The organism is Paeniglutamicibacter psychrophenolicus (assembly GCF_017876575.1).
In the GTDB taxonomy this organism is placed as follows: Bacteria; Actinomycetota; Actinomycetes; order Actinomycetales; family Micrococcaceae; genus Paeniglutamicibacter; species Paeniglutamicibacter psychrophenolicus.
Map to the genome: position 1 here is coordinate 3,937,642 of NZ_JAGIOE010000001.1, position 115,343 is coordinate 4,052,984.

A 115,343-nucleotide genomic window follows, 5' to 3' on the forward strand; every position below is an offset into this window, starting at 1 on the left:
AGAAGGCCGCCAAGAAAGCGGCCGAACAACACACCGAACACTGACTCCAACAGCTCACCGAATCTGGCGGCCGCCCCATGGTTGGGGTGGCCGCCATTTGCTATCTCACGCAAGGCAGCGCATCCCGCTGCCAACGGTGCCACCGGTGATCGGTCAGTTTTCGTTGCCATGCTTGGTGCTGCGCCGCGTATCGCTGTGTCCATCGTCGCGGGTGAAAGTCGAGAGCGACCACGGATACCCATATTGGGAGCTGTCCATATACCATGCCCGTGACCCTTCAGCGAGCCACGGGCTTCCTTTGTCCTACGGGCTCAACGGGCTTGCGGTCCGCACTGCGGCGACGACGTCGAAGATTCCGCGAGCGGTCGCGGCCGCATCATCCCGATCCGAGAGCAATGACGTATGGGTGGCCCCTTCGATGACGCGGTGCAGGCTGTTGGTCGACAGCGAGGCCAAGGCCTCCTGTGAAGCGGTCCAGCCTGGTGCACTGCCTACACCTGCTGTCAGGACGACCATCGGCTTGTCGGCGAACTTCTCCAGTGCTGCTGCCTGTTGCGCCGAGGATCCCGCGTGGATGTACTCGTCTATCGTGCTCCGCATCTGGCCAGGTGTCGCTCCGTCGGACAGCCGGCCGAGGCCGAGTCGGGATGCGCCGGCCACCAGTGCAGAGAGACGGTTCAGCGTGTCCGCGGAACCGGCGCGGGTGGTCTGCGCCGAATCCGGTTCCGGTTCGGATGCCGGTGCGGTCGAGTCCACCAGCACCATTCCCGCCGTCTCTTGGGGGTAGCGGGCAGCGAAAGTGAGCGCGTAGAGGCCGCCGAACGAATGCCCGGCCAGCACGTACGGTCCCGGAACGTTCCCGCGCTGCAACAAGGTATGGAGGTCGGTCGCGACCTGCGCGCCATCCTGCGGGGTGGTCGCCGGATCGCTCCACCCCTTCCCGGCCCGGTCGTACACGCACACCCGGGTATCACTGGCAACCAGTGGTGTGATCAATGCGAGGTCCGATGACATGAGGCCGGCGCCCGGTTCGAGTACGACGGTTGGACTGCCTGAGCCGGTGCAGTTCAGGTAGAGGCGGTGTCCGCCGACGTCGACCAACTGCCCCTGGGTCGGAGAAGCCCCTGCATCCACCGCTTCGCGCACCGTCTCATAACCACTGCCCAGCGAGGCCAGCGCCAGCAGCGCGATCAGCGGGTAGAGCATCAAGCGCCCGATTCGGCTGCGAAGGCGCCGATTGGCCTGGATGATCATCCACACCGCGGATACCAGCATGACGGGTGGCCATATCCAGGCGAGCACTTCCCGCATCGGTGAGCCGACCGCCAGCAACAGGAAACCGCCCAGGCCCATGAACAGCGCCGGAAGCACGGCCCATTTCTGTGGCTGATCCGTGAACTTCACCGAAAGCACAGCCAACAGGCTCCAGCCAAGCGCAAGTCCCGTCAGGACGGCGCCGGTCATGCCGCTTTCGGTGGCCGGAATGAAGCCGGCGGTGGCCAGCAGGAGAGCGGCGAGGACCCCTGCAGCCAGGGAGCCGGCGATGATCCAACCGATGTGTCCCTTGCGCGAAGGAGCAGTGCCGGGAAGACGATCTTGGTCCTTGGGTTCGCCGCTCACCGGAGCGGCAGTCGGCTTGGGCTCGGCTCCATGTTGCGCGTGGGCCCGAACAGCGCTGCGCCGGCTGCTGCTCTCGCCGATGGTGTCCTGGGCCGTCAGGGGCGTGCGTGGTTTAGCCGGAGCGGAAGCCGTCTGCGGGGATGTGGCGGAAGGTCGAATGTTGTTCATGCTTCAAGTCTCCCCAGCCGGGGCAACTGGCGGGAGCGGTAAAAAAGACCGGTATGAAAAGGATTCTGCAGCCATGGATCCCGTTGGTCTCCTCGGGCGTACAGTGGCCATATGCACCGTGTCGTTGCACTGGCCCTGCCGGATGTCGTCGCCTTTGACCTGGCCATTCCGGCGCAGGTATTCGGCCACGAGGATGAGCGCCAGCTGTATTCGTTCACGGTTTGCGCCGCAGAACCCGGTTTGGTTCAAACCACCACAGGCTATGCCATCCACGCAGCGGGAGGGCTCGAAGCCCTTTTGTCGGCCGACACCATCGTTGTGCCCGGTTTCAGCCCGCTTGCCGACCCACCTCCCGAGGTCTCCAGGGCGCTTCGCGATGCTGCGGCGAATGGAGCCAGGTTGGTATCCGTCTGCACGGGGGCTTTCGCGCTGGCAGCCGCGGGGCTCCTGAATGGAAAGCGCGCCACAACGCATTGGAGAAACGCGGAACAGCTGCAAACCCTCCATCCGGAAGTCTCCGTCGACGCCGGTGTGCTGTACATCGACGAGGACGGTGTCAGCACCAGCGCCGGCGTCGCGGCCGGAATCGACCTGTGCCTGCACCTGGTCAGGTCAGACCACGGGACCGAGGCAGCAAACCGCATCGCCCGGCGGATGGTCGTCGCCCCACACCGCGAGGGCGGGCAGGCGCAGTTCATCGAACGCCCCGTCGCCCCGCCTTTGACCCATTTCGCCGAAACATGTGGCTGGGCCCTTCACCATCTGGCCGAGCCGCTGACCGTCGTCGATTTGGCTGCCCACGCTGGCTGGGGGCCAAGCAGCTTCGCACGAAAATTCCTGGCAGTGGCCGGAACGACTCCCCTGCGCTGGCTGACAAGCCAACGGATTACCGAGGCGTGCCGTCTGCTCGAAACAACCAACCTGACCGTGGAGGCAATTGCCGCCCGGACCGGCCTGGGAACGTCGGCCAACTTCCGGCTGCATTTCACTCGCGAATTCAACACCACGCCTTCCAGTTACCGCCGCCTATTCCAGGATCGGAAGCGGCCGGGGATGACCTCTCGATCATCGCCGGAAAGGGAAATCCTGGCGCAGCCTCGATGACCATCCGTGCCAAGGACACCGGGGCCGGCTCCCGTCCGACATGATGCGATTCTCAGCCCTGGGTGACCTCCAGTGAGAACTCGATGAATCCGGAATCCTCCACGGCAACGAAGCCCAGGTTCGGCGCTTCAACGCCGAATTCCGCCCAGGTCATGGGTATCTGGCCAACCAGTTTCGCAGCTCCATCGCTGAATGCACCCTGCACGTTGGCCTCGACGGACACGGTCTGGCCGTTGAGCGTCAAGTCGCCCGTGATGGGGATTGTCCGGGTCTCCCCCTCGAGCGTTGCGGACACGTCAACGGGCTCGGTCAGCGTGAATCTCGCCTCGGGGAATCGGGACGTATCGATCGCCGAGGTGCGGAAGTACTGATCGCGTCGGGCCGAGTCAGTGGTGATGGTTTCCACCTTCAGGACCAGATCCGCTGCCGTGAGCCGGTCATCCTCGACGGTCAATGAGCCGCTGACGTCTTCGGTGCGTCCCGTGACGGTCACGTCTGCACCGTTGAGCACCTCGTTGAGTCGGTATCCGGCGAAGGAACCGGAACCCACGGTCCAGGTCCCGTCGCGGTCAGCGGATGCGGGTGCCGCGCTTGCGTCCCCCGCACCACTCGACGCCGCGCTGCTTGGCATCCCCGACAAGGTCGGAGCATCCTCGGCCTGGGCGGAGACGTTGGCGGCGTAGATACGGCTGCCAATGAACACACCGGCGATGATCACCGCCACCGCTATGGCGATGACCCACACCAGTCGTTTCTTCCGGGGGTGCTTCTGGGGGCGGGCCGGCGCCGGCTGGTCGGTCATGGAAGCTCCTGATCGATCGCGCCGTCTTCCGGCGACGTTTTGGTTGATCCTTGAATTGTTTCATCACCGTGGGGGCCTCATGGCGAATACTGCGGTGAACCTGCGGAGTTCACCAAAGATGCACAGGCCACAAACAGGGAGGCTTTGAACCCGGAGGGCAATCGGTGGAAATCTCCGGAAGGTCCCGCATGGCCTATGATTCCGCTAGACAATATGTAAGTGAGGCCGAAACCTCCGCTTCAAGCTTTCGTGGTTTGCCATGCGTTCGGGTCTTGGCCTTGCAGCCAAACCGCTGTGGAATGGTAGTGCCACATTGAAGGTTGGAGGTCCCGGCTATGTCCGAGCGTACCTATATCGGGCTCGATGTCCATGCCCGCAGCATCGTGGGATGCGCCCTGAACATCGACACCGGCGAATTGACCCGTTCACGTTTCGAGGACGACCTGCTGGGCACCGCGGAATGGGTACGGGGATTCGGCCCCGGGGTCCGGGTCGTCTACGAGGCCGGTCCCACCGGCTTCGGGCTGGCCCGGCACTTCCGGGCTGCCGGCATCGACTGCGTGATCGCCGCACCCTCGAAACTGCTGCGGGCCCCCGGAGACAAAATCAAGACGGATCGGCGCGACGCCAAAATTTTGGCGACCATGCTGGCGCTGGGCGAGGTCACCGAGGTCACGATCCCGGACCCCGGGCAGGAGGCCCTGCGGGACCTCTCCCGCGCCCGGCATGTCGCCTCGGCCGACAATGCGCATGCCAAGCAGCGGGTCAATGCGATCCTGCTGCGCCACGGCATCCTCTTCCAAGGCGGCAAGTCCCGCTGGACCCGGGAACACCTGAGGTGGCTGCACCAGCAGCACTTCGAGGACCCGGCGCTCGAGTTCGCCTTCCAGGAATCCCTGGCGCAGGAGGAGTCCATGTCCGTGCGGCTGAAGCGGATCGACAAGGAGGTGGCCCGCGTCGCCGCGGACTGCCGCTACACCGAGATCATCAATGCCCTGGCGTGCCTGCGCGGCATCAGCACCGTGGGTGCCTTCGGGCTGGCCACCGAGATCGGGGACTGGACCCGCTTCAACGGGGCCACCATCGGCTCCTATCTGGGCCTGGTTCCCTCGGAGCATTCCTCGGGCGAGACCCGCACCCAGGGGCGCATCACCAAGGCCGGAAACGCCTACGCCCGCCTCCTGCTGATCGAGGCCGCAACCGTGCACAAGCGCCCGTACCGCAGGCCCGGGATCCTGGAGCTGCGCCAGCTCGAGCTGGTGTCCCCGGCCACCGCCGCCCGCGCCCGGCAGGGCAACCAACGGCTCCATGCCCGCGCCGCGGCCCTCGAGGAACGCCACAAGATGCCGGCGAAGGCCAGGACCGCCATCGCCCGCGAACTTGCCGGCTGGTGCTGGTCCCTGGCCGCACCCCTGCAGGAAGGCCGCCCCATGGCAGGACGGTGACCCCAAGACGTGCCCCGGCGCGCGCACCCGGACGAGGCAACATGCGGAGCCAACACGAGAACCGACTATGGGCAGGCCCCCAAGCCGACGCCCGATCCTAGACGACGTCACGCTCCACTCGAATTCCTTGTCATGCGGTACCCAACCCGCGTTTGTCAGTCTGACCATGCCGTCGACCATGACCTGCCGAACCGGGCCCGACGCCACCGCCGGGGCATGGGAAAGGCGGCTCCCGGAAGCCAATGTCCCGGGAGCCGCCCACCTCTGTCACTTGACAAACCTTCTTACATATCAGTCGGTCCACGAGAAGGCATAAAAATTCCCCGGCTCCGAACAACGGGAACCGGGGAATCTCACGCAAACCTAGCCTGCCAATTCTTCCAGGACCGCCATGGCCGCGTTGTGGCCACCGATGCCGCTGACCCCTCCCCCACGCCGGGCACCGGCACCGCACAGAAGAATGTTCGGATGCTTGGTCTCGACACCCCAACGCTCGGCAGCCGTGTCACGCCTGGCGTCGTCTTCGAGGAATGGCCATTGCAGGGAACCATGGAAGATGTTGCCGCCGGGCATGTTGAGGGCATGTTCCAGGTCCAGCGTGGTCTTCGCTTCAATGCAGGGCTTGCCGGTGGCATCGTTGAGAATCAGGTCCTCGATCGGCTCGGCCAACACCGAGTTCAGCGAGGCCAGCACGGCAGCTTGAAGTTGGCTGCGCATGTCATCGTTGTTTTCCTCCGTGAGCCATCGGTCCGGGGTCTGGAGTCCGAAGACCGTGAGTGTCTGTGCGCCTGCGTCGATGAGTTCGGAGGAGAGAATGCTTGGGTCCGTCAGCGAGTGGCAGTAGATCTCGCACGGCAGCGGGTTCGGAATGGACCCCTGGACAGCTTCCTTGAAGGCGTCCTCGAGGCGGTCGTATCCCTCATTGATGTGGAAGGTTCCCCCAAAGGCCGCAGCTGCCGAGACTGACTCGTCACGCAGCCTGGGCAACCGGCGCAGCAGCAGGTTGACCTTGATCTGGGCCCCTTCCGGCCGGGGAATCCCAGCCGAGTCCCTTTCCCCAAGCAGTCCCTGCAGCACCCAGGGGGCCACGTTGGCCAAGACCCGTCGGCCTCCGACGACTGTCTCGCTACCCTCACGGCGATAGCGGACCTCGCCGTCGGCAGCGATCGAGGTGACTTCGGCTCCAGTGACCAGCGTTGCGCCGGCTTCCCGGGCGGCCCGCTCAAGCTCCCGGGAAACCACCCCCATGCCGCCAATGGGCAGCTCCCAGTCGCCTGTCTCATTGCCGACGACGTGGTAGAGGAAGCACCTGTTCGCATCCAGGGACGGGTCGTTCAGCGAGGTAAAGGTTCCGATCAATGCGTCGGTTGCGACGATGCCGCGCGCCAGATCGTTTTCAAACCGCCGGTCGAGGGCCTGGCCAAGTGGTGTTTCGATGAGTTCATCCCATAGGGATTCGTCGCCAAGCAGCTCCCGGGCCTCGGTGCGGCTGGGCAGCGGCTCGCAAAAGGTCGGAAAGAGTGCGCGTGCCAGCCGCGAGGTGTCTTCATAGAGGCATTCCATGGCCTTGAAGTCGGCCTCGGCACCGATGCTTCCGAACGAAGCACGGCTTGCCTCGGAGTCCTCGCGGTCAATGAGCAAGCCCCGCGCGGGATTTTCCGGGACCGGCGTGTAGGAAGAATACCGGCGGCTGGCCAACTCGATTTCCAGGCCCAGCTCGGAAATGATTCGAGCGGGCATCAGGCTGACCAAATAGGAATAGCGCGAAAGGTGGGCGTCGATCCCTTCAAATGCTGCTGCCGAAACCGCGGCCCCACCCAGCTGCTCTTCGCGTTCAAGCAGGAGCACGCTCTTGCCGGCTCGAGCCAGATAGGCCGCCGCGGTCAGTCCGTTGTGGCCGCCACCGACAATGACCGCGTCGTATTCGTTCTTGTCCATTTCTCCGTTAACCTCTCGGTCGAACTATCGTCTTGAAGTGGAGCAGGCATTTCACGGGAGCGCCACCGCGACAGCGCCAAATACCCGGACCCCGGTCATCTGCCGGGTGAAGTCCAACGGCGTGGCTCCGGTGTTGGCCAGGAGAAACGCAGGGCGCCGCCATCAAGGCCGGCTTCCCGCGTGCAGTTACAACCGAGGATCCAACGGCTCGGACTCCAGGGCCAGGACCCCGAAGACCATCTGGTGGACCTTCCACAACGGGGAACCCGCAGACGTCAGCCGCAGGGCCTCGAGTCCCAGGATGTACTCGTGCAGGGCGCGGTTGCGTTTCTTGTCCGTGGCACGCTGGCGCAGGCGTTCGAGGTTGCCTTCCTCCAGGTAGTCGGGCCCATAGATCAACCGCAGGTATTCCCTGCCGCGCACCTTGATGCCCGGCTGCACCCAGCCGCGCTTCGCTTTGGTGAGGTTCTGCCACGGCTTGACCACCATGCCCTCGGACCCGGCAACGGTAAGGGACTCCCACCTTTTCACGGCGGCTTCCACGTCCGAGTCCTGCTCCAGGTCCACGCGCAGGTGCCGGGTGTTGGCGAACAGTTCGGGCCCGGCAGCGACGAGCCTGCCGCTGATCTCCAAATGCCACCCGTGGTCCCGGGTCTCAAAGCTTTGTCCCTCGGCGGCGAGGACCTGGAAGGCGGCGAAGCGCAAGTCGTCGGCCGATCCGACATACCGCCGGTACGATTCCCGGAACGCCTTGGCGTTGGACTGGCGGGTCCGGGTGCGCGAGAGCAATCCCTGGACGTCAATGCCACCTGTTGCCGCCCGTTCGAGCGCCGCCACGGAAGCATCCGTCGCGGCAATGGCCGAGGCAGCCACCGAGGCATAGGTGTCCTTGATCAAGGGCTCCGCTTTCAATGACCACGGCATCAATTCGCCGTCGAGCATCAACCACTCGCTGCCCAACTCGTCCCACAGCCCGGCGCGTTCGACGGCTTCGTGGGCCTGCTTCAGCACCAGGTGTTCCTGCTCGCTGTCCAGGAATTGCCGACCGGTGCGGGTGTGCAGCGCACCCAGCCAACCATCGGGTGCCTCGAAGCGACCGGGGTCGCGGGCCAGCAGCATGACCGCACGGGAACCCATGTGTTTCTCCTCGCACACCAGCTGCGTGACGCCCTGGCGCCGGAAGTACTCGAACGCCTCCTGCGGGTGTTCCAGGTAGCCGGGCTGCGCCGAGGATTCGGCCGGGGACATGGTTGGCGGCAGGTAGCGCAGCCACCGCGGGTCGATGGCGAACCGGCTCATCGTTTCCAGTGCGCCGGCGGCCTGGGCCTCGTTGATCTTCACGGTGCCCAGGCCCTCGGCCTTCAGGAACCGCACGCCGGAGACATCCTCCATGGACAGCACACCGGGCTCGCGTTCCGGGCCGCGCGGGGATTGAAGCGGCCGCCCAGGTTCGCAGTACTTCCTGAGTGCCTGCACCTGGATGACCTCGCGTTCGGGATGGCGCATGGCACTGAGCGCTCCCCCGAACACGCAACCGGTATCAAGGCAGGCGGTGTTGTTGATCCAGGCCACTTCGGTGACCGGCGTGTGCCCGTAGAGCACCGCCGCATCCCCGCGGTATTCGTTGGCCCACGGGTGGCGCACCGGCATGCCGTAATCGTCGAGCTCGCCGGTCACCTGCCCGTAGAGGGCAAAGGCCCGCACCCGTCCGGAGGCGCGGCCGTGGTAGTTCTCCAGCAGTCCGGCATGGGCGATCACCAGTTTGCCGTCGTCCAGGACCAGGTGGGAAACCAATGAGTCGCAGAAGTCCGCGACCCTGCGTGCAAAGCCTTCTTCCTGGGCGGCCAGCTGCTCCATGGTTGCATCCAGCCCACCGGTCAGGGAAACCTTGCGCCCGCGCAGTGCGCGCACCAACTTGTCCTCGTGGTTTCCGGGCACGGACAGTGCATGGCCGTTGCCGACCATCCCCATGGCCAGGCGCAGCACACCGGCCGAGTCGGGTCCGCGGTCGACCAGGTCGCCCACGAAGATGACCCGCCGTCCCTCGGGGTGTTCGGCATCCACGGCACGGCCCTGTTCGTCGCGCACCACCACGTAGCCCAGGGACCCGAGCAGCATCAACAATTCGTCGAGACAGCCATGGACATCGCCGATCACGTCGAACGGACCGTGCTGGTCGCGGAAATCGTTGAGCAGCTTGTGGCGGTGGATCACCGCTTGCTCGATCTCATCCTCCGTGGAAAGCACGTGCACCCGGGCAAAGCCCTCCTTGCGCATGGAGCGCAGGGACTTCTTCAGCGCCCGGTGCTGGCGGTCGATCACCGCCGGCGCAACCGCTCCCCCGCCGCGCACCGCGTTGCGTTCCAGGCAGAGATTGACCGGCAGGTCCAGGACGATGGCCGAAACCAGGCAGTCCTGCGCCCTGGCCACCTCCACCAACTTTTCCCGGGCCGACTGCTGGACATTCGTGGCATCCACGACCGTGAGCAAGCCGGCCTCAAGGCGCTTGCCGGCAACGAAGTTCAGCGCCTCGAAGGCCGCCGGGGTCACCGACTGGTCGCTCGGGTCGTTGCCGACAAGCCCGCGGAACATGTCGCTGGAGAGCACCTCGAACCCACCGAAGTGCTTTGCCGCGAAGCTCGACTTGCCCGACCCAGATACGCCGACCAGCAACACCAGGCCAACCTCGGGAATCCTTATTTCACTCATGCTGCCGCCTTTCGGAAGATCGCCATCTGGGTGGGAGCACCGGCGCCTTCCGATTCCTCGCCCACGGGACGGTATTCGACTTCGTAGCCATGTCGCTCCGCGACTGCTTCCGCCCACCGGGAAAACTGGGCACGTGTCCATTCGAAGCGGTGATCCTCATGCCGCATGGTGCCCGCGGCCAGCGATAGGTACAAGTGGTTGTACTCCGCGTTCGGGGTCGTCACGATCACGCTGCGCGGTGCAGCCGCGGCAAAGATCGAATCCTCCAAGGCCGAAAGGCGGCTTGGCTCGATGTGCTCGATGACCTCCATCAGCACCACCGCGTCGAAGCCGGCGATCCGTTCGTCGCGGTACACAGCGGAGCTGTGCAGCAAGGTGATCCGGTCCTTGTCCACATCGGCGAGCTCGTCCAGGTTCATGGTGCGGGCAGCTTGTTCCAGCGACCGGGCCGACACATCGGTGCCCAGGATCCTGGTGAAGAACCTGTCCTTTCGCATCCGGTGCAGCAAGGCACCGGACCCGGAACCCACGTCGACAACCTGGTGGGCACCGCAATCCTTGAGCGCAGCCATCACAGCCTCCGCGCGCAGCACACGCAAGGGCTGCGGCGGTGTGCCATCGCGGGGACCTTGCACAACGGCTTCCCCGCCGGACACGGGGGTTTCCCCGTCGATCCGGGCATCGGCCGCTGCAACCAGGTCCCTTTGGTGGGCGAGGTATCGGTGGGAGATCAGGGCACGCTCGGGGTGCTCGGGCAGCCAGCCCTCGCCCTGGCGCACCAGCTTCTCGGCTTCGTCGTCATTGACCCAATAGTGCTTGGAATCATCCAGCACCGGGAGCAGGACGTAGAGCTGTCGCAGGGCCAGATGCAGGGGCACCGTGCCGGTAAGCACCAGGTGGCTGTAGCGGGAGTCTTCCCACAAAGGGTAGGCCTCGTCCAGGGCTATGGGCCGCTGCTCGATTACCCAGCCCAGCGGGGCGAACAGCCGTTGGACCAGGTCGTGCCCGTCGCGGCCGCGGGTGGAGATCACCGGCACTTCGAGGCGCAGCGGCAACGGGGCGATGGCCAGTTCCGGATATGTCTCGCTGATGGGCAGCATGGCGCTGCGCAGCACCTTGCCCAGGGCCACGGCCAACAGGCTGGAGGCCGCGTACGGCCGGTCGTTGATGTAGTAGTCAAGGACCCCGTTGTCGCCGCGGAAGCGCTTGCTGCGGACCAAACCAATGGCGTCGACCTCCAGCAGCAGCGCCGCGGTGGTCCGCTGCGGTGAGTACTCCGGGTAGAACACGTGGGCATTGCCGACCGGCAGCTCAAAGGTCTGCAGGCGCCCGGGGTGCTTGCGCAGCAGGTGGGAGAGGGCCGTGGCATCGATTTGGGAGCCGGTCTCCGGCTCGAGAGTGATGGTGATCAGCAACGTCTCTCCTTCAAGTGCTCCTGGCAATCAAACGCTTACTAGGCCTTTTGAAGAACACTACGCTAGGGCTCACGTTGCGGCGTGCTCAGAAACAGAGTGCCGCCGCATTCGACGATGCATTACTTCACTCTTCTGGTTAGGCAGCGTTGAGCGGCTTCACGTCGTGTGTCTTGCCGTCGAGTTCCCGGGCGAGGTCGTAATTCGTCTGCATGGCAAGCCATCCCCGGGCAGTCCCAACTCCGGCCAATTCCAGCCGCACAGCCAAGTTCGGGCTGATGCCGGCTCGCCCGTTGACGACCCGGCTCAGAGTCACGCGCGAAACACCCAGCCTGAGCGCAGCCTCCACGACAGTGAGACCTAGCTCGGCGAGCACATCTTCACGAATGATGTCACCGGGGTGTGGAGGGGCCTTCATCATGGTGCAATTCCTTCAGTGGTAGTCCTGGTAGTCAACGAGTTCAACATCTTGCCCGATAAATCGAAACGTCTCGCGCCAGTTTCCGTTGACCCATATCGATGGGTACCCGGCAAGGTCACCCTTCAGTTCATGCGTGCGAAAGGCGGGGATGGCAAGGTCAGCCGGTCTTTGCGCAATGTCGAGCGCTCCCAAGATTCTGGTGAGCTTCGCGGCATGGGCTGGTTGAACGCCCCGCTTTGAATTCTCGCGATAGAGCGCTTCCAACCCCTTGTGCCGGAAACTGACGATCATCAACTTACTGTATCGCGTATCGTCTCACGATACAATGTTGGGTTGCGCGGATCCGAAGGAAGCTGCAGGGGTCATCGCCACAGACGTTTCAAGCAGAGGCGGGGGCTCCAAAGCGCACAAATGAACTGGTTCCCGAAAGTATGGATCTGAATTATTCAGTCCAACTTTCGGGGAGCAGTTCATATGCCGTCGAGGCGGTGGAACACGGCTGGTCCGGGAGCGTCCTGATAAACCGCGTCCAGCCGATGATTCCGTGGCCCCGAGTTGCCGCGCCGCCAGATGCTTCGCGACCATCGGCATAAGGGCATAAGGGCATAAAAATTCCCCGGCACCCTGTGAAGGGAACCGGGGAATCTCAATCAAACCTAGCGACGCAGGCCGAGGCGCTCGATCAGCGTACGGTAGCGCTCGATGTCGGTGCCCTTGAGGTACGCAAGCATGCGACGACGACGACCAACCAGGGCCATCAGGCCGCGGCGGGTGTGGTGGTCATGCTTGTGCATCTTCAGGTGCTCCGTCAGATCCAGGATGCGACGTGACATCACGGCAATCTGGACCTCCGGCGAACCGGTATCGCCTTCGCTGGTGGCGTAGGCCTTCATGATTTCCTGCTTGATAGCGGCGTCTAATGCCACAATAACTCCTAGAGTTGTACCGCGTTTCAAAAACACCGTCACCGGCAGGTGCACTCGCAACCGCGGACTGCAGCGGGCACCGCAGAAAAGTCTACCAAGAACTTGGCCCTTCGCGGCACGCCCCGAGACGCAACGCACATGCACCGCGGTCTACAGGTACCTGTTCACACCACGCAATTGCGTGCGCTGATACGGGCGTTTCCTGTCGACGTGCCTGGCTTCTCTGGCCATAGGACTCTTGGATGCCTAGGGTGAAGGCATGGAGGCAAGGCCAAGTGGTCCAGAAGCCGACGATCGGGCCGCATCCGAGCCCAAGAGTTGGAGCGTGGTTCCTGCGCGGGAAATTGCCTTATGCCTACCTTCCGTTGGCCGGGTGCCGTAGCCTTGCTGGCCCCCGACGAATTCAGCGAAGGACAGCTCAACCCAGCCAATGCCCCGATCCCCGGTGTTGAAAAACCATCGGGAGGTTTGATCGCCAACCTTCCGCCGGCTTCCTTTTCCTTCGTGATGGCCACCGGAATAGTCTCGACCGGCTTGGATCTCTACGGGGCACCGTTGCCGGCATTGGTGCTGTTCATCATTGCCGTGCTCGCCGGCATCGTGCTCGCCGCAGCGACCACACTGCGATTGATCGGGACATTCGGCAGGGTGGCGCGCGATATCCGCAGTCCCGGTCGCGCCTTCGGATTCTTCACGATCGTCGCCGCAGCCAACGTGCTTGGCGCAAGATTTGAGATGTACGGCTGGATCACGACGGCCTTGGCCATGGCCGTCGTGGGTGCCGTCGTGTGGGTCGTGCTCAACTACACGCTGCCAACGGAGTTGCTTGTCGCGGAGCGCAAGATCCCCATCATCGCGGAAATCAACGGAAGCTGGTTCCTGTGGGTGGTGGGAACCCAGTCCGTTGCCGTGGCAGCAGCCATGGTGGCCCGCTTGGGCGGATCGGAGCTGCTGGCCGCCGCCGCTGTCGGGCTGTGGGGAGTCGGCGTGATGCTATACCTGATCGTCGCCACCCTCGTCACGATACGGTTGCTCACCCACCCCGTGGACCCGGCATCCCTGAGCCCCACCTACTGGATCTACATGGGTGCCACGGCCATCTCGGTGCTGGCAGGTTCCCGGATCCTGCAGCTGCCCGAACGGATGCCCATCATGGAAACCGCGGCGCCGGCCGTTGCCGGAATCAGCTTCATCCTGTGGGCCCTGGGCCTGTGGTGGATCCCGCTGTTGCTGCTCTTCGGGATCTGGCGGCACGTGCTGCGGCACCGGCCGTTGCGCTATGAAATCAGTCTGTGGAGCATTGTCTTCCCGCTGGGCATGTATGCCAGCGCCAGCATGCTCTTTGGCACTGTCGAGGACCTGGACTTCATGGTGGAGATTGGCCGAATCATCATTTGGGTGGCGCTGCTCGCCTGGCTGGCATCCTCCCTCGCCATGGCCCATGCGGCAATCACTTGGCTACTCCGCCGCCGGAACCTCCGTGGAACGCAATCGGGACCGTCCACGCCCTGAAATCGCCGCTCCGATTCCGGAAACACGGCATGGTCCGCGCACCGCTCACTTGGGGCGGCGCGGGATCGTATCGATCTTGTCCCAGCCGCGCCGGTGCGCGCGCGACCCCTCGTGGGCGTCACGGCTTCGATACAGCACATAGGGGCGGAAGAAGTAGCCCACCGGCGCGGTGAACACGTGCACCAGGCGGGTGAAGGGCCACAGCGCGAACAGCGCAATGGCGGCAATCGCGTGGAACTGGAAGCTCAGCGGGGCGCCAACCATCAACTCCGGCTGCGGGTTGAAGTAGAAGATGCTGCGGAACCAGACCGACACCCCTTCCCGGTAGTTGTAGTGCCCCACCACCCCGGAGGCGGTGTTCACCAGTCCGCCCAGGATCACGATTCCGAGCACCAGGTACATGATCTTGTCCATCACGGTGGTTGCCCCCATCACCGCCTTGGTGAAGCGGCGCCGGTAAAGCAGTCCAATGAATCCCACAATGGTGAAGACCCCGGCAACGGCACCCACCGAGATCGCCATGAAGTGGTATGCCCCATCCGAAATGCCCGCGGCATCCGTCCAGCTCTTGGGGATGCCAAGTCCCATGACATGGCCGAGGAAGACGGCCAGGATGCCAAAGTGGAACATCGGGTTGGCCCAGCGCAGGATGCTGCTCTCGTACATCTGGCTCGAGCGCGAGGTCCATCCGAATTTGTCATAGCGGTAGCGCCAGATATGCCCCAGGACAAAGACCGTCAGGCAGATGTAGGGGAAAATCAGCCACAGGAATACTTCCCATCCGTTGTCCATCATGCGCCTCCCTGAATCGGTGCCAAGTCCGGCATTCCATAGGTGTCCAGTCCAACCTGTTCGTCCGCGGGCCCCTCGGCAATCAGCCGCGCCACGATTTCGTGGTCCTTGCCCTTTAGCAGCGGGAGGGTGGAACAGACCGATTCGACCGCACCGGACCATGGCGAGCCGGTTTCGCGCAGGTGAAGGCGCAGCAGCTCCAGGCCGGCCCGGTTGTCCAGAATGATCTTCAGGCCTGCCTTGGCATCGGTGAGCGCGCCGAATTCCAGGACCACGCACAGGTGGTCCGGCAGCTGCTCCGGGGCCAGCTCCAGGCCGGCCCGGGCGTAGACCTGCTTGATGCGAAGCAGCGCCAACCCCCGCTTCCTGGTCTCGCCGTTGGAGAAATAGGTCAGGAACAGGCAGCCGCGCCGACGGGTGTCGAAGGTGTCGACGTATTGGCTCTGGGTGTCCGCCACCCCGGGCCGGCGCAGGTATTGGATCGTTTCGAGCAAACCCGTACCGATCCTGGCAGGCAGGGACGCGGCGACCTCCTCGAGCAGGTCCAGGCGCGAGAACAGCAGCTCGTCGGGATAGTCCAGCAGGATGGAGGCGCACTGCCAGGCCGCGGTGACTTCCTCCGGGGTGTACTTCAGGGCCGGCACCTTGGGCGTCACGGGGTGCCTCCCGGTGCCGGCGGCGTGCCGGGGAACAACCCGGTGGGCGTGCCCTGGCCGTTCCAGTTCAGCAGGTTGATGCGCACCCCTGCGGGACGGCCCGGGACATCCGGTCCCTGGCCGGCCGGGTCGGACCCAAAGGAATCATCCATGCCACCCATGCCGCCCATGCCCGGTCCTCCCTCGACATTCAGCGAGCAGTCCGTGGCGATGTTCTCCAACTTGTGGGCGTCCTCGTAGTGGGCCGCCGGGATCACGTAGCGCTCCTCGTACTTGGCGATGGCCAGCAGCCGGTACATGTCCCGGATCTGCTGCCCGGTCATCCCCACCGATTCGGCGATGGACTCGTCAGGTTCCCATCCCATGTTGATGTCGCGCATGTAGGAGCGCATGGCCGCAAGCTTGTGCAGCACCCGGTCCACCGGCACCGTGTCCCCCGCGGTGAAGAGCCCGGCCAGGTACTCGATCGGGATCCGCAGCTTGTCGATGGCGGCAAACAGGTTGTCCTGGTGCTCCGGATCTTCCCCGGTCGCCCCGACCGCATCCACGACCGGGGACAGCGGTGGGATGTACCAAACCATCGGCATCGTGCGGTACTCGGGGTGCAGCGGCAGTGCCACCTTGTATTCGTTGATCAGGGCCCAGATCGGCGAGCGCTGGGCCGCTTCCACCCAATCGTCCGGAATGCCGGCCAGCCTCGCTTCGCGAATGACCTCCGGATCCCGGGGATCCAGGAACACGTTGCGCTGGGCCTCGTAGAGGCCGTGCTCGTCGGTCGTGGACGCCGCCTCCAACACCTTGTCGGCGTCGTAGAGCATCAGACCGAGGTAGCGCAGGCGGCCCACGCAGGTCTCCGAGCAGATGGTGGGTTGGCCGATCTCGATGCGCGGGTAGCAGAAGGTGCACTTCTCGACCTTGCCGGTCTTGTGGTTGAAATACATCTTCTTGTACGGGCAACCGCCCACGCACTGGCGCCAGCCGCGGCAGCGGTCCTGGTCCACCAGCACGATCCCGTCTTCCTCGCGCTTGTAGATGGCCCCCGTGGGGCAGGAAGCCACACAGGAGGGGTTCAGGCAGTGCTCGCAGATGCGCGGCAGGTAGAACATGAAGGTCTGTTCGTATTCGAACTTGATCTTGTCCCCGACCTGCTTCAGGATCGGGTCGTTGTGCGTGTTCTGCGTCGACCCGGCCAGGTCGTCGTCCCAGTTCGAGGACCAGGTGATCTTGGTGTCCTGCCCGGTCAGCAGCGACTTGGGCCGTGCCACCGGCATGTGCTTCTGGGCCGGGGCGGTGGTCAGGTTGTCGTAGTCGTAGGTCCACGGCTCGTAGTAGTCCTTGATACCCGGCAGGTTGGGGGCCGCGAAGATGGTCATGAGGTTCTTCAGCCGTCCCCCGGCCTTGAGCTTGATCCGCCCGCGCTTGGTCAGCGTCCAGCCGCCCTTCCACTTGTCCTGGTCCTCGTAGGTGCGCGGGTATCCCTGCCCGGGCCGGGTTTCCACGTTGTTGAACCAGACGTGCTCGGCTCCGGACCTGTTGGTCCAGACCTGCTTGCAGGTGACCGAACAGGTGTGGCAACCGATGCACTTGTCCAGGTTCATCACCATGGCCATCTGTGACATGACACGCATCAATACTCCACCTTCTGGCTGCGGCGGCGGATCACGGTGACCTCGTCGCGTTGGTTTCCCGTGGGCCCCATGTAGTTGAAGGCGTAGGTCTGCTGGGCGTAGCCGCCAATCATGTGCGTGGGCTTGATCATCAGCCGGGTCAACGAGTTGTGGTTGCCGCCCCGTTGGCCGCTGGTCTCCGATAGCGGCATGTCGATCAGCCGGTCCTGGGAGTGGTACATGTAGACGGTTCCCTCGGGCATCCGGTGCGAGACGATGGCCCGGGCGGTGACGGTGCCGTTGCGGTTGACCGCCTCGATCCATTCGTTGTCCTGCACCCCGATCTTTGCCGCATCGATCGGGCTCATCCAGATCCCCGGCCCGCCCCGGAACAGCGAGAGCATCAGCAGGTTGTCCTGGTATTCGGAGTGGATGGACCATTTGTTGTGCGGGGTCAGGTACCGCACGGTGACGCCCGCCGACGACGTGGAGCCGATCTCCGGTTCATCGAACAGCGCGGTCATGTCCAGGGGAGGGCGGAAGGTGGGCAGCGACTCGCCCAGTTCGGTCATCCAGTCGTGGTCCAGGTAGAAGTGCATCCGCCCGGTGAGCGTGTGCCAGGGCTTGAGCCGCTCGACGTTGATGGTGAACGGGGAGTACCGCCGTCCCCCGGATTCGGAGCCCGACCATTCCGGCGAGGTGATCACCGGCACCGGCCCGCGCTGGGTGTCGGCAAAGGTGATGCGCTTGCCCTCGTGTTCCGAGGCCAGGTCGTGCAGCCTGGTGCCGGTGCGCTTCTCCAGCGTCTTGAAGCCCTCGGTCGCCAGGCGCCCGTTGGTGGTGCCGGAGAGCATCAGGATCATCTCGCAGGCCTGGAAGTCCTTGAGGATGTCCGGGCGCCCGTGGGCCACACCTCCGCGCACGACACCGTTCTTCTTCTTCAGTTCCTCGATCTCGGGGCCCAGCTCAAAGGTGATGCCCTTGGTGGTGGCACCCAGGGTGTCCAACAGGGGCCCGACCGATCGCATCTTCTCGCCGATCGCGGTGTAGTCCCGCTCGACCTCGATGATCTTGGGCATGGTGACGCCCGGCTCGGGCTCGCATTCGCCATATTTCCAGTCCCTGACCTTCCCGTGCGGAACCGCCATCGCGTCGGGGGTGTCGTGGGTCAGCGGTGCGGCAACCACGTCGGTCTGCGTGCCCAGGTGGCGTTCGGCCAGCTTGCTGAAGACCCGGGAGATCTCCTGCCACGCATCCCAGTCGGTGCGCGCGAGCCAGGGCGGAGAAATGGCGGGGTTGAAGGAGTTCACGAACGGGTGCATGTCCGTGGTGGACAGATCGTATTTCTCATACCAGGTCGCCGCCGGCAGCACGATATCCGAGTGCAGGGTCGAACTGGTCATCCGGAAATCAAGCGTGGTCAGCAAGTCAAGCTTGCCGATCGGTGCCTCCTGGTGCCATTTCACGTCCTTGGGCCGGAAACGCTCGGCCGTTTCCTTCGCAGTGATGGTGTGCGAGGCCCCCAAAAGGTGGTTGAGGAAGTACTCGTTGCCCTTGGCCGAGGAACCGATCAGGTTCGAGCGCCACAGCGAAAGCACCCGGGGAAAATTCTCCGGGGCGTCGGGGTCCTCCGCGGCGAAGGACAGGCGCCCGGCCTTGAGCTCCTCGACCACGTAGTCCGCAGCGGTTTGCCCCTTTTCCCGGGCCTGGGCGCCGATGACCAGCGGGTTGCGGTCAAAGGTGGGATAGGAAGGCATCCAGCCCAGGCGTGCGGACTGGGCGATGACGTCGGCGGTCGTCTTGCCGGCCAGCTGGCCCTTGCCGGTACGGGCGGTGAGCGCGTCCGCGCCGAACTGGTCGTAGCGGAATTGGTCGGTGTGCAGGTACCAATAAGCGGTCTGCACCATGTTCCGCGCCGGACGCATCCAATCCAGGGCGTTGGCCAGCTGCGTGTATCCGGTCAGCGGACGGACCTTTTCCTGGCCCACGTAGTGGGCCCAGCCCCCGCCGTTGACTCCTTGGCATCCGGTGACCGTGGTCATGGTCAAGAAGGTGCGGTAGATGGTGTCCGAGTGGAACCAGTGGTTGGTTCCGGCACCCATCAGGATCATGGACCGGCCCTTGGAGTCCTCCGCATTTTGCGCGAACTCGCGGCCGATCCGCTCGGCCGCAGCCGCCGGGACCCCGGTGATCTTTTCCTGCCAGGCCGGGGTGTACGGGGAGTCGGCGTCGTCGTAGCCGGTGGGCCACTGCCCCGGAAGCCCGGGGCGTCCCACCCCGTATTGGGCCAGCAGCAAGTCAAAGACGGTGGTCACCAGCCGGCCGGCGACCCGGCGTGCCGGAACCCCGCGGCGGATGACCCCGATGTTGCCCTGCCCGGCGTCGAAGCGCGGCATGTCCACACTCACGTTTTCATCGGCGTTGTCGAGCAGCGTGAGCCTCGGGTCGATGTCCCCCAAGTCCAGGTTCCACTTGCCCACGCCCGTTTCGCCGTAGCGATGGCCCAGGGTGCCCGGGGGCACCACCAGGGAATCGGTCGCCGCATCCACGAGCACCGCCTTGAAGGCCGCGTTTTCCTCTTCATGGGCGATTTCCGTGGTCAGGTCCTCTGCGGTGAGGAACTTTCCGGCGGTGAAGGTGCGCGCCCCGTCCGCGTCTTGCGCTTCGTCCAGGATGACCAGGAACGGCAGGTCGGTATATTTCTTCACGTACCCGGTGAAGTAGGGGGTCTGCCGCTCGACATGGAATTCCTTGAGGATCACATGCCCCATGGCCATCGCCAGGGCGCCGTCGGTGCCCGGCTCGGCGGCCAGCCATTCATCGGCAAACTTGGTGCTGTCGGCAAAGTCGGGAGACACCACGACCACTTTTTGCCCCCGGTAACGCGCCTCTGTCATCCAGTGGGCGTCGGGGGTCCGGGTCACCGGAACATTGGAGCCCCACATCATGAGGTATCCGGCATCCCACCAGTCCCCCGATTCGGGCACATCGGTCTGGTCGCCGAAAACCTGCGGGGAGGCGATTGGCATGTCGGCGTACCAGTCGTAGAAGCTCAGCATCGAGCCGCCGATCAGGTTCACGAACCGGGCCCCGGAAGCGTGGGAGACCATCGACATGGCCGGGATCGGCGAGAAACCTGCCACCCGGTCCGGCCCCCACTTGCGGATGGTGTGCACATGCGCGGCGGCGACGATCTCGACCGCCTCGTCCCAGCTGGCACGCACCAGTCCACCCTTGCCGCGGGCCTGCTTGTACCTCTGCGCGCGTTCCGGGTCCTCGGTGACATCCGCCCAGGCCAGCACCGGGTCCACCAGGCGCGACTTGGCTTCCCGGTACATCTCCAGCAACACCCCGCGGATGTATGGATAACGCGTGCGGGTCGGCGAGTAGGTGTACCAGGAGAAGGAAGCACCGCGCGGACAGCCGCGCGGCTCGTATTCCGGCTTGTCGGGCCCGGTGGTTGGGTAATCGACGGCCTGGGTTTCCCAGGTGATGATGCCGTCCTTGACGTACACGTTCCACGAGCAGGAGCCGGTGCAGTTCACCCCATGGGTCGAGCGGACCACCTTGTCGTGGCTCCAGCGATCCCGGTAGAACGCGTCCCCGCTACGCCCGCCGACTTTGAGCAGGGTGCGTCCGTCGGGGGACACCGCCTCCTTGCTGGTAAAAAACCTTCGGGTTTTGATCAAGGCATCTGTCAAGCCGGAATTCATACTGGTGCCCATGATGATCCTTCTCCCCCGGTGCAAGAACGCCGGAATCAATCAATGCATATGCCCGAACCCAAATGGCAATTACCGGTGTGACCGGGCCCAGAACCTCGAAGTCCCCTCACGGTAACACGGAAGGATTGAGACCACCATCACACCCCCTGCCGATGCCCGGGGCATCCGCTTGCGGATCCGGCGGCGAAACGCTCCGCCGCACGGGAAACCGGCGGCGTCATGCAGGCCAGGTCTCCGGGGCTGCGTGACGCGGTGATCCCCACCCGTGCCAAGCCCCCGGCGGTGCACCCTCGCTCGCCACGCATAAAGGCCCAGACCACCAACATCTCGGCTCACCGAGAGACACTCCCGCTGGATCGAAACCGAACCGAATTCAAGGAATCCGAAGCGCCACAGGCACCGGTGTTTCTGGAGAAGGATCGAGCGTCGCCTATTCGGTACCTGTCGGCTGGGGCCCGCGCCGAGCAGCGCACTTTAGGAAGATCACGATCGCGGCGAGCACGACAAAGAGTCCACCTGCCCACCCGGTGACCTGTTCCCGGTAGGGCTGATGCTGGCCAAACAAAGGGGGAATCGACAGGATGAGAACGGCCTCTGCCGGGGCCATTGCCCCGAAGGCAACCAAGAATGTCTTACTCGTTTAAGCTCCTGACAAGCAGCTTGCAACGACGATGTTCGGAATACCACCGATCGTAGCGTACGCGGCGCTGCACTGGCCTGAGCCAACCCACGGGATTCTAGCTGCGCAGCCTCGCCCGCCACGCATGGGTCAGGTACGGCAACCCGAACGGCTCCCCCGGCGTGTGGCCCAGGTGGTCGTAGAGGTACCAGGACAGGTTGTGCTCAACCCTCGCCCGGGTCGCCGCCCCGGCACGCAGGTAATAGCTGCGGGACTTGGCCAGCTCGATGACCTGTTCGGCGCTCAGCGATTGCTCCCAGATCCAGGAACCGGACTCGGGGGCATGGAATTCCGGGCCCACCGGCGGGACGAAGTCCGGCCGGTGCACATCCCCGGCATGCATGATCCGGGCCAGGCGGTGCACCCAGGGCACCGAGACATCGAGCTGGTTCCACACCAGGGACAATTTCCCGCCTGGTTTCAGCACGCGGGCAGCCTCGGTGCTGGCAACATTGGGGTCCACCCAGTGCCAGGCCTGGGCGTAGGTGATGACGTCCGCGCTGGATTCCTCCAGCCCGGTCTCTTCCCCGGTCCCCTCCTGCGCCCTGACCTCGGGCAGGCGTTCGCGCAGCACCGCGAGCATGTCGAGTGAGGGCTCGACCGCCGTGACGTTCAGCCCGCGGGCCAAGAGTTGTGCGGTGAATATCCCGGTTCCTGCTCCCACGTCCACGGCGTCGCGTGTGGTCGCGGGGACCATGAAGGCAAGTGCTGCATCAGGGTAGTTGGGACGCACGGCGTCATAGTGGGCGCCGCCGACCTTGAACGCCGTGGCCAGTTCGCGGCGGCGTTTGGCGTCCATGGTGAAGGCGCGGGCGGGCAAACCGGGAACCGGCCGAGGGGCCTGCTCGCCGGTTTTCGGGGTCGAATCAGGCATCTAGCAAGACGGTCCGGGTGCGTGCGACGTCCTCACGCATCTGTTCGATGAGCGCCTCGATGCCGCGGTAGGCCACCATCGGGCGCAGGTGCTCGACGAACTCCACGATGATCTGCTGGCCGTAGAGGTCGAAGTCCTCCACGCCCTCGGCGGGACGGTCGATCACGTGTGCCTCGACCTGGCGGCTGACGCCCTCGAAGGTCGGGTTGGAGCCCACGGAGATTGCTGCGGGCCAGCGCACCTGCGCCTCGTCCACCAGCCAGCCGGCGTACACGCCGTCGGCCGGGATGATGCCGGAGGCAGCGGGGTCGAGGTTTGCGGTGGGGAAGCCCAGCTCGCGGCCGCGTGCGGCCCCGTGCACTACCTCGCCGCGCATGCGGTGCGGGCGTCCCAGGATCTGGGCGGCGGTGGCCACCTCGCCGCGGTTCAGCGCCTCGCGCACCCAGGTCGAGGACCAGCGGCGGTGCTCCCCCACGTCCTCGACGCCAATGACGTCAAAACCGTATTGCTTGCCCAGGGCGACCATCACGTTGAAGTCCCCGGAATTCTCGCGTCCGAAGCGCACGTCGTGGCCCACGACCACGGTGCAGGCGTTCAGCGCGCCCACGATGACCTTCGCAACGAATTCCTCGGCGCTGGCCCGGGCGAAGTCCAGGGTGTAGCGGATCATCAGCAACCCGTCGAGGCCCTCCTCGGCGAGCGTCTCGATGCGGTCCTCGATCCCCATGATCAGTTCCGGGGCAGCGTCGGGGCGGTGCACCTGTGCCGGGTGCGGGTCGAAGGAAATGGCCACGGCCTTGGCGTGGCGTTCCCTGGCCGTGGCAACCACGGCGGCAAGCACCTCCCGGTGACCGCGGTGGACCCCGTCGAAGTTGCCAATGGTCACTACCGACGGGCCGATGCCGGGGGGTACGGCTTCGAGGCCTTTCCAATAGTGCACGTTGCTCCTTCGCTGGTGATCCGGGCGGCCGATTCGAGCACGGCCATAACCATTATGGACGACAAATACTCCAAGTGCCGATTCTTGTCCGCAGTGCGGCCCATCGAGGTGGTGTGCGCCATAGGATGGGGCCCAGGGCCCCGAATCCACCGGTCCCCCAATCACAAGGAGCTCTCGATGGCCGACCTGAACGAACTGCTCAACATGATCCCGCTGGACCAGCTCGGGGCGAAGCTGGGGGTCGATGCCGACACGGCACGTGCCACCGCCGCCACCGCCCTTCCCTCGCTGCTGGCGGGCCTGCAAAACAACGCGGCCTCCCCCGACGGCGCCGACGCCCTGTCCGCGGCCATCGCACAGCACGACGCGACGTTCCTGGACGGCGGGGTCGACATCGACGCGGTGGACACCGATGACGGGCAAAAGATCGTGCAGCATGCCCTGGGCGAGAACCAGTCGGCCCTTGCCTCCCAGCTCAGCGGCGCGGCCGGCGGCGGGGTGGACCTCGGCGCGCTGGTGCAAAAGGCGTTGCCGATCCTGGCCCCGCTGGTCATGGCGTTCCTGGCCAAGAAGGCCACCTCCTCCGCCGGCGGCCTGGGCGGACTGCTCGGCGGCTTGCTTGGCGGTCAGGGTGTCTCCGGAAGCCAGGCTCCCGGCGGGCTGGACCTCGGCGGCATCCTGGGCGGGCTCTTCGGCGGCGGGGACAACGCCGGCCAGCAGCAGGCGGGCCAGGGTGCCGGAGGTTTGGATCTGGGCGGCATCCTCGGCGGGCTCTTCGGCAAGAAGTAGGCTCGCCGCCTTCACGATTCCGCGAGTCAACCCACCAAGAAGCGCTCCCTTTGTCGCTTACATCATCGTGCCTGAAGAAGGTTGGGAAATGCCATGACTGATCAAGACCTGCGTAACCGTCTCGCGGAATTACTACTACAAGGGCTGGAGGTTGGGACTGGAAAACACGAAGAAGGCGTGGTGGATGAGGTCTTCCGCGCCTTTGGGCTCAATTGGAACGACATAGATGCTGCCGTGTCACCCAAGAAACTTAATCGCGCGGAGGTCCTGCAAAAGTCGGCTGCCGCGCAGTTGGCAAAGGCTGCCCCGTCAGCAGAAGATCTGCTCAACGCTGTGGTCCGATGCGGCGGACGATTCGTGTCAATGCTAGACGAGGTCTTTACCCGGCTTGCGCAGCACAGCACGTCGACCTCCGGCACCTCGGACACGTTCCGGTTGAAGCGAAGCGGTGTCGACGAATCGAGCCTGACAATCAGTCCTGGCTTCCTGGAACGCGTGCACCACCTCATGGAAGTGCTCCAGCACATTCCCGTGGGTGTGATGGACGAGCAAGCGCTCAAGTCATTTACGCGCTGGGACAATGGCGTGTCATACGGACGCTGGCCCATAAACGACGACCACGATGACAGGCTCGTCAATGCAGTACTGGATCTGGCGTGGGTTGGCCCACTCGTCCGACAGCGTGCGGAAGCCGATCCGGGTTGGACACCTGCCCTCATCCTTTGGAATCAAGCCCACGAAGCTGCCGCACTTCTTACCAATGCGGCAGAAGGACTTGTGCGATCGCACGCTGCACATCTGGACATGCTTGCTGGCTTGGATATTGCGGAAGCAGCCAGGGAAGTCTTCGGCGACGGTGTTGCCGACAGGCAAGAAAACTATCTTCTGGAAGAAATTGAGCGCTTCCGTGCGGAACGCACATTCTGGATTACGGCGTGTCCCGGCCTTGTGCTGACCATCGACCAGGTTTCAACAATCGGATTGGGGGACGATCTCGAAGTTTCAAAGCGCCCTGCGGAACATTACTACTATGGCTCGGGAGTCAGCGACCTCGCAGGCTTTGTGGCGATGCGGAAACTGCAGATATGGGCGGAGAATCAACGTCCTGAAACCGAGCAGCGGATCTTCCAAGATCCGGCCGCACTGGAAGACTGGTTATCTTGGGTGGCCTCGTCATGCCAGGAGGCCACCGCCTGGCTGGAAAATGACGTCCTCGAAGCAACCTCTGAAATCGACTTTTCCAAACGGATCGAAGCCATTGAGGAGTTCTTGAATCTGCCTCTGTGGAAACAGCGCGATTTGCTCTACGAAGTTTGGCTCCTATGTGCCACTCTCGATGCCTGCGAAGACGCTGCCTGGGAAGTGGAGCTGAGCTTGCTGCCCTCGGTAGATGGCGCATGGGTCCTATCGGTCGGGCCTGCCAATTCACCGGTTGCCAGGATACATATGGGTACCGACAAAACAGTGATTCTCGATGTTTGGCGCGAACCCATGCGCACTGCGGATTCGGGGATTCTCACACCAGACCTTGCAATATCCACACCACCACCCTACGTCCGAGATCTCTTCGTTGTGGAAGCGAAGGACCGCATAAAGATGACGGTTGGAAAGCCTCTTGAAGCAGATGCGTCGCTGGATCAAACGAAGCTCGGCCGCAAGACGGCACTGGGTGTTGCCCAACGATATGCGATTGGCCTGCATCCCATCGCAACGTGGATCTGCAACCACTGCGATTTTCGCCAAGACTCCGACCCCTGCCACAACCATGGCGATGCCTGGACGAGCATCCATCTCGCAGACCAATTTCGCCCGGGCCACGTGCCCGAAGGCTTCAAGCAGTCGCTCAGGATTGCTTTGTCGCCTGCCCCGGGTACGATGGCTGGGCCCGCGACCGAGCCATCTCAGATACCCGGACTCGTGCTGGTGGTCGATGTCACCGGAAGCATGCACTCTCGGATCGACTCGGCGTTCTCGACGTTTGGCAACGTGGAAGCATTTCCTTTCAAGGAATTCCGAGTCGTCCTGTTCAGTGACCATGGGCAGAACGAACCGTTCCTGGTTCGCAAGCTGGGTCCCTTTCCCGCGATGACGCAGCTGGCCGACAGCATTGGTGTCCAGCCCCGCGGGTCCGGCGGGGACATTGATGAAGCGCTGGAGGATGCGATGCAACGGTGCAAAGAGATTGTTGAAGACATCGGACCGCAGACCGTTCTCGTACTTACCGACGCTCCACCTCATTCGGCCGTGGCCTGCCCCTACCAGATTGATTTCTCCGCCGAAGTCCAGGCCCTGCTCGCTTTCGGTTGCCGGATATTGGTCGCCAATGACTGGCTGGACCCCAACAATCGCACATGGTCTGGGTTTGTCGATCATCCTGATTTCCGTCTGGCTCCACTGGCGGACCTGGTTGCCGGGTGGAAGCGCCAGTAGCGGCCACAGGGCTTCCACCCGGAAGACTCGGCATGGCCGACGGAAGCCGCGCGGTCCCGGCTTCCGGCCTGATCGGCCTACAGCTTGAGCGCGTCGAGCAGCATCGTGTTTGCGTCCCGCGTTCCTGTTACGTCATCCAGCTGTTTACGGCGTGCCCTGTCTGCGCTTGGCCGCCCGGGATCGCACGACCAGTAGTGGGTGTGCGGCTTGAGCAGCAACTTGTAGATGGTGGCCCTCCATCCACCGAGCGAAAGGCGGACCGGGATGTCACGAACGCCCGGGCCGAATTCGGAGGCGATCGGTCCGCCGACCGGATCGCCCAAGGAAGCGAACCGCACGGGAAAGTAGAGGTTCGTCCAGCGGGTCGGCCCGAACGATGCATCATGCTTTCCCACCTTCAAGGTGGAGAATTGCTCGTTGATTTGGTACTTGATGTCAACAAACGTCGTAGATCGCTCGGCCAAGGGCGGACATTGGGGATACTCCCCCTCGCGCTGACGCTGTTTGAGCTTTACCGAACGGGTATCGAGAAGCAGGGAGGCATGGGCCAGGGGTGACCCTAGCGTGACGAAGTCCGTCACCAGCCAGGGAACGCCCAGTGCACGGTTTTCACACCACAGTCGGTGTTGCCTCTGCTGAAAATCCGCAAGGTCCTTGGCTCCGCTTGAGCCGTCGAGTGCCGTTGCGCACTTGTCGAACGCTTTCGCTTCGGTTTGCTTGACTCGGAAGTTGGAATCGTTCAGGAGTGCGGGGTTGGGGTGGCGTAGTTCGTCCCATGCCAAACGGATCAGGTCGATTCCAATCACACTACCCAAGCTGTGGCCCACAAGAACGACCCGGTCGTAGTCTCCATCCTCATGAAGTTTCTTGAGCAATGTCAGCCCATCGGCGCGGATTCTGTTTCTTGCAGCCACGTTCCGAGGGTGAGGAGTCAGATAGCGTGCAGCATCCGCCAATGAACCGGTGATGAACCAACCTGAACCCAACACTCCGAGCAGCAGCGCACCGGAAATGCCAACAAGCCAATAGAGCTCTGTCGCCGCCAAAGCTTCGGACCCCACCAGTCTGGCGATCAGCACACCAACGATACTCGCGAGCAGGGCCCCTGCTATCTGGATCATGCCGACCACACCGCGCAACGTCTTGTCCAGCCGCCAGAAAAATTGCCGAGTGATCAGGCGGGCGGCCCATCGGAGAGTCTCAAGGATCTTCCCCGATTCAAAGTGATGAGCCCAGTACAGCTCGTAGCAATCGGTGATAGGGCGATTGCTGTTGCTTGGCAACGTATAACGTCGCAATTCAAGTGAGTCGGACAGCCGATCCGGCTTGTTGTAATACTTCTTTTCCCCCAGTCCGGCAACGAAACTCCGGAGTGTATCCATCGGCCGCTGCTCACCTATTCCGTGAATCAGAACGATGGCCTGTCGCTTTTTGCTGTCCATTTGAGCATTCTCCCACACGCAAATTCAGGCCTGGGGAATTGCCTGGCTCCTCGAACCGAATGCTGCGCTCGCCCAACCAGGAGCATCGTGCCAGTGATGTAACTCCGACCGCGGTCGACGGGTTGTTCGGTGTTGTTTCATGATTCGTGCCGACGAAGACCCTAACCTGTGAAGGAGCCACCCGAGTCCGTATATCGGAGTTCCCGGCGTCTTCACAGCGCAGTGTCCCGGTGGCCGGTACCGTTCCGACCCGACAGGAATATCTGGACCACCGCGCCCTGTCATTGGGGACCATCCCGTAGTCCCTTCAAACTACGGCAGGTCGGGGCTGGTGATTCGCTGGGTCGGCCCCATTCTCCGGCAATGCCGGGCTCGACAACGAGATAGCCGTGCAATGGTATCCGGCCACAAACAATCCCGGTGGCCCGGCGACCTACGCGTACAGAACGGCCTGCTTGGCACGTGCGCCCGAGCCTATGCGCCTGGAACCTCTGGCATCTTGTGCCTGGCCAGCCACCACAGGCCGATCAGCGGCAGCACCAGCGGCACGTAGCCGTAGCCGGAACCGAAGTGCGACCACACCGCCGGATGGGCAAAGAGCGCGGGCAGCACGAAGCTGAGCGTGCCCACCACCAGCACGCCGACCAGCTCGAAGAGCACCGCGTACCAGGAGAGCCTCCAGCTGCCGGGCTTCTTGGAGGCCAGCGCGAGGGTCGCGACGATGTACACGGCACCCGCCAGCGCGCTGAGCAGGTAGGCCAGCGGAGCCGCACCAAAATCCAGCAGGATCTGGTAGACGGCACGGACCGTGGCCGAGAGCGCCAGCACCCCGTACACGGCGATGATGATCCGGCCCAGGCCCGAGGATCGCCCGCCGTTGGAGCGCACCGGCTTGTTGCTGTCCTTGCGGTTCGCCGCATCCACGATGCGCGAACGCTTCACCGGATTTTTTCCTTGCTCGCTCATGCCGGCAACACCCCGTCCCAAATCTGTTCCATCCTGTACAACATGACAAAGACTATGGCCCCGGAGACCGCCAGCACGGTGTTGGACCACCGCGACTTGTCGGTCACCGCCCAGACGAAGGCCAGCACCGGGATCAGCAGCGCCGTGAGCAGGTAGCCCCAGAACTCCCATGGCTCCCCGTTGACCGTCTGTCCCCCGGCCTGCCGAATCGCCGCGGCGATCCCGTAGACCACCAGGAACACCTCCAGCAGCGCGACCGCCACCAACGCGAAGTCATCCGGGTAGGTGCGGATGATGGTGGCCAGCACGCCCAGCAGCACGGCCACGGCGCACAGGATGGCACCGGCAATGAAGAATCCGTCAACGATCACGGCGGAAGTTACCCCTTAAAAGTCATTCGTTCACACACGGGTGCGCTGCCAAGCTAGGAAGCGGTGGCGAACACGAGCTCGGGCTTGGCTTCCTTGCCCTTGTTCTTCAGCAGCGCCACCAGGGTCCCGTCGGGGGCGAAGGCCGCCGTCATTTCCTCGGTCTCGTTCGCGCTGATCCGGCGGCCGAACGAGAGCTCGGAGCGTTCGTGCTCGCTCAAGTCCCGGCGGGTGAACAGCGCGTCGGCTGCCAGTTCCAGCGGCAGGTACTCGAAGTCCTTGGCCAGCTGCTCCAGCGTCCGGGCCCGATCCAGCGTGTAGGGCCCGACCTCGGTGCGGCGCAGAGCGGTCAGGTGACCGCCCACTGCCAGGTCCTCGCCCAGGTCGCGGGCCAGTGCCCGGATGTAGGTGCCCGAGGAGCACTCGACGGTCACGTCGATGTCCTGGACCTTGCCGCCGCGTTCGCGGCGGATGTCGTGCACCTCGAAGCGGTGGATGGTCACCGGGCGGGAGGCAAGCTTCACGTCTTCCCCGGCGCGCACGCGGGCGTAGGCACGTTCGCCATTGACCTTGATGGCGCTCACGGAGGAGGGCACCTGCTCGATCGGGCCGGTGAGCTTGGCAATGGAGGCGCGGATCTGTTCCTCGGTGAGCGCGGCGGCGATCCGGGTCTGCACGATCTCGCCCTCGGCGTCGTCGGTGATCGTCGATTCACCCAGGCGGATGGTGGCGGTGTAGGTCTTGTTGGCGCCCACGATGTAGGTCAGCAGGCGGGTGGCCTTGTTGATGCCCAGCACCAGCACGCCGGTGGCCATCGGGTCCAAGGTGCCCGCGTGCCCGACCTTGCGGGTCCCCGCCAGCCGGCGCGTGCGCCCGACCACGTCATGGCTCGTCCAACCCTGCGGTTTGTCGACGATGACCAGGCCTGAGCCGATGGCTTGGGTGGGGTTCTCCGGGGCAGTTTTCACGCCCTCCAGTATAGGCCGGTTCGCTGGGGGCTTTTTCCCCCCGGTTCTTCCGCGGGCCTCGGATTTCCGGCCGGCAGGCACGAGCGGTCAGCCGTTGCGTTCCCGGCCCCATATGGCGATCACTCGAGATGCCATTGACTTGCCTTGGGCCCGGCTCCTACGGTCGGGGCAAGGGATGCCAAGGCCAAAGGGGATGAAGATCATGAGCAGGCATGAACGAATCGTGCTTTTGGTGGCCATCCTGTCTTCCTTCGTTGCCTTCCTTGACGGCTCGATCGTCAACGTGGCGCTGCCTGCCATCGCCCGGGAACTGGGCGGTGGCATCACCACCCAGCAGTGGGTGCTTGACGGCTACCTGCTCACGCTCGGGTCCCTGATCATGGTCGCCGGAAGCCTGTCGGACATCTTCGGGCGGGTGCGGATCCTGCGCACCGGGCTCATCCTTTTCGGCATCGCCTCGCTCTTGTGCACCGTGGCACCGACCGGAGCCGTGCTGATCGGTGCCCGCCTGCTGCAGGGCGCCGCAGCGGCCCTGCTGGTCCCCAGTTCCCTGGCGCTGATCACCTCCACCTTCCCAAAGGGACCCCGGGCGGGCGCCATCGGAACCTGGACCGGGTGGACCGGCACCGCGTTCGTTGCAGGTCCCCTGCTTGGCGGCCTGCTCGTGGACACCGTCTCCTGGCGGCTGGTCTTTGCCATCAATGTCCTTCCCATCGCCGCCACCCTGGTCTTGTTGGCGAGGCTGCACGACCCGGTGCGGACCGAAGCCCGGACGCCGATCGATTTTCCCGGTGCCCTGCTGGTGGCCTTCGGGCTCGCCGGGACGGTCTTTGCCCTGATCTTCCAGGCCGGGCCCGGCTGGGCGCACCCCATGGTCTACCTGCCCTTCGCGCTGGGATTGCTGTGCCTGGCCGCGTTCATTTGGCGCGAGGCGCGGGCGAGGCATCCCATGATGCCGCTGCACCTGTTCCGCGAACGGAACTTCGGCATCGGGAACCTGGCCACCGCGGCGTTCTATGCCGGCATCTCGCTGGGAACCTTCATCATCCCGGTCTTCCTGCAGGAGGCCGCAGGCTTCACCGCCTTTGCCGCCGGGCTGGCAACGATCCCGCTGACGCTCATGTCCCTGGCGCTGTCGGCGCTCTTCGGGACGCTGGCTGGCAAGTACGGCCCGCGGCTGTTCATGTCCGTGGGGCCGGTGCTCGCAGGAACGGGCTTCGCGCTGATGCTTTTCGCCTCGGACCCGCTGGACTACTGGTGGCAGATCCTGCCGGGCGTCGTGGTCTTCGGGCTGGGCCTGGCGGTGACGGTTGCCCCGCTGACCGCCGCGATCCTCGGTGCCATCGACCCGGCGCAGAGCGGCATCGGGTCGGCCATCAACAACGCGGTGTCCCGGGTCGCCGGGCTGCTCGCGATTGCCGCGGTGGGGCTGGTCACCGGACCGGTGCTGGACACCGCCGCCTTCCACCGGGTGGTGATGGTGACCGCCGTGCTCATGCTGGTCTCCGGCGTCGTCTCGGCCCTGGGCATCAGCAACAAGCTGCACGCCGGCGCACCGCCCGTCCCGCCCGAGGCCACCGCCGCGTGCCACGACCGCATCGTCTCCCACGGGTTGGACGGGGACGGCCAAGAGCGCGGGCTCCAGCCCACCTGATATTGCCGTTGGATCGGTGCCCGACTCCAACTCGGCGCATGTCCTGCACCAAGGCCTCCATGACAAATCAAATACTGGAGTCATCGCTTCCCATGCCAATAACGTGTGGGGCATGCTTTCCATTGACTTCCCTACATGCGCGCCATAGCCTTCTGACTATCTGGCCACGGCCGGATCACTCGTGTCGGGCAAGGCGCAACTGGGGGCGCCGACGCCCTCGTCACCGTTTTCACGGCATCCACTCGTTAGTTTCTTCATCGGCGTCACTCGCCTGCCATTGATGTTTTCTTGCACCACCAATTTCCGGCAGCGGCCATCGGGTCGTTGCCTTGGGCCATGTCGCGTGATGAGACGAGTCAGTTCAACAGTTCACGTGCCGCTTGCATGCGGCGCTTCCAGTTCTCTTGACTAGGACACTCAACCATGAAGTTTCGCGTATTTGCGGCAGTAGTCGCAGCCTCGGCCATGACGGTGACGCTTTCCGTCGCACCTGCCCAGTCAGCCACCGCTCCGCCGTCCCCGGACATCACCAACGTCAAGCAGCTTGCAACGGGTCTTGGGGGACCGTTGAAGGTTGCCTTCGGGCCACACGGCAACGTCCTGGTGGCCGAGGCAATGACCGGAATGGTCTCCTCCATTTCGCCTTCCGGCAACAAGACCGTGCTGGTCTCGGCGCCGGGACATGAAATCGCCGGTGTTTCCTACGGCAACAACACCACCTATTACTTCCAGAACGCGGGTTCCGAGGGCGGGGAGCCGCCTGCTCCGGGGCTCACCCCGGCGGTGCTGAAGACCATCGACCACAACGGCAAGGTCCGCACCATTACCGACATGGCGGAGTACGAAAGGACGCACAACTCCGACGGCAATACCGTCTACGGGGTTCGCGACGCCTCGGCCAGCTGCCTGGCCCAGGCACCGGACCTGCAGTCCATGGGCGAGGAATTCTCCCACCCGTACTCCAGCGTGCCGGCCCGCAACGGCCTGTACGTCGGTGATGCGGGCGCCAACGCGATCCTGCACGTGAACAACCAAGGCAAGGTCTCCCTGGTCAAGGCACTTCCCGCCGAGCCCATCACGATCACCGCGGCGGTCCAGGCGATCGCCGCCGAGATGGGCATGACGGTTCCCGATTGCATGCTCGGGCACACCTACTGGGCCCAGCCTGTTCCCACCGACATCACCATCAAGGGCAACTGGCTGTACTACACGGTCCTGCCGGGGGTACCGGGTGAATCCCTGTCCGTGGGCAAGGTCTACAAGATGAACCTGCTGACCAAGAAGACCCAGGTCGTTGCCACCGGGCTCAATGCCCCCACCGGCGTCGCACTGGACCACATGGGCAACGTCTACGTGGCCGAGCTCTTCGGCGGCGGCGTCGCCAAGATCGTCAACGGCCACGCCACGACGGTCCTGCCCGCGGGCCTGGCAGCAGACATCGCGATCCAGAACAACAAGATGATCGTCAGCACCATGGTCCTGACACCCTCCGGATCGGTGGTGACCGCCACCATCAAGTAGCACCACGGCCGCAGCCTTGCTCGCCGAACGCAGAAACCCCGCAACAGGCCCCTGGTTTTCCAGGATCCCGTTGCGGGGTTTCTTGCTGCCCGGGGAACCGGGCGCAAGGGCAACGACTAGGCGTCGTCCTCTTCTTCTTCGTCACGCTTGTACGGGTCGGCGTCGCCGGCGAAGGTCTTGCCTTCGGCCAGCGCGGCAACCTCGGCGTCCTTGGCCTTGGCAACCCGAAGCAGCGCCTCGAGGTTCGAGGCGTTGACCGGGATTTCGTCTGCGACGAATTCCAGGGTCGGGGTCAGGCGAACTGTCACGTTCTTGCCGACCTCCTTGCGCAGGACGCCCTTGGACTTCGCCAGGGCGGCTGCTGCATCGGCCTTGGCTTCGTCGTCGCCAAAGACCGTGTAGTAGATGGTGGCGTGCTGCAGGTCGTTGGTCACCCGTGCGTCGGTGACCGTGATGGCCTCCACGCGGGGATCCTTCACGGCCTTGCCCAGTGCCTGGGCTACAACCACCTTGATGCGTTGGGCTAGCTTTGCGGCGCGAGCCGAATCAGCCATGATCACTCCTTCTGTTGACACGTTTGCGGAACTACGAGGTAATGCGGTTGACGGCAAGGGCCGCAGCCTTTTGGGCTGCGGCCCCCACCGTCAGGGTCTATGCCTTTTAGGGCTTAGACGCGGGGCTTTTCACGCATCTCGTAGGTTTCGATCGTGTCGCCGTCCTTGACGTCGTTGAACGAGCCCAGGCCGATACCACACTCGAAGCCCTCGCGGACCTCCGTGGCGTCGTCCTTGAACCGCTTGAGCGAGTCCACCGTCAGGCCCTCGCCGATGACCTTGCCATCGCGCAGGACGCGTGCCTTGGTGTTTCGGCGGATGGTGCCCGAGCGAACGATCGAGCCGGCAATGTTGCCGAACTTCGATGAACGGAAGACCTCGCGGACCTCCGCGGTGCCCAGCTGGGCTTCCTCGTACTCCGGCTTGAGCATGCCCTTGAGAGCCAGCTCGATGTCATCGATTGCACCGTAGATGACCGAGTAGAAGCGCATGTCGACGCCTTCCTTGTCGGCCATTTCGGCAACGCGCTCAGCAGGCTTGACGTTGAAGCCAATGATGATCGCGTTGTCAACGGTTGCAAGGTTGACGTCGTTCTGGGTGATTGCGCCCACGCCGCGGTGGATGACGCGCAGCTGCACGCCTTCTCCCACGTCGATCTTGAGCAGCGAATCTTCCAGGGCTTCCACGGCACCGGAAACGTCACCCTTGAGGATGAGGTTGAGGGTGTCGATCTTGCCGTCGGCAACGGCCTGGTCGAAGTCTTCCAGGGTGATGCGCTTGCGACGCTTGGCCAGGGCCGCGTTGCGGTCCGCGGCTTCGCGCTTCTCGGCGATCTGGCGAGCGGTGCGCTCGTCGTCGGTCACCAGGAAGGTGTCGCCTGCACGCGGCACCGAGGACAGGCCAAGGACCTGGACCGGGCGCGACGGGAGTGCAACGTCGAGGTTCTCGCCGTTCTCGTCGAACATGGCACGCACACGACCGTGTGCGGTACCGGCAACGATGGTGTCGCCGACGGCCAGGGTACCGGACTGGACCAGCACGGTTGCCACGGCGCCGCGACCCTTGTCGAGGTTCGCTTCGATGGCAATGCCTCGGGCGTCCTTGTCCGGGTTGGCACGCATGTCCAACGCGGCATCGGCGGTCAACAGCACTGCGTCAAGCAGCTCGTCGATACCGAGCTTCCGCAGTGCAGAGACCTCGATGAACATGGTGTCGCCACCGTATTCCTCCGGAACCAGGCCGTATTCGGCCAGCTGGCCCTTGACCTTGTCAGGGTTCGCGGCTTCCTTGTCGATCTTGTTCACTGCCACGACAACCGGAACACCGGCGGCCTTGGCGTGGTTGAGCGCCTCAACGGTCTGCGGCATGACGCCGTCATCCGCTGCAACAACCAACACGGCGATGTCGGTGACCTTGGCACCACGTGCACGCATGGCGGTGAACGCCTCGTGGCCCGGGGTGTCAATGAAGGTGATCGCACGATCGATTTCCTCGTGCATGTGGTGGATCTGGTACGCACCGATGTGCTGGGTGATGCCGCCGGCTTCGCCCTCGATGACGTTCGACTTGCGGATCGCGTCGAGCAAGCGGGTCTTACCATGGTCAACGTGACCCATGATGGTGACCACCGGCGGACGTGCCTCAAGCATCTCGTCGGTCTCGGCCTCGAGTTCGGCGTCGAAGTCGATCGAGAACGAGGCGAGCAGTTCGCGCTCTTCGTCTTCGGGGGACACGACGGTGACGACGTAGCCGAGCTCGGCACCCAAGACGTCAAAGGTTGCCTCATCCAGGGACTGGGTGGCGGTGGCCATTTCTCCCAGGTGGAAGAGCACCGTGACAAGAGCTGCCGGGTTTGCGTTGATCTTGTCGGCGAAGTCGGTGATCGACGAGCCACGACGGAGGCGGACCTCGGTCGTGCCGTTGCCGCGGGGCACACTGACGCCGCCGAGGCTCGGAGCGCTCATCTGCTCAAGTTCCTGGCGCTTTGCGCGCTTGGACTTGCGCTGCTTGCCGCGGCCTGCGCCGCCCTTGCCGAAGGCACCCTGGGTTCCACCGCGACCGCGGTTCGGACCGCCGCCGCCCTTGTAACCGCCGCCGCCGCCGGCTGCTCCCGGAGCTCCGCCGGCGCCTGGTGCGCCACCCGGACGTGCCGGGCCGCCACGGCCCGGACCACCCGGACGTGCACCGGCCGGAGCCGGACGTTCGGTGCGGTTGGGCATCATGCCGGGAGTAGCGCGAGCGCCTCCCGGGGTGCGCGGACCTGCGCCTGCGGGGCGCGGTCCACCGGCACCGGCCGGACGGGGGCCGCCTGCACCGGCTGCCGGGCGGGGACCGCCGGCGCCTGCTGCGGGACGGGGACCACCGGCACCGGCCGGGGGACGCGGGCCGCCCGGGCGGGGACCGCCGGGACGGGGACCGCCTGCGCCGGGGCCGCCGGAGCGCATGCCCTGCTGGGATGCGAACGGGTTGTTGCCCGGACGCGGGCCACCTGGCTTGGCACCCGGACGCGGGGCCGAAGCCGGGCGGTCCGAACGCTCGGTGCGCTCGGGGCGCGCGTTCTCACCGGCGGGGCGCATGCCCTGCTGGGAAGAGAACGGGTTGTTGCCCGGACGCGGTGCGCCGGGCTTGGCACCCGGACGCGGTGCGGCCGAGGCCGACGGTGCTGCTGCTTCGGCGGCCGGGGCCGGTGCTGCCGGGGCGGCTGGCGCCTCGGTTGCGGCCGGAGCTGCTGCCGGAGCCGGTGCCGGAACGGTGCCGGCCGGCTTCGGTGCGGCTGCGCCCGGGGTCACCGGGGCGGCCGGGGCTGCCTTGGGTGCTGCCGGGGCAGCGTTCGGGAACGCGGTGCGCAGCTTGCGCACGACCGGTGCCTCGATGGTTGAGGATGCGGAACGGACGAATTCGCCCATTTCCTGCAGTTTTGCAACTGCATCCTTTGAAGTGATTCCGAGCTCTTTGGCGAGCTCGTGTACGCGGACCTTAGCCACATTTCTCCTGTCTGAAGGTCCGCACCACTTCTTCTTACAAAGTTTTTGGCACGAACCAACGTTTGCTGTCTAGCCCAGCATCCAAAACGGATGCCACAGGCGCTGCGACGCATAAGCGATTTGTCATCGTTAGGCGCTCATCGCTTGGAACTCATCGGGTTTCCATCAGATTTCTGACCCGCTTTCAGGTTGGACGTTTGTGAAGGCCGGTTTCCCAGGTTGGGTCCTGTCCTTGGCCCGCCGTTCCGCCACAAGTGAGGAGACATCCACGTTGGTCCGAAAGGACCGAGCGAATGCCCCTCGTTGTACGGCACGTTGGGCACATTCCGGGTTGGGGTGCAGCCAAGCACCCCGCCCGGCGAGACGACGGGTCGGATCGGGCACCGGGACGGACTTGCCGTCCTTCGCCCTCAAGACCCAGCGCGTCAGCTGGTTCTGGTCCACCACGGTGCGGCAACCGATGCACGTGCGCTGCGGCTGTTGCTGCAATGACACGTTGGTTCTTCTCCCGCATTCGATTTACCACTATGCATAGTGGACCACAGACAAGTCTAGCGCGTTTCGGCATTTCGTGGAGCGTGCCGTGGGACACGTAAACCTCGCTTCGAAGCCGATGGCCCGCAGGCCCTGCCGGGCAAGCAAAAGACCGTCGGCCCCCGGCCGGCCGGCTCCCCCGCTGGGGGGTGCCAACCGGCCTGCGGGCGCGACGGCCTGATGGCTGGATGCTGTTACTCGGCCGGGACTGCGTCCGAGACGATGTCGATGCGCCAGCCGGTGAGCTTGGCCGCCAGGCGGGCGTTCTGCCCTTCCTTGCCGATGGCCAGCGAAAGCTGGTAGTCGGGAACCACGACGCGGGCCGAGCGGGTGGCCGGATCGGTGATGGTCACCGAGACGACCTTCGACGGGGACAGCGCCGAGGCGATGAACTTGGCCGGATCGTCGTTGTAGTCGACGATGTCGATCTTCTCGTCGTTCAGCTCGGTCATCACGGCGCGCACGCGCGAACCCATTTCACCGATGCAGGCGCCCTTGGCGTTCAGGCCCGGGACGTTGCCCTGCACGGCGATCTTGGTGCGGTGGCCGGCTTCGCGGGCCAGTGCCATGATTTCCACGGCACCGTCGGCGATCTCCGGGACCTCGAGCTCGAAGAGCCGGCGGACCAGGTTCGGGTGCGAACGCGACAGGGTGACTGCCGGGCCCTTGGGGCCGCGGTTGACATCGACCACGTAGCAGCGGATGCGGTTGCCGTGGGTGTACTTCTCCCCCGGCACCTGCTCGGGCGGCGGCAGCAAGGCCTCCACGACACCCAGGTTGACCTGGACCATGATCGGGTTGTTGCCCTGCTGGATCTGCCCGGAGACGATCTCGCCGATCTTGTTCTTGAACTCGCCCACCACGTTGTCGTCCTCGGCGTCGCGCAGGCGCTGCAGGATGATCTGGCGTGCGGTCGAGGCGGCAATGCGGCCGAAGCCGGTGGGGGTGTCGTCGAACTCGCCCACGACGGTGCCGTCTTCCTCGGTCTCGGTGGCGAAGATCGTCACGTGGCCGTTGCGGCGGTCGACCTCGGCGCGTGCCTGCGGCATCGCACCCGGGGACTTCTGGTACGCAATGAGCAGGGCCTGCTCAATGGTGGGGATCAGCACGTCGATCGGGATTTCGCGCTCTTTTTCAAGCATGCGCAGCGCGCTCATATCAATGTCCAACTCAGGCCTCCGCGTTTTCGTCGTCTTCTGGATCAAGCTCTAGTTCTTGCAGTGCCGCGGCCTCGGCCCGGGTGAACTCCACCTCGACGTTGCCGCGGCGGATGGACGAGAAGCCAATGCTGCGGGTCTCGCCCTGCTTGGGCTTCATGCCCTTCTTGACCTCGATCTCCGGGACGATGGTGATGCCCTCTTCGTCCACGGCGGTCAGCCTGCCCAGCAGGTTGTCCTCGCCGATGACGTTGACCTTCACCATGCGCCCGACGTTGCGGCTCCAGTGGCGCGGCAGGGTCAGCGGACGCGAGGTTCCGGGGGAAGATACTTCAAGTTCGTACGGATCCGCGGTGTCGTGCGGGTCCTTGTCCAATGCCTCGGAGATCGAGCGGGAAACCTCTGCCACCGCGTCGAGTTCGATGCCGTTGGTGCCGTCGACGAGGTCGACCACCACGTGCACGATGCGCTGGTCCCCGGCGCGGCGCACCTGGACTTCTTCGAGCACCAACTGGTGGGAGGCAACGGTGGGCTCCAGTAGTTCGGTGAGGCGGGCCGCCTCGAGCTGGATGTCTGCCGGCTTGCCGGTCATGAAAGTCCTCCCACATTATTCGATGTTGTGAATCCTAGGGTAGCGACTTTTGGCCCCATCCGTCTGCCCGATTCCCGGTTGCCGCCCCGCGGCCCGGGTCCATGGGATGATCGGTGGTGATGGATCAGCACCCAATGGACCCCAGGCACCCCGTTTCCCCCGCACCCCGCAGGCCCCGCACCAGGGTCCGCGTGCTGGCCGCGTCGGCGGTTGTTGCCGTGGCCGCGGCCACCCTCGGCACCGGGGTCTACCTGAACCGGGAATCCCCTACATGGCAACGGATTCTTGGCACCGAACCGGTCATCGAGGTGCCCCCGAAGGCCACCGACGAACTGCCCGTGCTGCTCGATTCCGTCGACTACATGCTCGAGCACCCTGCCACCTCCACGGGCGCCAAAACCACCGCCGCGCTGCAGGGTGCCAGGTCCATGCTGGCGGGGCATGTCGAATTACTCACACCCGGTGCATTGGCGGCCGCTGCGGCCTCGGCCAGCGCCGCCTCGGGCACCGGGGCCCAGTCCTCCGCCGCCCCGCCCTCCGCGGTTCCCGCGTTGACGCCGGCCGAGTTTTCCTCGCGCCTGGCCGCTGCCGGCAACGGCCTGCTGCACGAGGCACTGACCGCCCCGGAGCAGGAGGCGCGCAGGCTCTCCGGTGCCGGCTTCGAGCTGGTGCTGCAGGCCCGCACCGTGCTCTCCGCCGCCGGGGCCCCGCAGGCGGCCATCGACGCGCTGCCCACCCCGGCCACGGAACTGGCTGCACAGGCGGCGGCTCCCTCCTCGACTGTCTCCCCCGCTTCGGCTTCTTCCTCGGCCGCGCCCGCCGCCGGGCCCACCGTGGACATGGTCGCCGCGGCGAAGATGCCCGAGTTCACGTTCTCGGCCTGCCCGGCCACGGTGCCGGCCGACAGCAAGGGCACCGGATCGACGGATTCGGGGCAGCTGCTGGGCGAGGTCATCGATGCGGCCTACCGGATGGGGTACGCCTACGACGTTGCCGGCGCACGGACCAGTGCCGGGCTTCGCACCGCGGCCTGGAACAGGTCCGAGGTCCTGGTGGAATTCGCCGAAGCCCTCGAAAAACAACTTGATGCCGCGCACGACTGCGAACCCTTGCGGCAGCCTGCCTACCAGCTGCCGGCCGATGCCGTCGCCAATCCCATGGATGCGGCCCGCAGCGGAGAGGCCCAGTTGGCATTGCTGTTGCGGGACGCCGCCGCCGGCCAGGCCGGGGAACCCCGGGCCTACCTGTTCAACGCCGCCTGGGCCCAGGGCCTGCGGGCCCGGCAGGTCACCGGCACGGTTCCGGACTTCACCGCCGTGGCCGGGGCACCTAAGCCCGCGGACGAAAGCCCTTCTGCCGGATAGCCGCCGGGTCGGCAACCATCCGGAACGCCGCCACCCAGGCCAGAGCCGATTCCGGCTCCAGGGACCCTACGTATTGCCTACGCGTCATGGCCTATCTGGCTTTTTCCCTGCGCCGACCACCCACGAAAACGGGCTCGCAGCTTCCGTGGCTAGCAACGTCCCGAATTCCCACTGGCAGGAAGGTTCCCCCGCGAAAGCTCGTGAGGACCACGAACCTGCATTCGACTCGTTCACTGACCCCAAATCGTCTGTGCTCGGGGCTATGGTCACCGTAGGAGCTGCCGGGGGAAATGGGAGCTCCGATTCGCAACCGTCATTAGGGGGAACCATGTCTGTTCGTTTCAATCCGCCACCGCTCTGGCTGCAGTACCTTCCGGCCGATTTCAAGCCCACGCCGTCGTGGGTTCCGGAAACGGCTTGGGGTGCTCCGCCCGCCGGTTGGCCCCTGTGGGTGGACAATGGCACCGGCCACCCGGCCATGCCGCCGGCCGAGTTTTCGACAAATCCGTATCTTTACCTGTCGGTGATGCCCGGAGCGCCCTCGCCCAGCGCGGTTCCTTCGCCTGCATCCGGTTCCTCGGACTTCGGTCCTTCCATCAGCGGATTTTCGGCTCCCCCTCCGCAGAAACCGAAGAAGCCGCTGAGCCGGGGAAAGAAGATTGGCATCGGTGTCGTCGGCGTCGTCGTCCTTTCATTCATCGTGGGCTCCTGTGGTGGCAGCGGCGACCCGTCGTCCTCTGCACCTGAAACCACGGCAGCTGCCGTTGCGTCGCCGAGCGCCACCCAGGCCGCTGAGGTCGACGCGGTGTCCCCCGAGGCTGAGGCCAGTGCCAAGGCCGAGGCCAGCGCAAAGGCGGAAGCGGAAGCCAGCGCCAAGGCGGAGGAAGATGCGAAGGCAGCGGCCAAGGCAGAAGCCGAGGCCAGCGCTAAAGCCGAGGCGGAAGCAAGCGCCAAGGCCAAGGAAGAAGCGAAGGCCGAGGCCGCAGCCAGCGCCAAGGCCGAGGCGGAAGCTGGAACCGTGAGTCAGCAAAACGCTCTTCGGGCCGCCGAAAACTATCTCGACTACACAGCTTTTTCGCGCAAGGGGCTGATCTCGCAATTGAAGTTCGAGGACTACTCGACCAAGGACGCCACCTGGGCAGTGGAACGTGTGAAAGTGAATTGGAACGAGCAGGCTGCGAAGGCCGCCGAAAACTACCTCGACTACACGGCGTTCTCCCGAAACGGGCTGATTGAACAGCTGATTTTCGAGGGCTACACGCGGAAGCAGGCAGAGCACGGGGTGAGCAAGACCGGTCTGTAGAGATCCTCGGCCGGTCGATTGGCATATCAGTCAATGACCTGGTCCCGAAGGCTTTCGGGCTTCACTGGAAGATCCCTCGCCCGTGGCACCAGTCCCGCCGAACACGGCATGACCGGTGCAACGGGCGGTTTCAGGGCCGGGGTTCCCAGCGGTACGTATGCCGGTCGAGGCGAGCATTCGGTGCCCGGCCTGGCCGCCGGAAACGGTACGTCACAGCCGAGCCGCAGGCCCCCGGCGCCCACCACGGGCGGGCACTGCGGCCGTGGTGGGCGCGGCCCGCCGAGCCTTTCGGCCAGCATCCCGAGTGCAAGGACACGGGCACACGAATCCGCCGAGTGAGGCGTGTCACATCTGCATGAAGTCTGTCGGGGGCAATACGTTGGCCTTGTCCCACTCGCACAGCCATCAAGGAGATCCCTGTGTCAAACAGATTCATCCATGCCTCGACCTGCGCCGCCGCCCTCACCCTCATCGCCGGCGCGATCACCGCCGCCCCGGCCGCCGCCGAACCGCGGCAAACCGACAAACAGGCCACCGCCACCGGAACCGGCGGGGCCGTGAGCACCGTCGATCCGGAGGCCTCGGCTGCGGCGATCGCCGTGCTGCGCAAGGGCGGCAATGCGGTGGACGCCGCCGTCGCCGCGGCAGCCACCCTCGGCGTCACCGAACCCTACAGCGCCGGCATCGGCGGGGGCGGCTACTTCGTGTACTACGACGCCGCCTCCGGAAAGGTCAGCACCCTGGACGGACGGGAAACCGCTCCGGCGACCATGCCGCACGACGCGTTCATCGATCCCTCCACCGGGAGCCCCTATCCCTTCACCCCCGAGCTGGTGACCAGCGGCGTCTCGGTGGGTGTGCCCGGCACGGCGGCGACCTGGCAGAAGGCGCTGGAGAACTGGGGATCACTCAGCCTCGGACAGGCCCTGCAGCCGGCCATCAAGGCAGCCACCCGCGGCTTCGTCGTGGATGAGACCTTCCGCGAACAGACCCTGGACAACCAGGAGCGCTTCGCCGCGTTCGACTCTACCGCCGAGCTATTCCTCCCCGGGGGCGATGCCCCGCAGGTGGGCAGCATCCTGAAGAACCCGGATTTGGCCCGCACCTACCGGCTGCTGGCCCGCGACGGGGTCCAGGCCTTCTACCAGGGGGCGCTGGCCCACGACATTGCCTTCGCCGTCCAGGCCCCGCCGATTGCCGAGGACACCGAGCTTCCGGTGCCGGTCGGCCACCTTTCCACCGCGGACCTGGCCGACTACGAGGTCATCTCCCAGGCCCCCACCAAGGTGGACTACCGCGGGCTGGAGGTCTATGGCATGGCTCCCTCCAGCAGCGGCGGAACCACCATCGGCGAGGCCCTGAACATCCTGGGCAACTACGACCTCTCCGCCATGGAGGGCCCGGGCGCCATGCACCACTACCTCGAGGCCAGCGCGCTGTCCTTTGCCGACCGGGGAAAGTACGTGGGAGACCCGGCATTCGTGGACGTGCCCACCGGCACCCTGACCGATGCCCTGTTCGGTGCCGAACGCGCCTGCGCACTTGATCCCGAACAGGCAGCCGCCAAGCCCGTGGCCCCGGGCGATATCGCCGACTACGACGGGCTCTGCCCGGCGACCACCGCCGCGCCGGCCGAGGAAACCGACACCGAAAACTACTCCACCACCCACCTGGCCGTGGCCGACGCCAAGGGCAACGTGGTGTCCTACACCCTGACCATTGAGCAGACCGGCGGTTCGGGCATCGTCGTTCCGGGGCGCGGGTTCCTGCTGAACAACGAGCTGACCGACTTCTCCACCGTCTACAACCCGACCGACCCCAACCGGATCGATCCGGGCAAGCGCCCGAGGTCCTCGATGTCCCCGACCATCGTGCTCTCCGAGGGCAAGCCGCTGCTGGCCCTGGGCTCGCCGGGCGGTTCGACCATCATCACCACCGTGCTGCAGACCCTGGTCAACCGCGTGGACCTGGGCATGAGCCTGCCCGAGGCCATTGCCGCACCGCGCGCCTCGCAGCGCAACACGGCCAAGGTCACGGCCGAACCGGAATTCATTGAATCCCAGGGCGCCGCGCTGGAGGCCCTCGGCCACGAATTGGTGCCCGCCGGCGATTCGTTCACGCCGCAGGCGGAGATCGGTGCGCTCGAGGCCATCGAGTTTGCCCCGGACGGGACGATGACCGCGGCCGCCGAACCGACGCGCCGCGGCGGCGGCTCTGCCATGGTGCTCAAGCCGGCGCGCTAGATCCCGGCAAGGCCCCGTCCAAAAAAGGAACGGCTCCCCGAACATCGAACCGGTACGCCGGAAAGATGTTTGGGGAGCCGTACTTGTGTTGGGGGTGGAATCCGGCCTACGTGGCCGGGAACAGCACGTCGTAGCCGAGCTTGAGGATCAACGCGCCCACCACGGACAGGAACACGACCCGGATGAACTTGCTGCCCTTGGTCACGGCCATGCGCGCGCCCAGGTAGCCGCCGCACATGTTGGCCACGCCCAGGACCAGCCCGAGCCCCCAGAGCAGGTGCCCGGTGGGCAGGAAGAACGCCAGCGCTCCCAGGTTGGTGGCCATGTTCACGATCTTGGCCTTGGCGCTGGCGGCCAGGAAGTTGTAGCCCATGAACGCGACCATCGCGATGATCAGGAACGACCCGGTGCCCGGGCCGATCAGCCCGTCGTAGCCGCCGATGACCAGCCCGATCACCCCGGCCACCGCGTAGTGCCGGCCCCCGGTGTAGCGCAGCTGCGTCAGTTCCCCTGCGGTTGGCTTGAACAGCGTGAACAGGCCGACGGCGATCAGCGCGGCAATGATTACCGGCTTGATCACCTCCGGGGGCAGCAGCGTGGCCAGGATCGCCCCGCCAAAGGACCCGGCCAGGGCAACCGTCGCCATCGGGATGGCCGTGCGCAGATCCGGGGCGGCGCGGCGGTAGTAGGTGATGGCACTGGTGGTGGTGCCGAAGATGGAACCCATCTTGTTGGTGGCCAGTGCCTGCACCGGGGAGATGCCCGGCACCAGCAGCAGGGCGGGGAGCTGCAGCAGTCCCCCGCCGCCCACCACAGCGTCGACCCAGCCGGCGGCAAAGCCGGCCAGCACGATCAGCGCGATGGTTCCGGCCGTGAGTCCTTCCAGGCCGGAACCATCAAGCAGCGCCGCCGCGTCGAACATGTCTAGCCCTTGACGAGCGCGATGAGCTCGGACACCACGGTGTCCACTGCCACGTCGGTGCGCTCTCCCGTGGCGCGGTCCTTGACCTCGACGAGCCCGTCGGCCAGGCCGCGGCCGATGACCACGATGGTCGGCACGCCGATGAGCTCGGCGTCGGAGAACTTCACGCCGGCCGAAACCTTGGGCCGGTCGTCGTAGATGACCTCGACGCCGGCTGCATGCAGCTCGTCGGCGATCTTCTGCGCGGCCTCGAAGAGCTCGGCCTGCTTGCCGGTGACCACCAGGTGCACGTCGGCCGGGGCCACGTTGCGCGGCCAGACCAGGCCGTTCTCGTCGTGGTTGGACTCGGCCAGGGCGGCGACCGCGCGAGTGACGCCCACGCCGTAGGAGCCCATGGTGACGATCTTGAGCTTGCCGTTCTGGTCAAGCACCTTCAGGTCCAGGGCCTCGGCGTACTTGCGTCCGAGCTGGAAAATGTGTCCCATCTCGATGCCGCGGGCGGTTTCCAGCGGGCCGGATCCGTCCGGTGCCGGGTCCCCTGCGTGGACCTCGACGCATTCGATGGTGCCGTCCCAGGCGAAGTCGCGCCCGGCCACCAGGCCGAAGACGTGCTTGCCCGATTCATTGGCGCCGGTGACCCAGGAGGTGCCCGAGACCACGCGCGGGTCGACCAGGAACAGGATCTTGGAGGAACCCTCCAAGCCCAGCACTGCATTCTCCAGGCCCAGGGCCGGGCCGATGTAGCCCTTGATCAGGGTCGGGTGCTTCTTCAGGTCGTCCTCGGTCGCTGCCTCGAGCTCGACCTCGCCACCGGTTTCCAGGTGGGAAGAGATGTTGGCCTCGACGCGCTTGAGGTCCACGTTGCGGTCCCCGGGCAGGCCGATGGCCACCAGCTGGCGTTCGCCGGTGGGCAGCTTGGCCGCAAGCACCACGTTCTTCAGGGTGTCGGCAGCGGTCCAGGCGCCGTTGGCGCGCGGGGCGACCTCGTTGGCGCAGGCCACCAGCGTCTCGATGGTCGGGGTGTCGGGGGTGTCCTTGACGTCGAAGGCCGGGGCATCGGTGAAGTCGATGTCCTCGGGCACGATCGTGGTCACCGCCTCCACGTTCGCCGCGTAGCCGCCGGCCGAGCGCACGAAGGTGTCCTCGCCGACCGGGGTCGGGTGCAGGAATTCCTCGGACTTGGACCCGCCCATGGCGCCGGCGGTCGCGAAGACCGGCAGGATTTCCAGGCCCAGTCGCGCGAAGATCTTGATGTAGGCCGCGCGGTGGGCCTGGTAGGCCTCTTCGAGGCCCTCGTCGTCGATGTTGAAGGAGTAGGAGTCCTTCATGATGAATTCGCGGCCGCGCAGCAGGCCCGCGCGCGGACGTGCCTCGTCGCGGTACTTGTTCTGGATCTGGTACAGGTAGGCCGGCAGGTCCTTGTAGGAGTTGTACAGGTCCTTGACCAGGAGGGTGAACATTTCCTCGTGGGTGGGGGCCAACAGGTAGTCGGCTCCCTTGCGGTCCTGCAGGCGGAACAGGCCCTCGCCGTACTCGGTCCAGCGGCCGGTGGTCTCGTAGGGTTCGCGCGGCAGCAGGGCCGGGAAGTGGACTTCCTGGGCGCCGATGGCGTTCATTTCCTCGCGGATGATGGCTTCCACCTTGCCCAGCACGCGCAGGCCCAGCGGCAGCCAGGTGTAGATCCCGGGTGCGGCACGGCGGATGTATCCGGCGCGGATCAGCAGCTTGTGGCTGGCGACCTCGGCATCGACCGGGTCTTCGCGCAGCGTGCGCAGGAACAGTGTGGAGAGCTTGAGGACCACGCTAACTTTCCATTTCCGCGGCCTGTTTCCAGACCACAACATAGTGGTGGGAGTGCAAATCTTTGGTGCACCGGCAGGCCGTGGCGGCCGACTCGGGGCCGGCCGCGCTTCGGCAAGGCGGGCCATGTCCTGCGCGCACGGCAAGCCGCGGGCGAAGCATGGCGCCACAAGGCACTTGTCCCATCTTACGTGGCCCACCCGGTGCGCCTTGGCATCGAAGTCCGCGCGGCCCGGTGCATGTGCCCACTTCCCCGGCGGCCGCCGTCCGCCGGTGGCGCGTTCTGCGGGCGGGCGCTTATTTGCCTTCCATATGCAGCAGCGCGAGGTCGATGTATTTCTCGGCTTCCTTCACCGCCTTGCCAAGGTCCTTGGCATTGGAGATGTTGACCGTGACGTTGCTTTGTCCCTTGTACCCGGTCACCGTGAGGGTCTGCATGTTTTGTCCCATCATTTCCACACTGGTGACGGTGGCAATGGTGGTGGTCGCCGAGGTGTTGGCCTTGGCTGGTTCCACGACCGCCGAGACTTCCTGGCCCTGCATCGAGAGGGTGAATTCGCGGCACTTGGTGCTGCTCTTATCGACCTGGGCCAACGCCTGCTCGATGACGTCGGCGGAGTCGTAGGAACCGAGGTTCACGCTGGTCGACAGGTCATTGGCGTCGGCAGGAAAAACGACGGCAGCCATGTTGACCCGGTCCATCATCTCGCTCACGCCGGCCAAGGCAAATGCTCCGCACTCGGCCGGGTCGACTTCCATTCCCGAAAGGATGTCCTCGATCATCGGCGCGCTGGCCCGCAGTTCGGCATCCTCAAGGATCTTGGTGCCGCCCTGGCCGCCCGCCTCGCGGATGGCCTTGGCTACCTTGCCCAGTTCCTTCGCCGTGAGTTGCCCGCCGGCGGCAGCCTTCGGTTCTTCTGAACCTTGGGAAGCCTTGGTGGTTTCGGCGCTTTCGCTGCTGCTTGGTGCAGTGGGCTCGGCCGAGGCCGGCTCCGTGGCTTCCGGTTCATCGAATGGTGCGGGTGAGCTCGCCAACGCTTCGGCGACGTCGGTTTGGCTGGGCTGCGCGGCCTCTTCGGGAGCCGTTGTTCCCCCGCACCCGGAGACGGCAAGCATTGCGGCGATGGGCAAGGCCCACCATGTTGTTTTCTTCATTTTCTCCCCCGAGACGTGTACATGGAACACGGTGCCGGCCACCTGGTTTGCGGCCATGGGCAACACAATACCCATTAAAGCCAGTCAAAAGAGGAATTCTTCGGCAAAGGTTTCCCCGGGGGTTGGGCCCGGTGCCTAGGAGGTCTTTTCTTCCACGAGCTTGAGCACCGTGTCGGCGAGTTCCTCGGCCTGGGCTATGTCTTGCCGGGTGTCGGTTCCGCCCATGACGGCCACCGTGATGACGTTTTGCCCCTCCAGCGCGTTGACCGAAACCGTCGAGATCGTTGTGTCTCCGGCGCTGGTGCTGGTCTGGATGGCGGAGGTCTTCGACGCGGCGGTCTTGGCCGCCAGCGGCTTGACGCCCATCGTGGTTTCCTGTCCCTGCAACGAGAAGGAGAAATTGGCGCAGTCCTTGAGGATCTCCTCGGCCTGGGCCATGTTGGTAGCCGCATCGGCCGGGTCGCCGTAGGAGGCCAGGCCCACCTGGATTCCTTGGAGCGGTGTGGATCCGGGCAGCGACACCGAAACCACGTTCATCTTTTCCAGTTCCTCGGCGATGTCGCCACCGACGAATTCCGTGCAGGATTCCGGGGTGACCTTCATGGCCTTGCGTGCTTTTTCGGCCAGCGGAATCTGGGTCTTTAGCGATTCCTTGTCGATGATGATCGCCTTGTCGTTGTCCCCTGCGACCACGTTGGCGATGTCGGAGAGCGCCCGGGCGTCCAGTTGCCCGGCCGCCGCGGCGGTGGAGCCGGCATCGGCGCAGCCGGTAAGCAGCAGGGCGGCGGCGAGCGGGAACAACAACAGGGCGCGTTTTTTCACGAAAAATCCTCATCAAATGCGGGGCAATGCCGGCGGCAACGGGATGCGGATGCTCCGTCGGCCAAACCCCAAGCTTAGGAGTAGGGGGTGACGGTTGGGGAACCCGCACCGGGGTCCGGGCGCGCCGCCATGGGCGGTTGCTGCGGCAAACGCGTCGCAAGTCCCTACGGGGCCGCAGCCGCCGCGGGCTCGATGCCGCGCATGATTCCGAGCATCGATTCGACGTCGGCCAGCGCCAGGGCGGTGGTTTCCTCCACGGTCCCCTTCACGGTCCTGGTGGCGGTCAGCATCGTGTGCCCGTCAATGGCCCGCACCGAGACCCTCCGGGTCTTGGCCTTCCCGTTGACGCTTTCGAGCATGGTTGCCGAGGTGTACGGGGCCGAGCTGGTGGCTTCCAAGCGCGAAAGCGTGGAGGTGATCTTCTGGCCGTCCGCCGAGACGGTGTACTTGCCGCAGGACTCGTCCAGATGCTGCTGCGCTGCCACGTCGGCCACCAGGGCGTCGCGGTCCCGGTAGGAGGCCACCGTCAGGTCCCCGCCGGCCTCGGGCGGAAGCACGGCGGCCGCCATCGCGGCCTGGTCCAGTTGCTCCTTGAGGCTGCCGATGCCGTAGAGCCCGCACTTGGCCGGGACCACGGTGATGCCCTCGAGCCATTTCTCGGCCGCCGGCAACTGACCGCGCAGGGCGTCCTGGTCGTTGACCTTGGTCCCCGCGGTGGCATCGGCCCACTGCTGCACGGCACCCTTCAGCGCCGCGGCATCGAGGTACGCCAGCTCCGTGGTGGCGCTTGGCTCCCCGGTGGTGGACCCCGGGGTGCTTCCGGGGCCCGGGACCGTCACCGGTCCCTGGTGCGTCGGGGTCTGGGTGGCGGGGTCCGGCGCGTTGCTGCAGCCGGCCACCGCCAGCAGCAGGCAGGCGGTGGCCAGGGCGGTGATGGCCCTGGAGCGGGATTCGTTGGTCCGTGGTGGTGGGGACGTCACGTCTGGCTTTCCGGTCGGCTGCCCACGGTTTGGGGCGCTGTGTCGGTGGTCGGTGGATGCCGGGGGTGCCGGCGGGTCAGAAGAGGATGGTGGCGAATTCGCCGACCTCTTCAAACCCGACCTTGCGGTACGTCGCAATGGCCGGGGCGTTGTAGTCGTTGACGTAGAGACTGGTGGTGGGGGCCAGACGCAGGGCATAGTCGGCAACTGCCGCCATGTAGCCGGCCGCCATGGACTTGCCGCGGTGCTCCGGGTTCATCCAGACGCCCTGGATCTGCGTGGCCCGCGTGGTGACGGTGCCCAGCTCGGCCTTGAAACGAACCGCCCCGCCCTCGTCGAGGTCGATGAGCGAATGCCCGGAATGGATCAGCGAGCGGACCCGGGAGCGGTAGAAAGACCCGCCGTTGGCCAACGGGGAGTAGCCGAGCTCCTCCTCGAACATCTTGGCGCAGGCGGGCAGGACCAGCTCGTACTCCCCCGCATGGCTGGCGCGCAGCGTCCGGTTCGGTTCGATCGCCGGGGTGCCCGTCAGGGTCATCAGCGGCTGGCTGGGCCGGACGCTGAAGGCCTGTTGCGGGCCCTCGGCCAGCACCTTCCACATCCCCATGACCGCGTCGGCGGGGCCGAAGCAGGAGGCGAAGGTGCGGTTCAACGACCTGACGGCCAGCCCGAATTCCTCGGCGTCGTCGGCGGTGATGTTGATCGGGACGATGTTGGCCCCGATCCAGCAGGCCGAGACCAGCAGGCCCCCCTCGAAGCGTCCGATGACCAGCGAGCCGCCCAGGCCCGGGCGGGCCGATCCGGTGACCGAAAGCTGCGCATCCATGAAGATGTTCGCGACCGGGTCGGCCGAAACGAGGGCACGGAGAGAGGCGGTGTCCGCGTCGTCAAGGACGCGGATACCTGGTGCCAGCGGCTCTCCTGCCCCCGGGTTACGTCTAGCCGACGGTAACCACGGGGCCACTTTGGACAGGATTTTCTCCATCCGCGTTCCCCATTTCCTCGGCGATGCGCATCGCCTCTTCAATCAGTGTCTCAACAATCTGGTCTTCGGGCACGGTCTTGATGATTTTGCCCTTCACAAAGATCTGGCCCTTGCCGTTGCCGGAGGCCACACCGAGGTCCGCCTCGCGGGCCTCGCCCGGCCCGTTGACGACGCAACCCATGACGGCCACGCGCAGCGGTACCTCGAGTCCCTCGAGCCCGGCGGTGACCTGGTCGGCCAGCGTGTAGACATCCACCTGGGCGCGGCCGCAGGAGGGGCAGGAGACGATTTCGAGCTTGCGCGGGCGCAGGTTCAGCGACTGCAGGATCTGCGCACCGACCTTGACCTCCTCGACCGGCGGGGCGGAGAGCGAGACGCGGATGGTGTCGCCGATGCCCTTGGACAGCAGGGCGCCGAAGGCCGTGGCCGACTTGATGGTGCCCTGGAAGGCCGGTCCGGCCTCGGTGACGCCCAGGTGCAGCGGCCAGTCGCCGCGTTCGGCCAGCAGCTCGTAGGCGCGGACCATGATGACCGGGTCGTTGTGCTTGACGGAGATCTTGAAGTCGTGGAAGTCGTGTTCCTCGAAGAGCGAGGCTTCCCAGACCGCGGACTCGACCAGCGCCTCGGGGGTTGCCTTGCCGTACTTCTCCATCAGGCGCGGATCCAGCGAGCCGGCGTTGACGCCGATGCGGATGGAGGTGCCGGCGGCCTTGGCGGCGGCGGCGATCTGCTTGACCTGGTCGTCGAACTTTCGGATGTTGCCCGGGTTCACGCGGACCGCGGCACAGCCGGCGTCGATCGCGGCGAAGACGTACTTCGGCTGGAAGTGGATGTCGGCGATCACCGGGATCTGCGACTTCTTCGCGATGATCGGCAACGCCAGGGCGTCGTCGGCCGAGGGGCAGGCAACGCGCACGATGTCACAGCCGGTGGCGGTGAGTTCGGCGATCTGCTGCAGCGTGGCGTTGATGTCGGTGGTGGGAGTCGTGGTCATCGACTGGATGGAAATGGGGCTGTCCGAGCCTACGCCGACGGAGCCCACCTTGATTTGGCGGGTCTTGCGTCGCGGGGCAAGGATCGGTGGCGGTGCCGATGGCATGCCGAGGCTGACCGGGATCGAGGTCAAGATTTCCTCCGTGATGTTGAGTGTGGAAGGTTTTTCCATTATCCCCCCTGCGTGCCCGCTTGCGGGGCCCAAATCTCGCAGGGCGAAGCCCCCAACGCGGGCACGGCGCCAAACGGCCGTGATCACGCGGGGTTTGGAGGATCAGGCGTGGTGAGCGAGCTCACCGGTCACGGGGCTCCATTCGGTGATCCGCAGCACCGCAATGGCGCCATGGATCGCGAAGGGGTCGTTGGCCAGGGTCTCGGCCAGTGCGGCCTGGGTCGGGGAGGAAATCAGCAACAGGGCGCCGGAACCATCGACGTAGGGGCCGGAGGCGACCAGGGCGAGGCCGTCTCCGTTGGCGCCGAGACCGGCAAGGAATTCACGGTGCTTGGGGCGATGCTCATCGCGCGTGGCGTCGGAACCGGCGGCGTACACGTATTCAACTGCGAAAACACTCATGGGCACCAGCGTATACGGAACCCTGCCACTTCCCGGCACCGAGGCATTGAGCCCGGCGGGCCCCTTCCGGGCCCTTGCCCCGCCCCGTAGGGCCTCGGGCCGCATGTCGGCACGGGGTTCCCCACTGCCTCGTCGTCCCGGGCCGAAACCCCTGGCTTCGGGCCACCCGCTGGTTGGCTGCTGGCCGCACGGCGGTGTATCTTGGGGTCCATAAACACCGGCCCCTCTGACTGCCACCGACTTTTACGTCACCGTCAGCCCAAGGGCCGGTTTTCGTCTTAACAATCCAGGGGATTCGCCGCTTGCTGCCTGCCGTTTCACCGTGAGCCGGAGGCAAATCCGAATCGGTCAGGATTCGAGAAGTACCTCCGGGGCTTCCTCCGTAGGATGGGTTCCAGGAACACCCACGCAACCACCACGGAGGAATAGAACCATGTCCGACACGGAATCAACCACTGCCGACGGAAGCTTCTCCACCCAGGAACGCGCGGCTATGAAGTCCCGCGCCAAGGAACTGAAGACCGAGGCCAAGCGGGCCAGTGCCGCCCAGAAGGCAGCAGCGGATGCCGCCGATGTGTCGGCCAAGATCGCCGCGATGCCCGAGGGCGACAGGCAGATGGCCGAGCGCCTCCACTCGATCGTCGCCGAGGTGGCCCCGGACCTGGCCCCGAAGCTCTACTACGGCCAGCCGGGGTATGCCCGTGACGGGAAGGTCGTGTGCTTCTTCCGCAGCGGGCAGATGGACAAGCTGCGCTACTCCACGTTCGGCCTCAGTCCCCATGCCGCACTCGACACCAGCGACGGGCTGTGGCCGACGTCCTACGCACTGCATAACGCCACCGAGAAGGCCTGGGACCAGGTGGCCGAACTCATCGGTCGCGCGGCTACCGCGCCCTCCGACTCCTAAGGATCATCCATGCCCTTCTCATTGAATTCCCTCTCCGTTTCCTGCCTGGACGTGCCCGCGGCCGCCGACTTCTACCGAAACGTCTTCTCGACCCCGGCCACGGCTGACGGCGAATCCATCGCCATTGACCTGCACGGGACCGGACGCCTCGAGCTCGTCCCGGCACAGCCCGCCGAATCGGCTCCCGGCCCGAGCACCGCCTACCAACGTTCCGTGCTGACCTACATCCTTCCCGGGCCCAGCGATGTCCGGGCCGTGATGGATTCCGCCGCTGCCCACGGCGCCGACATCTTCAAGCCCGCCCGGAAGGCACTCTTCGGCTCGTTCTCCGGGTCGTTCATGGCACCGGACGGGACCGTCTGGAAACTGGCAGCCGCCGGAAAGGACACCGCTTCCCCGGAAGGTGTCGCGCGGCCCACCGAGACCACGGTGATCCTCGGCGTCAGGGAGCCCAAGGCCTCGAAGGCGTTCTACGCCGCGCTCGGGATGAGCGTGGACCGGGACTATGGCAACAAGTACATCGACTTCGTGCCCGCGGACGGCGCCTCCCGGCTCTGCCTGATGCAGGAGCCGGTGCTCGCCAAGGACGTGGGCGCCGGGGACCCGCACGTCGGCAGCTCCACGGTCACGCTCACGCACCATGCCGCATCGCCCGCCGAAGCGGAGCGGATCGTTTCGGCCGCCGTCGCCGGCGGCGGCACGCAAACCGGCCACCAGGATCCGGGCCTGGCCATGATCGCTGACCCCGATGGCCACCGCTGGCTCATCTCTGCCCCGCGTCCCTGAGCCAAGGGAAGCTCCCGCCTCGCCTTCCGAACACAAGGATCCATGTGGCAGCGAAAATAGACTTCAAGAACACGCTTGAGGGCTACCGGGCGAAACACGGTGAATTCCGGGTCCTGGACATTCCCGAGATGCAGTACCTGATGGTTGACGGGCTCGGCGACCCGAACAGCTCCCCGGCCTTTGCCGAGGCACTCGAGGCCCTGTACCCGGTGGCGTACAAGCTGAAGTTTGCCAGCAAGCTGGAGCTTGACCGAGACTACGTCGTCCCTCCCCTGGAGGGCCTGTGGTGGGCCGGGGACATGGACTCCTTCACGGTGTCCCGCGACAAGTCGCGGTGGGACTGGACGATGATGCTGATGGTGCCCGAATGGATCGAGCGGGACATTTTCGAGGCCGCCCTCGGGAAGGTGGGCTCGAAGAATCCACCGGTGCGCCCGGGCGATGTCCGTCTGGGGTCCCTGGCCGAGGGCCGTTGCGTGCAGATCCTGCACGTGGGCTCCTTCGACGATGAGGGGCCGGTCCTGGAACGGATGCACCACGAGTTCATCCCCCGCCACGGGCTCCGGCTCGAGGGCAAGCACCACGAGATCTACCTCAGTGATTTCCGCAGGACCGCCCCGGAGAAGCAGCGCACTATCCTTCGCCAACCCGTTGTCGCGGCGTAGCCGGGCAGCAGCGCCCGCCCTCCGGTAGGCCCGTGGCGGGCGAATGCCTGAGTGGGTCCATCCGCAGCTGTTCGCACCCTGATTCGGGGCGCGAACGCCCGCGGATTCCCCAGTCGATTTCCGCGGTGCTCCCTGGCCGGTAAGCCTCCGCCGTTGCGGCCGAGAGCCTTTTCGCACCGGAAATCACCGCACGCCTGATCCAGGCCTTTGTATCCCGCCCGCCGGTTCCTGCCGGGTTGCCCGAGGTCCTGCGGCCGTTGACCGGCAGGGAGCTGGAGGTCTTTTCCGCGCTGTCGCTGGGGTTGTCGAACGCGGAGATCGGGGCCCGGCTGTACTTGGGCGAAACCACCGTGAAGACCCACGTCACCAAGATCCTGGGCAAGCTCGGGCTGCGCGACAGGAACCAGGCGGTGGTACTGGCCTACGAGTGCGGGTACCGCTCCCCCTGCGGCGGATCTTGAGACGCGGCGGAAAAGCGGCAGCCCATGAAGTTTGTGGAGCACTGTGTATCCGCGATCCAACGGGAACCCACCGCCGCAGCACCGTCCACCTCACAGCGTGGCGCCCATGCACCTATGCGTTCGTCTGGGTGAAGGGCAGGGTTCATGCCGTCATCCGGCGTCCTCGGCAGCGATCGCCTGCGCGACGGCGGCAAGGGACACCGTCACGTCATCGTCGTCCGTGGCCCAGTTGCTCACCGAGATTCGCAGGACGTCCCTGCCCGCCCAGCGAGAGCCTGACATCCAGGTCGTGCCGTCGGCAATGATCCGCGCCGTGATGCTCCGGGTCCGCTCGTCGGAGCCGAAGCTCACGCACACCTGGGTGAAGACAACGTCGTTGAGCACGTCAACGCCGGGCATACGCTCCAGTGCCTGGGCAAATGCCTGCGCGTGGGCAACCAGCTCGTCGACGAGTGCCGCGACACCGGAGCGTCCGAGTGAGCGCAACGCTGCCCACACGGGCACGCCACGAGCACGGCGGGAAAACTCAGGGACCTTTTCGAACGGGTCGCCGGGGCCGCGGTCGTCGTTCACCAAGTAGCTGGTGTGCACGCCGAAAACCGAGCGGACCACTTCGGGCCTTGACACGATGGCCACCCCGCAGTCGTAGGGGACATTGAGCGTCTTGTGTGCATCAGTTGCCCACGAGTCGCAGTTCTCGAGCCCGGCGAGCCGATGGCGGTGCGTCGGGCTTGCGGCAGCCCACAGCCCGAAAGCGCCGTCAACATGCACCCAGGCCCCGTGCCCATGGGCAATGTCAGCAGCCTCGGCCATGGGGTCGCACGCCCCGGAATGCAGGTTTCCGGCCTGCAGGCAGACGATCGCCGGCCCGCTGGCAGCCTCCAGCGCCTTGGCAAGCGCGCCAGGGATCAGGCGTCCCTGCGCGTCGACCGCGACCTCGGCAGGCTTGCCGAGTCCGAGGTATTTGAGCGCGAGGTCAACGGAGGCATGGCGTTCTCCGCCGACAAGGACCCTCACCCTGGGTGCTCCCGCCAGACCGTCGGTGTCGAGATCCCAGCCAGCTTCATTGAGCACATGCGCCCTGGCCGCGGCAAGCCCGACGAAATTTGCTCCTGTTGCACCGGTGGTGAATCCGACATCGGCCCCGGCCGGCAGCCCCAACAGCTCAAGCAGCCAGATTCCGGCGGCCTCTTCGGCTGCAGCGGTGGCCGGAGTGGCAAAGCGCATGGCCGCGTTTTGGTCCCAGGCACTGACCAACCAGTCCGCAGCCAGTGCAGCAGGGAGAGTGCCACCAATGACCCAGCCAAAGAACCTGCCCGAGGGCATCGCCATCAACCCTGGCTCCGCGAGGCGTGCGAGTTCGTCGACGACGGAACCCGCGTCCATTGGTTGCTCCTGCAGGGGTGCCGAGAACTTGGCGAACAGCTCGTCGGCGTTTATCCGGGGACCGACGGCACGTGCTGGGAGGGACTCGAGCCAGCCACTTGCGTGCGCATGCGCGCGGTCAAGGGCGGCGCGATACTCCCCGGCCTGTCCGTGGGTTTTCATGACCTCGATGCCTCCAAACTGCAGCACGGTTGGAGCTGCCGGAAAGGGTGTCTGCCGGTGGGACATTACGATACGCCGCCAACAACATCGCGGACAGGGTGCCAAGGCCATTGCGACCACGATGGCTACGCCGATCCACCATCCGCCGCCCGGGCAATACCGCCCAGGCCGAGGCGCAGAGCACTGCCGGCCAACGGTGGGCAAGGAAGTTTCCGGGCACTTAGGCAGGATCCGACGCGTCGATCCGTTGGGCCAGGTTGTTCAGTCCGGCGAGGATCAACTTTCCGTAACCGTCGTTGTCCAGTGCGTCGGCGTGTGCCAGTCCCTGGTCCAGGTGCTCCCGGGCAAGTGCGGTCCTGCCCTGGCGGTGATACCCATCGGCGAGATTCAGCTGCAGCGATGGCTGCAGTCCCTGCGCCGAAGCAATGCCGAGCGGCGCAAGAGCGTCATCCGCCAGGAAGCCGTGTTCATCAAGTGCGGCCTGGTCCCAGGCGACTTCCTTGTCCAGCTGGCTCTGGGTGTCGGCCAGGTAGTGGGCCAGGATGCACCGATGGGCATGGTCAGCTGGAACTGTGGCATTCCAGCAGTCCATCAGGAGTTCTTGACCGCGTTCACTGTCTCCACCGAGTGCCACGGAGATGGCAGCGGTGATTGTTGTCCAGTCGATCATGCTCGGTCCTTCGCGCTTGAATCATCTTGTTGAATCCAACGCTACCGACCGGCCACTTGGCGGGTATTGGACGAATCGGACATTCGAGGCGACCGCGAACGCCTTGGTGGGAGGTTCGCCTGCCAATTGGCGGGTTTCCCGGTTGAGGTGGGACTGGTCGAAGTAGCCCGTTGCCACCGCCAGGTTGGACAGATCCGGGTTCCCGAGGCGCGGCACTCTTGCCGCGGCGCGGTGCAGTCGGGAGATCCGCATCAGTATCGAGGGCGGCAGACCGAAGTATGTCAGACACCGGCGGTGCAGCTGACGGACGGACAGCCCTGAGATGTCGGCCAGTTCGGCCACGCTGTGCTCGCCCGCCCGAATCCGGCCAGCAATCCGGGGAATCCACGGATCGACGGCCAGGTGTGACGCCCTGTCGTTGACCATTGCTGTCAAATGGTCGGCTGGCGTCCCGGGCAGAAGGCGGTTTTCAGAGATCGGTTCGGTTGGCCATCCCGGGAGTTCCTCGACCGCAATCCGGGCATCCAGGAAATTGTTCAGGGGCTCCCCCGCGATGGCTTGGCCCCAGTGCATGGCTATGCGAACGCCAACGACCTCCACGCCTGATCGTTCCGGTCTCCAGGGCCGCGATTGGGGGCCAAGCCACCATATGCGTCCCTCGATGAGGACAAGGCCGGTCAATCCGTCCGGAGGTACCGCGGGGACCGATCGATTGCCGGTCGTCAACGAATAACGGGCCTCCACCAGGTTCGCGGCGAGAGATGGCCGGCCGTTTCCCGTGGGCGCCGACGCGATCATGACCGAGCCAAGATTCCGGGCCGCAGTTCTCTCCATGCGCATCACTATAGCGCCCGGATGTACACGCAGACGGGCCGGCGCTCAGCGACGCCCCGGCATGGGCATGGCGGCAAGAATTCGTCCGGTGTTCGCCAGTGTGGACTCGTGGTCCGTTGGCTCATGGCGGTCGATTTGGCTTTCAGGACAGAGCGCCACATCCAGCCGCCTTCGGCCAGCCGCTGCGCATGGATATCGGCGAGTCTGGCGCGAATCTGCCCTGAGCTGGGTGCTTGCGAAGGATCGGCGCACAGGTCGTCGTAAGCCGCAGCCGCGTCGGTCCCCAGCCAGGATTCAATGGCTTCATCTCGCTCGTAGGCACCGGACTCGACGCTTTGTTTGAGCGAATGGGCCATGGAAATGGGGCCGGTGATACCTTGCGGCTTCTTATTGCCCATGGGAAAACCCACCCTTCGAATATGCTTCAAACATACTCCGGCAAGCGGGTCCCGGCAGAAGGCCCGGACCGATTCATTGACATAAGTAGGCGGAGGCCAAGCAACCACGCGCCTTGCCCACTACGTTCTCGTCAACAGGATCTACTGCCCCAGACTTGACCAGCGCTGGCCGAACCCGCCAGTAAAGTACGAAAATCAATATCCGACGCTTCACAACGCCTGCCGGTGGTTCAATCGTGAGCCATCTCATCAGGGTGCGGCGGTTGCCACACCGATGAGCCTTTCGCTCCCGTTTGATGAGGCGGGATAGTCGGCGATCAAGGTGTCAATCATCAAAGCCTCCACATGCGATCGCACCAGGATCCCGGTATTGTCAGCCGAGGTTGGGTGCTGCAGACTGGGGAGCAATGTCGAACGAGTGGATTCCCAAGGCGTCGAGCGTTGCCAGGGAATTGAAACCAGAGGTGTACGCCGCTGTGCGCCAACTGATGGAAAAGGGCTGGCGTCTTCGGCGACAAGGCCACAAGTTCTATTTGTACTGACCCTGTCCTCCGCCTTTTCATAGCAAGATTCGTATCGATGGCACACCGAAGAGTCCAGCGCGGCATGCCCGGACCGTCCTCAGGGAAGCAGCCAAATGCCCCGATCATCTGATCGAACGAAGTCTAGATTCCTAGCCGTTTCCATTTGACAACGGGCTCGAGTGGTTGCCTACTGGGAACTGAAGGAAAGCACAAATGTCCAGCACTTACGAACTGCAGCTTGAGATAGTTGCTCCGGCAGAATCGCAGTTAGAGGCAGCGGAAAACGACGTCGAACTCGTATATTCCGCGCACGGCCCGACCCACTTCTTGACGATTTGGCAAGAAGCGGCGACACCGTTGAGTGCCGCGATGATCGCAGTTGCCCACTTGCGAAAATCCGGCATCAAGGTTCAACGCGCAGTCGAAGATCTTGTCAGCAGGCAAGATATCGCAGACCGCCTCAGCGTGTCACGGCAAGCCGTGGGCAACTGGATACGAGGGGAACGCCGAGGCAGCGAGGGTGAAGAGTTCCCATCTCCCTACAACCTCGTCGGCGGCGGAGTATGGCTATGGAAGGACGTGAACGACTGGGCGCGCGGAATCGCTGCAACCGACAATGAAGTGGAACATCTGGCAGCAATCGACTATATGCTCATCAATCACTGGATCTACCATGACGATCTGGGCGTCTTGAACCCAAGCTTCATGAAGGAAATTCAGGATCCCGACGCCGCCTCACAGGCTACCGACGGGATTCAATTTCATTCTCTTTGACGGCACAAGAGAAATCTTGCGTCAGTGGACTCAAGCCGAGCGTCCGCTCCGTCCATCAAGTCCAGTGGCCCGGGCCATTGCTTCGCTGACCAGAAACGCAGATTCGTTCCGTAATCCCGTCTGCCCTTCGTGGATGTTTTCCCAACCAAAACGGCCCCCGATCTCTCCCACCCTTTGGGGAGTGCATCAGGGGCCGCTTCAGGTCCGTCAAGGTCAGCCGAAAATGGACACAGGCTTCACGATATCGGCGTAGATCAGCACCGCACCCATGACCATCATGCCGACCGCGACCACGTAGGTCAGTGGCAGCATCTTGGCGATGTCCACCGGCCCCGGATCCGGGCGCTTGAAGAGCTTGGCGACGAACCGGCGCACCGATTCGAAGAGCGCACCGACCACGTGCCCGCCATCCAGCGGCAGCAGCGGGATCAGGTTGAAGACGAACAACGCGATGTTCAGCCCGCCGATCAACGAGAACATCGAAGCGACCTTGTCCGCCACCCCGATCTGGTCCATCGCGCTGATCTCCCCGGCGATGCGTCCCACGCCCACCACGGAGATCGGACCGTTGGGGTCGCGCGGTGCATCACTGAAGGCGGCCTTGCCGACCGCTGCAACACGCGCCGGCAAATCGAGCACCACGGCGGTGACGCCCTTGAGCTGGGTGCCCACCGCGGGCAGCACCGAGGAGATCGGCTGGGAAATGTTTTCCACCTTCGAGCCCATGCCGATGAAGCCGACCTCGACGGTCTCGCGCTTGCCCGAGGCGTCGGTGACGACCTGGCCCTGGTCGTTGATCAGCGGACGCTCGGTCTTGTAGGGGGTGATGGACGTGGAGTGCTCCACCCCGTCGCGCTCAAAGGTCAGCGGGACCGATTCGCCCGCATGGCCGCGGATGGCCTGGGTCAGCGGCACCCAGTCCGTGTTGCCGACCGGCTTGCCGTCGAAGGAGGTGATCGTGTCCCCGGGGCGCAGGCCCGCGGCGTAGGCCGGGCCGGGTGCGTCCGAGGGCAGGCAGCCGTTGTTGACCGAGGCGTCCCGGGTGGTTTCCTGCCCCAGGGGCACCACGCACTGGTAGACCTCGTCGACGGTGCTGGTCTGGGTGGGCATGCCGAAGCCGACGGTGACGATGCCGACCATCACGATGCCGATCAGCAGGTTCATCACCGGGCCGCCGAGCATGATGATGATGCGCTTGTAGACCGGAAGCTTGTAGAACAGCCGGTTCTCGTCCCCGGGCTGCAGCTGCTCGGCCGCCGCGTGCCGGGCCTCGTCGGCCATCTGCTGGAACATGCCGGTAGAGGACTTGCGCAGGATCGGGGCGTCGGTGGCGCCCACGACGCCCTTGTTCTTCGCCGGCGGGTACATCCCGATCATGGAGATGTAGCCGCCCAGCGGGATGGCCTTGAAACCGTATTCGGTGTCCCCGCGTTTGAAGGACCACAGCGTCTTGCCGAAGCCGATCATGTACTGGGGCACGCGCACGCCGAAGCGCTTGGCCGGGATCAGGTGCCCGACCTCGTGCAGGCCGATGGACACGCCGACGGCGACGACCATGACCAGCACGCCGAGGATGAAAAGAAGGATGCTCACAGTGATTCCAAACGTTTGGCGGCGGCTTTTCGTGCCCAGGTCTCGGCGGCCAGCACCGTCTGAAGGGTCGGTGCCCCGGCTTCGGGGGTGTAGGTCCCCAGGATCGCCTCGATGGTCTCGACGATGTCGGTGAAGCGGATGGCCCCGGTGTGGAAGGCCTCCACGGCCTCCTCGTTCACCGCGTTGTACACGGCCATGTGCGTGGGCGAGGCTGCGGAGGCGGCCTTGGCCAGCCTGATCGCGCCGAAGGCCTCCTCGTCAAGCGGCTCGAAGGTCCAGGACGCGACGGTGGACCAGTCGCACGGGGTGGCCGAGCCCGGCACCCGGTGCGGCCAGCCGATGCCCAGGGCGATGGGCAGTGCCATGTCCGGCGGGGAGGCCTGGGCGATGGTGGAGCCGTCGATGAACTCGACCATCGAGTGCACGATCGACTGCGGGTGCACCACGGCCTCGATGCGTTCCAGCGGCACGTCGAAGAGCAGGTGCGCCTCGATGACTTCCAGGGCCTTGTTGACCATGGTCGCGGAGTTGGTGGTGATCACCTTGCCCATGTCCCAGGTGGGGTGGGCGAGCGCCTGGGCGGGGGTGACCGAGCGCAGCGCCTCGGCGGACCAGCCGCGGAAGGGGCCGCCGGAGGCGGTGACGATGAGCTTGTGGACCTCGTCCGGGGTGCCGGCGCGCAGCGCCTGGGCCAGCGCGGAGTGTTCGGAATCCACCGGCACCAGCTGCCCCGGCGCGGCTGCGGCCTTGACCAGCTGCCCGCCGACGATCAGCGATTCCTTGTTGGCCAGGGCCAGCAGGTGCCCCGCATTCAGCGCGGCCAGCGTGGGTGCCAGTCCGATGGACCCGGTGATGCCGTTGAGCACCACGTCGGCGTCGGGGAAGCGGGCGATCTCGGTGGCCGCGTGCTCGCCGGCGAAAAGCTGCGGGGCGTACCCGTGCACGCCCGCGGCTTCTGCAGCCTCGGCGATGGCCGCGGCCAGCGCGTCGATCCCAGGGTGTGCGCAGCCCACCGCCGGGGCCCGGGTGGCCACGGCCTGGGTGGCCAGCAGCGCGAGGTTGTGCCCGCCCGAAAGCGCGGCGACGGCGAAGCGGTCGGGGGCCGAGGCGATGACCTCAAGGCCCTGGGTTCCGATGGACCCGGTGGAGCCGATCAGCGTGATGCGTCGGATCGTTCCGGGGCTCGGGGCGGTGAATGCCGTGGCCTGGGTCTGGGTGGAAAACTGCGCGATGTTCACCTGACCCATTATGTCCGCTGTTGCTGTGGCTTCCCAATGGGCAGGTGGTTCCGGTGAACAGCACCACCGATGGGTTCTTAAGCAAGTGTGGCCCGTGTTTCCCTTCACCAGCCGGGAAACACGGGCTACACCTAGCGGTGAAGCGTCTTGCTAACTGCGCGGTCGAGAACCGTTGCCGGTGGCATGGTGCTCTTCGGAAGGCACTTCGCTGCCTTCACCGTTCACTTTGGCCTCGGTTTGCCCGGCAACAATCTCGGTGTATTCGGGCGCCGCCAGGGCAGGCTCCACGAACTCATCGAAACCCGAAGCCGTCTTCGGGAACATGCGGCGAAGCACCATGGAGGCCAACGGCCAAAGCAGGACCACGGCAATGATCAGGTAGGCGACCACGGCGACCGGCTCGCTGAACAGACCGGCCGGATCCCCGGCACTGAGCTGCAGCGACTTGCGCAATTGCGCCTCGGCCCGGGGGCCGAGGATCACCCCGATGATCAGCGGCAGCACCGGGATCCCGAAGCGCCGCATCGCGAAGCCCAGCACGCCCAGCACCAGCAGGATGACCAGGTCGAAGGCCTGCAGGTTGACCGCGTAGGCACCCAGCGTGGCAAAGAACAGGATGCCCGCGTAGAGGTAGGGACGCGGCAGCTGCAGCAGCTTCGCCCAGAGCGGGGCCATGGGCAGGTTGATCAGCAGCAACAGCGCATTGCCGATGAACAGGCTGGCGATCAGCGCCCACACCATCACCGGCTCCTCCTCGAAGAGCAGCGGGCCCGGTTGGATGCCGAACTGCATCAGCGCCAGCAGCATGACCGCGGCAGTCGCGTTGGTCGGCAGGCCCAGGGCCAGCATGGGTGTCAACGTACCGGCAGCGGCGGCGTTGTTTGCAGCCTCGGGACCCGCGACGCCCTCGATGGCACCGTGCCCGAATTCCTCCGGGTGCTTGGAGAGCTTCTTCTCGGTGACGTAGGACAGGAACGTGGGGATCTCCGCGCCGCCAGCCGGCAGCGCACCGAACGGGAAGCCGAACGCTGTCCCGCGCAGCCACGGCTTCCAGGACCGCTTCCAGTCGGATTTGCCCATCCACGGGCGCCCCACCGGAATGGTGTGGCTGCGGGTCTTGCGCAGGTGCGCGGCGATCCACAGGGCCTCGCCGATGGCGAAGATTGCCACGGCAACAACCACGATGTCCAGTCCGTCTGCGAGCAGCGGTTGGCCGAAGACCAACCGGCCCTGGCCGCTGACCGGGTCCATGCCGACCAGGCCGATGGCCAGGCCCAGGCCCAGCGCGGCAAAGCCGCGCAGCTTGGAGGATCCCAGCACCGCGGTGACCGCGATCAGCGCCAACAGCATGATTGCCAGGTAGCTGGGGTTGCCCAGGGACACGGCGAACTTGACCACCCAGGGGGCGATGGTGGCAAGCAGCGCGGTGCCGATGGTCCCGGCGACAAACGAGCCGATGGCAGCGGTGGCCAGTGCCTGGGCTGCCCGTCCGGCCTTGGCCATTTTGTGGCCCTCGATCGCGGTGATGACCGTCGAGGACTCCCCCGGGGTGTTCAGCAGGATCGAGGTTGTCGAGCCGCCGTACATGCCGCCGTAGTAGATCCCGGCGAACATGATCATCGCGGCCGTGGGTTCCATCCCGTAGGTCACCGGCAGCAGCAGCGCAATGGCCATGGCAGGTCCGATGCCCGGCAGCACGCCGACCGCAGTGCCCAGCAGCACGCCGATCACGGCGAAGAGCAGGTTGATGGGGGTAACCGCGGTGGAGAACCCCTGCATCAGCATGTTGAATGTATCCACTTACAGCACTCCCTTGAGCAGGCCGGCAGGAAGGTGGATGCCAAGCCCCAGATAGAAGCCGTAGAACGTGCCCACGGCCAAGGCCACGGAAATCAGTCCGTCACGGATGTAGTTTCGGCTGCCCAGTGCCAAGACGCTGCCCCAGAAGAGGATGGTTCCGGAAATGACCCAGCCGAGCGTGTCGATGAAGATGATGTTGGTGATGAACACCAGGCCGAGGGGCACCACGACCTTCCAGTCGATGGGGGTCCCGATCTCGACGTCCTCGCCGTCCTCGGGCTCAGCGGCCCCGCCGCGCAGCACGTTGACGGCCAGCATGACGGCACAGACCAGGAGCAGCGCGGCGACAATATAGGGAACCGTCTTGGGTCCCAGCCCGTCGGACTGCCGGTAGGGCACCGCCAGGCCGACGGCATCGACAAGCACCAAGGCCCCGACCGCCCCGAGCAGGGCCGCGAAGCCCAGCTCGGAACGGCCTTTGAGCCAAGTGGCTACTGGTTTCATGCCAGACCAAGTGCCTTCAGGACATCGGAAACCCGCTTGTCCTGATCGGTGAGGAAGGTGGAGAACTCATCGCCGGTGATGAACGCATCGGTCCAGCCGTTGTCCGCCAGGGCCTTCTTCCATTCCTCGGTGCCGTGCATCTTTTCCAGCGTGGCGATCCAGCGGGCCTTGGCCTCGGCGCTGATCTCCGGCGGGGCCACCAGGCCGCGCCAGTTGCTGAACTCAAGGTCGATGTTCGATTCCTTCAGGGTGGGAGCGTCAACGCCCTCCAGACGCTCGGCACCGGAGGTTGCCAGCACGCGAACGTCCCCGGATTCGATCTGCTTCAGGAACTCGCCGGCGCCCGAAGCTGCGAAGCCAAGCTTGTTGCCCAGGATCGCGGGCAACAGGTCGCCGCCGCCATCGTAGGAAACGAAGTTCACCTTGGTCGGGTCGATGCCCACGGCCTGTGCAAGCTGCATCGGGAGCAGGTGGTCCGGGCCGCCCGGGGAGGAGCCTCCGCCGACCGCGACCTTGGACGGATCCTTCTTCCAGGCCGCGACCAGGTCGTCGATGGTCTTGTACGGGGAATCCTTGGAAACCATGATGGCGCCCGGTTCCTGGATGAGGCGTGCAATCGGGGTGGTGTCGGTCAGCCGGGCGGCGGTGTCGTTGGTGTAGCTCGCACCGACAACGCCCAGGCCCATCAGCATCCCCAGGTCGCCGTTGCCCTTTTCGTTGACGATGCGGGCCAGGCCCACGGTGCCGCCTGCGCCGGCAAGGTTGAAGACCTCAACCGACTTGGCAATGTCGGTTTCCTCCATGACCTTCGCACCAACTCGGGCGGTGGTGTCGTAGCCGCCGCCGGGGCTGTTGGGGACCATGATGCGCAGGCCCGTGACCGGGCCGGATGCCGAGGCGCTGCCCGGGGACCCGGCGTCGGTGCTGGTCACCCCGCAACCGGTGGCGGCGAGCATCAGGCCGGCGGCGACGGCTGCCAGGCGAAGGAACTTTGAAGGTGCCATGGTGATTCCAATCCCAAATACGAATGAATGATGTGGACCACATTAGGATGCCTTGGCCGCGGACCAATTCTTGTGTTCGCAAAGAAAGTTGTGTTCATTGTGTTCACGCTCACATTCGGTGACGGGGCATGCCTTCGGTAGAGTTCTCCCGGCCGGCACGTGACGGATCGGGCGATCGGCGCCCCGACCTGCCAGGCACGGAAAGGACCGCAGGTGTCCAGGCAAACCCTTGGCCCACGCTTTGGCCGCACCACGAAGCTGTCCCTTGCCGGGCAGTTCCTTGGCCTGCAATTGCTGATCCTGCTGGCAGTGCTGGCCGGGGTGCTGTCCATGTCACTGGCCCAGTCCACGCAGACCTTTGAACGCGTAGAGTCCCGGCGCTCGCTGTCCGCGGCCGAGAACCTTGCCGCGATCCCGGTGGTGCGGGCCCTGCTGCCGGAGGCCAGGCCCCGCTACGGGGCAACGCTTCCCGCCATCGCCGAATCGGTGCGGTCGGTCTCCGGAAGCGGCGAGTCCCTGCTGGCCAACGCCCAGGGCATCGTGGTGACATCTTCGGATCCCTCCCTGCTCGGGGAACCGTTCCCGGTGGGCGAGTCCACGGTGCTCCAGGGGCGGGCCTGGACCGGTGCGACGGTGAGAAGCGGCATCAAGATGCTCGAGGCCCATGTCCCGGTGCTGGCCGACAACGGAAGGCTCGTGGGCTTCGCGGTGGTGGGCCGGACCTATCCATCGATATTCGAACGCCTCCTGGAGGCAACCCCCAACCTCTTGGTCTACCTCGGGGTCTCCGTGGCCCTGGGAACCGTCGGGTCGCTGCTGCTCTCGCGCAGGGTCAAGCGCCAGACCCTGGGCCTGGAACCGGAGGAAATCACCGGACTGGTCGAGCACCGCGACGCGATCCTGCACGGCGTGAAGGAGGGCGTCGTGGCCATCGACCTGCGCGAGCGCATCACGCTGGCCAACGACGCGGCACGCCAGCTGCTGGGCTGGCCCGATGACTGCGAGGGCCGCACGCTGACCGAACTGTCCATCGAACCTCCCCTGCGCGAGGTGCTGACCATGAAGCAGCGGGATGCCGACCGGCTGGTGCTGGTCGGCGAGCGCCTGGTGGTGCTCAACCGCCGGCCCATGGAATCCCACGGCCGGGTGGTCGGGTCGGTGACCACGCTGCGGGACCGCACCGAGCTGACCACGCTGGAAAAGGAACTCGGAGCCACCCAAATGACGACCGAGACGCTGCGTGCCCAAACCCACGAGTTCGCCAACCAGCTGCACACCATCTCCGGGCTGATCCAGCTGGAGGAATACGACGAGGTGGTGTCCTACGTGGACGGGGTCAGCTTCAGCCGCACCCGCCTGCTCGATGACGTCACCACCCGGATCGCCGATCCCACGGTCGCCGCCCTGCTCATTGCCAAGTCCGCGCTGGCCTCCGAACGGGGCGTGGGCATCGACTTGGACCCCGGTTCACTCCTTGGCCGCGTCGACGAGGCCCTGTCCCGGGACCTGACCACGGTGGTCGGAAACCTGGTGGACAACGCCATCGATGCCGTGGCCGGCCGCCCCGACGCCCGGGTTCGCATGCGGCTGTCGGAGGACGGGAACACCGTCACGGTGAGGGTGCACGATTCCGGCGCGGGCGTCGAATCGTTGGACCTCGGCAAGATCTTTGTCCAGGGCTTCAGCACCAAGACCTCTTCGTCCGCGGCGGGCCGCGGATTCGGTCTGGCCTTGACGCGCCTGGTCTGCCTGCGGCGCGGCGGCGACGTCACCGTGGCCAATGACAAGGGAGCCGTTTTCACTGCACACCTTGGGAAGAAGGGACAGTCATGATCAAGGTCCTGATCGTCGATGACGATTTCATGGTTGCCCGGATCCATTCCGGGTTCGTGGCCCAGATGCCCGGCTTCGAGGTCGCGGGGGTGGCACGCAACGGGGCCCAGGCCCTCGTCGAGGCGGCCCGCATCACCCCCGACCTGGTGTTGCTGGACATCCATCTTCCCGACATCTCCGGGTTGGAGCTGCTGGGCCAGCTGCGCGCCGCGGTCCCGGATTTGGACGTGCTGGTGATCAGTGCCGCCCGCGAGGCCGACACCGTGCGCAGGGCACTGCGCGGGGGCATCGTGCACTACCTCATGAAGCCGTTCACGCAGGAGGACCTGCATCAAAGGCTGGAGCACTACCGGCGCACCTACCGATCGCTGGAGTCCGTCGACACCGCCGAGCAGTCGGACGTGGATGCCGTCTTCGGCATGGCGGGCTCGGACAAGCCGTTGCCCAAGGGGTGCGGGCCCGAGACCATGGACAGGGTGCAGTCCACCCTGCGTTCCTCCGAGGCCGATTTTTCGGCCCTCGAGGTCGGGGAGCTGCTGGGCCTGTCCAGGGTCAGCGCGCGGCGCTACCTGGAGTACCTCAACGAGATCGGTGCGGTGCACGTGAACCTGCGCTACGGTTCCGGGCGTCCCGAACGGCGCTACAGCTGGAAGGGACCGCGTGGCTGAGCGGGCCTAGAGCCAGTCGTCCACGCCGAAGGACCCGTTGCGCAGCTTCTCGTGGGCCTCGCGGGTGAACATCAGGCACACCCGGGTCGCCTCGGCCACGGTGATGCCGTCCTGGTTCCTGCCCACGTGGGCGAAGGTCGCCACCCCGAGCCCGGGCCTGGAGTTGGAGGGGCGCAGATCAACGATGTGCGTCTGGGTGTAGAGGGTGTCCCCCGGGAACAGCGGGTGCGGGAAGCGCACGTCGGTCAGCCCCAGCTGGCCCATCAGGGTGCCCTGGGTCAGCTGCGCCACCGACTGGCCGACCATGGTGGCCAGGGTGAACATCGAGTTCATGACCCGGCGGCCAAAGGGCTGCGTGGCCGCATAGGCGGCGTCCAGGTGCAATGCCTGGGTGTTCATGGTCATGGTGGTGAACAGGACGTTGTCCGCCTCGGTCATGGTGCGCCCGGGCGAGTGCACATAGACCGCGTCGGCATCCAGTTCCTCGAAGTACAGGCCACGCTGGTGGATTTCGTGTACGTCGCCCTGCTCGGCCATGGCCATCACGCATCCCATCGGTTCATTGCGGTTCGCTTCGGCCGGCACCGCGCCGGTGCGCCGGCCGGCCGAGGCAACCCCTGGAGGACTCTTGTTCTCGTATCCTACAAACTTTTCACCCCGTGCGTCCGGGACCCGCCTTAGAGTCCCAGGGAGCGGGCGATCAACAGCAGCTGGACCTCGGTGGTGCCCTCGCCGATTTCCAGGATCTTCGAGTCCCGGTAGTGCCGGGCCACCAGTGATTCGTTCATGAACCCGTAGCCGCCGAAGATCTGCGTGGCGTCCCGGGCGTTGTCCATGGCCGCCTCCCCGGCCACCAGCTTGGCGATCGCGGCCTCGGTCTTGAAGTCCTGGCCCGCGAGCATCTTGGCCGCCGCCGCATAGTAGGTGAGCCGCGAGGTGTGCACCCGGGCGGCCATGCGGGCGATCTTGAAGGAGATGCCCTGGTTCGATCCGATGGACTTCCCGAAGGTCGTCCGGGTCTTGGCATAGGCGGTGGCCTCGTCCAGGCAGCCCTGGGCGGCCCCGGTGCCCAGCGCCGCAATGGCGATGCGTCCCTCATCGAGGATGGACAGGAAGTTCGCGTAGCCGCGCCCGCGCTCCCCCAGCAGGTTCTCCTCGGGGACCTGCGCGTCCTCGAACCTCAGCGGGTGGGTGTCCGAGGCGCGCCAGCCGACCTTGTCGTAGGCCTTCTCCACGGTGTAGCCGGGGGTGTCGCGCGGCACCAGGATGGTGGAGATTTCCTTGGCGGTGGTTCCGTCGGGCTTCTGCCGGGTCCCGGTGACTGCGGTGACGGTGACCAGGGTGGAGATGTCGGTGCCGGAGTTGGTGATGAATTCCTTGGATCCGTTGATCGTCCAGGTTCCATCCGCCAGGGCCGCTGTGGTAGCGGTGCCCCCGGCATCGGAACCGGCCCCGGATTCGGTCAGGCCGAACCCGGCCAGCTCGGTACCCGAGCACAGGGCCGGAAGCCAGCGTTCCTTCTGCGCCTGGGTCCCGAAGCGGTGGATCGGCATGGCCCCCAGGGAAACCCCTGCCTCCAGGGTGATCGCGACCGACTGGTCAACCCGCGCCAGTTCCTCGATGGCCAGGGACAGGGCGAAGTAGTCCCCGCCCATCCCGCCGTACTCCTCGGAAAAGGGCAGCCCGAACAGTCCCATCTGGCCCATCTGGGCCATGACTTCATAGGGGAAGGAATGTGCCGCGTCGTGCTTGGCCGAGACCGGGGCGACGACCTCGGTGGCGAACTCGCGCACCGTCTTGGCCAGTTCCTTGTAGTCCTCGTTGAGTTCCAGGTTGATCATTTTCCCCGGTGTCCCTTTCGCTGGTAGGCATGGATGCGGGATTGCCGGTTGTCGGTCCGAAGCCGCGTGTTGCGGGCGTCGGCCGGCCGGTCCCGCGGGCCCGTCCGGTCCGCGGTTGCGGGCCGCTTGGGCTTTGTCCGGCGACCACGTATTGTTAGTGATCATTAACTGAGTTCGAGGCTAGTGGCGTACGGCACACTTGTCCAGTGTCCCAGGAGCACCAAGAACCGCCCGGCTTTCGCCGGCATGCGGGACCTTGGCAGGAAGGAGCGGTGAGGCGTGAAGGCAAACGGCAAGGACCTGGCTGCGACCGACCGCGACCGCGCCAAGGCACAACGACGCGAAGACCTTTTGGCCGAGGCCACCAGGCTCTTTGCCATCCACGGCTATGCCGGGGTGTCGCTCGAGGACCTCGGGGCGGCCTGCGGAATAAGCGGCCCGGCGGTCTACCGGCACTTTTCCGGAAAGCCGGCGGTCCTCATCGCCCTGCTGGTTGGCGTCAGCCAGGACATGCTCGACGGCGGCCAGAAGGTCACCGCGGCCGGGGGCGGAGCCGAGGAAATCCTCAGGCGGCTGATCGCCTTCCACACCGATTTTGCCCTGGCCCGACCCGACATCATCCAGGTCCAGGACCGCCACCTGGTGACCCTGCCGGCCGCGGAGCTGCAATTGGTGCGCAAGCTCCAGCGTGCCTACATCGCGCTGTGGACCGAACAACTGCACCGGATCCACCCCGAGGAAACCAACGCCGTCGTCCGCTTCCGGGCCCACGCCGCCTTCGGTTTGCTGAACTCCACCGCGCATTCGGCGCACTCCCCGCGCACCTCCAAGGCGGGGTTGCGCAAACTGCTGAACCAGATGGCGGCATCCGCCCTGTTCACCCGGGTAGGCTAGGACATAGACGACCATCACAACTAGAGAGGCAGTGACCGTGCATCTACGGCCTTTGCAGCCCGAAGACCTGGATCAGTTCTTCGTCCACCAGCAGGACCCCGAGGCCAACCTCATGGCAGCCTTCACGGCCCGGAACCCGGCTGACCGCGGGGTCTTCGACCACCACTGGGGTTCTATCATCAACGATCCCAAGGTAGTGGTGCGCACCATCGAGCACGACGGCGAGGTTGCCGGTTCGATCCTGGTGTTCGAACACGAAGACATCCCGGAGATCACTTTCTGGACCGCCAGCCGCTACTGGGGCCAGGGCATCACCACCTCCGCCGTGGATGCGTTCCTGGCCGAGTACACCGCCCGGCCGTTGCGCGCCCGCGTCCCGCAGGACAACATCGGCTCCATCAAGGTCCTGGAACGACGTGGTTTCAAGGTCGTTGACGAGGCTGCCGACTTCTCCAACGCCCGCGCCGCGGTGGTCAAGGAATTCATCATGGAGCTTGCCTAGGCTCCCCGCGCTTCATCCCAAGCCCCGCCCCGCGGGCAACGCAAAGGCCGGAAAACCAAGTCGCTTGGTTTCCCGGCCTTTGTCGTGTGCCGAATATCAGCTGTCCGGGTTTTCCAGTTCCATCAGCAGGCGGCGTGCCTCCCGGCGCACCGCTTGTTCCCGGGGCTCCGGCACCGGGGCGGCGGCCAGCAGCCGGCGCGTGTAGTCATGCTGCGGGGCGTGCAGCACGTCGGAGACCCGTCCCTGCTCGACCGACTTGCCGTCCTTCATGACCACCACGTTGTGCGCCAGCAGGTCCACCACGGCCAAGTCGTGGCTGACAAACAGGCAGGCGAACTCGTAGCGTTCCTGCAGTTCCTGGATCATTTCCAGCACCGCTGCCTGCACCGAGACATCCAGCGCACTGGTCGGTTCGTCGGCAATCAGCAGTTCCGGGTCGAGGGTCAGCGCGCGGGCGATGCAGATGCGCTGGCGCTGGCCGCCGGAAAGCTCATGCGGGTACCGGTTCATGACGGTGCGCGGCAGGTGCACCGCGTCGAGCAGTTCCTGGGCACGCTTGATCCGCTCGGCACGGTTCCCGACCTTGTGCACCACCATCGGCTCGGTGATGCAGTCGCCGATCGGGAAGCGCGGGTTCAGCGACGCGGCCGGATCCTGGAAGATCACCCCGATCTTGGCACGGATGGCACGGGCGGCCTTGGGCCGAAGCGAGGCCAGGTTGGTGCCCTGGACCGCCAGCACCCCGGAGGCCACCGGCAGCAGCCCCAGCACGGCCTTGGCCACGGTGGACTTGCCGGAGCCCGACTCCCCCACGATGCCCAGGATCTGGCCGCGGGCCAGCTCGAAGGACACATCGTCCACGGCCCGGAACTTGGAGCCGCGCATGTCGTATTCGAGCACCAGGTTCCTGGCCTCGAGGACCAGCTTGCGCTCCGGGTCCACCACATCGGCAGGTTCCGGTTCCCAGGTCCCGGTGACATCGACGGCCTCGAGCCGCGGGACCGAGGAGAGCAGTTTCTGCGTGTACGGGTGCACCGGGTGGTTGAGCACCTGGTCCACGGTGCCGGTTTCCACCAGCGAGCCACGGAACATCACCGCGACGCGGTCGGCCAGGTCGGCCACCACGCCCATGTTGTGGGTGATCAGCAGGATGCCGGTGTTCAGCTTGTCCTTGAGCTCGCGCAGCAGATCCAGGATCTCGGCCTGCACCGTCACATCCAGCGCGGTGGTCGGCTCGTCGGCGATGATGACCTTCGGGTCGCAGGAGATCGCCATGGCGATCACGATGCGCTGGCGCTGGCCGCCGGAGAACTGGTGCGGGTACTGCTTGATGCGCTTGCGCGGGTCGGGTATCCCGACCATTTCCAGCAGCTCGATGGCGCGTGCCGTCGCCTCCTTGCCGTAGGCCAGCCCGTGCAGCTCGAGGGACTCGGTGAGCTGGCGCTCGATGGTCAGCACCGGGTTCAGCGCGGTCATGGGCTCCTGGAAGACCATGGCGATGTCCGTGGCGCGCATCTTGCGCATCTTGCTCTCGGCAAGGCCGACCACGTTGACGCCGCCCACCATGGCCTTGCCGGTGATGTAGGCATTGGGCGGCAGCAGGCCGATGGCGGCGGTGGAGGTCACCGATTTCCCGGAACCCGATTCGCCCACCAGGGCCACGACCTCCCCCGGGTACACCTCCAGGGACAGGCCCTTGACCGCGTGCACGTCGGAGAACTCGGTCTCGAAGGAAACGGAAAGGTTCTGGAAGCTCAGGGCCGTTGCGGTTTCGCCGGCATGTGCCGTGGGGATGCTCATTCGGATACCTCTTCCTTCTTCGTGCGGCGCCGGGTCTTCTTGGTCTGGCGCGGGTCAAAGGCGTCGCGCAGCCCGTCGCCCAGGAAGTTCACGCTCAACGCGATGGCCACGATCAACATGCCCGGCCACCAGAACAGCCAGGGGCGGTTGGTGAATGCGTTTTGGTACTGGCTGATGAGCAGGCCCAGGGAGGACTCGGGGGCCTTGACCCCGAAGCCCAGGAAGGACAGCGAGGTTTCCAGCAGGATCGCCCCGGCGATCGCGAAGGTCGCGTTGACCACGATCACCCCGATCGTGTTGGGCAAAAGGTGCTTGAAGATCACCCGGGAGGTCTTCGAGCCCATGGCCTGGGCCGCGGCGACGTATTCGCGCTCGCGCAACGAGAGGATCTCGCCGCGCACCAGGCGTGCCAGTCCGGTCCAGGTCAGCATGCCCAGCACCAGGGCCAGGGCGAAGATGGAACCACCCAGCTTGGAGCCGGCCAGCTGGCCCAGCACTGCGGCAAGCACCAGCAGCGGGATGACGATGAACAGGTCGGTCAACCGCATCAGGACCTCGTCGACCCAGCCGCGGAAGTATCCGGCTACGGCGCCGATGATCGCGCCGATGAAGGTTGACAGCGCGCCGACGGTCACCGCGATGATGATGGATTTCTGCGTTCCGCGCATCACCAGGGCGAAGTAGTCCTTGCCGGTGTTGTCCTGCCCGAAGGGGTGGTCCCCGATGGCGAAGCCGGGCCCGCCGAGCCAGGCGGGCCACAGGCTCAGCGTGGGTGCCCCGCCGTTGACCACGATGGAGGACTTCAGGTAGCTCTGGCCCCACCAACCCGGTATGCCGGCAAATCCGATGGAGGTGAATGCCGTGAGCGTGATGACCACCAGCACCAGGGTGGAGATCATGGCTGCCTTGTGGTTCAGGAAACGCCGGCGGACCAGTTGGCCCTGGCTCTTGGATTGGCTGGACTTGCGGGCCAGTTCCGCGTCCTCGACCTCAACCAGTGAGACGAGCTCTTGCTCGCCGGGTTCGATGTCAGATTTCATGCTCGATGGACCTCGTAGCTCCTCGTTGTCCTTGATCTCGCTCATACCCGGATCCTCGGGTCGAGCAACGCGTAGAAGATGTCGGCCAGCATGTTGAACAGGACCGCTGCTGTTCCGGTGACCAGGAAGAACGCCATGACCGGCGCGGGGTCCACGGCATGCAGCCCGGTGGTGAACATTTGGCCCATGCCCTTCCAGCCGAACACCGTCTCGGTGATCACCGCGCCGCCGATCAGCCCGGCGAAGTCGAATGCCGCGATGGTGGCGATGGGGATCAGCGCGTTGCGGAAGGCGTGGCGGAAGATCACGGTGCGTTCGGAAAGGCCCTTGGAGCGGGCGGTTCGGATGTAGTCCTGCTGCCCGACCTCGAGCATCGAGGCACGCGTGTAGCGCGAGTACGACGCGAGGGAAATGATTGCCAGCAGCAGCGTGGGCAGCAGCAGCTGCGCGCCGCGGTCCAGGAAGGTCTCCCAGAAGTCCCCGGTGAAGTTCGGGGTCTGGGAACCGATGGTGCCGATGGGCCGGGGCTTCAGGGCCAGGAACCCGGGCCAGGCGCGGAAGATGTGGTCAATGACCGTCAACCCGCCGAAGACCAGCCCGGTCAGTGCGCTGACGGTCATCGCCGTCTTGCGCAGGCGCCCGCCCATGAAGTGGCCGATGGCACCGGGTACCGCCACACAGAGGATGCCCCCGACGATCAGCACCAAGGTGTTGGGTTCGGTGAGCAGCGAGAAGGTCGCGTAGTACATGACCAGGCCCAGGGCCACGGTGACCAGCGCCGGGTAGAGGACCAGCTTGTTGCGGATGCCCACCGACATCGCGGTCCCGCTCAGCGCCACGGCCAGGGACAGGACCACGATGGCGGCCGGGCCCAGCTGGGGGTAGCGGAAGAAGTTCAGCCACAGCAGGTATGGGATCACCACGGCGACGAAGGCCGCCGAGACCGCGAAGGTGGCCAGCCGTCGGCGCATGCTCCCGGCGAGGAACACCTGCATCAGGAAGCCGAAGAACAGGGCGATCAGCACGATCTGGACCGTGGAGAACGCGGGGTCCTTCATCCAGTCGTTGTAGCCGATGGCCATGTATTCCTTGAGCATCACCGCCGCCCAGAAGACCGGCAGGGAGAAGAAGAGGAAGGTCAGGAAGGTGACCCCGTAGTCGAGGCCGGAGTATTGGCGGATGGCCGACAGGACGCCGATGGCGATGCCGGCGATGGCTGCCAGCACGGTGGCCAGCACGACCAGGCGCAACGTGGAGGACGCCGCGGCGCCCAGCAGACCGGTGACCTCGATGCCCTGGATGTTGGTTCCCAGGTCGCATTTTAGGGCGAAGCATCCGCCCACGCCCACGAGCCAGGTCCAGTAGCGCTGGAACCAGGGCATGTCCAGGTTCATGTAGTCGCTGCGTTGCTGCATCAGGTAGTCGCGGTTGTCGGCGATCGATTCGCGGAGGTCCGACAGCGGGTCCCCGGAGTTGATCACCAGCACGTACAGGAGGAAGGATGCGGCAAACAGGATGCCGATGGAGGCTCCCAGCCTCTTGAGGATAAATTTCAGCACTGCGCGGTTCTTGCCTTTCCGTCTTGAGTGCCCTCGAAAGGGTTGCTAACAAGGGCGTGTGGGGTCCGGCTGGTATGCCGGACCCCACACTAAGACGCTGATATTGCCGGTGGGCAATTACTCAGCGCGTACCCACTGTTCTGCGTTCCAGACGATCTGCGACTGGGTTGCGGTGTGGCGCACGTTCTTGATGTCAGCCGAGGAGGCGGACAGTCCCGGGTGTGCGAACACCGGGATGCCGAAGAGGTTGTCCCACAGCAGCTTCTCGATGTTCTTGGTCTCGGCCAGGTGCACGGCCGGGTCCATCGAGGTTGCCAGGCGCTCCCACGCGGCGTCGACGTCCTTGTTGGAGAACTCGGTGTAGTTCTGCGGCTTGCCCGTGGCGTAGATGTTCTGGCCCGAGGTGATCTGGCCGGAACCTGCCCAGGCGAACAGTGCTACGTCGTAGTCGCCGCGTTCCTGGGTGCCGCCGGGTGCGAAGAACTTCGGGTCGCCGGCGTCGACGACCTCGAAGCCAGCGTCCTTGCAGGAGGACTGGATCATGGCGACTTCGTCGGTGCGGCGCGGGTTCGGTGCCGAGTAGCCGATGCGCACCTTGGTGCCCACGGCGTTCTGCTCCTCGAGGATCTTCTTGGCGCCCTCGATGTCGACCTTGTCGTAGCGTCCGTCGTAGGAAGCAGAGACGACCTCGTCGTAGGTGTCCTGGAACGGGAAGACCTCGCGTGCATTGAGCACCTTGGCCTCCGGGTTCAGCGGCTTGATCAGGTTGTCAACGATTTCCTGGCGCGGAACGCACATGGCGAACGCCTGGCGCAGTTCCAGGGAATCCTTGAAGGCTGCCTTGTCGCGGAAGTTGAAGTCCAGGTGCTCCCAGGTCAGGGTGTCGCCCTGCTGGATGTTCACCTCGTCGCCCAGTGCCTTCAGCTGTGCCAGCGTGTCAACGGTTGGCTGCGGGGCAATGACGTCGAGGTCCTTGTTCTGCAGGGCCTGGACCATCGCTCCGTCATCGATGAAGCGGAAGGTCAGCGTCTTGGTGGCCGCCGGGGTGCCGTAGTAGTTCTCGTTGGCTTCGAGGGTCACCGACTGTCCGGCGTTCCAGCTCTTGAGCTTGTACGGGCCCGAGGACGGAATCAGTTCCGCGTCCGGCAGGGTTCCGGGCTTGGTGGTCCAGCCGGTGTTCCAGAACTCGGCGGCCTTGGTGATCGCCTTGGCGTCGCCGGCGCGGACCGCGTCAACGAACTCCGCGGTGGACATGCCGCCCTGCTTGGCCACGACGTGGGCCGGGGCACCCATCCAGCTCTGGATCTGCCAGTCCGGATCGGGGTTCTTGAAGGTGACGGTGAATTCCTTGGAATCCGCTGCGCCCTCGGGGCCCTTGGGGACGGTGTCGCCCAGGTCGGCGGAGACCGAGTCAAAGAGCTGCTTGCCCTTGGCGTTCTTCATGTTCGCGTTCTGCGTGGCCCAGGCCAGGACTGCGTCCGCGGTGGTGATCTGGGTTCCGTCGGACCACTTGGCGTCCGGGTTGATCGTGTACTTGATGGTCAGCGGATCGTCGCTGGTCTTCTCGTAGGAGACCAGTTCCTTGTTGGGGTAGATCGCCCCGTCGGTGCCGAAGTAGGAGAAGCCGGCGAGCACCCGGTCCACGATGGCGGAGTTGTAGGTGGAGTAGGTTTGTGGGGTGTTGGTGTTGTAGCCAATGAATTCCGGGGCACCGACGGTGACCTTGATTTCACCGTCCTTGGTCGTGATGTCGCCAAGATCGGCGAGACCCGAGTTTGCCGGTTCGACGGTGTTGGTCCCGCTGCTGGATGCCGACGTCGTTGCCGATTCGCTGGGGGCGTTTCCGCCGCCCGGCGCGCACGCAGTCAGTGCCAGCGCGAGCGCAGCACCAACTGCAACAGCCTTGGAAATACGCTGAACACGCATTTCTCCTCCTAATTAGCTTGAGCTTCATGTAACCGAGCTTTCGCTCGAATGCGGTCCATGCAGTGTGCGATGCCCCACAATCTAGAACCATAGCCGCGATTCCTCCGGTTGGATATAAAAACACCGCTTCATATTTGGTGCCCCATCCGGCCCGCGGCGCAGTGACTCGCATCACGCGATGGGCGCGATTCAACGTGATGGGCGCTACAGCCGCGAAAACTCAAGGATCTGCTTCACATTGAACTTCGCCAATTACTACTCGCAAGTAGCCCAGCACGGTGCGGCGGGATTTATAACAGTTTGGAAACATCACCCAACATGACGTTCGGCCCGGTACTGATTGCCTTCCGCTAAAGCCTTTGTGATAAGCAAGTGGAGGGGCAAGCCTTGCGGCTTGCCCCTCCACTTTTCCATATCAATTCCCAATTGCCATTGGGATCAAACTATTCCTAAAGCATCAACGTGGCTCCGGGAATCGCCCGAAGCAGGTTCTTGGTGTACTCGCTCTGGGGATTGTTGAAGACCTCATCGGTCGTCGAATGCTCCACGATCCGTCCATGCTCCATGACGCAGACATCGTCCGCGATCTGGCGCACCACCGCCAGGTCGTGGGTGATGAACAGGTACGTCAGGTTCAGCTCTTCCTGCAAGTTGTTAAGAAGGTTCAGGATCTGTGCCTGCACCAACACATCCAGGGCGGAAACCGCCTCGTCGCAAATGATCACCTCGGGCTTGAGCGCCAACGCGCGGGCAATGGCAATGCGTTGGCGTTGCCCGCCCGAGAGCTCGTTCGGGAACCTGTGCATCGTGGAGGAAGGCATCGCGACGTGCTCGAGCAATTCCTTGACCCGGGTCTGCCGGGACTTTGCATCCCCGATGCCGTGGATGCGCAGCGGCTCCTCGATGGTGCGGTAGATGCTGTACATCGGGTCCAGGGATCCATAGGGGTCCTGGAAGATCGGCTGCACGCGGCGGCGGAACTTGAACAGCTGGTTCTCGCTGCGGTCGGTCATCACCTGTCCATCGAACGTGATGAATCCGCTGGTGGGCTTGAGCAGGCTCAAGACCATCTGGGCGACAGTCGACTTGCCGGACCCGGACTCCCCCACGATGGCCGTGGTGGTGCCGCGCTTGACCGAGAAGGACACGTTGTCCACCGCGGTGAAGTCGTCGCTGCGGCCCAGGCCCCGGCGGATCTTGAAGACCTTGGTCAGGTCCTTGACCTGCAGGATGTCGTCGCCTGCAACCACATGCTCCGTCCTGACCACCGTGTTGATGTCCTCAGCGACTTCGGTCGGCTGTGACTGCAGCCGTTTGGAGGCCAAGGAAGGCGCCGCGGCGACGAGCCGCTGGGTGTAGGGGTGGACCGGGTTGCGCAGGATCTCCAGCGCCGGGCCGGATTCCACGACCTGGCCCTTGTACATCACCACGATCTTCTCGGCGCGCTCGGCGGCAAGGCCGAGGTCGTGGGTGATCAGCACCACCGCGGTGCCCAGTTCGCTGGTCATGGTGTCCAGGTGGTCCAGGATCTGCTGCTGCACGGTGACGTCCAAGGCACTGGTGGGCTCGTCTGCGATGAGCAGGCGCGGCCGACAGGCCAGGCCGATGGCAATGAGCGCACGCTGGCGCATGCCGCCGGAGAACTCGTGCGGGTACTGCCCGGCACGTGTAGCCGCATCCGGAAGCCCCGCCTCGGCCAGGACCTGGGCGACGCGTTCCTTGGAGTTGTTTCCCGCCAGGCCGTTGGCCTTCAGCGTCTCCTTGACCTGGAACCCGATCTTCCACACCGGATTGAGGTTCGACATGGGATCCTGCGGAACCATGCCGATGGAGCTGCCGCGCAGGGCGACGATCCGCTCCTCGGTGGGATGGGTGATGTCTTCGCCGTCAAAGATGATCTGCCCACCGGTGACCTTGCCGTTGCCCGGCAGCAGTCCGATGGCGGCAAGCGCCGTGGTGGACTTTCCGGAACCCGACTCCCCCACGATCGCCACGGTTTCCCCGGGCATCACGGTCAGCCGGCCGTTGCGCACCGCATGGATCGGCCCCTCGGGGGTGGAAAAAGTGATGGCCAGGTCCCTGATCTCAAGCAGCGGACGGTCTTCAGCGGACGAACCGTTCACTTCGGATCCCTTCAATAGTTGGCTCATGGTGCTATCCCTTGCGTGACTTCGGATCGAGGGCGTCGCGCACCGCGTCGCCGAGCATGATAAAGCTCAGCACCGTGATGGACAGTGCCAGACCAGGCCACATCAAGATCTGCGGATCGTTGCGCAGCGAGATCTGTGCGTCGGAAATGTCATTTCCCCAGCTCATCACGCCTTGGGGCAGGCCCAAGCCGAGGAACGAAAGCGTCGCTTCGGCCACGATATAGATGCCCAGCGAGATCGTGGCGATCACGATGACCGGAGCCACCGAGTTCGGCACCACGTGCTTGACCAAGGTCTTGAACTTGGACAGGCCCAGCGAACGCGAGGCCATGACGTAGTCCGAGTTCTTGGCCTCGATGACCGCGCCGCGGGTAATGCGGGCCATTTGCGGCCAGCCGAAGATCGCCAGCGTGATGATCACCGTCCAGATGCTCTTGGAATCCCGGAACGCCGGAAGCTGCATGATGATGATGGCGCCGAGAATCAGCGGCAGGGCAAAGAAGATGTCGGTGATGCGGGCCAGGACGGCATCGAGCCATCCGCCGTAATAGCCGGCCAAAGCACCGAAAGTGCCGCCGATGATGACCACGGCAATCGTGGTGAATAGGCCCACAAGCACCGAGGCCTGGGCCCCGTAGACGACCCGCGCGTAGATGTCGCAGCCCTGGAAGGTGAACCCCAGCGGGTGCCCTTCCGAGGGCCCCTGCCGGGCGAACTGCAGGGAACAGGCCTGTGGATCGGTTTGGGTGAACAGCCCGGGAAACGCCGCGACAACGACCACCAGGACAATGAGCAGTGCGGAAATAATGAACAACGGCTGCACGCGCAGTGAACGCCACGCCTGCGCCCACATGCTCAGTGGCACGGCGGTCTCGTCGACCTTGTCCACGGACTGCAGCGGGGTTTCGGCCAGCGGGGCCACGTAGTGCTCGATGTGGCGGCTGGAAACCTTTCCGGAACGGATGCGCGGGGCGGGGACGTTCGGTTCAATGATTTCGGGAGTTGGGTTCTCAGACAAGGCGGATCCTTGGGTCGAGCCACGCGTAGAGCAAATCAACGACGAGGTTGGCGATAACAAATACAAGCACGAGCACGCTGACGACGGCCACCACGGTAGCGCTCTCGCCCTTCAGGATGGCTTGGTACAACAGGTTGCCGATTCCGGGGACGTTGAAGATGCCCTCGGTGACGATCGCGCCACCCATCAGCGAACCGAGGTCGGCGCCCAGGAAGGTGACCACGGGGATCAGCGAGTTGCGCAGGATGTGGACCACGACCACGCGGCGGCGGCTCAGGCCCTTCGCGGTTGCCGTGCGCACGTAGTCGGCACTCTTGTTCTCCATGATCGAAGTCCGAGTCAAACGGATCACGTAGGCCAGGGATACAAGCCCCAGCACCACGGCCGGAAGCAGCAGGTCGGTCCAGGGGGCGCCGGGACTCACGGTGGGTTTGGCCCAGGACAGTTTCACGCCGACCACGAACTGCAGCACGAAGCCCAACACAAAGGTGGGGACGGCGATGACCAGCAGCGAGGCGACCAGGACGGTCGAATCGAAGAGCTTGCCCTTTTTCAGCCCGGCAAAGACGCCGAAGATGACGCCGAAGACGGCTTCGATGGCCAGTGCCATCACGGCCAGGCGTGCGGTCACCGGCATGGCCCGGGCAATGACATCCGATACGGGCTGGCCGGAGAACGTCTGTCCCAGGTCGAAGGAGACCAGGTTCTTCAGGTACAGGAAGTACTGCACCCAGAAGGGCTGGTCAAGGTTGTACTGGGCACGCAGGGCGGCTTCGACGGCCGGGCTCATGGGCTTGCCGCCGGACAGCGCAGCGATGGGGTCGCCCGGGGTGGCAAAGACCAGGAAGTAAACCAGCAGGGTGGCCCCGAAGAACACCGGGATCAGCTGAAGAATTCGTTTGAGGGTGAACGTGATCATGGAGCTGCCGCCACGGGTGCAGTGTGGGCGATCGGGTGGATCAAGGGATGACTCCTTGTAAGGAAGTGTATGAGAGAGAAGGGAACGGCGGATTTTCCGTCCACGCAAGTAAGGGGGACCCTAGCTGGGCCCCCCTCGCTCGCGTGCTGGTCGGTTCCGGGGTTCGTCTACTTGCCGGTGATGGCGTGGTAGATCGGAACGTGGTTCCAGGCAAACTCGACGTTGGTGACGTTCTCGCTCCAGCCGCCCTGGACCGCCTGGTACCACAACGGCACGACCGGCAGGTCCTTGAGCAGGATTTCCTGGGCCTCGTTGAAGATCTTGTTGCCTTCCTCGACGGAGGTGGCGGCAAGACCGTCTGCCAGCTTCTGGTCGAACGCGGGGTTCGAGTAGTCGCCGTCGTTGGAGCCGGCGCCGGTTCCGTAGAGCGGGCCAAGGAAGTTGTACAGCGACGGGTAGTCGGCCTGCCAGCCGGCACGCGAGGCACCGGTGAGCTTCTTCTCGCCGACCAGCGTACGCATTTCCTTGAACGTCGGAATCGGGTCCAGCTCGGCCTTGATTCCCAAGGTGTTGGAAATCTGGTTTGCCATGGCCGTGATGTATTCCTTGTTGCCTGCGCCATCGATGTTCGAGGTGATGGTGAAGACCTTGTCTGCCGGCCACGGATCGATCTTGTCGGCCTGGGCCCAGAGTTCCTTGGCCTTGTCGGCGTTGAAGACCAGCACCTCGTTGCCCGGAAGGGAATCGGAGTAGCCGTCCAGGACCGGGGAGGTGAAGTCCTTGGCAACCTGCTTGGCACCGAAGAAGATGTTGTCGATGATCTGCTGGCGGTCGATCGCCATGGAGATCGCCTGGCGGCGCAGCTGGCCTGCCTCGCCCTTGAACTCCGGCAGGTAGCTCGGGATTGTCATTGTGGCGTTGCCCGCGTAGGCCTGGTTGACCCAGCGGTCGCCCAGGTCGGTCTGGTAGTTCTGCAGGGCGCTTGGCGGAACCTGATCAAGCACGTCCAAGTTGTTGGCCAGCAGGTCGGTGTAGGCGGCGTCGAAGTTGTTGTAGATCTTGAACGTTACTCCACCGTTGGCCGCCTTGCTCGGGCCGGAGTAGTCGGGGTTCGGGACGAGCTCGACCTGCACGTTGTGCTTCCAGCCGTCCTCGGCCAGCTTGTACGGGCCGTTGCCTGCGGGGTTCTCGCCGAATGCCTTCGGATCCTTGAAGGCGGCTTCCGGCAGCGGGTAGAAGGCGGTGTAGCCCAGGCGCAGCGGGAAGTCGGACTCCGGTCGGCTGAGTTCGACGGTGAAGGTGGTGTCGTCGACGACCTTCAGGCCTTCCATCGTGTCCAGAGTGGATTTCTCCGCGCTGACCTTGTCGTAGCCCTTGATGGACTCGAAGAAGTACGAGTTCAGCTGCGCGTTCTTGGCCGCAGCACCGAAGTTCCAGGCATCCACGAAGGACTTGGCCGTGACGGGCTCGCCGTTGGTGAACTTCTGGCCGGACTTGATCTTGATGGTGTAGTTCTTGGCGTCGGTGGTCTCGATCGACTCCGCCAGCTCGTTGACCGGCTTGCCGGTGGCATCGTAGCTGACCAGACCGGTGAAGATCAGGTCCATCACCCGTCCGCCACCAACTTCGTTGGTGTTTGCCGGCAGCAGTCCGTTCTGCGGTTCGGTCGAGTTGGCGGTGATGACCTTCGACGCGTCTCCACCGGAGCTTGCGCTGGGGGTCTCTCCGCCGCCGCCGCCACAGGCAGTCAGGGTCAGGGCAAGAGCTGCGGAAAGCACAAGTGCCTTCGAGGTGCGGTTGTAACGCATTCTTTCTCCTCAACGAGTTTGTTGGCCGGCGGGAACGGGTTTTGCAACCTCGCCGGACCATGGTGAGCCTCATCACTCATACGTGAGACTACTCATAAATCTCTGAAACAACTAATGAACGACTGACCCTATGCAGAATCTTTATGAACCTGCAACTTATGACCAGACAACATTCAACATCGTTCATTGTCAACAAGCACACGCGGACCGGGAGTCTCCCGGTCCGCATCATTTAAGACAAACCCATGACCAAGGCCGGATCCTCAAGGATCGCTCCGACTTCCGAGAGGAACCTGGCGCCCTGTTCGCCGTCAACCAACCGATGGTCAAAGGACAGTGAAAGCACCATGACTTGCCGCAGTGCGATCTCGTCGAGGTGTTCCCACGGCATCTTCCGCACCTGGCCCACGGCCAGGATTCCGGCTTGGCCCGGCGACAGGATCGGGGTTCCGCCATCGATGCCAAAGACACCCACGTTGCTGATGCTGAAGGTCCCGCCGCCCAGTTGGGCCGGGGTGATCGTCCCCTCGCGGGCCGCCCGGGTCAACTCCCCGGAGGCAGCGGCAAGCTGGGCCAGATCAAGGTCCTGGGCGTTGTGGATGACCGGGACCATCAACCCGCGCCCGGTGGCCGCTGCGATGCCGAGGTTCACGTGCCCGAACTCGACGATTTCGCCATGCTCCTCGTCCCAATGGGAGTTCAGCGTGCGGTGCTTGGCCAGGGCGAGGGTGACCACCTTGGCCACCAGGCTGGTCACGGTGATCTTCACGTCGGCAAAACGCCTCGAGGCACGCAGCCGCTCGAGCAGTGCCATGGTCTCCGTGACGTCCACGCTCAGGAACTCGGTGACGTGCGGGGCGGTGAAGGCGCTTGCGACCATGGCCGCGGCGGTGGCCTTGCGCACGCCCCTGATCGGGGTGCGCGTCTCCCCTGCGGCCGCTGCAGGCGGGACGGGTCCCTGCGGCAATGCCTCCGGGATCGCCGTTGCCTCGAGTGCTTGCACCACGTCCTGGCGGGTGATCAAGCCATTGGTGCCGGTGCCACGCAGCGAACGCAGGTCGATGTTGTGGTCCCGGGCTAGCTTGCGCACCGGAGGGGTGGCCCGCAGGTAGCCAATGCCTTGCGGGGCCGGGTCGTGCGGCTCGACCAGGCGCAGGCCCGGGCCGGAATCAGCGGAAACCGGGGCACCCGCCTGTGAATCCCGGCCGGCCGGCACCGGATCGGGTGCCGCCGCGGCCACGGGCGCCGGCGCTACGGGCACCGTAGCGCCCACGCGTGCCCGGCGGGCCGGACGTCCTCCGGGTTCCGCTGCAGCTCCGTAGCCGACCAGGGTCGGCTGGCGCTGGGCCGCGCCTCCGGATGGTTCCCGAGCCGCGCCCCCCGCAGGTTCCTTGGGGTCACCGGCGGTGGCACCGGAGTGATCCGGCACGTCAAAGGAAATCAGTGGGCTGCCGACATTCACCACGGCGCCCACCGGCTCGTAGAGCTTTTTCACCACGCCCGAAAACGGGGAAGGAAGTTCCACGATGGCCTTGGCCGTCTCCACCTCGGCAATCACCTGGTTCAGCGCAACGGTGTCGCCCTCGGCCACGTGCCAGGACAGGATCTCGGATTCGGTCAGGCCCTCGCCGAGGTCCGGCAGGTTGAATAGTTTCTCCATGGTGTTGCTCATCCGTCCTCTCCCAGCAGGGGCGCATTGCGCCGCATGGCCCGGTCGACCCCGTCAAGGATCCGGTCAAGATCGGGCAGGTGGTGGTTCTCCAGCTTCGCCGGCGGGTAGGGGATGTCGAATCCCGTGACCCGCACCGGGGCGTGGTCCAGGTGGTCGAAGCAGCGCTCGGTGAGGCTTGCGGCAAGCTCGGCCCCGATGCCGGCGAATTTCCCGGCCTCGTGGGTGATGACCACCCGCCCGGTCTTGCGCACCGAGGTGCTCAGCGTGGCGAAGTCAACCGGTTCGATGCTGCGCAGGTCGATGACCTCGATGTCGATGCCCTCGTCCGCGGCGGCGTCGGCCGCATCCAGGGCGGTCTTCACCAGCGGTCCGTAGGCGATCAGGGTCAGGTCGGCACCCTCGCGCGCCACCTTGGCCCGGTAGAGGGAGCCGGGCTCCGGAACCAGGTCCGTGTCCACCTCCCCGCGCACGTGGTAGCGGCGCTTGGGCTCCAGGAAGATCACCGGGTCGTCGTCCGCGATGGCTTGCTGCAACATCGTGTAGGCGTCCTGCGGGTTCGACGGGGAGACCACGCGCAAGCCGGCGGTGTGGGCGAAGTAGGCCTCCGGCGACTCGGAGTGGTGCTCCGGGGAGCCGATGCCCCCGCCGAAGGGGATGCGGATGGTCACCGGGAGCTTGACGTTGCCGCGGGAGCGGAAGTGCATCTTGGCCAGCTGCGAGACGATCTGGTCGAAGGCCGGGTAGACGAATCCGTCGAACTGGATCTCCACCACCGGGCGGTACCCGCGGAAGGCCAGCCCGATCGCTGCTCCCACGATGCCGGACTCCGCCAGCGGGGTGTCGATGACCCGGTGCTCGCCGAAGTCCTTTTGCAGCCCGTCGGTGATGCGGAAAACGCCGCCGAGCTTGCCGATGTCCTCGCCCATGAGCACGACCTTCGCATCGTGTTCCATGGAATCGCGCAGCGAGGTGTTCAGGGCCTGGGAGAAGGTGAGGTTTTTCATTTGGAGGCCTGCGCATTCTCGGCAAAGCCGGCAAGGTAGTTGGCGTAGTTCTCGCGTTGTTCCTCAAGCCAGGGATGCGGATGGCTGTACACGTGGGCGAAGAGGTCGTCGACCTCGGGGTCGGGCATCGTGGTGATGGCCTCGCGCAGCCCGGCGGCCATGTCGTCGGTGGCCTGCTTGGCCCGTTCCCTCAGTGCTGCGAGGTCGGCACCCAGGGTGTCCAGGTGCGCGGCAACCCGGTCCAGCGGGTCCTTCGCGGCCCATTCCTCGAGTTCCAGGGCGTCACGGTAGCGCGTGGGGTCGTCGGCCGTGGTGTGTGCGCCCATCCGGTAGGTGACGGCCTCGATGAATGCCGGGCCGCTGCCGGTGCGCACGTGGGCCAGGGCCGCACGGGTGGCGGCCAGCACGGCGACGACGTCGTTGCCGTCCACCCGCCAGGTGGCCAGGCCGAAGCCCTTGGCCCGGTCGGCGATGTAGCCGGAGGTTTGCCGTGTCACCGGCTCGGAGATGGCCCAATGGTTGTTCTGGCAGAAGAACACCACCGGCGCCTGGTAGCTGGCGGCGAAGACCATCGCCTCGCTGACATCCCCCTGGCTGGTGGCCCCGTCGCCGAAGTAGGTGATGGCCGCCGCGGCCGAACCGTCGAATTTCAGTCCCATGGCGTATCCGGCGGCATGCAGGGTCTGGGCCCCGATGACGATCTGCTGGTTGGCCATGTTGACCTCGTAGGGGTTCCAGCCGCTGGGTGCCGCGCCGCGCCACATGCGCAGCAAATCGTGCGGGTCGATGCCGCGGCAATAGGCCACGCCGTGTTCGCGGTAGGAGGGGAAGATGAAGTCGTCGTGTTCCAGCGCCCGGCCGGAGCCGATCTGTGCGGCTTCCTGCCCGAGCAGCGGTGCCCAGAGTCCCAGTTCGCCCTGGCGCTGCAGGGCGGTGCCCTCCGTGTCGAGGCGGCGGATGCAGGCCATGTCGATGTAGAGGTTTTCCAGGGCCGGGATATCGATCTCCTCCACCCAATGGTCAAGCTCGGGGCAGGGGTGGCGGGTGCCGTCGGGTGCCAATATCTGGAGGTAGTCCTCGGCGCCCTCGGGGGTCGAAGAGTCAAACGTGATGGACACGGTCAGCATCCTTTGCGTCGATTGCGGATTCAGGTCCGGCATTCCGGTGGGACGTGCCGTGCCTGCGGGTGCGGCCTCATCGCCCCACCTACCTGTGATGCTACTCACTCAATGCAGTGCGCACAATCCTTGGCCTGGAAACTGGGCAACTTGCACTATCCGGAGCGGGAGGACGGTGCTAATCTTGCGCATTATGCAACAACTTGACGCGACAGACCTGCGGATCCTCTCCGCACTGTGCCAACGCCCCAAGGCCAGCGCCGTGGCGCTGGCCACCGACCTGGGGCTGAGCCGCAACACGGTCCAGGCGCGCCTGGTCCGCCTGGAATCCAGCGGTGCGCTGCTGCCCTTCGAACAACGGGTGAACCCGGCCGCCCTGGGCTTCGGGCTGGTCAGCTTCGTGCACATCCACCTCCAGCAGCGGCTGCTGGGTCAGATCGTCGAGCAGCTCAAGGCGATCCCGGAGATCATCGAGGCGCACGGGGTGACCGGCTCCGCGGACATCCTCGCCCGCGTGGTCGCCGGCGGCGCCGAGGAACTCTTCCGGGTCAACGGGCAGATCCTGGCCATCGAGGGGGTCGAGCGTGCGGACACCTCGCTGTCGATGGCCGAGCTCATCCCGCACCGCACCACCTCGCTGATGGACCTGCGCCTGGCCAGTGGCCCAGGCAACGGTTCCAGGGCCACCGGCCCCGCGTCCGGATCCCCCGCGGCCGGCTGATCCTTCCCGACAAGGGAACGCCGGGCAGGTTTTCCCCGACGTGGCCCCCGGGCATGGCAAAGGCGGTGCCGCTTCCCCATCGGGGAAAGGACACCGCCTGCGCGGTTCGGCGGGGGCGGGCCGCTGCCCGCCCCCGCCAGGGGGGAATGCCTGCCTGCTAGTGGTCGACGGCCTTTTCGGCGCCGACACCGGTGAGCGAGCGTACTTCCATTTCCGCGGCCTTGACCGGGTCCTCGGTGTTCTTGTCCAGCACCGAACCCAACCAGCCCAGCGCGAAGGCCAGCGGGATCGAGACGATGCCGGGGTTGGCCAGCGGGAAGAGCGCGAAGTCGGCGCCCGGGATCATGGAGGTCGGAAGGCCCGACATGACCGGGGAGAAGACGATCAGCAAGATTGCGGATCCGAGGCCGCCGACCATGGACCAGACGGCGCCCTGGGTGGTGAACTTCTTCCAGAACAGCGAGTACAGGATGGTCGGCAGGTTGGCCGAGGCGGCGACCGCGAAGGCCAGGGCCACCAGGAAGGCGACGTTCTGTCCCTGGGCGCCGATGCCGCCGACGATCGCGAAGATGCCGATGACGACCACCGTGCGGCGTGCCACCTTCATTTCCTTTTCCGGGGTGCTCTTGCCCTTGGCGATGACCGAGGAGTAGACGTCGTGGGCGAAGGATGCCGCCGCGGTGATGGTCAATCCGGCAACCACCGCAAGGATGGTGGCGAAGGCGACAGCGGAGATCAATCCCAGCAGCAGCGGGCCGCCGAGTTCGAAGGCCAGCAGCGGGGCCGCGGAGTTCACGCCGCCCGGGGCGGCCTTGATCTTCTCGGCACCGATCATGGCACCCGCACCGTAGCCCAGCACCAGAGTGAAGAGGTAGAAGCCGCCGATGAGCCAGATCGCCCAAACCACGGACTTGCGGGCTTCCTTGGCGGTCGGGACGGTGTAGAAGCGCATCAACACGTGAGGCAGGCCGGCGGTGCCAAGCACCAGGGCCAGTGCCAGCGAGATGAAGTCGAGCTTGGACGTTCCGGACTTGCCGTACTGCAGTCCCGGGTTCAGGATCTCGGGGGTGCCCGCGGATTCAACCGCGGCACCGAGCAGTGCGGAGAAATTGAAGCCGTAGGCGGCCAGCACCATGATGGTCATGACGAACGCGCCGGCGATCAGCAGGCAGGCCTTGATGATCTGCACCCAGGTGGTGCCCTTCATGCCGCCGATCAGCACGTAAACGATCATCAGCGCGCCGACCACGACGATGACCAGGGACTGGCCCAGCTTGCCGTCGATGCCCAAAAGCAGGGAAACCAACGCACCGGCGCCGGCCATCTGGGCCAGCAGGTAGAAGACACAGACCGCGAGGGTGGAGATTGCCGCGGCAATGCGCACCGGGCGCTGCTTGAGGCGGAAGGAAAGCACGTCCGCCATGGTGAACTTGCCGGTGTTGCGCAGCAGTTCGGCGACCAGCAGCAGGGCCACCAGCCAGGCGACAAGGAAGCCGATGGAGTAGAGGAAGCCGTCGTAGCCGTTGATGGCGATGGCCCCCACGATGCCGAGGAACGATGCGGCCGAAAGGTAGTCACCGGCAATTGCGGTGCCGTTCTGGGTTCCGGTGAAGGAACGCCCGCCGGCGTAGTAGTCCGCGGCGGTCTTGTTGTTGCTCGAGGCCTTGAGCACCACGATGAGCGTGATGCCCACGAAGAGGCCGAAGATGCCGATGTTGACCCACGGGTTGCCGACCTTTGTCGCCTCGGGGGCCGCGGCGAGGATGGCTGTTGAAAGAACGTTCATGGCTTACTCTCCTGCCTGGGCTTCGAGGCGCTTGCGGATGGCCGTGGCCTTCGGGTCAAGCTTCCTGTTGCTGTAGGACACGTATGCGGCGGTGATGCCGAAGGTGGAAACAAATTGCAGCAGGCCCAGCAGCAGGCCGACGTTGACGTTGCCCCACACCTTGATGGACATGAATTCGTGCGCGTAGTCGGCCAGCAAGACGTAGGCGAAGTACCACAACAGGAAAATGACGGCCATCGGGAACACGAAGCTGCGGTGCGTTTTGCGCAGCTCGGTAAACTCCTCCGAGTCCTGTTCCGCCGTGAAATCAATGCCGGTTCCAAGATCCGACTCTTCGGTGGTGCTCATGATTCCTCCTTCTCAAGGGATTCAAGGCGCCAGGCGCGGAGCCTTCTGCTTAATGAACCGGCTCATCCCGGCCTGCGAGGCGCGTCACCTGGCATGGTGACTGAGATCACTGTGTGCCACGCAGGGGCCCGGCGGGAAGGGGGTTGGTTGGAACTACCGCCAAGCGGTCACCCGGGTGCGCCAAGCGGTGCCGCGCATCGACGAACGGCGTACCGGTTTCCGGCCCGCGTAGGCTATTGCCCATGCTCTCCACCGCACTGCAAATGACCCTGATTGTCGCCACCGTCGTGGTCGGCGCCGCCCTGGTGGGCTACCTGGGTTTCAAGATCGCCCGTTCCACCCGCGACCTGGGCACGGATGCGGAAAAGGCCACCTTCGAGACGCTGCACCGGGTTTCGGTCGCGGCCCCGCACCTGGCCCAGGGACTGACCCCCGAGGGAGCGGCCAGCGCCTCCAAGCACCTGCGCGCGCTTCTGGCCGCCCAGGCGCTTCTCATCACCGACACCTCCGCGGTGCTCGCGCTGGACGGCACACTCCCGGCCACCGAGAAGCGCGGCAACGCTGCGGCGCTGGAACTTGCCGCCGCGGCGCTGGCCGCCACCCGCACCCAGGTCAAGCGCTCCGAGGGATTCGACATGGTCTGCGCCCCGATCATGGTCGGGGACACCCCGGTGGGCACCGTGTGCGCGTACATCCCGCGGGCCGGTGCCGGATTCGTGCGCGCGGTGGCCGAGGTCGCCGCCTGGGTCGCGGCCCAGGTGGGCCTGGCGGAGCTGGATGCCTCCCGAGCGCTGCTCATGGAGGCCGAGGTCCGCGCGCTGCGCGCCCAGATCTCCCCGCATTTCATCTACAACTCGCTGAACGCCATCGCCTCGTTCATCATCACCGATCCGGCCCGGGCCCGGGAGCTGGTGGTGGAGTTCGCCGACTTCACCCGCTACTCCTTCCGCCGGCACGGGGACTTCACCACGCTGTCCGAGGAACTCACTGCCATCGACAGGTACCTGCTGCTGGAGAAGGCGCGCTTCGGTGAACGCATCAAGGTCTCCCTGGCCATTGCCCCGGAGGTGCTGTCCACCGCCATCCCGTTCCTGTCCCTGCAGCCGCTGGTGGAGAACGCCGTGCGCCACGGGCTGGAATCCAAGCCCGGCGGCGGGCGCATCACCATCAGCGCCTCCGATTCCGGGGAGTACGCGCTGATCACCGTGGAGGACGACGGGGTCGGCATCGACCCCGAGGCGCTCCAGTCGGTGCTGGCCGGGACGACCGAGTCGATCCACGTGGGGTTGCGCAACGTGGATGTGCGCTTGCGCCAGGTCTATGGGGACGCCCACGGGCTGGTCATCGACACCGCCCCGGGCGCCGGCACGCTGATCACCATGCGCATCCCCAAGTTCCGTCCCGGCGTGGAGCCCTCGGCGCCGGCCGCGGTCGGCTAGTACTACCGTGCGCCAACCGGGGAAGGGAATGTCAGCGATCCGACAAGTACGTTGGTTCCGGCGTCGCGTACTCACCGAGTATCCGCTTGTATTCCTGCACCTTGGTCTCAGAATCATTAACGGCAACCAACAACTTGATCTCGTCAAAGCCGGTGGCCTTCTCGTCCGTGAAAAATTCAACGGCGTTTCTGTTGCAGCAGCTGAATGCCTTCCCGTCCTGATACATCGACGTAATTGCGGCACGCGGCGTGAATCGTCCACCGCCAGTCGAGCGTCCTTCAATGGTCGAATTCCGGCCTTGTGCCCATCGGACATAAGCCTGTTCAAGTGCTATCGCCAGTTCGACTTCAACATCGAGAAGCGTGACCCTCTGATAGTCATGCAGTTCGAGCGCCTCCAGGAGATAGGGACCTCTACCTTCCCATGACAGCGTTCCCTCAATCACGACGTTTTCACCGGCCTCGAGACATCTCGTCATGATCCTATCGGCCAGGAACACACTTTCGTTGTGGACTAGCGAAGACAGCTCGTTGAGCATCATGGGGTACCCATCCGCCAACGTGGTCGACAACTGTGGGTCGAACCGCCCGGAATCATGTGCCTCTGCAAGCAACTTCAATTTGATCCGGTCCGCATCAATTTTCCTCCAGCCTTTCTGGGCAAGTTTGAACTCGTCGATGCGGGTCGATTTTCCCGCGCCCGGAGGGCCTGCAGTAATGAGCACTGCAAGCTCGGCACCCTTTTCTATTTCGTCACCACCCTCCGAGAGAAACTCGTCGATCAGGCGGCGCTGAAACCTGATGCGTTCGGAGCTGACGGGTTGATTCGGTCGATAGGTAGCAAGCACCGAGTTCCTGTCGAATGCCGCCCCCGGTCTGGAGAGTTCGTTTAGTTCCTGTTCCACCAAGCGCAGCGCGTCCGATGCCACGTTATTCAGCCGTGCTTGTTACGACCCTGACGAGCTCTTCATAATCGTCAATATCAATCAGGTCCCTATGGAAGGCGTCAGTAATCTCGTCCCAGCTTCCGCGAGTCAGGACGCTTTCTGGATTACCGGTCTCAGCTTCCTCGCCAAATGTGAATGGCCATTGGCGAAGTGTCTGCATCATTTGCCCATGGCTGATCTTCTCTGCATGAAATTGCAGGATGACTACGCGCGGGGTCTCTTGCAACAGACTGGGAAAGTTGTTGATCTTGCGCAACATCCGATGCACCTCGGGCTGCGAGACACCTAGTCGCATAGCAATATCTGCTTGACCCAGCCCCTTTTCGCTTGCTTTGGCACAAGCGCGCAAACGGTCCATTCGATTCAGTTCCCCAATGGCGAAGACCTGCGCCAGCTCATCCTGGATCGTCAACATCCGGTGTCCTTCCACGCCCTCCAGATACATTATGTATAAGTAGAACGATACTGCTCCTCGGCGTATTCCGACAGGGTGCTGTTGACCACCAGAAAAATTCATTGGGCAAAACGCGCGAGCACCACCGGGGCGGCACTCGTTCCCGTCCTTCCATCGGTTGACGCAACCAACAGCCGCCGGTGTCATGGTCCTCTTCCCCACCGATCTGGCAGACCGCCGATTCCTTGCGGGACAAGGGCAACTCCGCACTAAGGACTTCTGCCCAGGCTCGGCTTCTTGTGCCACGCCTACCCGCATGTGGCCAGGAGCGCGATGCTCCTGCCCAACCCGCAATAACGCGCCACCAGAGAACTTTGCCCACATGGCCGGGTAAAATGTCATCCATGATTAATGTGGTCGTGGCCGACGACGAATTGCCTGCCGTTGCGGAGCTGGCGTATCTGCTGTCGCTCGACTCGAGGGTGGGCACCATCCACCGCGCAAACTCCGGGGCCGAGGCCCTGAAGGCGCTGGAGGAATTCGAGGTCGACGCGCTCTTCCTGGACATCCACATGCCCGCCCTGTCCGGGCTGGACATCGCCCGGGTCATCTCCCGCTTCACCCGTCCCCCGGCCGTCGTCTTCGTCACCGCCGACGAGGACCAGGCCCTGGAGGCGTTCGAGCTGGCCGCCCTGGACTACGTGCTCAAGCCCGTGCGCCCCGAACGCCTGGCCGAATCGATCCGCCGGATCTGCGAGCTGGTCGAGGAAGAAACCGCCAAGCCCGAGGTCGTCACCGTGGACCAGGGCGGGATCACCAAGATGATCCGCCGCGACGAGATCCGCTACGTGCAGGCCCAGGGCGACTACGCCCGGCTGCACACCAAGGACGCCAGCTACCTGATCCGGGTCCCGCTCAACGACCTCGAACAGCAGTGGGCCTCGGCCGGATACGTCCGCATCCACCGTTCCTACCTGGTGGCCATGGACAAGATCGACACCGTGAAGCTGGCCACCGGCAAGGCCGCGGTGCTCATCGGCGGGATCGAGCTGCCGGTCTCCCGCCGCGCACTGCCCTACCTGCGCGAGCGCCTGGCCGCGAACCGCGTCCGGCCGCTGTGACCTCGCCGGGCCCCGGCACCCCTCCCCCGCCAACCGGCGAACCGGTCCCGGCGCCGATGGATGAGATGCTGCCCCCGCCCACCGGCACCCGCGTGCGGGTCAGCGCCCCGGCCGGGACCATGCTGAACATCGCCCGCCGCTCGGCACCCGATGCCGCCGACACCTTCTACGTCCAGTCGCTGATCCGCTCGCAATTGCGCCTGGCGGTCTCCGTGGCCATGGGCTTCCTGCTGCTGCTGGTCGGCCTGGCCGTGATGGTGTTCACCTGGCCCGAAATCAACAACATCCGCCTGGCCACCATCCCGCTTCCCTGGTGGATCCTGGGTGTGGGCGTCTACCCGCTGATCCTGATCTCGGCGTTCCTCTACAACAAGGCCGCTGCCCGCAACGAGGCCAAGTACCGGAGCATCGCCAAGCCATGATCAACCCCGCCGTCGCCCTGCTCTCCGTGCTGCTCGTGTCGGTGGCCACCGTGCTCATCGCCGTCAACGGGCTGCGCCTGTCCCGGACCACCGGGGACTTCTACGTGGCCTCGCGCACCGTCAAGCCCTGGTGGAACGCCAGTGCCATCGGCGGGGAATACCTCTCTGCCGCATCGTTCTTGGGCATAGCCGGGCTGATCGTGGTCTCCGGGCAGGACGGGCTCTGGTTCCCCATCGGGTACACGGCCGGGTACCTGATGCTGCTGCTCTTCGTGGCCGCCCCGCTGCGCCGCTCGCGCGCCTACACCATCCCCGACTTCGCGCAGATCCGCTTCGGCTCGATGAAGCTGCGCCGGCTCACCAGCTTCCTGGTGGTGGTCATCTGCTGGCTCTACATCGTCCCGCAGCTGCACGGCGCCTCGCTGACCCTGGGCATCAGCACCGGGCTGCCTGGCTGGCTGGGCTCGGTGCTGGTCATGGGGATCGTGTGCCTCACGGTGCTGGCCGGCGGGATGCGCTCGATCACCTTCGTCCAGGCGTTCCAGTACTGGCTCAAGCTCGCCGCCCTGGCGATCCCGGCGGTCTTCCTGCTGCTGCACCTGGGGCTGAACGGGGAATCGGCAACCCTTGACGGGGCGATCTTCGATGCGGGCACCGACCCGTCCGCCAACCGGGGGCTGTACTACAACATCTCGCTCCTGGTGGCCCTGCTCTTTGGCACCCTTGGCCTGCCGCACGTGCTGGTGCGTTTCTATACCAACCCCGACGGGCCCTCGGCCCGCAAGACCACCGCGATCGTGCTGGGCCTGCTGGCCCTGTTCTACCTTTTCCCCACGGTGCTGGGAATCCTGGGCCGGGCCTACACCCCGGAGCTGGCCACCAGCGGGAACGCCGATGCCACGGTGCTGCTGCTGCCCGGGCGGATCCTGGGCGGGATGGCCGGGGACGCACTGACCGCGATCATCATCGGCGGGGCGTTCGCCGCGTTCCTCTCCACCTCCTCTGGCCTGGTGGTCTCGCTGGCCGGGACCATCTCCCAGGACCTGTTCCGCGGCACGGTGCGGGGCTTTCGGATCTCCACGCTGATCGCCACCGCTGTCCCGCTGCTGCTGGCCCTGGGCACCTCCAGCTTCGCCCTGGCCGGGGCCATCGGGTCGGTCTTCGCGTTCACCGCCTCGACCATCTGCCCGTTGCTGCTGCTGGGCATCTGGTGGCGCGGCCTCACGGTGGCCGGTGCGGTCTCCGGGATGCTGGCCGGGGCCCTGGCCTGCGGGTCGGCGCTGATGCTGGCGGCCGCACTGCCCAACGAGCCCGATTCCTTCCACGCCCTGGTCTCCCAGCCGGCCGCCTGGTGCGTGCCGCTGGCCTTCCTGGTGATGATCACGGTGTCCCTGTTCACCCGGCACCGGGCACCCGGGCGCATCGATGCGGTCATGGCCCGGCTGCATGTTCCCGAGGCGCTGGACGAACCGCATCCCTGAGGCCCCCCACGGCCCAAACCAGCCACAAAAAATGCGGCCGGTTGCCGGGGAATCCCCTGGCAACCGGCCGCATTCTTGTCTCTTTTTGCCTGTGTCGGCGATCCCCAAGGGATCAGTCGATGGAAGCCATCAGCTCCACGACGCGGTCCAGGAACGCGTCGACCTGCGACTCCTCGTAGCCGTGCTCGCCCTCGGCGCGGCGGAATTCGGCGCGGCGCACCGCATCCACGCTCATCGGGACGTCCTTCTCGAAGTAGTCGATGAGCTGGCCGCACAGCTTGTCCACGTCCTGGACGTTGTAGCTCGAGGCGTTGGCGCGCGAGGGGCGGCGGAAGCGCTCGCCCGGGGAGCGGTGCAGCCGTCCGCGCAGGATCGCCGAGAGCCGCCCGACCTGCTGCAGCCAGGCTTCCTCGCCGTTGGTCTGGATCAGGGCGTCGCGTTCGCGCTGTGCGAAGACGTCCTCGAGCCTGTCCAGGGCGCCGTCGACCTCGCGGGCGCTGTAGCCGCCGCGCTGGGCCGGGAAGACGGTGCGGCGCACCATGTGGCTGGTGACAATCGAATCGTCGTCCCCGTCGCCGTTGAACGTGGCGCGGGCGCGGGCGAGGAACACATCCACCTGTTTGGTGTTGTAACCGAATTCCTTCTCCCCCACGCGCTCAAAAGGGGCGGGGACCGGCTGTGCCTTTTCCTGACTCACAATTCTTTCCTTGATCTCGGTAATGCGTACCGGCGAACCGGCACTGTGGTGCTGCGGGTGGCGCGGGGCCCCGGACGGGGCGGCACCTTCCTGCACCTCCATCTTAGGGAGGCGCGGGCGGCCACGGGCCTAAAGCGCGCCGGGGATCAGCAAAATGGTGAGGATATACGTCACGGGGATCGCGAAGACCACCGAATCGAGCCGGTCCATGACCCCGCCGTGCCCCGGCAGGATGTTGCTCATGTCCTTGATGCCCAGTTCGCGCTTGACCATGGATTCGGCCAGGTCCCCCGCCGTGGCCGCGGCAACCGTGGCCACGGCCAGCGGGATCCCGACCCACCAGGGAAGATCCAGCAGGAACACCGCAGCTGCAACGCCCACGATCGTGGCACCTGCGACCGAGCCGGCGAAGCCCTCCCAGGACTTCTTCGGGCTGATCCGCGGTGCCATCGGGTGCTTGCCGAAGAGCACGCCCACCAGGTAGCCGAAGGTGTCGTTGGAGACCACCAGCAGCAGCATCGTGGTCACCAGCAGGTGCCCGCGCGGTTCGTTCAGCAGCAGCACCGCGAAGGAAAGCATCAGCGGAACCCAGGAGAGCACGAACAGGCTGCCGGTGATCGAGGCCACGGACTTGGCCGGGCCCTCGATGATCCGCCAGAGGAACACCAGCAGCGCACTGGCGGTGAATGCCATGCCCAGGGCCTCGAGCCCCCCGTAGTACGCGGAGAACGGCATGGCGATCCCGCCCACGGCCAGCGGCACCAGCGGGGTGTCGATGCCGGTGCCGTTCAGCGCACGGGAAACCTCCCAGCATCCCACGACGCCGAAGACCGCCACCGTGGCGACGAACGCCAGGGGCAGCCAGAACAGCCCGGTGAGCACCACGGCCAGCAGCAACAGGCCCACGACGATGGCCGCCGGGAGGTCCCGGCCGGCCCGCGAGGCCTTCTTGGTGGTGGTGGCCTTGCTGCTTCGCCGCGTCTTTGGTTCAAGCCCGCCGTTTTCCGGCGACGGCTCCGGAAGGGACCCTGCGGCTCCCTCGCTCGGCTCGGTGGGGTTGGACATTAGACTTCCAGCAGCTCGGTTTCCTTGCGCTTGAGCAAGTCGTCGATGCCGTCGGTGTGGGACTTGGTCAGTGCGTCGAGTTCCTTCTCGGCGCGTGCGCCTTCGTCCTCGCCGATCTCGCCGTCCTTGACCAGCTTGTCAATGCCGTCCTTGGCGCGGCGGCGCACGTTGCGCAGCGCGACCTTGGCGTCCTCGCCCTTGGTACGGACGACCTTGACGTATTCCTTGCGGCGTTCCTGGGTCAGCACCGGCATGATCACGCGGATGGTCTTGCCGTCGTTGGACGGGTTGGCGCCGACCTCGGAGTCGCCCAGGGCCTTTTCGATGGCACGCAGCGCGGTGACGTCGTAGGGGTTGATCAAGATGGTGCGGGCGTCCGGCACCGCGAAGGATGCCAGCTGCTGCAGCGGGGTTGGGGAACCGTAGTAGTCAACCATGACCTTGGCGTACATTCCGGGGTGGGCGCGGCCCGTGCGGATCGCGGAGAAATCTTCCTTCGCGTTCTCGACGGTGCTGTCCATCTTGTCGGCTGCCTCCATGAGGATTTCCTCAATCACGTTCTACTCCTTTGAGTTCGGCCAGGTACGCATACGGTGACCGGTAGTTTCTGGGCTTGTGAACAATCCTATGCCACGCGGGGAGGTGGCACGGGGCACCTAGACGGTGACGCGGGTGCCGATCTTTTCGCCAAGGATGGCGCGGGTGACGTTTCCGTCGCCCTCCATGCCGAAGACCATCATCTCCAGCTTGTTGTCCTTGCACATGGTCATCGCCGTCTGGTCCATCACGCGGATGTCCTTGATGAGGGCCTCGTCGTAGGTGAGGTGCTCAAGCTTGGTGGCCGTGGGGTCCTTCTTCGGGTCCGCGGTGTACACGCCGTCGACACCGCTCTTGGCCATCAGCACCACGTCCGCGTCGACCTCGAGGGCGCGCTGGGCGGCCACGGTGTCGGTGGAGAAGTACGGCAGGCCGGCGCCGGCGCCGAAGATGACGACGCGGTCCTTCTCCATGTGGCGGATGGCGCGGCGCGGGATGTAGGTTTCTGCAACCTGGGCCATGGAGATGGCTGACTGCACGCGGGTGTCGACGCCGGCCTGTTCCAGGAAGTCCTGCAGGGCCAGGCAGTTCATCACGGTGCCGAGCATGCCCATGTAGTCGGCACGCGAACGGTCCATGCCCGAGGCCGAGAGCTCGGCGCCGCGGAAGAAGTTGCCGCCGCCAACGACGATGGCGACCTCGACCTTGCCCACTGTGGCAGCGATCTGTTCGGCCACTCCGCGCACCGTGATGGGGTCGACGCCCAGCTTGCCGCCGCCGAAGACCTCTCCGGAAAGCTTCAGCAGGACCCGGCGGCGACGCGGGGCGTGGGTGTGTTCAATCGGTTCGAGAGTTGCGTCCATGGGGGTGTGATTCCTCCTGCGTGCGGGTCGGTGCTGGCCCACGTCGGTGCTGTTTGGGGGGCGGCCGTCGCGCGTGCGCGGGGCCTGGGGCTGGCAGGAAAAAGGGGCGGCCACCCTGAAGTGGCCACCCCCTTTACCTTGGTGTGAAGCAATCGGTCATCGGAGCCTATGGCCCGGGAACCAATTTACCTGCTGTTGGAGCTATTTATGCGCCAACGCGGAAGCGTGCGAAAGCAGTGGCGCTGACGCCTGCCTCTTCCAGCACCTTGCCCACGGTCTTCTTGGCATCCTTGGCGAATGCCTGGTCAACCAGCACCTGCTCCTTGAAGAAGCCGGTCAGGCGTCCTTCAACGATCTTGGTCAGTGCGGCTTCGGGCTTGCCCTCGGCAACGGCGGTCTCCATGGCGATGCGACGCTCGGACTCGACGGTCTCCGGGTCGATCTCGTCGCGGGACAGCACGGTCGGTGCCATGGCGGCGGTGTGCACTGCCACGTCGTGCGCAACGGTGAAGGCACCGTCGCCGGCGCCGTCGACGGCCACGAGGACGCCAACCTGGGCCGGGAGGTCCTTGGAGGTCTTGTGCAGGTATGCATCAACAGTTGCACCCTCGACACGGGACAGGCGGCGGACGATGACCTTCTCGCCCAGCACTGCGCCCTCTTCGGTGACGACGTCGGCAAGGGTCTTGCCGTTGACGTCGACGGCCAACAGGGTTTCCAGGTCGGCTGCGCCGGAGGAGACTGCAACGTCCAGGACCTGGGCGGCCAGGGCGATGAACTTCTCGTTCTTGGCTACGAAGTCGGTCTCGCAGGAAAGCTCGATCATGATGCCGACGGTGCCGTCGATGACCTTGGCGGCAACGAGGCCTTCCGAGGTCGAGCGGCCTTCGCGCTTGGTGGCGCCCTTGAGGCCCTTGATGCGGATGAGCTCCATGGCCTTGTCGGCGTCGCCGTTGGCTTCGTCGAGGGCGTTCTTGACGTCCATCATGCCAGCGCCGGTGCGCTCGCGCAGTGCCTTAATGTCAGCAGCGGTGTAGTTTGCCACGTGCAACCCCATTCATAAGTGGTTTTGAGCTTTTTCGCCGAAGGACGGGCCGAATGTGGCCCGTCCCGCGGTTTGTTCCCGAGGCCGGCGCTCCCCCGTGCGGGGAAACGCCGGCATCCGGAATCTTGGTTTTGTGACTACTCGGCCGAAGCGGCCGGTGCCTCGTCTGCAGCCGGGGCTGCTTCAGCGGCAGGTGCCTCTTCGGCTGCCGGGGCAGCTTCAGCGACGGGTGCTTCTTCGGCTGCCGGAGCAGCTTCAACAGCAGCCTCGGCGGCAGGCGCCTCGGTCTTGGAGGCCTCGAGCAGTTCGCGCTCCCACTCGGCCAACGGCTCGGCCGGGGCTTCGGTGTTGCCGGCAGCCTTGTTGTTGCGGGCGATCAGGCCAGCAGCAACGGCGTCTGCAACAACGCGGGTGAGCAGGTTGACGGAGCGGATGGCGTCGTCGTTGCCCGGGATCGGGTACTGGACTTCGTCCGGGTCGCAGTTGGTGTCGAGGATGGCAACAACCGGGATGCCCAGCTTGTGTGCCTCGTCGATGGCCAAGTGCTCCTTCTTGGTGTCAACAACCCAGATGACCGAAGGGGTCTTGGTCAGGTTGCGGATGCCGCCAAGGTTGGTTTGCAGCTTGGTGAGCTCGCGCTTGAGCAGCAGCAGCTCCTTCTTGGTGTGGCCCGAACCGGCAACATCCTCGAAGTTGATCTCTTCCAGTTCCTTCATGCGCGAGATGCGCTTGGAAACGGTCTGGAAGTTGGTGAGCATGCCACCGAGCCAGCGCTGGTTGACGTACGGCTGGCCAACGCGGGTCGCCTGCTCGGAAATTGCTTCCTGGGCCTGCTTCTTGGTGCCGACGAACAGAACGGAGCCGCCGTGGGCAACGGTCTGCTTGACGAACTCGTAGGCGCGGTCGATGTACGACAGCGACTGCTGCAAGTCAATGATGTAGATGCCGTTGCGCTCCGTGAAGATGAAACGCTTCATCTTCGGGTTCCAACGACGGGTCTGGTGTCCAAAGTGAACGCCGCTGTCGAGCAGCTGGCGCATGGTTACGACTGGCATGTCGCAACTCCTTCCGGCAGTAGCTGGCCGGCCCATTGCTGGACCGCGGTAACTGCCATTGTTATCGGTTGATGGTGCGCATCCGGAATTGGAGGCAACCCCTGGCATGAAAGCAACGGAAGAACCGTCATGCCAAACCTCAACCGAAGTGAATCGGACCGTGGGCCTGGCCATCGCACGCTGCCGTCCGCCACAAACGTGTCGGTGATTGGCTGCATGGATCATTCATGCGCGAAGTCAGTTTCATGTGTTCCGCTTTTCGCGCAGGCGAGAAGAAGGCACAGAGAACCGCGTGTTCCAGTGTACTACAGGCCAAGGACCGGGAAATTGACCCATCCGCACAGAACCACGGGACGTGCATCACATCCCGCCGGCGCTCCACAGCCCGGCGGCAACCCGCCGCGGGGCGCGGGGTTCGGGCCCATGCTCGTGGACATGAAAACCGTTTCCGCCATCTCAAGCCTGATCGTGGGCGCGGCCGTGCTGCTGGCCCCGGCCGCAGCCTCCCCGCTGTCCCCCGTCCCCGCAAACCCGGCCCGGGCAGCGTCCGGTTCCTGGAGCTGGCCGCTGCCGCCGGTGCCCGAGGTGGTTCGATCCTTCGACGCGCCGGCCGAGCGCTGGCTCAGCGGACACCGCGGGGTCGATCTCGCCGGGTCCCCCGGGGACACCGTCAGCGCCCCGGCCGCGGGCATCGTTTCCTTCGTGGGGCGCATCGTGGATCGGCCGGTCATCGTCATCGACCACGGCTCGGGCCTGCTCACCAGCTTCGAGCCGGTGCGAAGCACCCTGGGGGTCGGCGCGATCGTCGGGATCGGCGACGAGATCGGGATGATCGCCACCGGCGCCCACTGCGATGCCCGCTGCCTGCACTGGGGCATGCGGCTGGACGGGGAGTACATCGACCCGCTGCTCACGATCCGCGACACCCGGCCCTCGATCCTGCTGCCGCTGGGTTAGGTGCCTTCGCCGGGCCGGGCGCCCGGGCGGGACCCGGCGGCAAAGTCCGCGATGGCACCTTCGTAGACCGTGGCCATGAGCCGTGTTTGCCGGCTTTGCAGGAAGGATCCCGGGTCGAAGGATTCCGTCCGCGGTCCGCTGCCGTCCCGCACTTGGGCAACGCATCGGCCAAGGGCCCTGGCCAGTGCCTCGATCGAGTCGTCTTCCGTGAGCCAGTAGACGCCTTGGGGCAGGTCCTCGGCGATGGCCCGGTCGCTGAGCAGCGACGGGGTGCCCAGCGCGGCAGCCTCGTAGACCGTCATGCCCTGGGTCTCGAATCCCTGGGAGGTCTGGACCAGTGCGTCGGCTTGGCGCAGCTCGGCGAGCATTTGCCTGTAGGCGACCTTTCCGCGGATCAGCACGGTTGGCTTGTCCATGGCAGTGGCCTTGGCTTCGGCCTTGGCCCGGTCCGCGCCGTCCCCGAAGACATGGATCTCGGCGTCGATGTTGGCCAGGGCCACCGCGTCCAGGAAGGGAAGCAGGCGTTTTTCGGCGCTGAAGCGTCCCACCCACACCAGGCGCGGGCGCGGGTTGCGGGCGGCCGGCGGTTGGGCCAGGAGGTCGGCGGCGATCTGATCGTCCATCCCGTTGGGCACCACGTCCACGGTGCCAAAGACGCCCTGAAGTTCCAGCAGCCGGGCGAAGTGGCTCGAGGGTGCGGTCACGCGCAGGGCATAGTCGGTGAAGCGTGCCAGATACGACCAGGCCGTGGCCGCCACGCCCCGGCCTGTGTGCAGGAAGGCCTTCTGGGCCAGCCCGAATCCGCGTTGGACCATCCCGGGGAACGGCATGGTGGCCGCGATCCCGACATCGAGGCGGTTGTGCATGGTGTGGACCACCGGCAGGTTCTGCTCCTTGGCGAAGCGGTAGCCGATAATTGCCTGCCAGAAATCGGCCTGGATGTGCACCACGTCCACCGGTCCGCGGCCGGCGATGGCCCGTGCCAGCGCCTTGTCGCTGTGCTTCCCGGGGATGCACAGCGAGTACTCCCCCGGCCCCAACGGAAGCGAGGGCAGTTCGATGACCGCCGGGTCGGATGCGTGCTTGCCGCGGTACCGCGGGGAGACGATGGTGACCCGGTGTCCTGCCAGTTCAAGGAAGCGCCGCTGCAGCCGCACGGAGGTTTGCATGCCCCCGAGGGTGTCGGGGTGTTGGTCGACGAAGATGACGCAATGCATGGACCGGTCTCGTCCTTTCAGCGGTGATGCTTGGAGTTAAACGTGTTGCGGGCGCTGCTTGGGCGAAGTCGCTGCCTCGGGATCGATTCCCCAGGCCTTTCGAGCCTAACGGAGTCCGCAGCAGCCGCCGCGGAAGGGCACAGGGTGCGCCTCGTCCCGCTGGGTTGCCCAGGGCGGCTGGCTTCCGGGGGAAACTACCCTCAAAACTCCCCCCAAACGGCCCAAAAGCACGGAAAAAGGCCTAGTCAAAATCCCTGGCTGTAGGGTTTGACTAGGCCTTTCATGTGTAGGGCGGGTGGGGCTTGAACCCACGACAAAAGGATTATGAGTCCTCTGCTCTGACCAACTGAGCTACCGCCCCAATACCGGGTGAACCAGCAATCTTTCCGCCAAGGACGGCGATCGCTGAAACATCCCCAGCCATCCTAATGGATTCCGGCGCAGGTTTTCATCTCCAACAACCAAAACCCGTGGCCATCGCCAAGATCAGGGCAGGAAGTCCTCGGCGCTCGCGCCCCGATAGATCGCCTCGAAGGTGTCCATGGTCTTGCTGTGGCTGTGCAGGGCGGCCTTGGCATGGCCTGCCTTGCCCATCACGGCCAGGTCCTCGGGTGCCATGGCCAGGATCGAGTCCAGCTTGCCGGCCAGGTCGACGCGGTCCCCCGGCTCGAACAGGTAGCCGTTGACGCCATCATCGACCAGGTGGGGCAGGGCCATGGCGTTGGCCAACACCACGGGCTTGGAAGCGGAGAGTGCCTCCAACGTCACCAGCGACTGCAGTTCCGCGGTGCCCGGCTGGCAGAAGACGTCGCAGCGCAGGTAGGCGCTGCGCAGTTCCTCGTCATCGACGTGCCCCAGGAAGTGCACGCGGTTGGCCACGCCTTTTTCGAGTGCCAGCTTTTCCAGCGGGCCCCGCTGTTCGCCGCCGCCGATGACCTCCAGGTGCGCGTCCGGGACATGCTTCATCAGTGTCAGGGCGTCAATGAGTTCGTTGACGTTCTTCTCCACCGCCAGCCTGCCCACAAACAGGATTGTGGGGTACGGGTTGCGGTCGATCAATTCGGCGGCCCCGAGCTCGTAGTTGCTGGAGTCGATGCCGTTGGACAGCGGGAGGACCTTGCCCAGTCGCGCGTACTTGGTCATGGCCCGGGCGGCCAGCGGAGTCGGGGTGGTGACAACATTTGCCCTGCCCATGATCTTGCCCATGTCACGCCACGAGTTGCGTGCAACAATCCGCTTGAACCACTTGGGGAACGGCAGGAACGGGTCCAGGTTTTCCGGCATGAAGTGGTTGGTGGCCACGGTGCGGATGCCCTGCTTGCCCGCGTAGGCCAAGGCTCCCTGGCCGATCATGTAGTGGCACTGGGCGTGGACGACGTCCGGCTTGATCTCGTTGAGCAGCGCCTTGATTTCCGGGTTGACCTCCCAGGGGAAGCAAATGCGGAAGTATTCGTGCGTTGCCACGGCATGGGATCGCAGCCGGTGGACGGTGGCCTCGGGCAGGACCTCGGTGACCGTGGGTCCCTTGTCCGGGCGGGTGGCCATGACGTGCACCTGGTGCCCGCGCTCGGTCATGGCCGTGGCCAGGCGATAGCAAAAGACTGCGGCGCCGTTCACGTCCGGATGATAGGTATCGGCCGCAATCAGGATCTTCAATGGTTTCTCGCCCGTCACGGGGTGTGTTCACTCCTTGACATGACCGCATTTCGAGGCCACGGTTGTCGTTTCATTGTCTTGGTTGGGCTGTCGCAGGAAATCGTTGCCATCTACTTGCCGTCGGTGATCCTGGTTCGTCGCTTGGCTTCTGCCTTGCGTTCGAGCACGTCCGGATGGTGTCGGGACAAGGCGATCACCCCCACGATAGCAATGCATCCGGCACCGACCATGCTCAACGCCACGGCGGGTTGGACATTGGGATCGAGTTCACCAAATATCGCAATCCCGATGGAGATGCCGACGATCGGATCGATCACGGTCAAACCGGCAATCACCAGGTCGGGCGGTCCCTTGGAATACGCGTTCTGCACGAAATAGGAGCCCAGCAGCCCCGCGACGATCACGGCCAGAATCGAGTACCAGGAAACATTGGCGATGAATCGGCCGTTGGGGTCGAGCAGTGCCACCGAAATGGTCCTGACCAAGACCGCCACGAATCCGAAGAGGACCCCGGCCCCCAGGATGTAGAAGAACGCGCTGAGCCGGTGCGGGAACAGCACCACGGCACCGCCGAAGACCGCCACGGCGATGGCCAGGATCATGATCGTGAGCAGCTCCTGGCCGCTGGTGATCAGGTGTTCCTTGGCGCTGACCTCGATGGCCAGGAACACAAATCCCGCGCTGCCCACCATGCAGGCGGTGATCGCCAGGATCGTGGGCCGGTTCATCTTGATGTGGTGCTCCCTGGCGTTGACCACCGTGGTGATAACCAACGCAATGGCGCCAATGGGCTGGACCACGGTCAAGGGTGCGCTTGCCAGGGCGTACACGTTCAGGCTCATGCCCATCCCCAGCAAGATCAAGCCGAACACCCAGCGGGGCGTCCGGAAAAGTCGCAGCAGCCCCAAACCCGTGACGTTCAACCCGCCGGCGCTCGCGCGCACCGCGCTGGATTGCCGTTGGGTGCCGAAGGCCAGAAAGAACGCCCCGGCGATCGCGGCGGTGACCGCTAGCCAGACCATTCAGTTCCCGACTTCAGCGCCTTGGCCTTGCGGTGGCCAAGTATGAAATAGTGGACCGCCGCAATGACATGCAGGACGCAGGCCAGGGCCAGGCTCCAGGTCGCGATGTCCCCCAGGATGGTTCCCTTGCCCCAATCGGTGCTTCCCATGAGCAACAACGGGGTTCCCACCAGCAGCAATGCGGTGCGGATCTTTCCAAGGTTGGTGACCGGGAGGTTGGGGTTGCCGCGGAAGAGCACCCACGTGTTGGCGATCAGGGCGATATCGGGAATCACGATCGAGAACACCAGCCATGCCGGGGCGATGCCGGTGGCGACGAAGGTCGTGGCGATCACTATCAGGGCCACCCTGTCGGCGACCGGGTCCAGCCATTTGCCAACGGTGGATATCTGGTCCAGGCGGCGGGCCGCATAGCCGTCGATCCAGTCCGAGGACCCCAGGATCACCAGGGTGAGCGTCGCCCAGCCGTAGTGCATGTCCAGGGTCTGCCAGACGAACAGCGGAACCAGCAGGAACCTGACAACGGTGATCAGGTTCGGGACCGTCCAGAAGGTGGTGAGCAAGCGGTATTCGAAGTTGTCGCGTGTCCCCGCTCCAATGATGCGCATGCTCGCCTCCTTCGTGGGTCTGCGTGGTCCTTGGACAGATTTGCCGGTTGTGGGGGTGGCCCGCCCTGCCCGCCGATTCCTGTCCACCGGGGTGGGTGTGAAACGGAATCGGCGGGCCGGGCGTTGGCTACTTGCGCAGCAGCTTGCGCAGGAAGACGACGAACATTGCCATCGAGCCGGCCATGATGGCCAACGGACGCCAGCGTTCACGCAGGGCCTCCTTGGCGTTCTCGCCTTCGAGGCCGCTGAGCGAAGCGAGCTTTTCCGTGGCCCGCTCCATGCCTTCGGTGACCTTTTCCGATGCGGTGTCCGCGAGGTGGCGGGCCTGGCCAGCGGCCTTGCTCACGGCTTCCCCGGCAGCCTGTCCGGCGTCGGAGATTTTCTCGCCCAGGTGCAGGGGAACTTCCAGCTTCTGTCCCAGCCCGTCGCGGTGCAAGGCAATTTCCTCGCGGCGCTCGCGGGTGCGGATGATCAGTTCGTTGTGGGTCGGCTTCGGGGCCTTGGGCTCGTTCTCCCCGGCCTGCTCGGCATCCTGCCCGTCCTTCTTCTTCGAAGGCCGTGGCTCGTCAAGCGTCGAGACGTCGAAGGCGCTGCCTTCCTTGACCACGCCGAGATCGTGCCGGAATCCGCGGATTGCTTCCTCGGGCAGCAAAGGCATGGCCTTCTTGACCTGCAGGAACGCGAACAAGCCAAGGACGATAGCAAGGACCAGGAATCCCGCGGCCACCAGCAGCGCGGCAAGCCACGGCGCGATGACGGTGCCGATGCCCATGACCAGCGCGACGACCAGTGCGACCACCATGAGAGCAAGCAAGGCGAGGGCCAGGATTCCGGCGCCCGCGGCAATGCCGACGTTGATGCCCTTTGACTTCAGGACGTTGGCTGCTATGCGGGCTTCGTCGGCCAGTTGGTTCGGGATCAGGCGGCTCAGTCCGCCCACTTGTCCCTTTAAAGTTGTTGGCGCTGACTGGTACTGGCTTCCAGTCGATTCCGATCCAGACATGCTGTCTCCATTTCATGCGGCCCCGGCCCGGTCCGCTCAACCCAAAACTACCACCCGGACGTGCTTAAACGACTCAACCCGAAGGGGTACACCCAGGGTATGAGATTGCCCGGACACAAGAAATCCCCGCCCTCCTGAGGAGGGCGGGGAATCTGTATTGCGCTCCCCCGAATGGACTTGAACCAGTAACCTTCCGATTAACAGTCGGACGCTCTGCCAATTGAGCTACGGGGGAATGAAGCGAGTTATACGTTACCAGAGCACCAAATGGAACCCAAATCAGGGTCCGGATTTTCCGGCCGTGTCCTTGCGCACAGCCGGAAAACCACCCTCCTACCGGTCCCGCTGCACGCGGGTCTCGTCCCAAACGGGCTCCGTGGATTCGTAGACCTTCCCGTTGGAACCGAACACCAGGAAGCGGTCGAACGACCTGGCGAACCACCGGTCGTGCGTCACCGCCAGCACGGTTCCCTCGAACGATTCGATGGCCCGTTCCAGCGCCTCCCCGGAGTGCAGGTCGAGGTTGTCGGTCGGTTCGTCGAGCAGCAGCAGCGTCGCACCGGAAAGCTGCAGCAGCAGGATCTGGAAACGCGCCTGCTGGCCGCCGGAGAGCGAATCGTACTTCTGCTCGGCCTGGCCGGCCAGGCCGTAGCCGTCCAGCGCTCCCGAGGCCGCCTCCCGGGCCAGGCCCGAGCGGTGGTCGTCGCCGCGGTGCAGGATGTCCAACAGGGGCCGGCCCATCAGGTCGGGGCGGCTGTGGGTCTGGGCAAAGAACCCGGGGCGGATGCGCGCACCGAGCTTCACGGTGCCGTTGTGCGGGACCTCGGCGATCTCGAAGTCGGCCACCGGCTGGTGCTCGCGCTCGGGATCCGTGCCGCCGGAGGCCAGCAGGCGCAGGAAGTGGGACTTTCCCGAACCGTTCGAACCCAGGATCGCCACGCGGTCCCCGAACCAGATCTCGTTGCTGAAGGGCTTCATCAGCCCGGTGAGCTCGAGCTTCTCGGCGACAATGGCCCGCTTGGCGGTGCGTCCGCCCTTGAGCCGCATGTTGACGTTCTGCTCCAGCGGGATGGCCTGGGGCGGGCCGGCCTCGAGGAACTTGGCCAGGCGCGTCTGGGCCGCGTGGTAGCGGTTGGCCATGTCGGAGCGGAACGCCGCCTTGTTCTTGTACATGTTCACCAGCTCCTTGAGCTTGGCGTGCTCCTCGTCCCAGCGCTTGCGCAGTTCCTCGAAGCGTTCGTTGCGTTCCCGGCGCGCATCGACGTAGGAGCCGAATGCGCCGCCGTGGATCCATGCGGTGGCGCCCGAGAGCCCCGGCTCCAGGGTGACGATGCGGTTGGCCGCGTTGTTGAGCAGTTCGCGGTCGTGGCTGATGAACAGGACGGTCTTGGGCGACTCGTTCAGCGTTGCCTCGAGCCACCGCTTGCCCGGGACATCGAGGTAGTTGTCCGGCTCATCGAGCAGCAACAGTTCGTCCGGGCCCTCGAAGAGCGCCTCGAGCACGAGGCGCTTCTGCTCGCCGCCCGAGAGCGTGGAGGCCAGGCGGTGGGATGCACGGTCGAAGGGAACCCCGAGGGCGGCCATGCAGACCTTGTCCCAGGCAGTTTCCAGCTCGTAGCCGCCGGCATCCCCCCAGTCGATGATGGCCTGCGCGTAGCGCATCTGGACCTTCTCGTCGTCGGATTCCATCATCAACAGCTCGGTCTCGTCGATGGCCTTGGCCGCCGCCGCCAGGTCGGCCGAGGCGGTGGAGACCAGCAGGTCGCGCACCGTGGACTCGTCTCGGACCTGGCCCACGAACTGGCGCATGATGCCCATGCCGCCGGAACGGGACACCACACCCTCATCGGATTTCAGGTCGCCGGCGATGATCTTGAACAGCGTCGTTTTCCCGGCGCCGTTGGGGCCGATCAATGCGGTCTTGCTGCCGCTGGTCACCTTGAAGGTGACACCGCCGAGCAATTGGGTGCCGTCGGAAAGGAAGTAATGGATGTCGGATACGTCGATATGAGCCACCGTCCCATCCTACTGACACACGGCCCGGCGGACCGCAGTCATCCCCCGTTCATCCGCTGCCGGTGCGCGCCCAGCGGCGGAGTCCGTTCATTGCCGTTCGACCGGACCGATCACCAACCGGCGCCGGTCGCGCACCCACAGGGCCCCGGTGCTCCGGTGCTGGGCCGCGCTGGCAAAACGGTAGCGGTAGGTCAGCACGCGGATGAAGCGCGGTTTCCTGCCGGAGAACGGGTCGTGCCGCAAGAGCGCCAGGGTCCGGGCATCGGCCTCCAGCAGCCGGGCCAGCAGTGTGTAGAACCACCGCTGGTGGATCGAGCCCAGCGGCAGGAACCACATCATCCAATCCAGGCGCAGGTGGTAGGGCGCGAACTGGCGCGGCCGCCTGTCCACGTCCCCGGGTTTGCCCTTGAACCCGTATTCCTGCCAGGTCGCCCCGGTGGCAGATTCGTCCTCGGTGCCCTCGATGACGACCTCGATCCGCTCCCGGGTGACGGTGCCGAACGCACCGTAGGCGTTGCCAAGCTGCCACTTGTTGAACGCGGCATTCATGAGCTGGGCCGGGGTGAAGAGGTTCCGCAGGGCCGGGATGGAGAGCACCACCAGCAGCAGCGCTGCCGCCAGCACCAGCACGGTCCACCAGATCGGGGCCTCGGAGCGAACCCCGGCTTCGGGCGGCAGCCACGGCAGGATCTTCCGCAGCACCGGATCGCTGATTCGGCAGGTGGCCAGCACGATGGTGAGCCAGTTCAGCCAGGCGAAGTTTCCGGTGAGCACCAGCCACAGCTGCGTGGCGATGACGAGACCGGCCGCGACGGAAGCGATCGGCTGGGGCGCAAAGAGCAGGAACGGGACCAGCAGCTGGGCACCGTGGTTGCCCGCCGCCTCGATGCGGTGCCACCATTTCGGCGCCAGGTGCGCCCGGCGGCTGAACGGTCCGGGCATCGGCTGGGTCTGGTGGTGGTAGTACATGGCGGTGAAGTTTCGCCAGGCCGGGTCCCTGCGCCACTTGATCATTCCGGCACCGAATTCCAGCCGGAACACCAGCCAGGCGACCAGCAGCAGGATGGTTTGCGGTGGCGGGACCTGCCGGGAACCGAGCAGGCCCACGGTGAACCCGGCCTCGAGCAGCAGCATTTCCCAGCCGAATCCGTAGAAGACCTGCCCCACGTTCACGATCGACATGTACAGGCCCCACAGGGCCAGGAAGGCGGCCAGCGGCAGCCACGGGGGCCCGGCCTGGGGAACCCCTGCGACCAACACCGCGGAGATTCCGATCCCGGCGGCGCACACGGCCACCAGTTTCCGGTCCGAGTACCCGATCCGGCTGAACAGCGTAGGCCGCCGGGCGCCGGGCCCGGCAAGCAGCCTGGGCACCGGAAGCAACCCGTGCTCGCCGGCCAGGGCGGGGAATTGGTTCAGCGTGGAAATGAAGGCAATGAGGTAGATCAGCGCGACCCCGCGCTGCAGGATTTCCCGGGCCACCCCGTAGTCGTATGCCGCCAGCCACTCCATGGCACCAGCGTAGATTCACGTGACGGTCCCGGCCATGCCTTGAACCGCGAAAACCCGTGTTAAACCAGGAAATCCCGGACCAATTGGTCCGGGATTTCCTTCTCTGGCTCCCCCGAATGGACTTGAACCAGTAACCTTCCGATTAACAGTCGGACGCTCTGCCAATTGAGCTACGGAGGAATGCAACGAGAAATACTCTACACAAGGTTTCGGGAAAACAAAAATCGGTCCCGGCCCCGTTGGCTGCTACTCCTGGCGCAGCGCCCGGCGACGCAATTCCAGCTCCAAAAGCTCGCGGTTGATGCGCTGGAACCCCTCGGGATCGCCTTCCGGATCCATGCGCTGGAGCTCACCCATCTTCTCCGCCTTCAGGTGCGTGATCTGCAGCTCGAAGAGGCGGTTGATGATGTCGTTGCAATAGCGCAACAGGGCGTCGGTGGTGCTCGCCGGCAACGGGGTGACTGCAAGCTCGGAGACGAACGAGCGCAGCGGCTCGGGAACTTCCTGCCGGATCGCCTCCACCCACTGCGAGGGGGTGGCCCCGGCCTGCCCGGCGGCACGCACGGCGTCGTGGACCGCGGCATGGGCGGGAGCCATGAACCGGGCGTCGTAGAACGCCTGCCATTGCTCGGGGGTCAGCTGTGCCGGCTGCTGCAGCACCACTTCCAGGGCCTCGCGTTCCATCCGGGACACCGGGTCGCGCGGGTCCGGGCGGGAGTAGACGGGTGCGGCGGGTTGCTCCTGTGCCGCATGGCCCGCGTTTCCGTGGAGGGGCTCGGCGCTCTTGGGCATCCGGTTGCGGCGCACCGAGGCGCCCACGGCGCGGTTCACGTCCTCCATGTCCATGCCGAGCCAGCCGGCCAGCTCGCGGGCGTAGGCCGGGCGGATGGCCGAGTCGCGGATGCCGGCGACGATCGGTGCGCTGACACGCAGCGCCTGCACCCGGCCCTCGACGGTGTTGAGGTTGAAGTTCTTCAACCCCGCCTTGATGGCGAATTCGAACAGCGGGCGCTTGGAGTCGATGAGCTCGCGCACGGCCTCGGGGCCGCGTCTCTGGCGCAGGTCGCACGGGTCGGCGCCCGTGGGCTCGACCGCGACGTAGGTCTGCGCGATGAACTTCTGGTCTTCCTCGAAGGCGCGCAGCGCTGCCTTCTGGCCGGCGGCGTCGCCGTCGAAGGTGAAGACCACCTCGCCGCCGGATCCGTCGTCGCGCAGCAGGCGGCGGGCGATCTTGATGTGGTCGGTGCCGAAGGCGGTGCCGCAGGTGGCCACGGCGGTGCCGATGCCCGAGAGGTGGCAGGCCATCACGTCGGTGTAGCCCTCGACCACGACCAGCTGGCGGGTCTTGGTGATCTCGCGCTTGGCCAGGTCGACCCCGTAGAGGACCTGGGACTTCTTGTAGAGCTGGGTCTCGGGGGTGTTCAGGTACTTCGGGCCTTGGTCGTCCTCGTAGAGCTTGCGCGCCCCGAAGCCGATGGTGGCCCCGGTGAGGTCGCGGATCGGCCAGATGAGCCGGCCGCGGAACCTGTCATAGATCCCGCGGTTGCCCTCGGAGAAGATGCCGGTGAGCTTGAGCTCCTCGTCCTGGAATCCGCGGCCGCGCAGATGCTTGAGCAATGCGTCCCAGCCCTGGGGTGCGTAGCCGACACCGAAATGTGCAGCGGCCTCGGCATCGAAGTCGCGCTCGGAGAGGAACTTCTGGCCGGCGGCCGCACCGGGGGTGGTCAGTTGTTCGCGGAAGAACTCCTCGGAGATCTTGTGGGCGTCAAGCAGGCGCTGGCGGCGGCCGGTCTCCTCGCGGCGCGGGCCGGTGCCACCGTCCTCGTAGTGCAGCTCGATGCCGACGCGGGCGGCCAGCTGCTCGACGGTCTCGGAGAAGGTGCCGTGGTTGATCTTCTGCAGGAAGGCGATCACATCGCCCGATTCCCCGCAGCCGAAGCAGTGGAAGGAACCGACCTGCGGGCGCACGTGGAAGGACGGGGAACGCTCGTCGTGGAAGGGGCACAGGCCCTTCCAGGAACCGACACCGGCGGATTTCAGCGTCACGTATCCGTCGATGACTTCCTTGATGTCCGTGCGGTTGCGGACTTCGTCGATATCTTCACGCTTAATCAGGCCTGCCATGCCCTCCAGTCTAGTGACCATTCACCGGTGGCAGGTGCCGCCGGGCCACGGGCTGTGGATCGGGCGGGGCGGGCCTAGAAGAGCCGCTCGGAAAAGCTCTTGCCCAGCACCAGGGTGGCATGCCATTCGATGGCCGAGGCGTCGGTGAGCGAGGCCACCTGGTCGATGACGGTGCGCAACCGGTCGGCGTCGTCTGCGGCGTCGCGCCAGTCGGCGGCGAAGAGCGGTTCCAGGTACCTGTCCCCGGTCTCATGCAGCAGCGTCACCAGTTCCATGAGGGTTTCGCGCTGCCGCGCGTAGATGGGCTTGCGCTCGTCACTGGTCATCACGTATGCGGTGGCCAGGCCCTTCATGGCGGCGATCTCGTGCTCGGTGGATTCGGGGACGATCAGCGCCGCGTTGAAGCGGGTCAGTTCCCCGTGGCCGAACTGCCCGCGGGTCGCATCGATCGCGGACTGGCAGAAGCGGCCGATGAACTGGCTGGTCATGTCCTTCAGCGCTGCCATGGAGCGGCGCGAGCCGTCGGTGTGCGGAACCCATTCCGCGGTGGCTTCCAGGCGCTTGAACGCGGCGTCGATCACGGCGTCCTCGACGTGCGGCAGGTACCACTGGCGGGTGAAGGTGATGACGCGGGCGCGCTGGTCCGGGTCCTTGATCCAGCGCAGCTGGAATCGCCCGGCGTTGATGGCGTCCTCGACGTCGTGCACCGAGTAGGAGATGTCATCGGCCAGGTCCATGACCTGGGCCTCGATGCAGGTCTGCCGCGGCTGGGCGCCGGACCCGGAGCGCAGCCAGTCGAAGACCGGGGCGTCGTCGGTGTAGACCCCGAACTTGGATGTCTTCTTCCCGTTCTTTTCCGGGGCGTCGGACCGCAACCAGGGGTACTTGCATGCGGCATCCAGCGAGGCGCGGGTGAGATTCAGCCCCGCCGAGGCGCCGTTGTGCCGGAAGGTCTTGGTCTCGATGCGGGTCAGCAGGCGCAGGGTCTGGGCGTTGCCCTCGAACCCGCCGATGTCGCGGGCCAACTCGTTCAGGGCGGTCTCGCCGTTGTGCCCGAAGGGCGGGTGGCCCAGGTCGTGGGACAGGCAGGCGGTGTCCACCACGTCCGGGTCGCAGCCCAGGGTGGCGCCCAGCTCGCGGCCCACCTGGGCGACCTCCAGGGAGTGGGTCAGCCGGGTGCGCACGAAGTCGTCCGAGGACGGGGCGACGACCTGGGTCTTGGCACCCAGTCGGCGCAACGCCGAGGAGTGCAGCACCCGGGCGCGGTCGCGTTCGAACGCGGTGCGGTAGGCCTTCTTGGGCGGTTCGGGGGCCCAGCGTTCGGCATCCGCTTCGGTGTATCCGGGAATCTGCAACATGGGGCTCCTTAGCCGCCGGAAATGTCTAGTTCGGCCGCGGCAATCATGGCCTTGTGGTTCTC

The 115,343-nt window shown here is 65.3% G+C and carries 99 protein-coding genes and 3 tRNA genes (2 of these 102 only partly in view); 26 read left to right on the forward strand and 76 right to left on the reverse strand.

The features are described 5' to 3' along the window. A protein-coding gene (locus JOF46_RS17850; protein WP_209909607.1) for a type 1 glutamine amidotransferase domain-containing protein crosses the window boundary here: on the forward strand, positions 1-44 show its end. The gene continues 736 nt to the left of window position 1, outside the view; 44 of the gene's 780 nt are visible here — the last part of the coding sequence; its start codon lies beyond the left edge, outside the window; it ends in the stop codon at positions 42-44. Between the two features lie 259 nt (positions 45-303). Here JOF46_RS17850 and JOF46_RS17855 read toward each other — a convergent pair whose 3' ends face one another. Further along, positions 304-1,788: an alpha/beta fold hydrolase gene (locus tag JOF46_RS17855; protein WP_209909610.1), complete on the reverse strand. Its 1,485-nt coding sequence runs from the start codon at positions 1,786-1,788 to the stop codon at positions 304-306. 111 nt (positions 1,789-1,899) lie between these two features. On the opposite strand from JOF46_RS17855, the gene JOF46_RS17860 reads away from it, so the two are divergent. Next, the gene (locus tag JOF46_RS17860; RefSeq protein ID WP_209909612.1) at positions 1,900-2,892 is read left to right on the forward strand and encodes a GlxA family transcriptional regulator; all 993 of its coding nucleotides are present in this window, start codon (positions 1,900-1,902) and stop codon (positions 2,890-2,892) included. A 52-nt stretch (positions 2,893-2,944) separates the two neighbouring features. Here the strand turns inward: JOF46_RS17860 and JOF46_RS17865 are convergent, their stop codons facing one another. Next, positions 2,945-3,694: a YceI family protein gene (locus JOF46_RS17865; RefSeq protein ID WP_209909615.1), complete on the reverse strand. Its 750-nt coding sequence runs from the start codon at positions 3,692-3,694 to the stop codon at positions 2,945-2,947. Positions 3,695-4,029: 335 nt separating this feature from the next. Here JOF46_RS17865 and JOF46_RS17870 point away from each other — a divergent pair, with 335 nt between their 5' ends. Beyond that, positions 4,030-5,139 carry an IS110 family RNA-guided transposase gene (locus JOF46_RS17870; RefSeq protein ID WP_209908689.1) on the forward strand — a complete coding sequence of 370 codons (1,110 nt, stop codon included), beginning with the start codon at positions 4,030-4,032 and terminating at the stop codon, positions 5,137-5,139. 363 nt (positions 5,140-5,502) lie between these two features. On the opposite strand, the gene JOF46_RS17875 is transcribed toward JOF46_RS17870, so the two are convergent. From JOF46_RS17875 to rpsO, 6 genes are all read right to left on the reverse strand, one after another. Continuing rightward, positions 5,503-7,077, reverse strand: a complete 1,575-nt coding sequence (locus JOF46_RS17875) for a phytoene desaturase family protein (protein ID WP_209909618.1) — start codon at positions 7,075-7,077, stop codon at positions 5,503-5,505. 186 nt (positions 7,078-7,263) lie between these two features. Further along, positions 7,264-9,786 (reverse strand): polynucleotide kinase-phosphatase, encoded by a 2,523-nt coding sequence (locus JOF46_RS17880; protein WP_209909621.1) that lies wholly within the window; start codon positions 9,784-9,786, stop codon positions 7,264-7,266. Continuing rightward, positions 9,783-11,201 (reverse strand): 3' terminal RNA ribose 2'-O-methyltransferase Hen1, encoded by a 1,419-nt coding sequence (locus JOF46_RS17885; protein ID WP_209909624.1) that lies wholly within the window; start codon positions 11,199-11,201, stop codon positions 9,783-9,785. The genes JOF46_RS17880 and JOF46_RS17885 overlap by 4 nt, the downstream gene beginning before the upstream one ends. A 136-nt stretch (positions 11,202-11,337) precedes the next feature. Beyond that, positions 11,338-11,619, reverse strand: a complete 282-nt coding sequence (locus JOF46_RS17890; protein ID WP_209909626.1) for a HigA family addiction module antitoxin — start codon at positions 11,617-11,619, stop codon at positions 11,338-11,340. 12 nt (positions 11,620-11,631) lie between these two features. Continuing rightward, positions 11,632-11,910, reverse strand: a complete 279-nt coding sequence (locus tag JOF46_RS17895) for a type II toxin-antitoxin system RelE/ParE family toxin (protein ID WP_209909629.1) — start codon at positions 11,908-11,910, stop codon at positions 11,632-11,634. A gap of 365 nt (positions 11,911-12,275) precedes the next feature. After that, the gene (rpsO, locus tag JOF46_RS17900; protein WP_113761258.1) at positions 12,276-12,545 is read right to left on the reverse strand and encodes a 30S ribosomal protein S15; all 270 of its coding nucleotides are present in this window, start codon (positions 12,543-12,545) and stop codon (positions 12,276-12,278) included. Positions 12,546-12,896: 351 nt separating this feature from the next. Between rpsO and JOF46_RS17905 the strand changes: the two genes are divergently transcribed. Next, complete coding sequence (locus tag JOF46_RS17905) at positions 12,897-14,057, forward strand: tellurite resistance/C4-dicarboxylate transporter family protein (protein WP_209909632.1); 1,161 nt, start codon at positions 12,897-12,899, stop codon at positions 14,055-14,057. 45 nt (positions 14,058-14,102) lie between these two features. Here JOF46_RS17905 and narI read toward each other — a convergent pair whose 3' ends face one another. The 6 genes from narI to JOF46_RS17935 all read right to left on the reverse strand — a co-directional run bounded on the left by narI (position 14,103) and on the right by JOF46_RS17935 (position 23,330). Further along, positions 14,103-14,849, reverse strand: a complete 747-nt coding sequence (narI, locus tag JOF46_RS17910) for a respiratory nitrate reductase subunit gamma (RefSeq protein ID WP_209912012.1) — start codon at positions 14,847-14,849, stop codon at positions 14,103-14,105. Continuing rightward, on the reverse strand, positions 14,849-15,505 hold the full coding sequence (gene narJ, locus JOF46_RS17915) for a nitrate reductase molybdenum cofactor assembly chaperone (protein ID WP_209909635.1): 657 nt from the start codon (positions 15,503-15,505) through the stop codon (positions 14,849-14,851). The genes narI and narJ overlap by 1 nt, the downstream gene beginning before the upstream one ends. Then, the gene (gene narH / locus JOF46_RS17920) at positions 15,502-17,133 is read right to left on the reverse strand and encodes a nitrate reductase subunit beta (RefSeq protein ID WP_209909638.1); all 1,632 of its coding nucleotides are present in this window, start codon (positions 17,131-17,133) and stop codon (positions 15,502-15,504) included. Before narH ends, narJ begins: the two co-directional genes overlap by 4 nt. Continuing rightward, positions 17,133-20,837, reverse strand: a complete 3,705-nt coding sequence (locus tag JOF46_RS17925; RefSeq protein ID WP_209909641.1) for a nitrate reductase subunit alpha — start codon at positions 20,835-20,837, stop codon at positions 17,133-17,135. The genes narH and JOF46_RS17925 overlap by 1 nt, the downstream gene beginning before the upstream one ends. Positions 20,838-21,574: 737 nt before the next feature. Further along, positions 21,575-22,390, reverse strand: coding sequence for a class I SAM-dependent methyltransferase (locus JOF46_RS17930; RefSeq protein ID WP_209909644.1), 816 nt, complete (start codon positions 22,388-22,390; stop codon positions 21,575-21,577). Beyond that, a complete protein-coding gene (locus JOF46_RS17935) occupies positions 22,383-23,330 on the reverse strand; it encodes a bifunctional riboflavin kinase/FAD synthetase (protein ID WP_209909647.1) in 948 nt (315 codons plus the stop codon). Before JOF46_RS17935 ends, JOF46_RS17930 begins: the two co-directional genes overlap by 8 nt. Before the next feature lie 177 nt (positions 23,331-23,507). Here JOF46_RS17935 and JOF46_RS22600 point away from each other — a divergent pair, with 177 nt between their 5' ends. Next, positions 23,508-24,119, forward strand: coding sequence for a DUF937 domain-containing protein (locus JOF46_RS22600; RefSeq protein ID WP_209909650.1), 612 nt, complete (start codon positions 23,508-23,510; stop codon positions 24,117-24,119). A 93-nt stretch (positions 24,120-24,212) separates the two neighbouring features. Continuing rightward, positions 24,213-26,549, forward strand: a complete 2,337-nt coding sequence (locus JOF46_RS17945) for a vWA domain-containing protein (RefSeq protein ID WP_209909652.1) — start codon at positions 24,213-24,215, stop codon at positions 26,547-26,549. Between the two features lie 77 nt (positions 26,550-26,626). On the opposite strand, the gene JOF46_RS17950 is transcribed toward JOF46_RS17945, so the two are convergent. From JOF46_RS17950 to truB, 4 genes are all read right to left on the reverse strand, one after another. Next, a complete protein-coding gene (locus tag JOF46_RS17950; protein ID WP_209909655.1) occupies positions 26,627-27,991 on the reverse strand; it encodes a hypothetical protein in 1,365 nt (454 codons plus the stop codon). Positions 27,992-28,465: 474 nt separating this feature from the next. After that, positions 28,466-28,957: a hypothetical protein gene (locus tag JOF46_RS17955; RefSeq protein ID WP_209909658.1), complete on the reverse strand. Its 492-nt coding sequence runs from the start codon at positions 28,955-28,957 to the stop codon at positions 28,466-28,468. Further along, entirely contained in the window at positions 28,954-29,328 is a 375-nt protein-coding gene (locus JOF46_RS17960; RefSeq protein ID WP_209909661.1) for a hypothetical protein, read from the reverse strand. Before JOF46_RS17960 ends, JOF46_RS17955 begins: the two co-directional genes overlap by 4 nt. Before the next feature lie 53 nt (positions 29,329-29,381). Then, positions 29,382-30,260 (reverse strand): tRNA pseudouridine(55) synthase TruB, encoded by an 879-nt coding sequence (truB, locus tag JOF46_RS17965; protein ID WP_071215767.1) that lies wholly within the window; start codon positions 30,258-30,260, stop codon positions 29,382-29,384. A 235-nt stretch (positions 30,261-30,495) separates the two neighbouring features. Here truB and JOF46_RS17970 point away from each other — a divergent pair, with 235 nt between their 5' ends. Next, positions 30,496-31,947, forward strand: coding sequence for an MFS transporter (locus JOF46_RS17970; RefSeq protein ID WP_209909664.1), 1,452 nt, complete (start codon positions 30,496-30,498; stop codon positions 31,945-31,947). 423 nt (positions 31,948-32,370) lie between these two features. Further along, the gene (locus JOF46_RS17975) at positions 32,371-33,468 is read left to right on the forward strand and encodes a ScyD/ScyE family protein (protein ID WP_209909667.1); all 1,098 of its coding nucleotides are present in this window, start codon (positions 32,371-32,373) and stop codon (positions 33,466-33,468) included. Between the two features lie 116 nt (positions 33,469-33,584). Here the strand turns inward: JOF46_RS17975 and rbfA are convergent, their stop codons facing one another. From rbfA to rimP, 5 genes are all read right to left on the reverse strand, one after another. Next, entirely contained in the window at positions 33,585-34,022 is a 438-nt protein-coding gene (gene rbfA, locus JOF46_RS17980) for a 30S ribosome-binding factor RbfA (RefSeq protein WP_209909670.1), read from the reverse strand. A gap of 113 nt (positions 34,023-34,135) precedes the next feature. Then, positions 34,136-37,006: a translation initiation factor IF-2 gene (infB, locus tag JOF46_RS17985; RefSeq protein WP_209909673.1), complete on the reverse strand. Its 2,871-nt coding sequence runs from the start codon at positions 37,004-37,006 to the stop codon at positions 34,136-34,138. A gap of 165 nt (positions 37,007-37,171) precedes the next feature. Next, a complete protein-coding gene (locus JOF46_RS17990; RefSeq protein ID WP_342592497.1) occupies positions 37,172-37,501 on the reverse strand; it encodes a YlxR family protein in 330 nt (109 codons plus the stop codon). 233 nt (positions 37,502-37,734) lie between these two features. Then, positions 37,735-38,709, reverse strand: a complete 975-nt coding sequence (gene nusA, locus JOF46_RS17995; RefSeq protein ID WP_209909676.1) for a transcription termination factor NusA — start codon at positions 38,707-38,709, stop codon at positions 37,735-37,737. Position 38,710: 1 nt separating this feature from the next. After that, entirely contained in the window at positions 38,711-39,289 is a 579-nt protein-coding gene (gene rimP, locus JOF46_RS18000) for a ribosome maturation factor RimP (protein WP_209909679.1), read from the reverse strand. 119 nt (positions 39,290-39,408) lie between these two features. On the opposite strand from rimP, the gene JOF46_RS18005 reads away from it, so the two are divergent. From JOF46_RS18005 to ggt, 3 genes are all read left to right on the forward strand, one after another. Then, complete coding sequence (locus tag JOF46_RS18005) at positions 39,409-40,653, forward strand: hypothetical protein (RefSeq protein ID WP_209909682.1); 1,245 nt, start codon at positions 39,409-39,411, stop codon at positions 40,651-40,653. 328 nt (positions 40,654-40,981) lie between these two features. Next, positions 40,982-41,956 carry an Ltp family lipoprotein gene (locus JOF46_RS18010; protein ID WP_245348181.1) on the forward strand — a complete coding sequence of 325 codons (975 nt, stop codon included), beginning with the start codon at positions 40,982-40,984 and terminating at the stop codon, positions 41,954-41,956. A gap of 413 nt (positions 41,957-42,369) precedes the next feature. Further along, positions 42,370-44,199, forward strand: a complete 1,830-nt coding sequence (gene ggt, locus JOF46_RS18015; protein ID WP_209912017.1) for a gamma-glutamyltransferase — start codon at positions 42,370-42,372, stop codon at positions 44,197-44,199. 106 nt (positions 44,200-44,305) lie between these two features. Here the strand turns inward: ggt and JOF46_RS18020 are convergent, their stop codons facing one another. The 8 genes from JOF46_RS18020 to JOF46_RS18055 form a co-directional block, all read right to left on the reverse strand. Continuing rightward, positions 44,306-45,121: a sulfite exporter TauE/SafE family protein gene (locus JOF46_RS18020; protein ID WP_209909686.1), complete on the reverse strand. Its 816-nt coding sequence runs from the start codon at positions 45,119-45,121 to the stop codon at positions 44,306-44,308. A gap of 2 nt (positions 45,122-45,123) precedes the next feature. Continuing rightward, positions 45,124-46,923, reverse strand: a complete 1,800-nt coding sequence (locus tag JOF46_RS18025) for a proline--tRNA ligase (RefSeq protein ID WP_209909690.1) — start codon at positions 46,921-46,923, stop codon at positions 45,124-45,126. Positions 46,924-47,218: 295 nt separating this feature from the next. After that, positions 47,219-48,151: a hypothetical protein gene (locus tag JOF46_RS18030; RefSeq protein WP_209909693.1), complete on the reverse strand. Its 933-nt coding sequence runs from the start codon at positions 48,149-48,151 to the stop codon at positions 47,219-47,221. A gap of 60 nt (positions 48,152-48,211) precedes the next feature. Continuing rightward, positions 48,212-48,898, reverse strand: a complete 687-nt coding sequence (locus JOF46_RS18035; protein WP_209909696.1) for a sensor domain-containing protein — start codon at positions 48,896-48,898, stop codon at positions 48,212-48,214. A 164-nt stretch (positions 48,899-49,062) separates the two neighbouring features. Continuing rightward, complete coding sequence (locus JOF46_RS18040) at positions 49,063-49,878, reverse strand: hypothetical protein (RefSeq protein WP_209909699.1); 816 nt, start codon at positions 49,876-49,878, stop codon at positions 49,063-49,065. A gap of 76 nt (positions 49,879-49,954) precedes the next feature. Next, the gene (locus tag JOF46_RS18045) at positions 49,955-50,863 is read right to left on the reverse strand and encodes a GNAT family N-acetyltransferase (protein ID WP_209909702.1); all 909 of its coding nucleotides are present in this window, start codon (positions 50,861-50,863) and stop codon (positions 49,955-49,957) included. After that, positions 50,817-51,962 (reverse strand): flavodoxin-dependent (E)-4-hydroxy-3-methylbut-2-enyl-diphosphate synthase, encoded by a 1,146-nt coding sequence (gene ispG / locus JOF46_RS18050; RefSeq protein ID WP_425355083.1) that lies wholly within the window; start codon positions 51,960-51,962, stop codon positions 50,817-50,819. Before ispG ends, JOF46_RS18045 begins: the two co-directional genes overlap by 47 nt. 168 nt (positions 51,963-52,130) lie before the next feature. Beyond that, on the reverse strand, positions 52,131-52,430 hold the full coding sequence (locus JOF46_RS18055) for a YciI family protein (protein ID WP_209909705.1): 300 nt from the start codon (positions 52,428-52,430) through the stop codon (positions 52,131-52,133). A 433-nt stretch (positions 52,431-52,863) separates the two neighbouring features. On the opposite strand from JOF46_RS18055, the gene JOF46_RS18060 reads away from it, so the two are divergent. The 4 genes from JOF46_RS18060 to JOF46_RS18075 all read left to right on the forward strand — a co-directional run bounded on the left by JOF46_RS18060 (position 52,864) and on the right by JOF46_RS18075 (position 55,249). Next, a complete protein-coding gene (locus JOF46_RS18060) occupies positions 52,864-53,337 on the forward strand; it encodes a DUF1801 domain-containing protein (protein ID WP_209909707.1) in 474 nt (157 codons plus the stop codon). A gap of 9 nt (positions 53,338-53,346) precedes the next feature. Beyond that, positions 53,347-54,123 carry a VOC family protein gene (locus JOF46_RS18065; RefSeq protein ID WP_209909709.1) on the forward strand — a complete coding sequence of 259 codons (777 nt, stop codon included), beginning with the start codon at positions 53,347-53,349 and terminating at the stop codon, positions 54,121-54,123. Positions 54,124-54,167: 44 nt separating this feature from the next. Next, on the forward strand, positions 54,168-54,788 hold the full coding sequence (locus tag JOF46_RS18070) for a GyrI-like domain-containing protein (protein WP_209909711.1): 621 nt from the start codon (positions 54,168-54,170) through the stop codon (positions 54,786-54,788). 236 nt (positions 54,789-55,024) lie between these two features. Then, positions 55,025-55,249, forward strand: coding sequence for a response regulator transcription factor (locus JOF46_RS18075; RefSeq protein WP_209909713.1), 225 nt, complete (start codon positions 55,025-55,027; stop codon positions 55,247-55,249). Positions 55,250-55,399: 150 nt separating this feature from the next. Here JOF46_RS18075 and JOF46_RS18080 read toward each other — a convergent pair whose 3' ends face one another. The 4 genes from JOF46_RS18080 to JOF46_RS18095 form a co-directional block, all read right to left on the reverse strand. Beyond that, positions 55,400-56,797, reverse strand: a complete 1,398-nt coding sequence (locus tag JOF46_RS18080) for a pyridoxal phosphate-dependent decarboxylase family protein (RefSeq protein WP_209912020.1) — start codon at positions 56,795-56,797, stop codon at positions 55,400-55,402. 220 nt (positions 56,798-57,017) lie between these two features. Then, positions 57,018-57,467: a hypothetical protein gene (locus JOF46_RS18085; RefSeq protein WP_209909715.1), complete on the reverse strand. Its 450-nt coding sequence runs from the start codon at positions 57,465-57,467 to the stop codon at positions 57,018-57,020. A 21-nt stretch (positions 57,468-57,488) separates the two neighbouring features. Then, positions 57,489-58,067 carry an AraC family transcriptional regulator gene (locus JOF46_RS18090; RefSeq protein WP_209909717.1) on the reverse strand — a complete coding sequence of 193 codons (579 nt, stop codon included), beginning with the start codon at positions 58,065-58,067 and terminating at the stop codon, positions 57,489-57,491. Positions 58,068-58,309: 242 nt separating this feature from the next. After that, positions 58,310-58,699 carry a hypothetical protein gene (locus tag JOF46_RS18095; protein ID WP_209909719.1) on the reverse strand — a complete coding sequence of 130 codons (390 nt, stop codon included), beginning with the start codon at positions 58,697-58,699 and terminating at the stop codon, positions 58,310-58,312. Positions 58,700-59,436: 737 nt separating this feature from the next. On the opposite strand from JOF46_RS18095, the gene JOF46_RS18100 reads away from it, so the two are divergent. Further along, entirely contained in the window at positions 59,437-59,997 is a 561-nt protein-coding gene (locus tag JOF46_RS18100) for a helix-turn-helix transcriptional regulator (RefSeq protein ID WP_209909722.1), read from the forward strand. 213 nt (positions 59,998-60,210) lie between these two features. Here JOF46_RS18100 and JOF46_RS18105 read toward each other — a convergent pair whose 3' ends face one another. The 5 genes from JOF46_RS18105 to JOF46_RS18125 form a co-directional block, all read right to left on the reverse strand. After that, entirely contained in the window at positions 60,211-61,590 is a 1,380-nt protein-coding gene (locus tag JOF46_RS18105; RefSeq protein WP_342592499.1) for a M50 family metallopeptidase, read from the reverse strand. Next, positions 61,587-62,837 carry a 1-deoxy-D-xylulose-5-phosphate reductoisomerase gene (gene dxr, locus JOF46_RS18110; RefSeq protein WP_209909725.1) on the reverse strand — a complete coding sequence of 417 codons (1,251 nt, stop codon included), beginning with the start codon at positions 62,835-62,837 and terminating at the stop codon, positions 61,587-61,589. The genes JOF46_RS18105 and dxr overlap by 4 nt, the downstream gene beginning before the upstream one ends. Positions 62,838-62,978: 141 nt before the next feature. Then, a complete protein-coding gene (locus JOF46_RS18115; protein WP_245348669.1) occupies positions 62,979-64,613 on the reverse strand; it encodes a tripartite tricarboxylate transporter permease in 1,635 nt (544 codons plus the stop codon). 15 nt (positions 64,614-64,628) lie between these two features. Continuing rightward, entirely contained in the window at positions 64,629-65,132 is a 504-nt protein-coding gene (locus tag JOF46_RS18120; RefSeq protein ID WP_209909731.1) for a tripartite tricarboxylate transporter TctB family protein, read from the reverse strand. After that, positions 65,129-66,136 (reverse strand): Bug family tripartite tricarboxylate transporter substrate binding protein, encoded by a 1,008-nt coding sequence (locus JOF46_RS18125; RefSeq protein WP_209909735.1) that lies wholly within the window; start codon positions 66,134-66,136, stop codon positions 65,129-65,131. The genes JOF46_RS18120 and JOF46_RS18125 overlap by 4 nt, the downstream gene beginning before the upstream one ends. A 258-nt stretch (positions 66,137-66,394) precedes the next feature. On the opposite strand from JOF46_RS18125, the gene JOF46_RS18130 reads away from it, so the two are divergent. Together JOF46_RS18130 and JOF46_RS18135 are read left to right on the forward strand one after the other, a co-directional pair. Next, positions 66,395-67,969, forward strand: coding sequence for a sensor histidine kinase (locus tag JOF46_RS18130; protein ID WP_209912024.1), 1,575 nt, complete (start codon positions 66,395-66,397; stop codon positions 67,967-67,969). Next, positions 67,966-68,637 (forward strand): response regulator, encoded by a 672-nt coding sequence (locus tag JOF46_RS18135; RefSeq protein WP_209909738.1) that lies wholly within the window; start codon positions 67,966-67,968, stop codon positions 68,635-68,637. The genes JOF46_RS18130 and JOF46_RS18135 overlap by 4 nt, the downstream gene beginning before the upstream one ends. 6 nt (positions 68,638-68,643) lie before the next feature. Here JOF46_RS18135 and JOF46_RS18140 read toward each other — a convergent pair whose 3' ends face one another. Then, positions 68,644-69,192 (reverse strand): MaoC family dehydratase, encoded by a 549-nt coding sequence (locus JOF46_RS18140; RefSeq protein WP_245348182.1) that lies wholly within the window; start codon positions 69,190-69,192, stop codon positions 68,644-68,646. A gap of 122 nt (positions 69,193-69,314) precedes the next feature. Beyond that, positions 69,315-70,478, reverse strand: coding sequence for an acyl-CoA dehydrogenase family protein (locus tag JOF46_RS18145; protein WP_209909741.1), 1,164 nt, complete (start codon positions 70,476-70,478; stop codon positions 69,315-69,317). 279 nt (positions 70,479-70,757) lie between these two features. Between JOF46_RS18145 and JOF46_RS18150 the strand changes: the two genes are divergently transcribed. After that, positions 70,758-71,372 carry a TetR/AcrR family transcriptional regulator gene (locus tag JOF46_RS18150; protein ID WP_209909744.1) on the forward strand — a complete coding sequence of 205 codons (615 nt, stop codon included), beginning with the start codon at positions 70,758-70,760 and terminating at the stop codon, positions 71,370-71,372. 37 nt (positions 71,373-71,409) lie between these two features. Continuing rightward, positions 71,410-71,874, forward strand: a complete 465-nt coding sequence (locus tag JOF46_RS18155) for a GNAT family N-acetyltransferase (RefSeq protein ID WP_209909747.1) — start codon at positions 71,410-71,412, stop codon at positions 71,872-71,874. 96 nt (positions 71,875-71,970) lie between these two features. Here the strand turns inward: JOF46_RS18155 and JOF46_RS18160 are convergent, their stop codons facing one another. The 11 genes from JOF46_RS18160 to pdhA form a co-directional block, all read right to left on the reverse strand. Continuing rightward, entirely contained in the window at positions 71,971-73,674 is a 1,704-nt protein-coding gene (locus JOF46_RS18160; protein ID WP_209909750.1) for an ABC transporter ATP-binding protein, read from the reverse strand. Beyond that, positions 73,671-74,759, reverse strand: coding sequence for an ABC transporter permease (locus JOF46_RS18165; RefSeq protein WP_245348183.1), 1,089 nt, complete (start codon positions 74,757-74,759; stop codon positions 73,671-73,673). Before JOF46_RS18165 ends, JOF46_RS18160 begins: the two co-directional genes overlap by 4 nt. Next, positions 74,756-76,273 (reverse strand): ABC transporter permease, encoded by a 1,518-nt coding sequence (locus JOF46_RS18170; RefSeq protein WP_209909753.1) that lies wholly within the window; start codon positions 76,271-76,273, stop codon positions 74,756-74,758. Before JOF46_RS18170 ends, JOF46_RS18165 begins: the two co-directional genes overlap by 4 nt. A gap of 117 nt (positions 76,274-76,390) precedes the next feature. Next, positions 76,391-78,199, reverse strand: coding sequence for an ABC transporter family substrate-binding protein (locus JOF46_RS18175; protein ID WP_209909755.1), 1,809 nt, complete (start codon positions 78,197-78,199; stop codon positions 76,391-76,393). Between the two features lie 449 nt (positions 78,200-78,648). Continuing rightward, the gene (locus JOF46_RS18180; protein ID WP_209909758.1) at positions 78,649-80,349 is read right to left on the reverse strand and encodes a dipeptide ABC transporter ATP-binding protein; all 1,701 of its coding nucleotides are present in this window, start codon (positions 80,347-80,349) and stop codon (positions 78,649-78,651) included. Positions 80,350-80,353: 4 nt separating this feature from the next. After that, on the reverse strand, positions 80,354-81,340 hold the full coding sequence (locus JOF46_RS18185) for an ABC transporter permease (protein ID WP_425355084.1): 987 nt from the start codon (positions 81,338-81,340) through the stop codon (positions 80,354-80,356). Between the two features lie 19 nt (positions 81,341-81,359). Then, on the reverse strand, positions 81,360-82,286 hold the full coding sequence (locus JOF46_RS18190) for an ABC transporter permease (RefSeq protein ID WP_209909765.1): 927 nt from the start codon (positions 82,284-82,286) through the stop codon (positions 81,360-81,362). 167 nt (positions 82,287-82,453) lie between these two features. After that, positions 82,454-84,094 (reverse strand): peptide ABC transporter substrate-binding protein, encoded by a 1,641-nt coding sequence (locus JOF46_RS18195; RefSeq protein ID WP_209909768.1) that lies wholly within the window; start codon positions 84,092-84,094, stop codon positions 82,454-82,456. A gap of 232 nt (positions 84,095-84,326) precedes the next feature. After that, a complete protein-coding gene (locus JOF46_RS18200; protein ID WP_209909771.1) occupies positions 84,327-85,766 on the reverse strand; it encodes a dihydrolipoamide acetyltransferase family protein in 1,440 nt (479 codons plus the stop codon). Continuing rightward, on the reverse strand, positions 85,763-86,770 hold the full coding sequence (locus tag JOF46_RS18205; RefSeq protein WP_209909774.1) for an alpha-ketoacid dehydrogenase subunit beta: 1,008 nt from the start codon (positions 86,768-86,770) through the stop codon (positions 85,763-85,765). Before JOF46_RS18205 ends, JOF46_RS18200 begins: the two co-directional genes overlap by 4 nt. Continuing rightward, positions 86,767-87,897: a pyruvate dehydrogenase (acetyl-transferring) E1 component subunit alpha gene (pdhA, locus tag JOF46_RS18210; RefSeq protein ID WP_209912029.1), complete on the reverse strand. Its 1,131-nt coding sequence runs from the start codon at positions 87,895-87,897 to the stop codon at positions 86,767-86,769. Before pdhA ends, JOF46_RS18205 begins: the two co-directional genes overlap by 4 nt. Before the next feature lie 184 nt (positions 87,898-88,081). Here pdhA and JOF46_RS18215 point away from each other — a divergent pair, with 184 nt between their 5' ends. Further along, positions 88,082-88,609, forward strand: coding sequence for an Lrp/AsnC family transcriptional regulator (locus JOF46_RS18215; protein WP_209909777.1), 528 nt, complete (start codon positions 88,082-88,084; stop codon positions 88,607-88,609). A 157-nt stretch (positions 88,610-88,766) separates the two neighbouring features. Here JOF46_RS18215 and JOF46_RS18220 read toward each other — a convergent pair whose 3' ends face one another. Next, positions 88,767-90,395, reverse strand: a complete 1,629-nt coding sequence (locus tag JOF46_RS18220; protein ID WP_209909780.1) for a solute symporter family protein — start codon at positions 90,393-90,395, stop codon at positions 88,767-88,769. Between the two features lie 3 nt (positions 90,396-90,398). After that, positions 90,399-90,743 (reverse strand): DUF485 domain-containing protein, encoded by a 345-nt coding sequence (locus tag JOF46_RS18225; protein WP_209909782.1) that lies wholly within the window; start codon positions 90,741-90,743, stop codon positions 90,399-90,401. Between the two features lie 242 nt (positions 90,744-90,985). Here JOF46_RS18225 and JOF46_RS18230 point away from each other — a divergent pair, with 242 nt between their 5' ends. After that, positions 90,986-92,182: a sensor histidine kinase gene (locus JOF46_RS18230; protein ID WP_209909784.1), complete on the forward strand. Its 1,197-nt coding sequence runs from the start codon at positions 90,986-90,988 to the stop codon at positions 92,180-92,182. Between the two features lie 31 nt (positions 92,183-92,213). Here JOF46_RS18230 and JOF46_RS18235 read toward each other — a convergent pair whose 3' ends face one another. Together JOF46_RS18235 and JOF46_RS18240 are read right to left on the reverse strand one after the other, a co-directional pair. Then, the gene (locus tag JOF46_RS18235; protein ID WP_209909787.1) at positions 92,214-93,110 is read right to left on the reverse strand and encodes a zeta toxin family protein; all 897 of its coding nucleotides are present in this window, start codon (positions 93,108-93,110) and stop codon (positions 92,214-92,216) included. Between the two features lies 1 nt (position 93,111). Further along, entirely contained in the window at positions 93,112-93,543 is a 432-nt protein-coding gene (locus JOF46_RS18240; protein ID WP_209909790.1) for a sugar-binding transcriptional regulator, read from the reverse strand. 383 nt (positions 93,544-93,926) lie between these two features. Between JOF46_RS18240 and JOF46_RS18245 the strand changes: the two genes are divergently transcribed. The 3 genes from JOF46_RS18245 (at position 93,927) to JOF46_RS18255 (ending at position 96,546) form a co-directional block, all read left to right on the forward strand. Next, entirely contained in the window at positions 93,927-94,643 is a 717-nt protein-coding gene (locus tag JOF46_RS18245) for a LytR/AlgR family response regulator transcription factor (protein WP_209909793.1), read from the forward strand. Positions 94,644-94,708: 65 nt separating this feature from the next. Further along, a complete protein-coding gene (locus JOF46_RS18250) occupies positions 94,709-95,065 on the forward strand; it encodes a hypothetical protein (protein WP_245348184.1) in 357 nt (118 codons plus the stop codon). Beyond that, positions 95,065-96,546 carry a sodium/solute symporter gene (locus JOF46_RS18255; protein WP_209912032.1) on the forward strand — a complete coding sequence of 494 codons (1,482 nt, stop codon included), beginning with the start codon at positions 95,065-95,067 and terminating at the stop codon, positions 96,544-96,546. Before JOF46_RS18250 ends, JOF46_RS18255 begins: the two co-directional genes overlap by 1 nt. A gap of 112 nt (positions 96,547-96,658) precedes the next feature. On the opposite strand, the gene JOF46_RS18260 is transcribed toward JOF46_RS18255, so the two are convergent. The 6 genes from JOF46_RS18260 to rpsB all read right to left on the reverse strand — a co-directional run bounded on the left by JOF46_RS18260 (position 96,659) and on the right by rpsB (position 101,808). Continuing rightward, the gene (locus JOF46_RS18260; RefSeq protein WP_113761564.1) at positions 96,659-97,243 is read right to left on the reverse strand and encodes a DivIVA domain-containing protein; all 585 of its coding nucleotides are present in this window, start codon (positions 97,241-97,243) and stop codon (positions 96,659-96,661) included. Between the two features lie 129 nt (positions 97,244-97,372). Next, positions 97,373-98,308 carry a phosphatidate cytidylyltransferase gene (locus JOF46_RS18265; RefSeq protein WP_209909798.1) on the reverse strand — a complete coding sequence of 312 codons (936 nt, stop codon included), beginning with the start codon at positions 98,306-98,308 and terminating at the stop codon, positions 97,373-97,375. Then, complete coding sequence (gene frr, locus JOF46_RS18270; RefSeq protein WP_209909801.1) at positions 98,308-98,865, reverse strand: ribosome recycling factor; 558 nt, start codon at positions 98,863-98,865, stop codon at positions 98,308-98,310. Before frr ends, JOF46_RS18265 begins: the two co-directional genes overlap by 1 nt. A 99-nt stretch (positions 98,866-98,964) precedes the next feature. Then, positions 98,965-99,708, reverse strand: coding sequence for a UMP kinase (gene pyrH / locus JOF46_RS18275; RefSeq protein WP_113761320.1), 744 nt, complete (start codon positions 99,706-99,708; stop codon positions 98,965-98,967). A 205-nt stretch (positions 99,709-99,913) separates the two neighbouring features. Continuing rightward, positions 99,914-100,753, reverse strand: a complete 840-nt coding sequence (gene tsf / locus JOF46_RS18280; protein WP_209909804.1) for a translation elongation factor Ts — start codon at positions 100,751-100,753, stop codon at positions 99,914-99,916. A gap of 137 nt (positions 100,754-100,890) precedes the next feature. Beyond that, a complete protein-coding gene (rpsB, locus tag JOF46_RS18285; protein ID WP_209909807.1) occupies positions 100,891-101,808 on the reverse strand; it encodes a 30S ribosomal protein S2 in 918 nt (305 codons plus the stop codon). Positions 101,809-102,243: 435 nt separating this feature from the next. Here rpsB and JOF46_RS18290 point away from each other — a divergent pair, with 435 nt between their 5' ends. Next, positions 102,244-102,765, forward strand: coding sequence for a M23 family metallopeptidase (locus JOF46_RS18290; RefSeq protein WP_209909810.1), 522 nt, complete (start codon positions 102,244-102,246; stop codon positions 102,763-102,765). Here the strand turns inward: JOF46_RS18290 and JOF46_RS18295 are convergent. The 13 genes from JOF46_RS18295 to dusB all read right to left on the reverse strand — a co-directional run. Next, on the reverse strand, positions 102,762-103,982 hold the full coding sequence (locus JOF46_RS18295) for a glycosyltransferase (protein ID WP_209909812.1): 1,221 nt from the start codon (positions 103,980-103,982) through the stop codon (positions 102,762-102,764). The genes JOF46_RS18290 and JOF46_RS18295 overlap by 4 nt on opposite strands. 287 nt (positions 103,983-104,269) lie before the next feature. Continuing rightward, positions 104,270-104,343: transfer RNA gene (locus JOF46_RS18300), tRNA-Ile, on the reverse strand. A 125-nt stretch (positions 104,344-104,468) separates the two neighbouring features. Next, positions 104,469-105,656, reverse strand: coding sequence for a glycosyltransferase (locus JOF46_RS18305; protein ID WP_209909815.1), 1,188 nt, complete (start codon positions 105,654-105,656; stop codon positions 104,469-104,471). Between the two features lie 92 nt (positions 105,657-105,748). After that, positions 105,749-106,660 (reverse strand): DMT family transporter, encoded by a 912-nt coding sequence (locus tag JOF46_RS18310; protein WP_209909818.1) that lies wholly within the window; start codon positions 106,658-106,660, stop codon positions 105,749-105,751. Next, entirely contained in the window at positions 106,648-107,268 is a 621-nt protein-coding gene (locus JOF46_RS18315) for a CDP-alcohol phosphatidyltransferase family protein (RefSeq protein ID WP_209909821.1), read from the reverse strand. The genes JOF46_RS18310 and JOF46_RS18315 overlap by 13 nt, the downstream gene beginning before the upstream one ends. Positions 107,269-107,395: 127 nt before the next feature. Then, positions 107,396-108,208 (reverse strand): phage holin family protein, encoded by an 813-nt coding sequence (locus JOF46_RS18320; RefSeq protein WP_209909824.1) that lies wholly within the window; start codon positions 108,206-108,208, stop codon positions 107,396-107,398. 225 nt (positions 108,209-108,433) lie between these two features. Beyond that, a tRNA-Asn gene (locus JOF46_RS18325) sits at positions 108,434-108,506 on the reverse strand. Positions 108,507-108,604: 98 nt separating this feature from the next. Then, positions 108,605-110,287, reverse strand: coding sequence for an ABC-F family ATP-binding cassette domain-containing protein (locus tag JOF46_RS18330; protein ID WP_209909827.1), 1,683 nt, complete (start codon positions 110,285-110,287; stop codon positions 108,605-108,607). Between the two features lie 87 nt (positions 110,288-110,374). Continuing rightward, positions 110,375-111,799, reverse strand: coding sequence for a lipase maturation factor family protein (locus JOF46_RS18335; RefSeq protein WP_209909830.1), 1,425 nt, complete (start codon positions 111,797-111,799; stop codon positions 110,375-110,377). A 104-nt stretch (positions 111,800-111,903) separates the two neighbouring features. Beyond that, a tRNA-Asn gene (locus JOF46_RS18340) sits at positions 111,904-111,979 on the reverse strand. A gap of 66 nt (positions 111,980-112,045) precedes the next feature. Continuing rightward, positions 112,046-113,923: a DNA primase gene (gene dnaG / locus JOF46_RS18345; protein ID WP_209909833.1), complete on the reverse strand. Its 1,878-nt coding sequence runs from the start codon at positions 113,921-113,923 to the stop codon at positions 112,046-112,048. Between the two features lie 74 nt (positions 113,924-113,997). Then, complete coding sequence (locus JOF46_RS18350) at positions 113,998-115,281, reverse strand: deoxyguanosinetriphosphate triphosphohydrolase (RefSeq protein ID WP_209909836.1); 1,284 nt, start codon at positions 115,279-115,281, stop codon at positions 113,998-114,000. Positions 115,282-115,289: 8 nt separating this feature from the next. Next, positions 115,290-115,343 carry the 3' portion of a tRNA dihydrouridine synthase DusB gene (gene dusB / locus JOF46_RS18355; protein WP_209909839.1) on the reverse strand. The gene runs 1,143 nt beyond the window's last position, so the window shows 54 of its 1,197 coding nt (coding positions 1,144-1,197); the start codon falls outside the window, past its right edge — the gene reads right to left on this strand; the stop codon is at positions 115,290-115,292.

What these genes read in the sequence shown, in the direction of transcription:
- JOF46_RS17855 (WP_209909610.1), bottom strand. Translation starts at nt 1,788, where the DNA reads ATGAACAACATTCGACCTTCCGCCACATCCCCGCAGACGGCTTCCGCT.
- JOF46_RS17860 (WP_209909612.1), top strand. Translation starts at nt 1,900, where the DNA reads ATGCACCGTGTCGTTGCACTGGCCCTGCCGGATGTCGTCGCCTTTGAC.
- JOF46_RS17865 (WP_209909615.1), bottom strand. Translation starts at nt 3,694, where the DNA reads ATGACCGACCAGCCGGCGCCGGCCCGCCCCCAGAAGCACCCCCGGAAG.
- JOF46_RS17870 (WP_209908689.1), top strand. Translation starts at nt 4,030, where the DNA reads ATGTCCGAGCGTACCTATATCGGGCTCGATGTCCATGCCCGCAGCATC.
- JOF46_RS17875 (WP_209909618.1), bottom strand. Translation starts at nt 7,077, where the DNA reads ATGGACAAGAACGAATACGACGCGGTCATTGTCGGTGGCGGCCACAAC.
- JOF46_RS17880 (WP_209909621.1), bottom strand. Translation starts at nt 9,786, where the DNA reads ATGAGTGAAATAAGGATTCCCGAGGTTGGCCTGGTGTTGCTGGTCGGC.
- JOF46_RS17890 (WP_209909626.1), bottom strand. Translation starts at nt 11,619, where the DNA reads ATGATGAAGGCCCCTCCACACCCCGGTGACATCATTCGTGAAGATGTG.
- JOF46_RS17895 (WP_209909629.1), bottom strand. Translation starts at nt 11,910, where the DNA reads ATGATCGTCAGTTTCCGGCACAAGGGGTTGGAAGCGCTCTATCGCGAG.
- JOF46_RS17905 (WP_209909632.1), top strand. Translation starts at nt 12,897, where the DNA reads ATGCCTACCTTCCGTTGGCCGGGTGCCGTAGCCTTGCTGGCCCCCGAC.
- narI (WP_209912012.1), bottom strand. Translation starts at nt 14,849, where the DNA reads ATGGACAACGGATGGGAAGTATTCCTGTGGCTGATTTTCCCCTACATC.
- narH (WP_209909638.1), bottom strand. Translation starts at nt 17,133, where the DNA reads ATGCGTGTCATGTCACAGATGGCCATGGTGATGAACCTGGACAAGTGC.
- JOF46_RS17925 (WP_209909641.1), bottom strand. Translation starts at nt 20,837, where the DNA reads ATGGGCACCAGTATGAATTCCGGCTTGACAGATGCCTTGATCAAAACC.
- JOF46_RS17930 (WP_209909644.1), bottom strand. Translation starts at nt 22,390, where the DNA reads ATGCCTGATTCGACCCCGAAAACCGGCGAGCAGGCCCCTCGGCCGGTT.
- JOF46_RS22600 (WP_209909650.1), top strand. Translation starts at nt 23,508, where the DNA reads ATGGCCGACCTGAACGAACTGCTCAACATGATCCCGCTGGACCAGCTC.
- JOF46_RS17945 (WP_209909652.1), top strand. Translation starts at nt 24,213, where the DNA reads ATGACTGATCAAGACCTGCGTAACCGTCTCGCGGAATTACTACTACAA.
- JOF46_RS17950 (WP_209909655.1), bottom strand. Translation starts at nt 27,991, where the DNA reads ATGGACAGCAAAAAGCGACAGGCCATCGTTCTGATTCACGGAATAGGT.
- JOF46_RS17955 (WP_209909658.1), bottom strand. Translation starts at nt 28,957, where the DNA reads ATGAGCGAGCAAGGAAAAAATCCGGTGAAGCGTTCGCGCATCGTGGAT.
- JOF46_RS17970 (WP_209909664.1), top strand. Translation starts at nt 30,496, where the DNA reads ATGAGCAGGCATGAACGAATCGTGCTTTTGGTGGCCATCCTGTCTTCC.
- JOF46_RS17975 (WP_209909667.1), top strand. Translation starts at nt 32,371, where the DNA reads ATGAAGTTTCGCGTATTTGCGGCAGTAGTCGCAGCCTCGGCCATGACG.
- rbfA (WP_209909670.1), bottom strand. Translation starts at nt 34,022, where the DNA reads ATGGCTGATTCGGCTCGCGCCGCAAAGCTAGCCCAACGCATCAAGGTG.
- rimP (WP_209909679.1), bottom strand. Translation starts at nt 39,289, where the DNA reads ATGACCGGCAAGCCGGCAGACATCCAGCTCGAGGCGGCCCGCCTCACC.
- JOF46_RS18005 (WP_209909682.1), top strand. Translation starts at nt 39,409, where the DNA reads ATGGATCAGCACCCAATGGACCCCAGGCACCCCGTTTCCCCCGCACCC.
- JOF46_RS18010 (WP_245348181.1), top strand. Translation starts at nt 40,982, where the DNA reads ATGTCTGTTCGTTTCAATCCGCCACCGCTCTGGCTGCAGTACCTTCCG.
- JOF46_RS18020 (WP_209909686.1), bottom strand. Translation starts at nt 45,121, where the DNA reads ATGTTCGACGCGGCGGCGCTGCTTGATGGTTCCGGCCTGGAAGGACTC.
- JOF46_RS18030 (WP_209909693.1), bottom strand. Translation starts at nt 48,151, where the DNA reads ATGGGTATTGTGTTGCCCATGGCCGCAAACCAGGTGGCCGGCACCGTG.
- JOF46_RS18045 (WP_209909702.1), bottom strand. Translation starts at nt 50,863, where the DNA reads ATGGAGAAAATCCTGTCCAAAGTGGCCCCGTGGTTACCGTCGGCTAGA.
- ispG (WP_425355083.1), bottom strand. Translation starts at nt 51,962, where the DNA reads ATGCCATCGGCACCGCCACCGATCCTTGCCCCGCGACGCAAGACCCGC.
- JOF46_RS18055 (WP_209909705.1), bottom strand. Translation starts at nt 52,430, where the DNA reads ATGAGTGTTTTCGCAGTTGAATACGTGTACGCCGCCGGTTCCGACGCC.
- JOF46_RS18060 (WP_209909707.1), top strand. Translation starts at nt 52,864, where the DNA reads ATGTCCGACACGGAATCAACCACTGCCGACGGAAGCTTCTCCACCCAG.
- JOF46_RS18065 (WP_209909709.1), top strand. Translation starts at nt 53,347, where the DNA reads ATGCCCTTCTCATTGAATTCCCTCTCCGTTTCCTGCCTGGACGTGCCC.
- JOF46_RS18080 (WP_209912020.1), bottom strand. Translation starts at nt 56,797, where the DNA reads ATGAAAACCCACGGACAGGCCGGGGAGTATCGCGCCGCCCTTGACCGC.
- JOF46_RS18085 (WP_209909715.1), bottom strand. Translation starts at nt 57,467, where the DNA reads ATGATCGACTGGACAACAATCACCGCTGCCATCTCCGTGGCACTCGGT.
- JOF46_RS18095 (WP_209909719.1), bottom strand. Translation starts at nt 58,699, where the DNA reads ATGGGCAATAAGAAGCCGCAAGGTATCACCGGCCCCATTTCCATGGCC.
- JOF46_RS18100 (WP_209909722.1), top strand. Translation starts at nt 59,437, where the DNA reads ATGTCCAGCACTTACGAACTGCAGCTTGAGATAGTTGCTCCGGCAGAA.
- dxr (WP_209909725.1), bottom strand. Translation starts at nt 62,837, where the DNA reads ATGGGTCAGGTGAACATCGCGCAGTTTTCCACCCAGACCCAGGCCACG.
- JOF46_RS18115 (WP_245348669.1), bottom strand. Translation starts at nt 64,613, where the DNA reads ATGCTGATGCAGGGGTTCTCCACCGCGGTTACCCCCATCAACCTGCTC.
- JOF46_RS18120 (WP_209909731.1), bottom strand. Translation starts at nt 65,132, where the DNA reads ATGAAACCAGTAGCCACTTGGCTCAAAGGCCGTTCCGAGCTGGGCTTC.
- JOF46_RS18125 (WP_209909735.1), bottom strand. Translation starts at nt 66,136, where the DNA reads ATGGCACCTTCAAAGTTCCTTCGCCTGGCAGCCGTCGCCGCCGGCCTG.
- JOF46_RS18135 (WP_209909738.1), top strand. Translation starts at nt 67,966, where the DNA reads ATGATCAAGGTCCTGATCGTCGATGACGATTTCATGGTTGCCCGGATC.
- JOF46_RS18140 (WP_245348182.1), bottom strand. Translation starts at nt 69,192, where the DNA reads ATGGGATGCGTGATGGCCATGGCCGAGCAGGGCGACGTACACGAAATC.
- JOF46_RS18145 (WP_209909741.1), bottom strand. Translation starts at nt 70,478, where the DNA reads ATGATCAACCTGGAACTCAACGAGGACTACAAGGAACTGGCCAAGACG.
- JOF46_RS18160 (WP_209909750.1), bottom strand. Translation starts at nt 73,674, where the DNA reads ATGAGCATCCCCACGGCACATGCCGGCGAAACCGCAACGGCCCTGAGC.
- JOF46_RS18165 (WP_245348183.1), bottom strand. Translation starts at nt 74,759, where the DNA reads ATGAGCGAGATCAAGGACAACGAGGAGCTACGAGGTCCATCGAGCATG.
- JOF46_RS18175 (WP_209909755.1), bottom strand. Translation starts at nt 78,199, where the DNA reads ATGCGTGTTCAGCGTATTTCCAAGGCTGTTGCAGTTGGTGCTGCGCTC.
- JOF46_RS18180 (WP_209909758.1), bottom strand. Translation starts at nt 80,349, where the DNA reads ATGAGCCAACTATTGAAGGGATCCGAAGTGAACGGTTCGTCCGCTGAA.
- JOF46_RS18190 (WP_209909765.1), bottom strand. Translation starts at nt 82,286, where the DNA reads ATGATCACGTTCACCCTCAAACGAATTCTTCAGCTGATCCCGGTGTTC.
- JOF46_RS18195 (WP_209909768.1), bottom strand. Translation starts at nt 84,094, where the DNA reads ATGCGTTACAACCGCACCTCGAAGGCACTTGTGCTTTCCGCAGCTCTT.
- JOF46_RS18200 (WP_209909771.1), bottom strand. Translation starts at nt 85,766, where the DNA reads ATGAGCAACACCATGGAGAAACTATTCAACCTGCCGGACCTCGGCGAG.
- JOF46_RS18205 (WP_209909774.1), bottom strand. Translation starts at nt 86,770, where the DNA reads ATGAAAAACCTCACCTTCTCCCAGGCCCTGAACACCTCGCTGCGCGAT.
- pdhA (WP_209912029.1), bottom strand. Translation starts at nt 87,897, where the DNA reads ATGCTGACCGTGTCCATCACGTTTGACTCTTCGACCCCCGAGGGCGCC.
- JOF46_RS18215 (WP_209909777.1), top strand. Translation starts at nt 88,082, where the DNA reads ATGCAACAACTTGACGCGACAGACCTGCGGATCCTCTCCGCACTGTGC.
- JOF46_RS18220 (WP_209909780.1), bottom strand. Translation starts at nt 90,395, where the DNA reads ATGAACGTTCTTTCAACAGCCATCCTCGCCGCGGCCCCCGAGGCGACA.
- JOF46_RS18225 (WP_209909782.1), bottom strand. Translation starts at nt 90,743, where the DNA reads ATGAGCACCACCGAAGAGTCGGATCTTGGAACCGGCATTGATTTCACG.
- JOF46_RS18230 (WP_209909784.1), top strand. Translation starts at nt 90,986, where the DNA reads ATGCTCTCCACCGCACTGCAAATGACCCTGATTGTCGCCACCGTCGTG.
- JOF46_RS18240 (WP_209909790.1), bottom strand. Translation starts at nt 93,543, where the DNA reads ATGTTGACGATCCAGGATGAGCTGGCGCAGGTCTTCGCCATTGGGGAA.
- JOF46_RS18245 (WP_209909793.1), top strand. Translation starts at nt 93,927, where the DNA reads ATGATTAATGTGGTCGTGGCCGACGACGAATTGCCTGCCGTTGCGGAG.
- JOF46_RS18250 (WP_245348184.1), top strand. Translation starts at nt 94,709, where the DNA reads ATGCTGCCCCCGCCCACCGGCACCCGCGTGCGGGTCAGCGCCCCGGCC.
- JOF46_RS18265 (WP_209909798.1), bottom strand. Translation starts at nt 98,308, where the DNA reads ATGTCCAACCCCACCGAGCCGAGCGAGGGAGCCGCAGGGTCCCTTCCG.
- pyrH (WP_113761320.1), bottom strand. Translation starts at nt 99,708, where the DNA reads ATGGACGCAACTCTCGAACCGATTGAACACACCCACGCCCCGCGTCGC.
- rpsB (WP_209909807.1), bottom strand. Translation starts at nt 101,808, where the DNA reads ATGCCAGTCGTAACCATGCGCCAGCTGCTCGACAGCGGCGTTCACTTT.
- JOF46_RS18290 (WP_209909810.1), top strand. Translation starts at nt 102,244, where the DNA reads ATGAAAACCGTTTCCGCCATCTCAAGCCTGATCGTGGGCGCGGCCGTG.
- JOF46_RS18295 (WP_209909812.1), bottom strand. Translation starts at nt 103,982, where the DNA reads ATGCATTGCGTCATCTTCGTCGACCAACACCCCGACACCCTCGGGGGC.
- JOF46_RS18310 (WP_209909818.1), bottom strand. Translation starts at nt 106,660, where the DNA reads ATGGTCTGGCTAGCGGTCACCGCCGCGATCGCCGGGGCGTTCTTTCTG.
- JOF46_RS18315 (WP_209909821.1), bottom strand. Translation starts at nt 107,268, where the DNA reads ATGCGCATCATTGGAGCGGGGACACGCGACAACTTCGAATACCGCTTG.
- JOF46_RS18335 (WP_209909830.1), bottom strand. Translation starts at nt 111,799, where the DNA reads ATGGAGTGGCTGGCGGCATACGACTACGGGGTGGCCCGGGAAATCCTG.
- dnaG (WP_209909833.1), bottom strand. Translation starts at nt 113,923, where the DNA reads ATGGCAGGCCTGATTAAGCGTGAAGATATCGACGAAGTCCGCAACCGC.
- JOF46_RS18350 (WP_209909836.1), bottom strand. Translation starts at nt 115,281, where the DNA reads ATGTTGCAGATTCCCGGATACACCGAAGCGGATGCCGAACGCTGGGCC.